Here is a 113,353-nt window from a genome sequence, read left to right on the forward strand (position 1 = left end):
CGGAACGTCCCGGCGATGTTGTACAGCCGCCGCACGTCCTCCGGCCGCCGCCCCGCCCCGGCCGCGGCCTCGTCGATGCGCCGGTTGGCCTCGGCGAGCTGGTCCGGCGCCAGGTACGGCGAGCTCGGCAGCCACCCGTCCGCGAGCCGGCCGATGAGGGAGAGCATCCGCGGCTTGTAGCCGCCGACCCAGATCCCGATGTCGTGCGCCGCACCGGGCCCGGGGTGGGCGCCCTGCAGCCGGTAGTGCTCCCCGTCCACCCGCGCCGAGCGGTCGTTTCCCCACAGCGCCCGCAGGACGGCGATCGCCTCCGCCAGGGCCCGCATCGACTCGGGCGCGGTGCGCCGCGGCCCGCCCATGCCCACGATCGCGTCCCAGAACGCGCCGGCGCCCAGCCCGAGCTCGACCCGGCCGCCGCTGAGCAGGTCCAGGCTGGCCGCCGCCCGGGCGAGCACCGCGGGCGGGCGCAGCGGCAGGTTGGCCACGTTGGGGAAGACGGAGATCCGCTCGGTGTGCGCGGCGAGCACCGACAGCAGCGTCCAGGCGTCGAGGAAGCGGGCCTGGTAGGGGTGGTCCTGCACGCTGGCCAGGTCCAGCCCGAGCTCCTCGGTGCGCACCGCCAGCCGCAGGGTCTCCGCCGCGGTGGCGGCCTCGGCCGGCAGGAAGGTCCCGAAGCGCAGATCGTGGCCATAGTCGGTCATGCAGATAATATTCCATGCAGAACGTTCACCGGCAAAGTGGCTCCTCTCACGGTACCGGCAACCGCCAGCCCCGGATGTCCCGTCTTCTCTGCCAGGGACAGGGGAGGCGCCGTTGAGGGCATTGGACGAGGCGGAGTTCCGCGACTTCGCGACCGCGCGCATGGCGGCGTGGCGGCGCACCGCCTACCTGCTGTGCCGCGACTGGGACCTGGCCGAGGACCTCGTCGCGACGGTCCTGGGCCGGCTGTACCGCCGCTGGCCGCACCGCTCGGCGATCGTGAGCCTCGACGCGTACGTCAGCACGATGCTCGTGCGCGCCCTGCTCGACGAGCGCCGGCGACCGTGGCGGCGCGAGCACCCGGCCGAGTTCGACGCCGACCGCGACCTGCCGTCGCCGGCCGCCGCCGAGGACGGCACGGTCGAGCGGATGACGCTGGACTCGTACCTCGCGTGCCTCGGCGAGCGCCGCCGCGCCGTGCTGGTGCTGCGCTTCTACTGTGACCTGTCCGTCGAGGAGACCGCCGCGGCGCTCGGCATCTCCACCGGAACCGTGAAGAGCCAGACGGCGCGCGGCCTGGAAACGCTGCGCGCCCTCGCGTCCGAGCACTACGAGACGAGGCGGGAGTCATGAGGTACCGAACGCTGTTCGAGGAGACGATCACGCACGAGCCGCCGCCGCGGCACACGGTCGACGGGCTGGTCGTGCGGTACCGCCGGCAAGCCCGGGCCCGGCGGCTGGCCGGCGCCGGCGCGGGCGCCGCGGCCAGCGCCCTGGCGCTCGCCGCCGTCGCGGCGGTGACCGTCCCCGGGCCGCGGCCGGCCCCCGCCGCCCCGACCTCCGCCGCCGCGCCCGCGAAGCCCGGGCCCACCCCGACGCGGACGTTGCTGGGCGTCGCGCCGACCGAGGACCCCGGGCACGCCCGGGAGCGGCTCGCCGGGGCGATCCGGACCGCGGTGGACAAGGCGGCGCCGGGCGTGCGCATCGACGGCGCGCTGGTGGTCGAGCGCCACGAGGTGCCCGCCGGCGAGACCGGGGACGGCGGCGTCTTCGAGCCGTCCTTCTTCTACGAGACGGCGCAGCCCGCCGTCCACGCCCCGGGCGCCGACGGCGTGCTGTCGGTCGGCCTCATGCGCCGCTTCGTCGCCACGACGTGCGAACCGAGCGGCGGGCCGCCCGCCCGCGTCTCCTGCGACACCTCGACGGGCCCGGGCGGCGAGCACGTCGTCGTCACCACCATCACCGGCGCGACGCCCGGCGGCACGAGCGTCTACGTCGCCGTCGACCGCCCGGACGGCTCCACGGTCACGGCCGGCGTCGAGTACACCGGCCCGACACCGCCGATCCGCGCCGACCAGCTGCGGGCCGTCGCCCTGGACCGCACCGTCACCCTGTATCCGTGACCCCCGCGCCGCCGCGGGCGAACGCCTCGAGCAGCCACACGGCGGCGTGCTGGAGTCCGTGCGAGTTCGCCGCGGAGGCACGGGCTGGCTGACGACGTTTGTGCAGGTCATCCGGATGGCTGAGAGGTGTCCGCCTGCTGGGTGAAATCCGCGAGGTACTCCTGGATTTCAGGAGTGTGCTGCGGATTCGATGAGTGTGTGGCGAAATCCGGCACCCGCGTGCTGTCGGCGGTTCCGGCGCTGCCGACGGCCGTCGGCAGCGCGGTGCTCGCGTCGGGGCTTGCGGATGTGCTGACGTTGGAACGCCGCCGGACGGACGGTGGCGGCGATGAGCAGGCGCTGTTCTTGGACACGCTCGCGGAGTACCAGTGGGCCAGGGATGTGGCAGGGCTGGCCCCGTCGACGCTGGAGAAACTGGTTCGGCCGGTCGTCGAGGTGTGTGAGCAGCTTGCGGTGGTGCCGTGGCGCCTGACGGCCCGGGATCTCGATCGGTACTTCACGGGCACCGGGCGGCGGTCGACGTCGACAGTGCGGCGGAAGCTCAACGCGATCGACGGGTACTTCGCGTTTCTGGAGCAGCGGTACGCGGGTGAGCTCGCGCGGCGGTTTGGAGTGGCGGTCGAGTCGCCGGTCGACCGGTTCAACCGGCCCCGACATCGCGGGGATTTCGGGTTGCGGGTGCCGCCGTCGCGGCGGGCGATGCGGGAGTTCTTCGCAGCGTGGCGGGCGTCGCTGCCGGAGGCGCGCAAGCCGTTGGTGGCGTGCCGGGATTACGTGATGGCGAAGATCGCGTACGTGTCGGGGGTGCGGGCGGCGGAGCTGTGCTCGGTGCGGCTGGCCGATGTGCATTGGGAGTCCGGGCAGTGGGGCCGGTTTCTGGTGCAGGGTAAGGCGGCCCGTGGGTCCGGCCCGCGGGAGCGGCTGGGGTACCTGTTCGCTGAGGGCCGGTCGTTGTTGTGGTGGTACGTGGAGGAGGTCCGTGGGCTGTTCCCGGACGATGTCGAGCATCCGGATGCGCCGTTGTGGCCGTCGGAGCGGCTCTCGCCGGTGGCGCTGTCGTTGGGTATCGACGCGCCGGGCCTGGCGGTGGTGCCGGGGACGTTCCGGCGGGCGTTGAAGGCGGCGGGTGAGCGGTTCCTGCCGGCGCCGGGCGGGGCGTTGTTCCCGCATCTGTTGCGGCATGCGTGCGCGACGCACAACTACGAGGCGGGGATGTCGCTGTGGGAGGTGCAGAAGTTGCTCGGCCATGAGTGGACGACCACGACGGTGCGGTACCTGGCGAAAAGCTCGGGTATTGCACCAGGTGGGCGCGAAGTCGCTGGTTGCCTGATCAAGTCGGCTGTCTGAGCAACCATAGCGGACCGGCGGAAGATACCTGTGACCTGCTGATTTGACGACCCGTTCCCTTCTGATGCAAGATTCGCGCGCTGTTTGGGTGCGTCAGGAGGCGGGGTGCGGCAGATCGATCAGGCCGGTGCGGCTCGGCTGGAGCTGGTGTCCGGCGTCGTGCAGTTGTATCCGCAGGACGCGATGGTCGAAGCGATGCTGCGCGGGTGGCGCGCGCAGCAGACGGCCCGCGGGCTGCGGGAGGACACGATCGTCAACGGTGAACGGCTGGTTCGCCGGTTCCTTGAGTTCACCAACGAGTACCCCTGGAACTGGTCGGCGACTCATGTCGATGAGTGGTCGATGTGGCTGACCAGCGAGAAGCAGCTGGCAGCGTCGACAGTGCGCGGCTATCAGGGCAGCCTGCGGTTGTTCACCGAGTTCCTCATTGACGGCCGTTACGGCTGGGCGGCCGAGTGCGAGAAGTCGTTCGGCACCCACCCGGTGCCGATCTGCCACGATTGGAACACCATCGCTCACCTCAACAGCTACGAGGGCCGTCCGGAAGCCAGGCCGTTCTCCCGCGACGAACTGCAGCGATTCTTCGACTACGCCGACGATCAGGTCGAGCGCGCGCAACGCGCCAAACGCAAAGGGGCCCTGGCTGCCTACCGCGATGCCACCCTGTTCAAGGTGATCTACGGGTGGGGACTTCGGCGCACCGAGGCAGCGAAGCTGGACCTGGTCGACTTCGGCCGCAATCCGAAGGCGCCGCAGCTCGGCCGGTTCGGCATGCTGAACGTCCGCTACGGCAAGGCGAAGAAGGGCCAGCCACCCCGGCGCCGCAACGTGTTGTCGGTGATGGATTGGGCGGTGGAGGCCGTCGCCGACTACGTCGACAACGTACGCCCGAAGTTCGGGTTCGACGATCACCCGGCGTTGTGGGTCACCGAGCGCGGCGGCCGGATCAAACCGGTGGAGATCAACGCCCGGTTCGTCGCCTACCGCGACGCGCTGAAGCTGCCGAAAGCGCTGGTCCCGCACTCGATCCGGCACAGCTATGTCACCCACCTCACCGAGGACGGGGTCGATCGCCGGTTCATCTAGTCCCAGGTCGGCCACGAGTGCGACAGTTCCACGGCGATCTATACCCACGTCAGCGACGACTACATGAACACCGCCCTGATGAAAGCGCTCGCGCCCGCGCTGACACCGCCCACGAACAGGCAGGAACCGACATGACCTCCAAGCTGGACTACCGCTGGAATCTGCGAACGGTGATGGCCCAGCGCGGCATGTTCCAGACCACCGACCTCATCGACCCGTTGGCGCGGCGCGGCATCGAACTGTCGTCCAGCCAGGTCTACCGGCTGGTCGTCGAACGACCGGAACGATTGAGCCTGAAGGTGCTCATGGCGCTGCTCGACATCCTCGACTGCACCATGGACGACCTGATCGAACCGATCGCCGCGGCCTCGGCGGCACGGCGCAAGAAGGCGGCCGGCGCCGCGGACAGCGTCGGGGACCTACGGCCGAAACGAGCACGTATCCGCGGCGTCGAATGACCACGATCGAACACGGCCGGGCGATCAGCGACCCGGTCGGCCTGATTACGGACCTCGTCGCCGCCGCGGACCCGGGCCTGGCGCCGGACCGGATCCAGTCGGACGTCGCCGCGGTCGCCGCTGGGCGGGCGAAGTCACGGCGGCTCGCCGCCGCCCTGGCCTCACGGCCCGCAGTCCTGCTCGACGGCCGGTCTCCGGCACCCCGCGTGGTCGGTGAGTTGCTGGTGGCGGTGCGCGCGGCCGGGGCGACGGCGATCTCGGCGCCGTGCTGCGCCGGATGCGGCAAACCTCTGCAGACCTTCACCCGCAAGGGCCAGGACTGGTATTGCAGCTCCTGCGAACACCGCAGAGCTTGTTGCGCGAGCTGCGGGCAGACCAAACGCGTGAAGATCATCGACCGTGATGGGCAGCCACGTTGCGCTCAATGCTGCGACGTCGACGATCGCGATCCGATGTCGGTGATCCACCGTGTTGTCGCCGACCTCGATCCCCGGGCCGAGCGGGAGACGATCGTGTCGGCAGTGAACCAGTGCTGTCGCCAGGGCGCCTATCAGCAGAAACTCGCGTGGGCCATCGAGTCCGACCCGGCCCTGCTCACCGGTGAAGGGCATCGAGCGCCGTTACGGGTGATCCCGAGGTTCGTCGAACGTCTGCACGCCGCCGGCGTCGCAGGCATCGTCCTTCCCGCGTGTCCCGGCTGCCGTCGTGTTGTCCGCATCGACAAGCCGCTGGGCGGAGTCCGGGTCTGCCGCACCTGCATCGCGCACTCCCGCATCGAGGAGTGCTCCCGCTGCAGCGCCCGCCGCGAACCTGTGACCCGCGATCAGGACGGCGGCCCGATTTGCGCCAACTGCTTCATCACCGACCCCGCGAACCTGGAGACCTGCCTCGGCTGCGGACGACGCCGCAAGGTGAACCGCCGCCTCGCCGACGGGCCGCTCTGCCCGACCTGCCACGCGCTGCCGACGCTGACCTGCTTCCTCTGTGGCGACATCACCGGATGCGGAATCTCGCGCACCACAGGCCGCCCCTGGTGTCCGACCTGCCAACGCCGAACGGCGAACTGCTCGCGCTGCACGCGCCTTGTCCCGATCGCCGCGGGAACCCTGACCCACCCGATCTGCGCCGACTGCGCGCCGCCCCCGGCCTGGCTCGCCTGCCCCGCCTGCAGCGACCCCGACCATCCGAAGCCCGGACGATGTGAACGGTGCCGGATCAACCGGCGCCTGGACGAGATCATGGGCCCGGCCGGAGCCGACCTACCCGCCGGCCTGCTGGCCCTGCGCCACGACATCGCCACCGCCGAAAACTCCATCACCGCCAAACGGTGGCTGACCAAGCAACCCGCCGCCTCGGTCCTGGCAGATCTCGCCGCCGGGCGCATGCCGCTGACGCACGAAGCATTCGACCAGCTGCCGAAACGCCCAGCGCTCGAGCATCTACGCCTCACCTTGGTCGCCGTCGGCGCCCTGCCCGAACGCGACGAGGAACTCGTCCGCCTCGAACAGACGCTCACCGACTTCCTCTGCCAGCAACAGGATCCGAACCGCCGCAGAATCCTGCACCGCTACCTGATCTGGAACCTGCTCCGCCGGCTCCGCAGCCGCAACAACGGCCGCCGCACGACCCGGCAACAAGTCCTGCGCATCCGGCTACACCGGCGCGCCGCGGAGGCCTTCCTCGACTGGCTCGACACCCACAACCTCACCCTGGACACCTTCGGGCAGCCCGACCTCGAACGCTGGCAAAACGACCCCAGCGGAAGCTACCGCTACGAGACCGCCACCTTCATCCGATGGGCCCACGCCAACAAGCTCACCAGCGCATACCTCAAAGCCCGACGCTGGCAAGGCCCGGTCAGCGCCCTCGACGGCGACCAACGATGGATGACCGCCCGGCAGCTACTGCACGACACCACCATCGACGCCGACGATCGCCTGGCCGGCCTCCTGCTGCTTCTCTACGCCCAACGCCCATCAACCATCGCTCTGCTGACCACCGACCAGATCACCGTCACCGGCGACGACGTCAGCATCCGCTTCGGCCGCACACCCATCCGCCTGCCTCACCCCGTCGACAACCTGGCCCGCGACGTCGTCGCCACCCGCAAAGGCCACGCCACCATCGGCGCGGCCGCCCCGTCACGCTGGCTGTTCCCTGGAGGACAACCCGGACGCCCCATCAGCACCGAACGACTCAAGCTGCGACTCAACCAGCTCGGTATCCGCCCCAACCAGGCCCGCAGCACCGCACTATTCCAACTCGCCACCGAAATCCCGGCCGCGATCCTCGCACGCACACTCGGGATCAGCGTCAACTCCGCCGTCCGCTGGCAACAGATCTCCGCCGGCGACTGGGCCAGCTACGCCGCCGACCTCAGCAACCGCACACGTCAACAACGAGCTGAGTGACTGGACCCGACGGGGGCAGGCGTTCGACTGTCCTTCAAGATTGCCGAGTGCAGATGTCCATCATGATCGCCCAAGTCCCCGTCACCTGGAACATCGACGCCAACCTGAGCACCGTGCGCGAGGTTCTCGGCGAGACCCACCCCGGCGACGTGGTCGTCCTTCCCGAAGGCATGCTCTCCGGCTACGGCGAGGACCTGACCCGGCTGCACAGCATGGACCCCGCCACGGTGAACCACGCCGTTACGCGAACGGCCCAACTCGCCGCGCAGAAGCAGGTACACATCTTCTGCGGATCGCTGCTCCCTCACGATGGCGGATGGTGCAACGCCGGCCTGTTCTTCCCCGCCGACGGCCGCCACCAGATCTACCGGAAAATCAACCTCGCGATGAACGAGCGTGGCCAACTGACCCCCGGCGACCTCCTCCCGACCATCGACATCCCGCATCCCGACGGGAACATCACCGCAGGCATGCAACTCTGCCGCGAGATCCGGTTCCCGGAACAATGGCAGTACCTGGCCACGGCAGGGGCTCAGCTGTTCGTCTACCTCACCAACGCCGCGAACACCAGCGAAGCCGAGGGCGTCTGGCGAAGCCACCTGATCAGCCGGGCCGCCGAGAACCAGCGCTTCCTGGCATCCGCCAACATCGCGCATCCCGATCAGCACTGCCCAAGCATGGTGGTGTCCCCCCGCGGCGAAGTACTCGGCGAACTTCCCGCCGGTCGCTCCGACCTGTTACGGCGCACCCTCGACATGAACGAGACCGGAAACTGGTACCTCGGACAACGCCGCCAGGACGTGGTGTCCCTGGAGTATCAAAAAGAAGGTCTGTCCAAACCAGGGCTCGCCTCGACGACCGACTGAGACCCGCGCCGCACCGATCAATCCGGCGACATCCCGACTTGAAGACCCGCCTATCCCGGGCATTCGGACAGTTCCAATACCCAACGTCACCATTTCCGCGCACGGCGATCCGGAGCAGGCGGCGCTCGAGGCGGCGGACCGGGCGGTGCAGCGGCTGGTGGGCAACACGGGGAGGCTGCAGTGAAGTGGAACCTGCGCTGGGCGGCGGCGCAGCGTGGCATCTGGCGGCCGAGCGATCTGCGCAAGGCGTTCCTGGAGGTCGGGTTCGACGCCTCGTTGAGCAAGGTCGCCGCGCTGTGGAGTGGCCAGCCGATCTCGGTGCGCCTCGACGACCTGGACCGCATCTGCGCGGCGTTGCAGTGCACCGTCGGCGACCTGCTGGAAGCTGAACCCCTCGCCGACGCGGCGGCGCCGCTGGGCGAGCCGGCCCGAGCCGCGGACGGGACGACGCCGGCCGGCGAACGGATGCGGCCCGTGCCGCGGCGCCGGGCCGGCCACGGCCGTCTGTTGCCGCCGAGCTGAGGGTGGCGAAGCACTGGCAGGTCGGGCGGTGCCGGCAGGCAACCGCCGGTGACCAACGCGGTTCTCTTCCTCCCGCTGCGCCGCCTCGGCGTCCACCCGACCGGCCTGCGTACCGACCGCATCCTGCACGAGGCCGCAGTCACCGCCGACCCGGTCCGGCTGATCCACCTCTTCGGCATCGAGGCCGGCACCGCGATGCGGTACCTGCGCGCCGCCCACCCGCACCGCCTCACCGGCCCCCGCTAGCGCAGCCGGCCGGTTCCGCGGCTGGTGCGCGGCGGTCAGGTCCTTCCATGTCTGGTCGGCCGCGAGGTGCCGTTGCGCCTCGTCGAGCGCGTCCCGGCGAGTGTGTACTCGCGGCGCCATCGGTGGCCGTTCGCCCCGCCCAGGCGCACCTCGACCTCGAACGAGACGCCGTCCGTGCGAACGTAGACGTCGCGGCGGTTCAGCCGTCCCCAGCTGCCATTCCACCAACGGCGGACGGTCTCGGCATACACCCTGAGCAGCATAATCGAACATAGGTGCTATTCAACGGAGACGTCGGTGCCGGACCGGCGGTGTCACTGGACGGTGGTAGCGGTCAAGTCACCTGATAAGTCCGGAACAGGTCGGCGAAGAACGCCCGCAGGAGGGGCAGGGCGCGTGCCTGGCTGTCGAGTTCAGCGGCGCCGAAGCGGAACACGTCATAGCGGGCGAACCGCAGGTCGCGGTCACCGCGCATGGTGGCCGCGTACACAGCCGGGTCAGCGCGGTCGCCGGTGGCGTAGTGGTGTTTGCCGTCGACCTCGAGCACGATCCGGTGGCCGCCGGGCAGCAGCATGAGGAAGTCCATGCGCAGGTTGCGCATGGCGTTGACCCCGCGCTCCTGCACCGTCTTCGGATCCCAGTGCAGCCACACCTCGGGCAGCAGCGCCGGCAGGTCGGCACCGCGCGCGCCGTGGATCTGCCGGTACAGCTCGAACAGCAGCCGCTGCGGCGGCGATTCGGGCAGGCTGTCCCACAGCCGTTGCCACAGGGTGTGTCTGACCTCGTCGTCGCTGGTCAGGCCTTGCCGGTCCTTCCACCAGTCCTGCAGGTCCCGCCACCGCAGGCCGTCTTGGGAGATCGGCCGGTCGTAGATCAGCACCCGGTCCGCGCCGGTGGCGATCTCGACCTCGTTGTCGAGCACGTGGAACCGCAGGTCCGGCTTGCGCGGCGTGGCGAAGATCAGCGTCTTCGGCCGGCCGGTGTGGGCCCGGGTCGAGGTCAGGTGGAACACCGGGTAGCCGTCGGCTTCCCCGGTCTCGCGCAACTCGAGCCCGACGCGGTGCAGGTGCTCGTTGCACACCGCGGCGACGCGGCGCTGCGCGTCCTCGTCCACCAGGGTCTGGCCGGACACGAGCCCTTCCAAAAAGCGCGCGAACCGCTGGTCGATGGCGTCGAACGCGCCGATCCGCTCGAACAGGTACTCGGCGGTCCAGTCCGGGTTGTTGCGTACGTGCCGGTCGATCTCAGCGCTGAGACTCCACCCGTCGCCCGGGGTGAAGAAGAAGTCGGTGTCCTCACCGAGGACCCACAGCCGGTGCAGCAGCGCCTTGAAGCGCTCATACGCGGGCAGGAATACGTCCAGATCCAGAGCGCGGGCCAGGTCGCGGCGGGTACGGGCCGGAATCTGCGGCCCTGGCTCGGCCACCCAGAGCAGGTCTTCGATCGCGTTGCGGGTATCGGCGCGGGCGACGCCAGCGGCAAGGATCTGCCGGGCGACACCGGGCAGGTCCTCGTCCGGGACCGTCTCGACGCTGCGGCGAGCTCGCTCGGTCTTGCTGCCCTCACCGGTCGGGACCGATGCCGGCACGACCGAACGCCGCCGGGATGTCCCGGTGGCCGCCGGCGCCAGCGAGGCCTACGGCGACATGATCGACAAGCTCGCGGAGACTGCGAAGATCGACGGAACTCGCCACGATGCCGATTTTGACAGACCACCCGCACGGCACTGCGTATGCCCGATCGATGTGGTCGGCGCGCGTGCGGCCGGGCACGTACCCTCCGGTGATGCCCTTGTTCGGTGCTCGCCGCCGGTTGACGCCCGACACGATCGACGGTCCGCTCGGCCCGGTCCGGGTGCACCACCGACCGCGGCGAGCTGACCGCCGGGCGGATCGTCAACGCCGCCGGCGCGTGGGCTGACGCGGTCGCGGCCCGCCTGGAGGTCCCCGGCGCAGGCCTGAGCAGCTACCGCCGCACGGTGGCGATCGCCGCCGCGGAGGGCGTCGGCCCGGCCTGGCCCCTGGTCGTGGACGTGGCGGAGCGCTACTACTTCCGCCCGGAGCGCGGCGGCCTGCTCGTCTCGGCCGCCGAGGAGACCCCGAGCCCGCCCACCGACGCGGTCGCCGCGCCCCAGGACGTCAGCGTGGCCGTGGAGCGCGTGGCCGCGGCGACGACCCTGCGCCTGGCCCGGGTGCGCACGAGCTGGGCGGGCCTGCGCACGTTCGCGCCCGACCGCAACCCGATCCTCGGCCCCGACCCGAAGCAGGAGGGGTTCTTCTGGTTCGCGGGGCTCGGCGGCACCGGCATCCAGACCGCGCCGGCGCTGGCCCGGCTGGCCGCGGCGCGGCTGCTGGGCGAGCCCTACGAGGTCCCGGGCCTGAACCCGGGCGCCCTGCTACCCCGCTGAGCGCAGCCCCTCGGTCTCGGCCTCGGGGCGCCGCGGGGCGGCCGACAGCGCGCCCGGCGTGCGCAGCAGGGCCCGGTCGGCGTCGTCCACGAAGGACAGGTCCGCCTCCACGTGGCGGGTGGCCGCGGAGAGCAGCAGCGCCACCACCGGGTTGTCCGCCTTGCGCCGTAGCCCGTCGAGGTTGCGCAGCTCGCGCATGAGGTAGGTGCGCTGCTGGCTCAGCACCGTCTTGACCGTGTCGGCGTCGCCGGAGCGGGCCGCCGCCGTGACCTTGAGGAAGAAGTCGTCGCGGAAGCCGCCGCTGCGCGGGGAGGCCTCGCCCAGCCAGCGCCGCAGCTCGCCGCGGCCGGCGTCGGTGATCTCGTAGACCACGCGGTCGGGCTTGACCGCCTGGGCGTGCCGCTGCGACACCACCAGGCCGTCGCGGGAGAGCCGGTCCAGGATCTGGTACAGGTGGCCGATGTTCAGCGGGCCCCACTGCGGGCCGACCGCGGTCTCGAAGGCGCCCTTGAGCTCGTAGCCGTAGCTCGGCCCATGCGTCAGCAGCGACAGCACCGCGTGATGGATCGGCATGACCGGAGATGCTACCCCTTGCATTGTCACAATGCATTGCGACAGAGTACGCGGGTGACCTCATTCATCTGGGCGCATCTACGGGGGCGCGCGGGACGGTCGGTGGCCCTGCTACTCGGCGTGCTGGTGGCGACCACCGGCTTCACCGTGCTGACCGGGGCCACCGACACCGCGCGGCTGGAGGTCACCGGGGAGGTGAACCGCAGCGCCGAGGCGGCCTACCAGGTGCTGGTGCGCCCCCGGGGCACCCGCACCCGGCTGGAGGACGACCGGCAGAAGGTGCGCCCGAACTCGCTCAGCGGGGTCTACGGCGGGATCACCACGGACGAGGTGGCCTGGATCGCCGCCCTCGACGGCGTGGACGTGGCCGCGCCGACCGCCATGGTCGGGTACGCCAACCAGGTCCGCTTCGGCACCGTGGACCTCACCGGCCTGGTCGACCGCTCGCTGGACCGCCAGCTGATCCGCCTCGACCGCACCTTCCTGGCCGACCACGGGCTCAGCAGCGCCCCGGGCCGGGCCGAGTTCGTGTACGTGACCAAGCACCAGCTCGCCTGGCCGAAGGTGGACGGGGCCAGCTCCTCACGCGTGGAGTACAGCGACGGCTCGGTCCGCGCCGGCTCCGACCTCTGCGCCGACTCCCTGCCCGTGCTCGAGGACGGCACGCCGGTCTGCCAGCAGATCGACACGGGCGAGATGAGCAACCTCATGAGCGACCTGCAGGGCGCCCAGGTCACCGTCTTCCGGCTGCGGCCGGACGGCCGGTTCGAGGAGGGCTCCAAGGGCGAGCACGCCGACCAGGTCGTGACCACGGACGCCGCCGTGGCCACCTTCTCCTGGCAAACGCCGATGCTGCTGGCCGCGGTCGACCCCGCCGCCGAGGCGCGGCTGGTCGGCCTGGACCGAGCGCTCACGGCCGGGCGCTACCTCGGCCCGGGCGAACCGCTCGGGCGGGCCCCCGCGCCGGTCGACAAGCCCATCCTGCCGGTGCTGTCGGTCGAGCGACCGTACCCGGACAACAGCCTCCGCGTCGGCCTGAGCCGGGTGCCGCTCAGCGGCCCGCTGCCCGGCGACACCCCCCAGCACGCCCTGGCCGTCCTCGACGCGATGACCGGCCCGCTGCTGCAGACCCGGGAGGTGCAGTCCCGACCGCAGGGCGTCGGCGACAGCGTCACCCTCAAGCCGTTCATGCGCGTCGGCGGCGTCGACTACACCGAGAACCCGGACGGCTCGCTGACCGCCGTGCCGGTCCCCAGCGACCCGGAGGCCTGGCGGGTCAAGGACATCGAGGGCGTCCACCTGCCGTGGCAGCTCTACGACACCTCGTACCGCAGCATCGCCCAGACCAGCAAGCTCGGCGGGGCCCGGGTCGTCGGCGTCTACGACCCGGCGAAGGTCCAGGCGTTCGACCCGCTGACCAAGGTGCCGATGGAGACCTACCAGGCGCCCACGGCCACCGGCGCCGACCAGCGCACCCGCGACCTGCTCGGCGGCGGCGCGCTGCTGCCCAACGGCAACCCGGCCGGCTACCTGGCCACCCCGCCGACGCTGCTGACCAGCCTGGACCTGCTCGACCAGCTCTACAGGCGGCTCGGGCTGGACACCCCGCGCAAGGCACCGGTCTCGGCCGTGCGGGTGCGCGTGGCCGGCGCGCACGGCTTCGACGCCGCCGCGCGGGAACGGGTGCGGGTCGTGGCCGAGCGCATCGCGGCCGCCACCGGGCTCGACGTCGACATCACCTACGGCTCCTCGCCCCAGCCGCAGACGGTGAACATCTCGGCGGGCCGGTTCGGCCGCCCCGAGCTGCGGCTGTCGGAGCTGTGGACCCGAAAGGGGGTGGCGGCGGCCATCGTCAGCGCGGTGGACCGCAAGAGCGTCGTGCTTTTTGGGTTGGTACTCGTGGTCTGCGCGCTGTTCCTCGCGAACGCGGTCGCCGCCGGGGTCCGCGACCGGCGCACCGAGTTGGCGACGCTCACCGCGCTCGGCTGGCCGGCCCGGCGGGTGTTCGCCGCCGTGCTCGGCGAGGTCGCCGCCATCGGGCTGGTCGCCGGGGCCGGCACGATGCTGCTGGCGGCGCCCCTGGGGCGCCTGCTGGCGGTGGGCGTGCCGTGGGGGCGGGCGCTGCTGGCAGTACCGATAGCGCTGCTTCTGGCTCTGCTGAGCGGTCTGCTCCCGGCGTTGTCCGCGGCTCGGGGCCGCCCGGCAAGGGGGCTGCGCCAGGTGGCCTCGCGGCCCCGGCGGGCGGGGCGGCCGCGCGGCCCGGCCGGGCTCGGGCTGCGCAACCTGCTGCGGGTGCCCGGGCGGACGCTGCTCGGCGCGTGCGCGCTGGCGATCGGCATCACCGCGGCCACGGTGCTCGGCGCGATCACGTTCGCGTTCCACGGCGCCATCGTCGGCACGCTGCTGGGCGACGCCGTGTCGCTGCAGGTCCGCTCGGTCGACACGGTCGCGGTGGCGGCCACGGTGCTGCTAGGCGCGTTCGCCGTCGCCGACGTGCTCTACCTCAACATCCGCGACCGCTCGGCCGAGCTCGCCACGCTGCGCGCCACCGGCTGGACGACCGGCGCCCTGGCCCGCCTGGTCGCCGCCGAGGGCCTCGGCATCGGCGTGCTCGGCGGCCTGCTCGGCGCCGGCCTCGGGCTCGGCGGCGCGGCCTGGCTGGTCGGCACCGTGACCGCCGGGCTGCTCTGGACCGCGCTGGCCGGGCTCGCGGCCGGCGCGCTGGTCGCCATCGCCGCCGCGATCGTCCCCGCGCTGCTGCTGCAGCACCTGCCCACCGCCCGCCTGCTGGCCGAGGAGTAAGCAATGTCAGGTTCCGCCGTGTCGGTCGAGGGGCTGACGAAGCGCTTCCGGGATATCGTCGCCGCCGACGAGCTGAGCCTCGACGTGGCCGCGGGCAGCTGCACCGCCGTCACCGGACCGAGCGGCTCGGGCAAGTCGACGCTGCTGCACCTCGTCGGAGCGATCGAGGCGGCCGACGCCGGCCGGATCGTGGTCGACGGGGTCGAGGTGACCGGGCTGCGGCGGCGCCGGCTCAGCGAGTACCGCCGGACGGTCGGCTTCGTGTTCCAGCGGTACCACCTGCTGCCCGCCCTCACCGCCCTGGACAACGTCGTCGCACCGGTGCTGCCGTTCAAGGTCGGGTTCGACAAGCGCGCCCGGGCCCGGGAGCTGCTCGCCGCGGTCGGCCTCGCCGGGCGGGAGCGCGCGCTGCCGGCCGAGCTCTCCGGCGGCCAGCAGCAGCGGGTCGCGATCGCCCGGGCGCTCATCGGCTCGCCCCGCCTGCTGCTGGCCGACGAGCCCACCGGCAACCTCGACTCGGCCAACGGCACCCAGATCCTCGACCTGCTGCTGGAGCTGCGCGAGGAGCACGGCATGACGGTGCTGCTGGCCACCCACGAGCAGCACATCGCGGCCCGCTGCGACCGGCTGATCCGCCTCGGCGACGGCCGGATCACCGACGACCTCGACCTCACGACGGGCGAGCCGCCGGAGTCGACCCTGGCGCGCGCCACCCAGCTGCGGCTTTAGCCGGGGTTTGCACCCTTTCGTGGTTCGATCGGGGCACGTGCCTGCGGGTTGGGGGTGGTATGCCGCAGCTGGACACCGGCGTGCTCGCGCATCCCGAGCGCCTGCGCGCCCTACGCCGGGCCCGCCTGCTCCTGAGCTCCTCGTCGGCACCGGTCTCCAGGGACGCGAACCTGGTCGTCTGGGTAGTCGCGATCAAGGCGGTGAGCAGCAGCGCGGCGCCGGTGCGCACAGCCGGTTGAACCGTGGCAGCCCGGTGCTCGGAGGCTGCGGGTTGCTGGTCCTCGGGCATGGTGCATCCCTTCACGTGGAGGCGCCGGAAGGGGGCGGCGCAGCGAACTGGGCGAAACATGGACTATTGCTGTTATCAGTGGACGAACAGGGCTGCCAGGGACCTAAAGTCGTGTGTGGCGTCGGCCGTGGCGAGCCAGCCCGGCGGCCGCCAGCACGAGGAGAACGAGGCCCGGCAGGTCGCGCTGGCTGGGCGGCCGGTGCTCGATCAACTCATACTCGACGCGTCGTCATCGACGGCCCGCCCGCGGCCTCCGCGGCCGCGCGGAACACTCCACCGCCGTAACGCGCACCGCTCACGACGCGACCGCCGGCCGCACCGCCGCGTCGGCGTCGACCGACGCGCCCGTTGGCGGCGCGCTCGCACCGGCCGGCCGCGCAGGCACGATCATCAGCCGGGGCGACGGCTCCGCCACGGGAGCCGACCGCGCCCGCTGCGCATACAGGCCGGTCGGGCGCGGCAGCCACAACGTGGCCCGCCGGGGACGCGCCGCGCTTCCACGGCCCCGCGCCACCACCGACACCTCGCGGCACTGCACCCGGCCCCGACCCCGACCCCGACCCCGACCAAGCCCCTCCCACACACCGCCTTCGGCGTGCAACGTCACATCCGCCTGCGACCAACCACCGAACGGCATCAACACCGAACCGCGCTGCCGCGCCCGGGCCGCCAACCGACCGCACAACGCAGCCGACGGCACGTCGCTCGTCGCGACCGCCACCACGTCCAGACCGTCCAGCAGCGCCACGACCGCCGATGTCCACTCCGCGCCGACATCCGGCAGCAGCGCCAAGCGGTCCAACCGGATCCCCGTCTCGTCCGCGACGAACGGGTTCAACGATGGCAGCCCAACCACGCCGCACCACGCACCCGCCCTCGACGCCGCCGCCAGCAACAACAACAGCAACGACGTACTGGCCACGCCGGACGAGGCCACCGCCACCGTGCCGCCCCGGCGCAACCCGCCCGGCAGCACAGCGCGCAACTCGTGGACAACCGGCAACGCGCCTTCCGCACCGACCTCAGCGACCAGCCGGCCACGGCGAACCAGCCCCGCCTGCTCCAGGGCCGCAAGCCGGGCATCGCCCGCCAGATTCCTCACAGCCGCGGCTGTCATTGCACCCTCATCGCCGAGCGCAGCAACAAGGCTCGAACCGGCACACGGAACGAACCGAAATCGACATCGCAGGACGAGCTCGGGACACGTGCCGCGCGGGAATCCCGGAACCCGTGCACGTCTGGTCACGGCAGTGCGATCCAGTAGCGGCGGCTGCGGCCCAGCCACGTGTCGCGGACGTCCTCCAGAACACCGCCGTGCAGCCCCGCCACCCAGGCGGCGAAGCCCTCGGGCGAGTCGACCTCGTCGCCCTCGCCCAGGCCGCTGCCATGCTGGGTCGCGCCGCGGCCCCAGTCGTCGCGGGCGGCCAGCCAGGCCGCATGCAGGCGGGTCGTGGGGGCGATCAACTCGGGCACACGGGCAACGTACCCGCTGCGGCCATGCGGCTATCGGGGTGTCCCGAAGCAGACGCGATAAATGCATTGTGCGGGCGCCGTCGAATGCGTAATCTATTCATCGGCACCGAGAAGAAGCACCAAACAGACCACCTGAGACGACAAGGAGATGGCCATGCGGCGGCACCCCGAGCTCGAACCGCGGCGGCAGATGCCGCTCGGTGCCGGGGCCATGGAAGGCTATGCCCTCCTCGTCGCCGTCCTCGACTGTCTGAACTGCGAATATGCCTCGGGTAGGTGGAGCGGCTAGCAGCCCGCTAGCGACGCCTCCGCCGCCCACCCCCACCGGGGACCGGGCGGCTTTTTCGTTCCCTGAAACACCATTCCGCGGCCGGCGGAAATGACGATACCGGCTGCCCGAAAACGCCCCGGCGATTTCGCCGGTGGAATCGACAATTGACAAGTCCACAGTGGATGGCACACGTTTTTGAGCCGAGACGATTCCAGGTCTCGGACGTGCCGCCGGCGTGACCGTGGCGGCGGCGGAGGGCTTGTGGCGCAGCGGTAGCGCATCGGTCTGGCAGACCGAGGGTCAGCGGTTCGAATCCGCTCAGGTCCACGCGGGTGCTCGTGCGGCACCCACCGACGCCCGTGAGGTTGAGGCAGGTAGACCTCCGGATTCTCACTCCGGGAGACCGGGTTCAACCCCCGGACGGGCGACGTGTTGCCTGCGGTAGTCGTCCAACGGGCAGGACACCTGTCTTCCAAACAGGCCGTGACGGGGTTCGAGTCCCCGCTGCCGCTCTGGTGCCCCTGGGGGGAGGCACCTTCCCTGCCGTCGTAGCTCAGCGGGAGAGCAAGGCCCTGTCGAGGCCGAGGTCGCCGGTTCGATTCCGGTCGGCGGTGCGCGGTACCCCACGCGGTTGTAGCTCAGTCAGGTCAGAGCGTCGCCTTGCCATGGCGAAGGTCCCGGGTTCGAATCCCGGCTGCCGCTCGCAACACCCACGCCCTCGTAGCCCAACGGCAGAGGCACGATGTTGAGGACGTCGACGGTGCGCGTTCGAATCGCGCCGGGGGCACGCACGGCAAGGTAGTCCCGGTAGCTCACTTGGTAGAGCACCGTCCCGACATGGCGGGGGCAGCCGGTTCGATTCCGGCCCGGGGCACGGCGCGGTGGACGAATGGGGAGAGTCGCCTGGTTTTCACCCAGGACATGTGCGGGTTCGAGTCCCGTCCGCGCTTCGAAAGTGCCGCTAGCTCAACTGGTGGAGCAGCCGACGCTTCGTCGGCGTGTTCGGGGTTCGAGTCCCCGGCGGCGCGCTCGCAGGGTAGAGGAGTTCGGTCGTCCTCGCCGGTCTCATAAGCCGGAGATCGCGGTGTTCAAATCCCGCCCCTGCCACCACGGAGGAGCCGGTCGGTCACGGGGCCGATCAGCTCACCACGCGGGTGCGCCGACGCTGGAGAGTCGGGGCTGGCTGTAAACCAGCTGCTTTGCTGAGGGGGTTCGAGTCCCTCCACCCGCACCAACCATCGATCGTGACCACATGCCCGAGTGGCCAGGGGACCGCCTGCAAAGCGGTTGACGCCGGTTCGAGTCCGGCTGTGGTCTCGCAACACGTGTCGCCATCCACCGTGGACGGTCCACCGCAGGCGGAGCGTCGGCTGCTCGGCCGCCCCTCATAAGGGCGGAGTGCCCGGATCGACACCGGGGCCTGCGACCACACGCCGGACGAGGTCCAGCGGCGGTGGATCCGTGGTACCCCCGAGGTGCGGCAGACGGTTCAGTATCCGACCGCGACGACCCCCGTGAGGGTACCGACGTAGCCGTGGCCGCGGGCGACGGTGGGGGAGGCGAAGTGCGGGGCGCGGCCGATGTTCAGCCGCGCGCGTTCGTGCCCGTTGGCGGGGTCGAGCAGGTGGAGCACGCCCGCGTCGACGTCGACGACCCAGAGTGAGCCGCCGGCGAGCACCGGGGAGCCGGTGGCGCCGTCTGGGCCGTGCCAGCCGACGGTGATCCGGTCCGAGGCGGTGTCGACGGTCACCGCCCGGACCCCGTCGTCGCATGGCAGGAACAGCGTGGTGCCGGAGACCGCGGCGCCGCCGAACGGGGCGCAGACCTCCCGCTTCGCCAGCTGGCCGCCGATGCCGCCGAGGTTCGCCGGGTCGAGCAGGTAGCCGACGCCGCGCTTGCCGGCGATGAAGATCCTGTCGCCGCCCGGGCCGGAGACCAGGGCCGGGGTCATCGAGCCGAGGTCGAGGTCGCCGGCGTTGTCCTCGGCCCACGTGTCCGGGGCGAAGTAGCCCGTGCGGCGCAGTGAGTGGTCCAGCGCGATGACCGTGTCGCTGCCGTCGAATCCGGTCGTCGACGAGGTCGACTCGCCGTTGCCGACCGCGTAGTACAGCTGCTGGCCGATGACGACCCCGCCGGCGGGGGACCAGATGCCGCCCTCGCGCGGCGTCGGCACGGCGTAGGTCTGCAGCTCGCCGCCGCCGGAGGTCGGCGCCGACACGACCGAGCCGACGTACTTCCCGCAGTCCCCGGCGTGCCCGCCGTAGGCGATGTAGACGCGCCCGGCGTACACGGTGAGGCCGGCCCGCTGCTGGTGCGCGAGCCGGTCGCCGTGCGGCGGCTCGACCGCACGGCGCAGCCGGACCTCGCCGCTGCCGACGTCGACGCCGATCAGGGTGTGTGCGCCGCCGGTGGTCTCCGCGACGGCGAAGGCCAGCTTCGTCTGGGCGTCGTAGGCCATGGTGCCGGTGATGCCGAGCGGGTCGATGTTGCCGCACGACAGCGCGGAGCCGGGCACCGGCGTGCCGACGTGCGCCGACCACAGCACGGCGCCGGACCGCGCGTCGAGGGCGTAGACGGTGTCGTTCTCGGTCGCCGCGAGCACCCTCGTGCCGATGACGAGCGGCTGGCCGTATACGGCGCCGTCCAGCCGCGCCTCCCACGCCTTGGCGAGCCGCGTGGCGGGCGGGGCGCTGGGGCCGATGCCGGTGCGCGCGTTGTCGCGGTGGTACGTCGGCCAGTCGTCGACCGGCACCGGCGCCGGGTCGCGGCCGCATGCCGCGAGCACCAGCGCGGCGGCGAGCACTGCTGCGGACCGGCGCACGCCGTCCAACGTACCCAGGTCATGAGGCCGCACTCACGAATCGCTGGATCCGCTCGACGACGTCCGGCGGCGGGCCTGTCCATGACGTAGTAGGAGTCCAGATCCGGGTCGAGGATCAGGTTGGAGTTGTTGCCGGCGTGGGTGATCAGCTCCGCCAGGGCATCGGCGGCGGGGCCCCCGGTGCCGGGCACCGCGCCCAGCGCCGCGTCGAGGCGAAGGTTCGGGTGGCCGCCGACCGCCGAGCGCAGCGCGGTCAGGTCGGGCGCCCGGCCGGCCGACACGTCGGTCATGGCGGCGAGCGCGGGCAGCACGACCGCGGTGCCGTCGCGCTCCGCCGCGGCGAAGTCGAGCTGGGCGCCGACGGAGTCGGTGTATGCCCAGTCGCGCCGAGCCCGGGAACCAGCGGCACGACGACCAGCACCGCCAGCCGGGTGCTGGTGCGCACCCGGTCGGACAGCCACAGGACCGGCACGAGCAACGCGGGCCGGCGGGATCCGCTCGTATCGGCGGGATCGGCCCGGGCGGGCGCAGAGCTGAGAGAAATGCCCGCCCGGGACGGCCTTCACAGGAAGCGGTACGCCGTGCCGCCGCGCACCGGTGCGACGCGCACCCCGGCGGACGGGTTGGCCGCCTCGACCATCTTGCCGTTGCCGATGTAGATGGCGACGTGCCCCGACGTGTGGATGACGTCGCCGGGCATCCATTGCCCGGAGGGCACCTGCCGGCCGCGGGCCGCGATCTGCTCGCTCTGGTGCGGCAGTTTGATGCCGACCCGGGCGTACGCGGCCATCACCAGGCCGCTGCAGTCGTAGGCGTCCGGGCCCGACCGGCCGTACACGTACGGTTTGCCGACCTGCGCGAGGGCGAAGTTCACCACGGTGCCCGCGGCCCCGGAAGGGGGAGCGACGGTGGTCGGCTGTTTGCTCGACGATCCCGACTTCGTGCTCTTGTTCGAGCTCTGGTTGGAAGTGGTCGTCTTCTTCGTGGGCGGCTTCGACGCGGTGCTCGGCTGGGCGGGAGCCGGCGGGGCCGGGGGGACCGCCGCGTCGCGCTGGGACTTCGCCATGAACGTCGTGCGCTCGCGGTACGCGCGGTCGGCGCGTTCATAGGCGGTGAGCAGGGCCTCCTGCTCGGAGATCGACGGCGCCGGCGAGCCGGAATCGGCGTTCATGACCGGTGCCGCGGGTCGCGGGCTGGCCGCGGCCGCGGAGGGGCCGAGCCAGACGGTGTACAGGGCAAGGGCTGCGGTGCCTGCTGCGATGCGATGCAGCGGCTGGCGTGCGTTCAGGTCGGCTCCATGGTCGGCCCGGTGCACTCTCGCGTGTCTCGGGTGGAGCGCCGCGGTGTTGGCCGACGCTGACCCGAAGTACCGGGCTAAACGGACATTCCTCCACTCCAGCTCCCGAGGGGGCCGTCGGCGACGCTAGGCGAGGCGCGCGGCGTCTGCGGATGCTCGTGACGTTCCTCACCGCGTATCTCACCCATGGATGGGCGGGTATCAAACCGAATGTCCGTCCCACTCGGACAACCTTTTCCGGCCGTTAGGACGTCTTGGTTGCGCCGTTTTCCGGCGCGCGATTCGAGGGCGGGCTCAGACGGCGACCCAGCCGTCGAAGCCGCTCGGGGACAGGCAGTGCACGCGGCCGTCGAGGTGCAGCGACGGGTCGCTGCGGTAGCGCTCGGTCAGGCGGCGCTCGGCCGGCGCGTCGCCCTGGTCCGCGGCGAGCAGGAGCTCGGCCAGTTCGTCGGCGGTGCGGTCGGTGATGGCGCCCCACTGGTCCCACAGCAGGACCTCGTCGCCGTTGCGGTGGGCGACCTCCAGCAGCACCGAGTCGAGCAGGAACTGGTGGCCGTGGAACGGCAGGGCCGGGTCGACGCCGTAGCGGTCGGCGTCGATCAGGCCGCGGCGGTGCGACGTCCACGCCTGGGCGGCGGTGATGAACTGCGGTATGTCGGCGGTGTCGAACGGGAAGGCGGCGGGATCGAGCTGCGCGTCGGCGAACACCCAGCGCCGGCCGTTCCAGTACTCGGCGACGACGTGGTCGTAGTTCCAGTCCTCGGCGAAGTACGGCGAGAAGCCGACCCGGGTGCGGGCCGGCACCCCGCGGCGGCGCAGTGCGGCGACGGTGAGCAGTGAGAAGTCGCGGCAGCAGCCGACGACCCGGTCGGCCTCGGGCCGGGGCCGGGCCAGCGGGGCCGGGAAGCGCCGCTGGTCGAGCTCCAGCATCCTCGACACCCAGCGCGTGTCGATCTCGGCCAGGCGGGGGCCGGTGAACGCGATGCCCGCCGCCCGGTAGTGCACGACCACGTTGCGCACCGCCGCCATCAGTGCCGGCAGGTCTTCGGGGAGGTCGTCGAGGAGCTCACCGAACCGGCCGGGGTCGCTGAAGCGGGTCTGCTCGCGGTACCGCTGCGTCATCCATCGAACCATAGCAACATTTCGGCAGTGATCTCGACGATCGGCCGGGGAGGGTGGGGCCGCGGGTGAGACACGATTTCACCCTCCCGGCGTGAATCAACATCCGCCGATTGTCACTACGGTCGGCGGCATGTTGCTCACAAGGCGTTGCGGGTGACCTGCGCATGACTCCCACCGATCCGCTGACCCCCACCGACCCGCTGACCGACGAGCCGCCGCGTCTCGTCCGCCCCTTCGTCCGTCTCACGGAACGCGACCACGCCGAGCCGCCGGCGCGGATCGCCGAGCCCGAGCCCCCCGCCGGCCGGGGCGTGGGGGTCGCCCGGGCCGAGCCGTCGCCGGCCACCGACGGACCGGCCGTCGGTTCCGGCCGAGCCGGCCGAGCCGCGCGGGCCGTCCGACCCGCCCGGCACGCCCGGAGGGGCCGCCGCCACCGGCTCGTGGTGAGCTCCGCCGTGATGGCATTCCTCGGCATCACCGCGCTGGTGCTGGGCGCCGCCGACCTGGGTGGCGCGCCCGCATCGCAGCGCGCCCAGGCCGCCGAGCCGAACCGGGGCCGCGTGGCGACGGCCACCCTGACCGCCCCGTCGGCGGCGGACCCTTCGGCGTCCGGGACGTCGCCTGCGGAACCGCCGCCGGCCGGGCCGGCGGGGACGTGGGCGGCCGACCCGGCGGGGACGCCGGCCGCGCAGCCGGCGCAGACATGGGCCGACGGACCGGCGCAGACGTCGGCCGCCGCCACGCCGGGCGGCCCGCCCGGGGCCACCGACTCGCCCGCGCCGTCGCAGTCGCTGGCGGGCGAGGCCCGCACCGGCACGATCACCAGGCCGTCCGGGCTGTGCCTCGACGGCGCCCGGCTGCGGGCGTGGACCTGCGACGGGAGCGAGGGCCAGACCTGGACGGTGCGCCCGGACGGGTCCGTCCAGACCCTCGGCAGCTGCCTCGACGCGGCGAGTTCGCCGGGGCTGCGCGACTGCGACGGCAGCCCGGCCCAGCAGTGGCGCGCGGGCACCCCGCAGACCCTGGTCAACGCGGAGTCGGGGCTGTGCCTGAGCGCCCTGGGCAACCCGGACGACGGGGACAGCCGGGCGCGGCTGCGCATGGTCACCTGCGGCTGGTCCGACGCGCAACGCTGGACCCTGCCGTAGACCGAGCGGTCAGCAACATTCGAGCATGACGCGCCCCAGCGCGGCGTGCGCGGCGACCGCGGGGTGGGTGGCGCCGTAGTCCGCGGCGGCGCCCAGCCCGTCGGCGAACAGGCTGTAGACCAGCGCCGGGGCGCCGTCGGGGGCGAACATGATCCCGGCCTCGTGCCGGGCCGCGCCGCGCTCGTCGCGGTCGGCGCCGTGCTTCGTGGCCACCCGGGCGCGCTGCGCGGAGGACATGTCCCGGCGTATCCCGTCGTGGTACCCGGCGGCGCCACGCAGCACGCGCAGCAGGAACCCGCCGGTCTCCGGGCCCAGCAGCGTGCCGGCGGCCAGCCGGGCCAGCAGGTCGTGCGTCTCGCGCGCGGTGGTGTCGCCGAGCAGGAACCGGGCGGGGTCGGTGACCGGCTCGACGCGGGTGCGGGCGAACCCCTTCGCGGCGAGGATCTCGTTGATCTCCGCGGCGGGCGCGAGCCGGCCGCACAGCCGCACCGCGGTGTTGTCCGACACGAGCAGCAGGGCGGTGACGACGCCGGCGGCGGTGAGCTCGTCGCCCCAGACCGGCTGCAGGTGGTAGATGCCGCTGCCGCCGAGCACGTCCCCGGCCTCCAGCCGCACCCGCCGGCCCAGGTCGAGCTCGCCGCGGTCGGCCTTGTCGAGCAGCGCCACCGCGACCGCGAGCTTCTGGACGCTGTACCCCTTGACCGCCCGCTCGGCGTCGTCGCACACCACGACGCCGGCCCCGGCGAGGGTGACGTACGCGTGCCAGTCGCCGCCGGCGCGCGCCTTGTGCCGCGCGTACGCCCGCCGGATCCGCGTGACCGGCGGCAGCATCGAGGTCACCAGCGCGAGTCTAGGGCGCCGGCCTGGTTAAGGTGCTGACATGGACGCCGAGGACACCGCCGGGCAGCTTGCCGCCGTCCTCGGCGCGCACCTGGGCCGCCTGGCGTTCGCCGACCGCGGCACCGACGACGTCACCGAGCTGCTCATCGCGGCGACCGTCGAGTGGGCGCGCGGGCGGGGCTGGCGGGCGTACCGGCGGGCGGCGAGCGTCGTGCCGCTGCCCCCGCCGTACGAGCGGCAGTTCTCCGTCGTCGACGTCGGCATCGCCCGGCCCGGCGCGGCCCCGGTCGTCGTCGAGGTCGACCACGCCGACCGGCGCCGCACCCTGGACAAGCTCGCCGCCGAGGCCGCCGCGGGCCGGGTGGCGCTGTGGGTCCGCTGGGGCGCCGGCCGCCTCATCCCGCCGCCGCCCCCGGTTGTGCTCGTACCGTTCCCGGTCATCTCGCGCCGCGGCCCGTCGGGCGCCCGCGTGCATTCACATACGGCGAACACGGGCCGCCCCGCGCCGGCCCACACCGAGCCGGTCGGCGCGTACACCCCGGAGCCCATGACGCTCACGCCGGACCCGGAAGGTCACTCGGCGTAGCTGACCCTGGGCTCCCAGGGCTGCAGCCACGGGGTGGCCGGCCAGCCCTCGGCGGCGGCCATGAGCGGCATCGCGGTGGCGCCGTCGACCGCCTCGCGGACGATGTCGGCGTGCCCGGCGTGCCGCGCGGTCTCCTCGATGAGGTGCAGCAGCACCCAGCGCACCGACCACGCCTCGACGTCCTGCGGGAACCACGGCACGCCCTTCGGCACGGGCACCTCCCGGCCGAGGTCGGCGATCCCGGCGACCGCGGCGGCAGTCTCCGCGGCCACCGCGGTGTAGTCGGCGAGGACCTCGTCCAGCGTCTGGTCCTCACGCAGCGTGAAGCCGTCGGCGTAGTCGACCTGCGGGTACGGGCGCCCCAGCATCATCGCGACCCAGCCGCGCTCGGTCTGGGCGACGTGCTTGACCAGGCCGCCGACGGACAGCGTCCCGGCCGTGGGGGTGGCCCGGGCCTGCTCGTCGGTCAGCCCGTACGCGGCGATGCGGACCGCCTGCCGCTGCTGGTCGAGGTAGGCGAGCAGGCCCTCGCGCTCGTCGGCGACGGGTGGGACGTTTCCCGGCATTTCGGTACCTCCGCTGATGGGTTCGTTTCCCCAGCTTCGCAGCGGATCCGGTCAGGTTTCGGCCGCTTCCGCGAACTCCCCCTGTCCGGCGCGGACGTATGGACGCGCCGGGGGTGGCGTGAGGTTGTCGCGCGACCCGGAGTGTCAATGATCAGACCTGACCGATGGCCGACAGCCAGTGTGCCCCAGAATTGCCCGGGTGAGTTCGACCCCCACCGCAGTGACCGCCACCGTTCCCCGGCAGCCGGCCGCCGGCACCACCACCAGCACCGGCCCGGCGCTGCGCACCCGCGGACGGCTCGCCACCGCGGGGCTGCTCGTGTCCGGCGCGGCCGTCCTGCTGCTGGGATACCTGCGCATGGCCCGCACCAACGGCACCAACGCCGACGGGGCCGCCAACGCGCTGCAGGCGTGGGACCTGCTGCACGGCAACCTCGGGCTGCGCGGCTGGACGCTCAGCGACGTGTCGTTCTACCCGACGGAGCTGGTCCAGTACGCGCTCATCGAGCTGGTGTACGGGCTCGACGAGAACGTCGTGCACGTCGCCGCGGCGATCACCTATGTGCTGCTCATCGTCTGCGCCGCGCTGGTGGCCCGCGGCGAGGCCACCGGTCGCGCGGCCTGGGCCCGCGTCGCGGCGGTGGTGGCGGTACTGCTGATCCCCCAGCCGCACGCCGGCTGGACGATCGTCCTCAACGTCCCCAACCACACCGGCACCGCGGTACCACTGCTGGTCACCGCCCTGCTGATCGAACGCCGGGCGGCACTGCGCCGGTGGTGGCCGGTCGCCGTCACGGCGCTGCTCACGATCGCGCAGGTCTCGGACCCGCTCGCGATGTACATCGGCGCCCTGCCGCTGGCCACAGTCAGCGCGCTGCGCCTCCTGCGGGCGCTGCGGACCCGCACCGAGCGGGGCATCGACACGCACCTGCTCGTGGCCGCGGCCGCCTCGGTTGCCCTCGCGCACGCGGCGGTGCGGCTGATCGGCCTCGCCGGCGGGTTCCGTGTGCACCAGCCGATCGCCGAGTTCACCACCTGGGACGCGGTCCCCGACCACCTGGTCAAGCTGCTGCGCACCACGACCCTGGACTACGGCGCCTACTTCCCGTACCTCGGCGCCGGCGACCCCGCGCTGACGGCCCTGAACTACGCGGCCGGCGCGGTGAACCTGGCGCTGATGCTCGCCGCGCTCGCCGCGACCCTCGTCACCGTCGCCCGGCTGCTGGGCCGGCGCGGGCACGGCGACCGGGTGGCGCAGTGGCTGGCCGTCGCGATCGCGGTGAACCTGGCCGCGTTCGTCGCCTCGACCCAGGCCGCGGACATGGCCAGCGCCCGCCAGGTGGTCGCGGTCCTGCCGTTCGGCGCCGTGCTGGCAGCGCGCGTCTTCGGCGACCGGGCCGCGGCGCTGTGGGCGGCGCCCCGCCGGGCCGGCCGGATCGCGTGGCGGGCGACCGCGCTCGCCGCGGCCGCCCTGCTCGTGACGTCGTTCGCGGTGCACGCGGCGGTGGCCCGGCCCCGCCCGCCCGAGGCCGCCGAGGCGGCGGCGTGGCTGGAACGGCACGACCTGCGCTACGGCCTCGGGGCCTACTGGGCCTCCCACACCGTCACCGTCGCGACCGACGGCCGGGTCCGGGTCGCGCCGGTGGTCGACCCGATCCCGCGCGCGTTCCCCTGGGAGTCCAAGGCGGAGTGGTACGACCCGCAGCGCCACGACGCCCGGTTCCTCATCGTGGACCGCACGCTGGAGCACTACGGCACGGTCAGCGGGGCGATCGAGCGCTTCGGCCTGCCGGTGACCCGCGTCGACCTCGAGCGCTGGACGATCCTGGTCTACGACCACAATCTCCTGCCCGACCTGCCGCGCCACCGCCGGTGAGAACTGGGCTCACGCGGCGGCTGCGTGCGGCCGCCGCACCGGAGCCGGACCTGGAGCCGGGGATCTAGCCCGCGGCGCGGGCCTCGGCGGCCTTGCGCAGGCCCTCGGCCTCGGTGCGGATGAAGCGGCGGATGAGGCCCGCGTAGAGCAGGGTCACGACCCGGGCGAGCGGGCCGGCGAACGACAGCGTCAGCTCGGCGGTGCAGGTGCCGTCGCCGTTGTCGATCGCCCAGTGGCCGGCCACGTTGCGCACGCCGGGGGAGGACGACGAGGTCCACTCGAAGCCGTGCGCGTCGACGCGGGTGACGGTCCAGGTCGACGGGCGCAGCTTCGGCTGCTTGACGGTGACCGTCTCGCCGGCGGTCAGCGGGCCGGTGGCCCGGCGGTCCACGGTGGACACCGACGCGGTCCAGGACGGCCAGTCCTGGACCGCCTTCATGATGTCGCCGGCCACGGCCGCCGGCGCGGCGATCGTGATCGAGTCACGGAAGTCGACGCTCATGGCTGGAGCGTACGTCACCCCAGTTTGAGCCAGAGCGCGCCCAGCGGCGGAATGCGCAGCTGGACGGAGGCGGGCAGGCCGTCGTGCGGCACACCGGTCGCCTCGACCGAGCCCATGTTGCCCACGCCCGAGCCGCCGTAGGCGTCGGCGTCGGTGTTGAGGATCTCCGACCAGCGGCCGGTGAAGGGCAGGCCGATGCGGTACCCCTCGTGCGGGTGCGCGGCGAAGTTGACCACGACGGCGACGACCGAGCCGTCGGCGCCCCAGCGCAGGTAGGAGAAGACGTTGCCGCCCGAGTCCTCGTTGTTGATCCAGCGGAAGCCGTCCGGGGTGGTGTCCTGGCTCCACAGCGCCGGGGTGCTCCGGTAGGTGGCGTTGAGATCGTGGACGAGCCGCTGCAGGCCGGAGCGGGACGGGTCGTGCAGCAGGTCCCAGTTGAGGCCGCGCTCCTCGCTCCACTCGTGCTCGTCGCCGAGCTCGCAGCCCATGAACAGCAGCTGCTTGCCGGGGAACGACCACATGTAGGCCAGCAGCGCCCGCGCGTTGGCGACCTTCTTCCACAGGTCGCCGGGCATCTTGCCGACGAGGGAGCCCTTGCCGTGCACGACCTCGTCGTGGCTGATCGGCAGCACGTAGTTCTCGCTCCAGGCGTACACCGTGGCGAACGTCATCTGGTTGTGGTGGTACTGCCGGTAGATGGGGTCCTTGCCCACGTAGGTGAGCGTGTCGTGCATCCACCCCATGTTCCACTTGAAGCCGAAGCCGAGGCCGCCCGCGTCGGTCGGGCGGGTCACGCCCAGCCATGCCGTCGACTCCTCGGCGATCATCATGATGCCGGGGTGGTGCTTGTAGACGGTGGCGTTGGCCTCCTGCAGGAAGGAGATCGCGTCGAGGTTCTCCCGGCCGCCGTACTGGTTGGGCGACCACTGGCCGTGCTCGCGGGAGTAGTCGAGGTAGAGCATCGAGGCGACCGCGTCGACCCGCAGCGCGTCGGCGTGGAACTCCTCGCACCAGTAGAGGGCGTTGGCGACGAGGAAGTTGCGCACCTCCTTGCGGCCGAAGTCGAAGATGAGCGTGCCCCAGTCGGGGTGCTCGCCGCGGCGCCAGTCGCCGTGCTCGTACAGGGGCGTGCCGTCGAAGCGCGCCAGGGCCCACGAGTCCTTCGGGAAGTGGGCCGGCACCCAGTCCAGGATCACGCCGATGTCGGCCTGGTGGAGGCGGTCGACGAGGTGGCGGAACTCGTCGGGGGAGCCGAACCGGGCCGTCGGGGCGTAGTAGCCGGTGACCTGGTAGCCCCACGAGCCGCCGAACGGGTGCTCCATGACCGGCAGGAACTCCACGTGGGTGAACCCGAGCTCCTTGACGTACTCGGTCAGCTGGTCGGCCAGCTCCACGTAGGACAGTCCGGGGCGCCACGAGCCGAGGTGGACCTCGTAGATGCTCACCGGATCCCCGTGCGGATGCCGCTCGGCGCGGGCCGCGATCCAGTCGGCGTCCTTCCAGTCGTAGCCGGAGCTGTAGATCACGCTCGCGGTCGCCGGGGGCCGCTCGGTGTGCTGGGCCAGCGGGTCGGCCTTCTCCACCCAGTCGTTGTCGGGCGTGAGCAGCCGGAACTTGTACCGCTGCCCGGCCTGCGCGCCCGGCACGAACAGCTCCCAGACGCCGCTGCCGCCCAGCGAGCGCATCGGCCAGCCGTCGTGCGGACCCCAGCCGGTGAAGTCGCCGATGACCCGCACACCGCGGGCGTTGGGCGCCCACACGGCGAACGCGACGCCGCCGGGGCGGACCTGCGCGCCGAGGACGGTCCACAGCCGCTCGTGCCGGCCCTCCTGGATGAGGTGCAGGTCGAGCTCGCCGAGGGTGGGCAGGTGGCGGTACGGGTCGTCGGTCAGCGTGCCGTCGGCGTCGACGCGGTAGTCGGAGACGACGCCGGGCACCTCGACCTCGAACACGCCGTCGCCGTGCACCTGGGTCATCGGGTACCGCTCGCCGCCGGCCACCACCGCCACCTCGCTCGCGCCGCGGCGCAGCGCCCGGATGACGGTCGTGTCGGCATCCACGCGCGTGCGGGGGTGGGCGCCCAGGACGCCATGCGGGTCGTGGGCACGCCCGGCGATGAGGTCGTCGAGATTCATGGGGGTGATCACCTTGTCGTCAGGTCGGAACCGTTCACGATGCGCTCGATCGACCGCAGGGGAATCCGCAGCCAGCCCGGCCGGTGCCGCGCCTCGTACGCGGTCTCGTAGACCGCCTTGTCCAGCTCGTACGCCCGCAGCAGCGCCCGGTCCTCCCGCGGGTCGTAACCGGCGGCGGCAGCATAGCCGTCGCAGAATGCGTCCCGGTTACGGTCCACCCACTGGCGGGCCCGCCGGGCGAGCTCCTCGTCGTTCTCCTCGCCCAGCAGCAGCTGGTAGGCAGCGTACTCGTAGGAGCGCAGCATGGCGGCGACGTCCCGCAGTACCGAATCCGGCCTTCTGCGCTCCTCCACCGGCATGCCGGGCTCGCCCTCGAAGTCGATGAGCAGCCAGGACTCCGGCGTGCGCAGCACCTGACCGAGGTGCAGGTCCCCGTGGATGCGCTGGGTGGTGATGGTCTCGCCGGCGATGGCGCGCAGCGTCGCGGCGATGTCGCCGGCCCGCTCGGCGAGGTCCGGCACCGTTTGGACCGCTCGGTCCAGCCGGGTGAGCATCGCCTCGGTCGGCGCCGGCCCGGACTCGGTGCCCAGCTCCGCGGCGAGGGTGCGGTGCACGTGCGCGACCGCCTCGCCCAGGCGCGCCGACTCGCTGGCGAAGTCGCCGCCGACCTCGTCGGGGCTGAGGTCGTGCTCGGCGAACAGGTCGCGGGCGCTGGTCTCCGCCATCGCCCAGCCCTCGGCCGAGTTCTGCGCGTACTCGGTCACCATCGCCAGCGCCAGGTGCTCGCCCTCGGGGGTGTCGCTCTCGATGGCGCCGAGCAGCCGGGCCACATTGGGGCAGCCGGCCCGGGCGAGGACCCGGTTGAGCTCCAGGTCGGGGTTGACCCCGGCGTTGACCCGGCGGAACACCTTGAGGATCGCCGCGCTGTCGAACACCACGCTGGTGTTGCTCTGCTCGGCCCCGCCGATGCGGGCCGGGGCGTCGACCGGCAGCGCCACCCCGGGCTCGGGCACGAACCGGACCCCGTCGACGACCGCGCCGGTGTCGATGAGCGCCAGCAGCCGCCGCGCGGAGTGCTCGTCGTAGAGCGCGTCGGAGGCGGCCCGTTCGCCGTCGGCGCCGATGAGGGCGGCCGCGGAGAGCTCGGCGGCCACGTCGAGGTTCCAGCCGACGAAGAGCTGGTAGCGCTCCGCGCCGCCGTCGGCGTAGTGCGCGTCGAGCAGGACGTGGTCGAGGCCGTCCGGCAGGTGGGTGACGAGGGCGGGCTCGACGTGGGTCAGGGTGCGGGTCCGCCCCGCGTACCACCGCTGATGCGGCAGCCAGTCGGTGTACGGCAGAGAAGTCATCGCTTGCCTCCAGCTCTCCCTCTAGCTCTGCTCTGCCGGCGCGCTCAGCTGGAACCAGTAGAAGCCGTGCCCGGGCAGGGTCAGCAGGTAGGGCAGCTGGCCGATGTTGGGGAACTGCACGTGCCCGGTCAGCTCGACGGGCGTGTACCCCGCCCACTCCTGCAGGTTGAGCTCGATCGGCTGGGGGAAGCGGGACAGGTTGTTCACGCACAGCACGACGTCGCCGCCGTGGACGCGCACGAACGCCAGGATCGACGGGTTGGAGCCGCCCAGCTCGCGGAACTCCCCGGCGGCGAACGCGCCGTGCCGCCGGCGCACCTGCAGCATCGTGCGGGTCCAGTTGAGCACCGAGGTGGAGCTCTCCCGCTGCGCCTCCACGTTGATCGACTGGTATCCGTAGATGTGGTCCTGGATCGCCGGCAGGTACAGGCGCCCGGGGTTGGCCTGGGAGAAGCCCGCGTTGCGGTCCGGCGTCCACTGCATCGGGGTGCGCACGCCGTCGCGGTCGCCGAGCCAGATGTTGTCGCCCATGCCGATCTCGTCGCCGTAGTACAGCACCGGCGAGCCCGGCAGGGACAGCAGTAACGCGGTGAACAGCTCGATCTGGTTGCGGTCGTTCTCCAGCAGCGGGGCGAGCCGCCGCCGGATGCCCACGTTGGCGCGCATCCGCGGGTCCTTGGCGTACTCCGCGTACATGTAGTCGCGCTCCTCGTCGGTGACCATCTCCAGGGTCAGCTCGTCGTGGTTGCGCAGGAAGATGCCCCACTGGCAGTTCGGCGGGATCTGCGGGGTGTGCGCCAGGATCTCCGAGATCGGGAAGCGGGACTCCCGGCGGACCGCCATGAAGATGCGCGGCATGAGCGGAAAGTGGAAGGCCATATGGCACTCGTCGCCGTCGCCGAAGTACTCCACGACGTCGGCCGGCCACTGGTTGGCCTCGGCGAGCAGGACCCGGCCCGGGAACTCGTCGTCGATCACCTTGCGGCAGCGGCGCAGGAACTCGTGCGTCTCGGGCAGGTTCTCGCAGTTGGTGCCCTCGGCCTCGAACAGGTAGGGCACCGCATCGAGCCGGAAGCCGTCGATGCCCAGGTCGAGCCAGAACCGCAGCGCGTCGATCATCTCGCGCTGGACCTCGGGGTTGGCGTAGTTGAGGTCCGGCTGGTGGGAGAAGAACCGGTGCCAGTAGAACTGCCGCCGCACCGGGTCGAAGGTCCAGTTGGACTCCTCGGTGTCGACGAAGATGACCCGGGCGTCGGCGTAGCCCTTGTCGGTGTCGGACCAGACGTAGAAGTCGCCGTACGGCCCGGTCGGGTCGCGCCGGGACTCCTGGAACCACTGGTGCGAGTCGGACGTGTGGTTCATGACCAGGTCCGTGATCACCCGGATGCCGCGCTTGTGCGCCGCGTCGAGCAGGTCGACGAAGTCCTCGACGGTGCCGAAGTCCGGCAGCACCTTGTAGAAGTCCCGGATGTCGTACCCCCCGTCGCGCAGCGGGGAGTCGTAGAACGGGGGCAGCCACAGGCAGTCGACGCCGAGCCACTGCAGATAGTCGAGCTGGCCGATGAGGCCCTTGAGGTCGCCGGAGCCGTCGGCGTTGGAGTCGGCGAAGGCGCGCACCAGCACCTCGTAGAACACGGCCCGCTGAAACCAGCCCTCTTCCGCGGGCAGCACCCGCGCCTGGCCGAAATCACTAGAGGATGGATGCTCGACGGCCGCGTGCTCGACTGCTTCGCTCATGTTCTGTTCCACCTGCCCTGCCTTGCCCTCTATCGGTGGCGATGCACCGTCAACACGTGTGCCGGCTCGTAGTAGGGGTCGAGCCGGACCGCGTTGTGCTGTCCCCAGTCGAATGTCGCGCCTGTCACCTCGTCGCGCACCGTGAACCGCTCGTGCCAGTCGAAGCCGAGCGCGGGCATGTCCAGCGTCGTGTTACCCCACTGCACATTGTGCGAATCCAGCGACACGACGACCAGCACCGTGTCGTCGGACTGCGGGTCGCGCTTGGAGAAGCACAGCATCTGCTCGTTGTCGATGCCGTGGAACACCGTGTTGCGCAGCCAGTGCAGCGCCGGGTGCTCGCGCCGCACCGTGTTGAGCCGGCGCAGGAAGGGCGCCAGCGACTCGCCGTTGTGCTCCGCCGCCGCCCAGTCGCGGGGGCGCAGCTGGTACTTCTCGTTGTCCAGGTACTCCTCGGCGCCCGGCCGGGGCAGGTGCTCGAAGAGCTCGAAGCCCGCGTACATGCCCCACGACGGGCTCAGCAGCGCGGCCAGCACCGCGCGGATCTTGAACATCGGCGGGCCGCCGTGCTGCAGGTGCTCGGGCAGGATGTCCGGCGTGTTTGGCCAGAAGTTGGGGCGCATGTAGTCGGCGGCGGCGATGAGCTCCTGCACGTATTCGCGCAGCTCCCAGCCCTGCACCCGCCAGGTGAAGTACGTGTAGGACTGGGAGAACCCGACCTTGCCCAGGCCGTGCATCATCGCGGGCCGGGTGAACGCCTCGGCCAGGAACAGCACGTCGGGATCGACCGCCTTGACCTCGCCGATCAGCCACTGCCAGAACCCGACCGGCTTGGTGTGGGGGTTGTCCACCCGGAAGATCTTGACGCCCTGCGCCACCCAGTGCAGCACGATGCGCAGCACTTCGTCGCGGATGCCCTCGGGGTCGTTGTCGAAGTTCAGCGGATAGATGTCCTGGTACTTCTTGGGCGGGTTCTCCGCGTAGGCGATGCTGCCGTCGGCGCGGGTGGTGAACCACTCGGGGTGCTCGATGACCCACGGGTGGTCCGGCGCGCACTGCAGCGCCAGGTCTATCGCGATCTCCACGCCGACCCGGCGCCCCTCGGCGATGAACGCCCGGAAGTCCTCGAGCGTGCCCAGGTCCGGGTGGACGGCGTCGTGGCCGCCCTCGGCGGCGCCGATCGCCCACGGCGAGCCGACGTCGTCGGGGCCGGCGACCAGCGTGTTGTTCGGCCCCTTGCGGTTGACCCGGCCGATCGGGTGGATCGGCGGCAGATACACCACGTCGAAGCCCATGTCGGCGACCTGGGCCAGCCGCGGCGCGGCCGAGACGAACGTGCCGTGCTCGACCGGCTTGCCGTTCTCGTCGACGACCGCGCCCTCGGAGCGCGGGAAGAACTCGTACCACGCGGAGAACAGCGCCCGCTGCCGGTCGCACCACAGCGGCAGTGCCTCGCCGCAGGTGACCTGGCGGCGCAGCGGGTGCCGCCACAGCAGGTCGGTCAGCCCCAGCGCCGGCGACACCCGGGCGAACAGCGGGATGGCGGTGTCGTCCAGGGCGCCGGCCGCGCCGAGGAGCCGGCCGCGCTCGCCGAGCGGCACCCCGAGCGCGGCCTCGCGCAGCAGCTCCGCTCCCTCGGCCAGGTCGTTGGCGAGATCCTCCAGGCCCTGCCCGGCGGCGATCTTCTTGGACACGGCGCTGTGCCAGGTGAGGTACGGGTCGCTGAACGCCTCGACCGCGAACGTCCACGCGCCGACGGCGTCCGGGCGGATCTCGCCGTACCAGGTATCGGTGCCCGGCGGGCCCGGGCGCAGCCGGTTGAACGGCGCCTCGCGCCCCTCAGGGGAGATGAGCACGACATTGCAGCCCATCATCGCGTGGCCCTCGCGGTAGGAGACCGCCGAGACCGGCACCAGCTCGCCGACGACCGCCTTGGCGGCGAGGCGGCCGCCCTCGATCTGCGGCGTGACCCGCTCGATCGGGAACCGCTGGCCGCCGCCGAAGGCCGGGCCGCCGAACGACGCGGCGGGCGACTCCGCCGTCTCCTGCGGCCGCACGGGCTCCTCGGACAGGGCGATCTCCGTCTCGGTGGGCGCCGTGGTGGCGATCTCGGTCTTCAGGGCTTCGGGCGCGTGCTGCTCCGGGGGGTTACCCATGATCCTCACCGTATCGAATCCGAGCCTTGCCTGCAGGGGAAGGGCCGCTGTGCGAGACCGCTCAGGGCTCGACGCGCTGGCCCTTGCCGATGACCACGATGCCGCCGTCGGAGACCGTGAACCGCTTGCGGTCGCGCGCCAGATCCACCCCGATCTCGGCGCCCTCCGGCACGATCACGTTCTTGTCCAGGATGGCGTTGCGCACCACGGCGTGCCGCCCGATGTCGACGCCCTCCATCAGCACCGAGCCCTCGACGTGGGCCCACGAGTGCACCCTGACGTTCGGCGACACCACCGAGTTCTCCACCAGCGAACCGGAGATGACCGCGCCGGGGGAGATCATCGAGCCGACCGCCCGGCCGACCCGCTCGCCCCAGCCGTGCACGAACTTGGCCGGCGGCCAGGGGCTGTTGCCGGTGAAGATGGGCCATTCGAAGTTGTACAGGTTGAAGATCGGCTGCACGGCGATGAGATCCATGTTGGCCTCGTAGTACGAGTCCAGCGTCCCGACGTCGCGCCAGTAGCCGCGGTCGCGTTCGGAGCTGCCCGGCACCACGTTGTTGCTGAAGTCGTACACCGCGGCTTCGTTCTTGCCCACGAAGTACGGGATGATGTTGCCGCCCATATCGTGCTTGCTGGACGCGTCCTGCGCGTCACGGGTGACCGCCTCGATGAGCGCGTCGGTGGTGAAGACGTAGTTGCCCATCGACGCGAAGATCTCGCCGGGGGAGTCCGGCAGGCCCTTGGCGTCCTTGGGCTTCTCACGGAACGCGCTGATCTGCCGGCCGCTGTCGCCGACTTCGATCACCCCGAACTGGTCGGCGGTCGACAGCGGCTGGCGGATGCCGGCGACCGTCGCGGCGGCGCCCGACTCGATGTGCTGGCGCACCATCTGCTCGGGGTCCATCCGGTAGATGTGGTCGGCGCCGAACACGATGACGTAGTCCGGCCGCTCGTCGTTGATCAGGTTGAGGCTCTGGTAGATCGCGTCCGCCGACCCGGCGAACCAGCGCGGGCCGAGGCGCTGCTGCGCCGGCACCGGCGTGACGTAGTTGCCCAGCAGCGTGGACATCCGCCAGGTCTTCGTGACGTGCCGGTCCAGCGAGTGCGACTTGTACTGGGTCAGCACGACCATCTTCAGATAGCCGCCGTTGGCCAGGTTGGACAGCACGAAGTCGATCAGCCGGTAAATGCCGCCGAACGGCACCGCCGGCTTGGCCCGGTCCGTGGTCAGGGGCATCAGCCGCTTGCCCTCGCCTCCGGCGAGGACTATCGCGAGGACCTTCTTGGCAGCCATGGCGCAGACGCTAAACGTGTCCGGCGTGTTGCGCCAGACGAAGAACAATTACTGTTTGGGGGGTGCGAGTAGACCTGCTCACTCGAGAGTACCCGCCCGACGTCTACGGCGGTGCGGGCGTACATCTGGAGTACCTGGCCCGCGAGCTTCGCAACCTGCGCTCGCCCGCCCTCGACGTGCGCGTGCACTGCTTCGGGGCGCCGCGCAGCGAGGCCGGCGTGACCGGCTATGCCGACCCGCCCGGGCTCGCCGGCGCCAACGCGGCGCTGCGCACGATGGGCGTCGACCTCGAGATGGCCGCAGGTTGTTTGGGCACGAACATCGTGCACAGCCACACCTGGTACGCCAACCTCGCCGGCCACGTGGCCAAGCTGCTCTACGGCGTGCCGCACGTGGTGACCAGCCACAGCCTCGAGCCGCTGCGGCCGTGGAAGGCCGAGCAGCTCGGCGGCGGCTATGCGCTGTCGTCCTGGTGCGAACGGACCGCGATCGAGGCCGCCGACGCGGTCGTCGCCGTCTCCGCCGGGATGAAGGCCGACGTGCTGCGCGCCTACCCGGCCGTCGACCCGGACAAGGTGCACGTGGTCTACAACGGCATCGACACCGAGCAGTATTCGCCCGACCCGGCCACCGACGTGCTCGAGCGCCTCGGCGTGGACCCCGACCGGCCCAGCGTCGTCTACGTCGGGCGGATCACCCGGCAGAAGGGCCTGCCGTACCTGCTGCGCGCCGCCCGCCGGCTGCCGCCCGGCACCCAGATCGTCCTGCTGGCCGGCGCCCCCGACACGCCGGAGATCGCCGCCGAGGTGACCGCGCTCGCCGGCGAGCTCAGGGCCACCCGCGACGGCGTCGTGTGGGTCCAGGAGATGCTGCCCAAGCGCGAGGTCATCCAGGTCCTCACCCACGCCACGCTCTTCGTGTGCCCGTCGATCTACGAGCCGATGGGGATCGTCAACCTCGAGGCGATGGCCTGCCAGACCGCGGTCGTGGCCACCGCGACCGGCGGCATCCCCGAGGTCGTCGCCGACGGCGAGACCGGCCTGCTGGTGCCGATCGAGCAGGTCAGCGACGGCTCCGGCACCCCGCTGGACGAGTCGCGGTTCGTCGCCGACCTCGCCGACGCGATGATCGCCCTGCTGGAGGACCCGGCCCGGGCGGCGGCCTTCGGGCGGGCCGGGCGGCAGCGCGCCGTGGACCATTTCTCGTGGGCGGCCATCGCCGACCGCACCCTGGCGGTCTATCAGTCCGTGACGTGATCCATGATCAGCTGGGCGATGACGTCCGGCTGCTCCACGTTGGCGAGGTGGGCCGCGTTCGGTACCACCACCAGGCGGCTGCCCCGGATGCCCTCGTGGATGCGCTCGCCGTGCTCCGGGGGCGCGCCCGGGTCGTCCGCCCCCGAGATCACCAGCGTCGGGGCGGCGATGCGGGCCAGGTCGTCGCGCTGGTCCATGTCGGCGATCGCCTCGCAGCCGGCGGCGTAGCCCTCGGCCGGGCAGGCGGCGATCATCGCCCGGTAGGGCGCCACCCGGGCCGGCAGCGCCGCCCGGAAGCGCGGGGTGAACCAGCGGCCCAGCACCGCGTCGGCGATCGGGCCCATGCCGCCCGCCCGCACCTGCTGCGCCCGGGTCAGCCAGCCCTCGGCCGGCGGCAGGTGCGCGGCGGTGCAGATCAGCACCAGCCGCTCGATGCGCTCCGGGGCGTGCGCGGCCAGCCACATGCCGACCATGCCGCCCAGCGACAGGCCGCAGTACGACGCCCGCTCGATCCCCAGGCGGTCCAGCAGCGCCAGCGTGTCGTGGCCGAGGTCCTCGATGCGGTACGGCCCGGGCGGCACCGGCGAGCCGCCGTGCCCGCGGTGGTCGAAGCGCACCACCCGCAACCGGTCACCGAAGAGCGGCAGCTGCGGCCGCCACATGTCGAGGTTGCTGCCCAGCGAGCCGCCGAGCAGCAGGAAGGGCGCGCCGAGGGGGCCCGTGGTGCGTTGGAACAGCGTCAAGCCCGGCACCGCATACTTGTACCACCTCGCCTCGCGCTTCGCTCTGAGCGCAACGGTGGCCGGCCCCCTTCACGCTATCTTTGGTCCGGGTAGCGCGCCTGCCCGAGTCACCACGGTGACCAAGAGGCCTCGACTCAGCGCATCTTCCTTCACTGCGAGGGCGGGTGCGGTTGCCGGCGCCCGCCGGAAGGCGTCGATGCCCCATGTTCGAGCGCTTCACCGACCGTGCCCGCCGGGTCGTCGTGCTGGCCCAGGAGTCCGCCCGCATCCTCAACCACAACTACCTCGGCTCCGAGCACCTGCTGCTCGGCCTGCTGCTGGAGGGCGAGGGCGTGGCCGGCTCCGCCCTGCGCGCCCTCGGCGTGACCCTGGAGGCCGCCCGCCGCGAGGTCGAGGACATCGTCGGCGTCGGCGCCAACGCCCCGGCCGGGCACATCCCGTTCACGCCGCGCGCCAAGAAGATCCTCGAGCTGGCCCTGCGGGAGTCCCTGCGCCTGGGACACAACCACGTCTGCACCGAGCACGTCCTGCTCGGGCTCGTCCGCGAGGGTGAGGGCACCGCCGCGCAGATCCTGGTCCGCCTCGGCGCCTCGCCCAACTCGCTGCGCGCCCAGATCATGGACGGCCTGACCGGCCACCCGGCCGCGTCCGTCCCCGACCACCCGGCCGCCAGCCCCACGTTGGAGCAGTTCGGCCACAACCTCACCGAGGACGCCCGCAACGGCGCCCTCGACCCGGTCATCGGCCGGGAGCGCGAGATCGAGCGGGTCGTGCAGATCCTCACCTGCCGGCGCAAGAACAACCCGATCCTGACCGGCGAGCCCGGCGTCGGCAAGACCGCCGTCGTGGAGGGCCTGGCCCAGCGCATCGTCGCCGGCGAGGTGCCCGCCGCGCTGGCCGCCCGGCAGCTGTACTCGCTCGACCTCGGCGCGCTGGTGGCCGGCTCGCGCTACCGCGGCGACTTCGAGGAGCGCCTCCGCAAGGTCATCAAGGAGATCCGCACCCGCGGCGACGTCATCGTCTTCATCGACGAGATCCACACCCTGGTCGGCGCCGGCGCCGCCGAGGGCGCCATCGACGCCGCGTCGCTGCTCAAGCCCCTGCTGGCCCGCGGTGAGCTGCAGACGATCGGCGCGACGACGACGGAGGAGTACCGCCGCTACATCTCCCGCGACGGCGCCCTGGACCGCCGCTTCCAGCAGGTCGTCGTGGACGCGCCCACGCCCGGGCAGTCGATCGCCATGCTGCGCGGCCTGCGCCCCGGCTACGAGGCCCACCACGGCGTGACGTACACCGACGAGGCCCTCACCGCCGCCGTGACCCTCGCCGACCGGTACGTCCCCGACCGCCGCCTGCCCGACAAGGCCATCGACCTGCTCGACGAGTCCGGCGCCCGCGCCCGCATCGCCGCCTCGCCCGCGGACGACGCCTCCGGTGTGCCCGCGCCGGTCGTCGTGGACAGCGCTCGGATCGCCGAGGTGCTGGCGGCCTGGACGGGCATCCCGGTCGGTGCACTGTCGCAGGGCGAGGCCACCCGCCTGCTGGGCTTGGAGGCAGCGCTGCACGGCCGGGTCGTCGGCCAGGACCACGCGGTGCGAGCGGTGTCCCAGTCGATCCGCCGCGCCCGCGCGGGCCTGTCGGACCCGAAGCGCCCAACGGCGTCGTTCATCTTCGCGGGCCCGTCGGGCGTCGGCAAGTCGTCCCTGGCCAAGGCCCTGGCCGAGCACCTGTTCGGCACGCAGGAGGCGCTGATCCAGCTCGACATGTCGGAGTACCATGATCACCACACGGTCGCCCGCCTAGTCGGCGCCCCGCCCGGCTACGTCGGCCACGACGACGGCGGCCAGCTCACGGAGCGCGTGCGCCGCCGCCCGTTCTCGGTCATCCTGTTCGACGAGGTCGAGAAGGCCCACCCGGACGTCTTCAACACCCTGCTGCAGATCCTGGAGGACGGCCACCTGACCGACGCCCAGGGCCGCCGCGCCGACTTCCGCCACACGATCCTGATCCTGACCACCAACCTGGGCACCGCCACCACGGAGGCCGGCTTCGCCCTGCCCGACCCCTTCGCCGCGCCCGGCCCCCGCCCGGCGCCCTCCACGTACGCCCGCGACCTGCGCCGCCACTTCCGCCCCGAGTTCCTCAACCGTATCGACGATGTACTGGTCTTCCACCCGCTGACCACGCACCACCTGCTGGCTATCGTCGAGTCACTACTGACCCGCGTGTCGACGGAACTGGCCGCCCGCGGCGTAGCACTGACCGTGACCCGCAGGGCCCGCCTGCACCTGGCCGAGTCCGGCGCCGACCCGGCCCTGGGCGCCCGCCCGCTGCGCCGCACGATCCAACGCGAGCTGGAGAACGAGCTGTCCACCCGCCTCCTGAACGCCACCCTGCCCGCGGGCACCACGGTGACGGTGGACGCCCACCCGGCGGCGCGCTGACCTTCACCACCACGCAGGCGCCGCCGGCCGACAGCCCCGGCACGACGGCCGCCGCCCCAACCCCGGAACCGGCGCGAGCACGGTAGCGACGACTACAGGGCGCGGCCGCGGGTGCCAGCCACCGCCGCGGCCGCCCGCCGCCCAACAACCCGCGGCTGCCAGCCCGTGCGCGGGCGCAGGCATGGGCCCGTACGGCGTCAGTTCGCCGCCGGCGCAACGCTCTTTCGGTGTCGGCGATATGTCGGGCGCTGGCCCACCCGACATATCGCATCTATACCCCGCCGGGGCACAAGGTCTGATTTAGCGCGACCGTCAGTTGGCTGGCAGCGCCAAACGCCGACACCGCTAAACGCAGCGGCGTTGAACGTGCTGCTCCTTGTACGTGTCCACTCCGCGATCATGACGAACGCGCTGCGCCGGCATGTGGAGCGGGTGTTCGGGGCGTGCGCCGGCGTGCCGATCATGGCGGCGATGATGGTCGTCGCGGCCGCGAGGCTGCGGCGGTCAAGGGCCTTGTGCCAGGTCAGGTTTCCTTCGGATGCGCGTTCCGGTTGGGTCCGAGGGCCACGAACCAGCGGTGGTCGTGGCGGTAAAGCCACAGTTGCTCGGTGAACGGCGCACCGTTCACCGTTCCGACGACGTCGACCCGTTTCGTCGCGTCCGACTCGGTGTCGCCGATCGAGGTGCTGGTGACCATCAGTTTGTTGTCGCCGAACTGCTCCAACCGGTTGGAGATCTCACCACCGGCGTCGTGGTCGGGGTCGGCAATGTTCTCGAGACGACCACGGTCATGCGCCTTGAGCGCCGCGACGTATTCGGAAACCGCTGATTCCGGGCTGGCTGCGCCGTCGGGCCCGCGTCGCACCAGGTAGACAGTCACACCAATCGCGGCGAGAACGACGATTCCCGCGACGACCAGCAAGAGTTTTCGGCTCATGCCCGGTGAGCATCGCATCGCTGCCGCAAATAGCAAGACTCCGGCCGCGTCAGCGACCGACGATCGACAATGCCTAACGGCGTGTTCGTGTCCACCGCCGCCCGCCGCCCGCCGCCCGCCGCCCGCCACCGTCGCGGCGCGGGCCGCCCCTGCGGGCGGCCCCCGCGCACCGCCCCGGATGGGCCACGCACCGCACCGCCGTGCGCGACACACCGGAACGACGAGGCGCACACCCCGGACTGCCGCATGACCCGGGCACCACACCCGGGTCATGAAACAGGCCTCAGGGCGCACTGAAGGTGACGGCGGCGTCGTCGGTCTCCTGGGCGGGTAGGACGGCGATCTCAGGTGGGAGGACCGTGCGGGTGGTGGCGTCGTCGTCGAGGGTGATGTCGTACGCGATCGGGGCGCCGGTCGAGGACCAGTGCGCGCCCAGGACCGTGCCCTCGCGGCGGAGGCCCTTGCCGGGCAGGCGGATGCGGGTGCCCGGGGCGTGGCCGTCCTCGGTGACGATCAGCAGGGCGTCGAGGGTCTGGCGCACGCCCTGCCAGGGTGCCGGGGGGACCTGGGGCTCGCCCGCCTTGTCCTCCGTCGGGGTGCACAGGCGGCGATGGGCCAGGGTCAGCAGGTCGGCCGCGTATCGGGTGGCTGGCTCGGGGTGGTGCTGGGTGGCGGCCAGGGCCGCGTCGATGCGGTCCCAGCGGGGCGCGGCGTGGTCGTCCAGCAGGGCCCGGGCGGCTCGGTCCAGGTCGGCGCACGCCGTGTCGACCGCGGTCTCCTCGCCCAGCTCGGCGGTCCAGGCCAGGTCCAGCGGGGCCGGCACCAGGCCGGGGGCCTCGTGCGCGACCACGAGATAGACCATGGCCAGGAGCTCTGGGCGCAGGTCGCCGGTGTAGAACGGCAGGCCGGCGGTCTCGCCCGGGGGGAAGCGCTCGGTCAGGTGACGGGCGCGGCCGGCCGGGAGGCGGGAGGCCGTCCGGGTGGCGGCGAGCTTGTCGGCGGCCGAGCGCTCCTCGCGGGCGATGATGCTCCAGCGGCCTCGGGACAGGGCCACCGGATACACCGTCCGGCCCGCGTTGCCCAGCGTCTCGCCCGGGGACAGGCCGGCGCTTGCGAGTTGGCGGGCGGCTACCGAGTACGCGACGCCGGCCTGCGCGGCGTGGGCCCGCACCGCGCGGCGGCGCGCGCGGTCGCGGCCGGATCGGGAGCTCGGCCGAGACCCCGGCGAAGAACGCGAAGAGGACGCCGCTCCAGGCGGAGACGAAGGCGAAGCGGGCGCCGCCCCAGGAAGGGGCGAGGAGGGCGGTGGTGGGGCAGGGGGCGGGGATGGTGGTTCGGACGGGGGAGCGAGGTCCTGCGGTTCTTCGGCCATTTCCAGAGTCCTCCGGCGTCGACCCACGCTCGCACCGATCGGACGGCGAATACCTCCGCCGGGCATGGCAGGGCACGGCCCGGATCGGCGCGCTGAGTCGAAGCCTCTTGGCCTCGGACCCGGTCGGCGTGGGCGGCCGGGTAAGGCACGGGCAGGCGCACTGCCCACGCACAGAATACCGCCCGTCCCCGCCCCGCGCCCGCCCCATCCGCCCGCGTTGACTGGGCGTTGATTGATCGCGTTCACAGCGTCACGAAGGATCGCAGCGCCAGGGCCGGGCCGATCAGGCGTCGCCGTCAGCGAACCATCCGGCCCGGGGCCCCGGCCGGATCAGCGGTTCAGCGCTTGACGCCGACTCCGCCGTAGCCGTGGGAGACCTGGTCCTCGCCGGGGTCGGGGCGCCACTCGCCGATCCACGCCAGGCCGGGGTCGAGCAGCTCGAAGCCGTCGAAGAGGCGCAGGATGTCCGCCCGGGTGCGCGGCACGATCGGTGCGCTGGCGCGGCGGTACACCTGCGTGCCCTGCCGCGCGGGCGCCGCGTCGACGCCGTCGAGGGTCAGGTGCGACACCACCAGGTGGCTGCCGGGCGCGGTCGCGTCGCGCAGCCGCCCGACGAGGCTCCACGGGTCGGCCTCGTCGGGCACGAAGTGCAGCATCGACACCAGCAGCACCGCGACCGGCTCGGCGAGGTCGAGGTGGCCGCACACGTGCGGGTCGGCCAGCAGCGCGTCCGGGTCGCGCAGGTCGGCCAGGGCGACCGACACCCGCTCGTCGCCCTCGACGAGGATGCGCGCCTGCGCGACCGCGACCGGGTCGTTGTCGACGTAGACCACCCGGCTGCTCGTGTGCTCGTGCACGTTGCCCTGGGTGGGCAGGCCGGCGCCGATGTCGAGGAACTGCCGGACGCCGGCCTCGCTGAGGTGGCGCACGGCGCGCTGCATGAACCGCCGGTTGGTCCGGGCCGCGGCCGGCGTGTCGGGGAAGATCTCGAGGATCTTCTCGGCGGCCTCACGGTCGACGGCGAAGTTGTGGAATCCGCCGAGGTAGTAGTCGTACATCCGGGCGACGTTCGGAACCGTGGCGTCGATCGTCATGCGCGCCACCCTAGCGGCCCGCCGGGTGCGAACGCGGCCCGAGACTGTTGCCGTCCGGCAAGGGGCAACCTGACCCAGACGCAGATCGCGGCCGAGCTGGGCATCTCGCAGATGCACGTGTCCCGGCAGCTCGCCAGCGCGCTGCGCGGCCTGCGCGAGCAGCTGACCCGCGAGGACTGAGACGGACTCACCCACACGGGTGGCCCCGCCCGCGCGCCCGCCGCGCGGGCCGGCGCCGGCGCCGTAGCGTGGTCCCAGGGGGTGGGCGAAATGGGTAAATCGCCGGAATTGAAGTGGGTACTGCGGCCGAGCCGCGCCGAGCTCGCCGAGCACGACGGCAAGGAGATCTACGCGTTCGGCGACACCGACGCGGTCGGGCGGGTCGAGGTGACCCTGACCGACGGCACCCGCGTGCGCGTCCGCCGCAGCGAACTCATTCGTGCTGACGCTTTAGGGTGTCGGGGTGGGGAACGACTTCGAGATCGTCTGTGAGATCGAGCCGCCGACGCGGCCCGACATCCGGCACGTGCGGCACCAGATCGGCGTGCTCGCCCCGGTGGCGCACGCGTTCCTCATCCCGGACAACCACATCGGCCGGGCGACCGTCTCCAGCATCGCCGTGGCGCACGAGGTCGCCGCGATGGGCGGGCGCAGCATCGCGTGCCTCAACTCCCGCGACCGCAACCTGCTGGGCTTCCAGCGTGACATGCTCACCGCCGCCGCGTACGGCGTGGACGAGTTCCTGTTCGTGCACGGGGACAAGCCCACCGCCGGCGAACGGGCCGGCGAACTCACCGTCCGCGCGATGATCGCCGAGGCGCGGGCGATGGGGGAGCGCCCGGGCTTCAACCGGCCGCGCATCGGCGTCGCCGCCGGCCTGCGCCGGGTGCCGGCCTGGAAGCGCGAGGCCGACTTCGTCTTCGCCCAGATGTGCTTCGACGTCGGCACGCTGCTGCGCTGGCGCGACCTGGCGGCGCTGGAGCGGCCCGTCTACGCCGGGGTGCTGGTGCTGGCCAGCGCCGGGATGGCCCGCCGGCTCTCGGCGATGATCCCCGACATCGACATCCCGGCCGCGCTCGTCGACCGGGTCGAGGCCGACCCGCGCTCGGGCGTGGCGGCGGCCTGCGAGCAGGTCGAGGCGCTGCGCGCCAGCGGCGCCTTCGACGGCGTCCACCTGGTCACCGTGTCCCGCTACCGGGAGGTGGCACTGAGTCTCGAACGCTGACTCAGCGGTGGAAGACCTGGCGGTACGTCGTCGGGGTCACGCTGGTCTGCCGGGCGAAGTGGGTGCGCAGGTTCGCCGGGGTGCCGAAGCCGGTGCGGCGCGCGATGCGCTCGATCGAGTCGTCGGTCGTCTCCAGCAGTTCCTGGGCCAGGCGTACCCGCTGTCCGACCAGCCACTGCAGCGGGCTCGTGCCCATGTGCTCGAAGAACCGCCGGGCGAACGTGCGCGGGCTCAGCCGGGCCTCGCGGGCCAGGTCGGCGACGGTCAGCGGCTGGTCGAGGCGCTGCCGGGCCCAGTCCAGCGCGCCGCCGAGCGCGTCCGGGGTGCGCGGGCGCGGCGGCGGGGTGGCGAACTGTGACTGCCCGCCGTCGCGGTGCGGCGGTACGACCATCCGGCGGGCCACCTCGTTGGCCACTGCGGCGCCGTGGTCGAGGCGGACCAGGTGCAGGCACAGGTCGATGGCCGCGCCGGTGCCGGCCGAGGTGAACACGCCGCCGTCCTGCGTGTAGAGCACGTCGGGGTCGAAGGTCACCCGGGGGTAGCGCTGGGCGAAGTCGAAGGCGTTCATCCAGTGCGTGGTGGCGCGGCGCCCGTCGAGCAGCCCGGCGGCGGCCAGCACGTACGCGCCGGTGCAGATGGCCACGATCCGCCGGCCCCGGGCGTGCGCCTCGCGGACCACGGCGACGAGCTCCGGCGGCGGGTCCACCTGCCGCGCCCGGGCGAACGCGGGCAGGAGCAGCGTGTCGGCGTCGGCCAGCGACTCCAGGGGGTGCGGCGCGTCGATGCTCAGCCCGGAGCGCGCCCGGTGCCGGCCCGGGGCCGCCGCGGCGAAGCGCAGCTCGTACCAGGGATCGGCCAGGTCGGCCCGGTCGATGCCGAACACCTCGCACGGCACGGCGAGCTCGAACACCGGCAGGTCCTCGGTGACCGCGACGCCGACCACGTGACGCTTGCCCATGGCAGGAATCTATCGCAGAACGGCATTCCTGCCACTCGTGGCCGCCACGGTACCGCATGATGATCGTTGCCGTGATGACCGTTCAACAGGGTGCGGCCCTGTCCATCGGGGCCGTGCTGGGCACCGGCGTGATCGCGCTGCCCGCGCTCGCCGCGCAGACCGCCGGCCCCGCCTCGCTGATCGCCTGGGCGGCGCTGGTCGCGCTGTCCGTCCCCCTCGCGGCCACCTTCGCGGCGCTGGGCGCCCGCTATCCGGACGCCGGCGGCGTCGCGACCTACGCGCGGAGGGCGTTCGGCCACCGGGCCGCCGCCGTCGTGGGCTGGTCGTTCTACTTCGCGGTGCCGGTCGGCGCCCCGGCCGCCGCGCTGTTCGGCGGCGCATACGTGGCCGCGGCGGTCGGCGGCGGCACCCGCACGGCGCTGCTCACCGCGGCCGCGCTGATGCTCACCGTGACCGCCGGCAACCTCGGCGGTGTGCGCGTCTCGGGCCGGCTGCAGCTCGGCCTCGCCGCGCTGCTCGTCGCGCTGCTGCTCACCGCCACCCTCACGGCGCTGCCGCACGCCTCGGCCGCCAACCTGCACCCCTTCGCCCCGCACGGCTGGTGGGCGGTCGCGCCGGCGGCGGCCGTGCTGGTCTGGGGCTTCGCCGGCTGGGAGGCGGTCACCTCGCTCGCCGCCGACTTCCGCCACCCGCGCCGCGACCTGCCCCGGGCGACGGCGATCGCGCTCGTCGTGGTCGCCGTGCTCTACCTCGGCATCGCCGCCGCCAGCATCCTCGTGCTCGGCCCGGCGGTCGCCGCGCAGGGCGCCGGGGGCGACCGCCGGGCCGAAGCGCCGCTGGCGGAGCTGCTGGCTATCGGGATCGGTGGCCAGGTCCGTAGTATCGCCGCCGGTGCCGCCGTGCTGCTCACCCTGGGCACCATGAACGCCTACTACGCCGGCGCCGCCAAGCTCGGCGCGGCGCTCGGCCGCGACGGCGCGCTGCCGGCCTGGTTCGGCCGCGGCGCCGCGCCGGGCTCGGTGCCCCGCCGCAGCCTCATCGTCGTCGCGCTGCTCGGCGCCGCGTCGCTCGCGCTCGTCGCGGCCACCGGGACGGGCACCCGGGCGCTCGTCCTGCTGACCAGCGGGTGTTTCGTCCTGGTGTACCTCGTGGGCTCCGCCGCGGCGATCCGCCTCCTGCCGCGCGGCTCCCTCGCCCGGTGGTGCGCGATCGTCGCGTTCCTCTCCGCCGTCGGGCTGCTGGTCGTCACCGGCTGGTACGTGCTCGGCACGCTCGTGATCGCGGCCGGTGCCCTGCTGTACGCCCGCCGGGGGAGTACCGCAGAAAAAACGGCGGAGATTTCCGGTCGCACTGTCGATTCGGTCGCGGCCTGATTGACGTAGGAGTGTCAGTGAGCACGCTGACACCGCTACGCAGTTGAGGAGAGCCCGAGATGGCCCAGTACCTGATTCTGATCTACGAGGACGAGGCCGGTTACGAGAACCCCGACCCCGCCGTCTGGCAGCAGGCGATGGAGGCGCACGGCCGCTTCGCCGAGCAGGTCGTGGAGCTCGGCGGCACCCTGGCCGGCGGCAACGCGCTGCAGCCGACCCCGACCGCGACGTCGATCCGCGGCGACGTCGTCACGGACGGCCCGTTCGTGGAGACCAAGGAGGTCCTCGGCGGCTACTACCTGATCGACGCGAAGGACCTCGACCACGCGCTGCAGATCGCCAAGCTGTGCCCGGCGCCGTTCGGCGGCGTCGAGGTGCGCCCGGTGATGGTCTTCGAGTAGGACGCGCCGGGATCCCGTGTCCGAGACTGACGCCGCCACCAGCGTCCGGTCGGCGATCGCCGACGCGCACCGCCGCGAGTGGGCCCGCGTGCTCGCCGCGACGGTGCGCGTCGCGCGCGACCTGGACCTGGCCGAGGAGTGCGTGCAGGACGCGTACGTCTCGGCGATGGACGCCTGGCTGCGCCAGGGCGTGCCGGCCAACCCGGGCGCGTGGCTGACCACCGCCGCCCAGCGCCGCGCGCTGAACGCGCACAAGCGCGCCGCGACGCTGCGCTCGAAGCTGCCGCTGCTCGTCATTCCCGACGAATCCGATATTTCCGAAATGTCGGATGACGATGACCCGTTCCCGGACGACCGGCTGCGGCTCGTGTTCACCTGCTGCCACCCGGCGCTGGCCCGCGAGGCCCAGCTGGCCCTGACCCTGCGCCTGGTCTGCGGCCTGACCACCGAGGAGATCGCGCGCGCGTTCCTGGTCAGCGAGCCCACCATGGCCGCCCGCGTCACGCGGGCCAAGAAGAAGATCGCCGCGGCGCGGATCCCGTACCGGGTGCCGTCGGCGGGGGAGCTGCCGGAGCGCCTCGACGCGGTGCTGACCGTCGTGCACCTCGTCTTCACCACCGGCCACGCCGCACCCACCGGCGCCGCGCTGCTGCGCCACGATCTGGTCGAGCGCGCCCTGGACCTGGCCCGCACCCTGTGCGCGCTGATGCCCGACGAGCGCGAGGCGCTGGCCCTGCTCGCCCTGATGCTGCTGCACGACGCCCGCCGCGCCACCCGCGTCGACGCCGGCGGCCGGCTGCTGCTGCTGGAGGAGCAGGACCGCACCCGCTGGGACCGCGGGCAGATCGCCGAGGGCCTGCGCCTGGTCCGCGCCGCGCTGCGCGGCGGCCGCCCGGGCCGCTTCGCCCTGCAGGCGACGATCGCGGCGCTGTACACCGAGGCCCCGACGTACGCCGACACCGACTGGAGGCAGCTGCGCGACGTGTACGACCTGCTGCTGGCCGCCTGGCCCTCCCCGGTCGTCGCCCTGAACCGCGCGGTGGTCGTGTCGATGCTGGACGGCCCGGCCGCCGGCCTGGCCCTGATGGACGTCCTGGCGCAGGACCCGCGCCTGGCGGGGTATCACTACCTGCCGGCGGCCCGCGCCGACCTGCTGCGCCGCCTCGGCCGCCGGGAGGAGGCCCGCGCGGCGTACGAGGCCGCGATCGCCCGCTGCGACAACGCCGTCGAGCGCGCCTTCCTGTGCTCGCGACGCTCCCGACTCGACACGGACGGGCCGGCACCCCACTCCCCGGGGTGATCCGGCCCGTCCGCTGCGCCGCGCCCGGCCCGTGGCTTCACCGGGCCCGCGCCTTCCCGGTCGGGCTCTACGAGGCGGCCGGCTCCGCGGCCGCGGCGGTCTCGCCGATGTGGTGCTTCGCGGGCTTGATCAGCGAGGCCAGGGCGCCGATCACCGCCATGCCGATCGCCAGCCAGAACACGATCACCAGGCCGTCGTGGAACGGGCCGGAGACCAGGTGCGGGAAGAACTCCCGGCCGGTCAGCGTGGTCGCGTTGGCCGGCGGCAGCTGGCCGAGCAGCTGCGGGCCGAGCAGCGACTGGATCGGGTTGTACCCCAGGAAGGCGGCGAACAGCGTGCCCACCGGCGGCAGGTCGGCGATCTGGCTCGCCGCCGCGGCCGGCACGCCCTGCGCGGTGAGGCCGCTGTTGAGCGAGGCCGGCAGCGAGCTGGACAGCCCGGCGATCATGAGCGAGAAGAACACGCCGATCGACAGCACCATGCCGGCGTTCTGGAACGTGGCTCGCATGCCCGACGCGGCGCCGCGCATGTGGGCCGGGACGCTCGACATGATCAGCGACGTGTTGGGCGCGGCGAACAGGCCGCCGCCGAGGCCGTTGAGGAACACCAGCACGGCGAAGACCCAGTAGCTGAAGTCGGTCGGCAGAATCAGCAGGCCGCCGAAGGACAGCGCCATGACGAGCAGGCCGACGGCGCCGAAGAGCCGGGGGCCGTACTTGTCCGACAGGTGCCCGGCGATCGGGCCGGCGGCGAGGAAGCCCACGGTCAGCGGCAGTAGGTAGATGCCCGCCCACAGGGGCGTGGACTCGTAGGAGTAGCCGTGCAGCGGCAGCCAGATGCCCTGCAGCCAGATGATGAGCATGAACTGCAGGCCGCCGCGGGCGATCGAGGCGAGCAGGCCGGCGACGTTGCCCGAGGCGAACGCGCGGATCTTGAACATCCCGAGCGGGAACATCGGCTCGGCGACGTGCCGCTCGATCCAGGTGAACAGGGCGAGGACGGCCACGCCGCCGATGAGCCCGGCCAGCACCCACGGGTTGGTCCAGCCCTGGCTGTGCCCGCCGTAGGGCTGGATGCCGTACGTGATGCCGGCCAGCAGCGCGGTGAGCCCCGCGGCGAAGGTGAGGTTGCCCCACCAGTCGATCCGTCCGGGCCGTCGCAGGCCGGTGTCGTGGAGGCTGCGGTACGCCCAGATCGTGCCGATCACGCCGATGGGCACGTTGACCCAGAAGATGGCCCGCCAGTTCCACTCGGCGAGCAGGCCGCCGAGGACGAGGCCGATGAACGAGCCGGCGATGCCGGCGACGATGTTCACGCCGAGGGCCATGCCGCGCTGGGCGGCCGGGAACGCGTCGGTGAGGATCGCGGCGGAGTTGGCCATGAGCATCGCGCCGCCGACGGCCTGCAGCACCCGCCAGCCGATCAGCCACAGCGCGCCGCCGCCGCCGTCGAACGGGTCCAGCGACAGGGCGATCGAGGTGACGGTGAACAGCGCGAAGCCGAGGTTGTAGATGCGGACCCGGCCGTACATGTCGCCCAGCCGGCCCAGTGTCACCACGAGCACCGCGCTCACCAGCATGTACCCCATCAGCATCCACAGCAGGTAGGAGACGTTGCCGGGGCTGAGCGGGTTGAGGTGGATGCCGTTGAAGATGGCCGGCAGCGAGATCAGCACGATCGAGGAGTTGATCGTGGCGATGAGCATGCCGAGGGTGGTGTTGGTCAGCGCCACCCACTTGTAGGAGGGATGGTCCTTGCCGGCCGACAGTGCGCCCCGGAAGCCTGACTTTTTGGAAACCTCGAGGGTCTCGGTCACTTGGCGAGCCTCTCCAGCGCCGGTAGCGCAGCCGCGATCAGCGCCTCGTCTTCTTCGGACAGGTCCACGAGCAGGGTGGCGAGGTGTTCGGCCCGCACGGCGCGCCGGCGCTGGAGCAGCTCGATCCCGGCCCGGGTGACCCGGACCAGCACGACCCGGCCGTCGGCGGGGTCGGCGGCCCGGTCGGCCAGGCCCTCCCGCTCGAGGCGCTGGACGAGCTGGGTCATCGCGGGCTGGGTGACGCCCTCCGCGCTGGCGAGCTCGGTGAGCCGCCGTGGTCCTTCGCGCTCAAGTCGCCGCAGCGTCGAGGCGGCCGTGAGGCTGATGTCGTTCGGTGGGTTGCCCTGCCGCAGCAGGCTGAACAGCCGCTCGACGGCGACCGTCAGGCGCGCAGGATCCAGAGCGGTACGGGCAGCGGGCATACCTTCATTCGTATCACGCCCTTATAGAAGCGGCTTATACAGTGCGACCAAGTTCACCCGCGGTTGACGGCGCTTCCAGCGCGCGTCGTCGGACGAGTTGGCGTAGGCGAACGCCGAGCCAGCCGGCCGGGCGGTGGCCGGGGCGCGTGGCTACGGGGTGGCTACGGGGTGGCCTGCCGTGGCCGCCACCGTGTGAACAGCCGCGCCACCGGCTCGGCCGCTCGGGCCGCGAGCGGCCCGAGCACGGCCAGGATCAGCACGTACGCCGCGGCGAGCGGCCCGAGCCTCTCGTTGGTGCCGGCGGCGACCGCGAGCCCGGCGATGACGACGTTGAACTCGCCGCGGGGCAGCAGCGCCGCACCGGCGCGGATCCGGCCGGGCACGGCTACCCCGGCCCGCCACGCGGCGATCCAGCCGGTCGCCAGCTTCGAGACGATCCCGCACAGCGCCAGCAGGGCCGCCGCCGCGAGCACCGGCGGCAGCGCGCGCGGGTCCGTCTGCAGGCCGAAGAAGACGAAGAACACCGCGGCGAACAGGTCCCGCAGCGGGGTCAGCAGCTGCCGGGCGGTGTGCGCCAGCGGGCCGGACAGCGCGATGCCGACCAGGAACGCCCCGACCGCCGCCGAGACCTGCAGCACCTCCGCCACGCCCGCCACCAGCACGGTCAGGCCGAGGACCTTGAGCAGCAGCACCTCGTCGCTCTCGCTGGCCACGAACCGCTCCACCACCCGGCCGAAGCGCAACGCCACGAGCAGCACGAAGCTGATCGTCGCCGCCGCGATGGCCAGGGTCACGCTGCCGCCGAGCCAGCCGACGCCGGCCAGCAGCGCGGTGAGGATCGGCAGGTACAGCGCCATCATCAGGTCCTCGAAGACCAGCAGCGACAGCACCACCGGCGTCTCGCGGTTGCCCAGCCAGCCCAGGTCGCCCAGCACCTTCGCGGTGATGCCGGACGAGGTCACGTAGGTGACGCCGCCGAGCGCGACCGCCGCGACGACGCCCCAGTCCAGGATCAGCCCCGCGGCGAACCCGGGGCCCGCGTTGAGCACCAGGTCGAGCAGGCCGGCCGGGGCCGAGGAGCGCAGCGTGCCGACGAGCTCCGGCGCGGTGTACTCCAGCCCCAGCGTGAACAGCAGCAGGATCACGCCGATCTTCGCGCCCGCGGAGATGAACTCCGAGCTGGTCGTCAGCGGCAGCACCCCGCCCACGCCGAACGCGAGCCCGGCGATGAGGTACAGCGGGATCGGCGAGATCGAGAAGCGCAGCGACAGCGCGCCGAGCAGGCCGAGGGCGAGGATGATGGCGCCGAGCTCGACGAGGATGGTGTCGGGGTGCACGGCCGGCCTATCCGTCGGTGAGCAGCGTCGCGACGCCCTCGGCCCCGGCCGCCGTGCCCACCACCACGATGAGGTCCCCCGCCCGCAGCCCGAAGTCCGGCCGGGGGCTGGCGATCACCTCGCTACCCCGCACCAGCGCCACGATCGAGGCGCCGGTGCGCGTGCGCGCCCGGGTGTCGCCCAGCGTGCGGCCGTCGTAGGGCGAGCCGGGCGCGATCACCAGCTGCTCGGTGACGAGGCCGGCGACCTGGCGCTGCATCTGCGCGAGGTGCTCGACGATGCGCGCGGTGCCGAGGTACTCGGCGATCGTGTTGGCCTCGTCGGCGGACAGGGCCACCGACGCCACGCTGGTGTCGGGGTCGTCCCTGTCGTAGACGACGAGGTCCCGGCGCCCGCTGCGGTGCGAGACGATGCCGATGCGCCGGCCGCGGGCCGTGGTGACCACATGGCTCGTGCCGATACCGGGCAGGTCGATGCGCTCGACGTCCATGACCCATGGTACCGAGGAAGTGATCTACAACCCTCGCCAGTCATGTGCAAGCCGGTCGTGTGCAACGCGCGCGGTTCAGCCGGCCAGGGCGTCCGCGAGCTCACGCGTCGCGCGCAGCACGTACTCGGCCACGTCCTCGGCGTGGTCGTGGGTGAGCCGCGGCAGCGGCATGCCGCAGCTGATCGCGTCGGTCACCGGCCCGTCCGCGCCCGGCACGGCCGCGGCCACGCAGCCGACCCCGGGCACCAGCTCGCCCCGCTCGTACGCCCAGCCGCGGGCCCGGCAGTCGGCCAGCGCCGCGTGGATCTCGGCCCGGTCGATCGCGGAGTCGATGGTGTGCGCCTCGACGCCCTCGTCGAGCATCGCGTCGACCTGGGCGCGCGGCCTCCCGGCCAGGATGGCCCGGCCGCTGGCCGCCGACAGCGCGGGAAAGCGCCGCCCGATCATCGGGCCGCCGTGCTCGCGCGACGACTCCCGGCTGGCGAGGCAGACGATGGAGCTGCCGTCGAGGCGCACCAGGCGCACCGACTCGTCGAGCTGGTCGCGCAGCCGGGACAGGATCGGGCCGGCCAGCCGCGCGGCCCGGTCGCCGCACAGATAAGCGCTGCCGGGGCGCAGCGCGCCGACCCCGATGGCGAACGACATGCCGTCGGCGTCCGCCTCCACCCAGCCGCGGGCGATGAGACGCTCGAGCCGGCCGCGCAGCACCCCCGCCGGCAGCCCGACCTGCCGGAGCAGGGCGTCGAACGTCATCCGGTCGGGTGCGGCGGCGAGCCGCTCGAGGAGGTCCAGGGTGGGGCTTTCATCGGCCATCGGCGGAACGTTTTCCATCGGCCGCGAATGCAAACATATGGCGGGCCTTTTCGTTATCTTGGATTGATTCCACTCTCGCCGTCCGATGCTACGCCGCACCCACCACCGTCACCTACCGGCCGTCCTTCCGCCGGCCCGGCTTTACCAGCGGGAACGCCAGCGTCTCGCGGATCGACCGGCCGGTCAGCAGCATGACGAGCCGGTCCACGCCCAGCCCCAGCCCGCCGCTGGGCGGCATCGCGAACTCGAACGCGTCGAGGAAGTCCTCGTCGAGCTCCATCGCCTCCGGGTCGCCGGCCGCGGCCCGCAGCGATTGCGCGGTCAGCCGGGCCCTCAGCTCGACCGGGTCGACCAACTCCGTGTACGCCGTGCCGAGCTCCATGCCGAATGCGACGAGGTCCCAGCGCTCCGCCAGCCGCGGGTCGTCGCGGTGCTGGCGGGTCAGCGGCGAAACGTCGACCGGGAAGTCGGTGTAGAACGTCGGGCGCACCGTGGCCGCCTCGACCAGGTGCTCGTACAGCTCCAGCACCAGCTGGCCGTGCGTCCACACGTCCTGCCAGGCGACGTGCAGCTTGTCGGCGAGTTCGCGCAGCTCCTGCACCGTCGAGCCCGGCGACACCTCGGTGCCCGCCGCGCCGGAGACGGCCGCGTAGACCGGCACTACCGGCCACTCCTCGCGCAGGTCGACCACGACGTCGCCGCGGCGCAGGACCGGCTCGTCGCCCGCGGCGGCCAGGACCAGGTTCCGCGCCAGCGCGCGCATGGTGGTGTAGTCGCCGTACGCCTCGTAGGCCTCCAGCATCGTGAACTCGGGGTTGTGGGTGGCGTCCACGCCCTCGTTGCGGAAGTTGCGCCCGATCTCGAAGACCCGCTCGACCCCGCCGACGGCGAGGCGCTTGAGGTACAGCTCGGGCGCGATGCGCAGGTAGAGGCGCATGTCGTAGGCGTTGCTGTGGGTCATGAAGGGCCGGGCGTTGGCGCCGCCGTGCACCGGCTGCAGCACCGGCGTCTCCGCCTCGACGAAGCCGCGCGAGTGCAGCGCGTGGCGCAGCGCGAACGTGATCGCCGAGCGGGTGCGGATCATGTCACGGGCCGGCTGGTTGACGATGAGGTCGACGTGGCGCTGCCGCACGAGCGACTCGGGGTCGTGGATCCCGCGGTGCTTGTCGGGCAGCGGGCGCAGGCACTTCGCGGTCAGCTCCCAGCGCTCGGCGAACACCGACAGCTCGCCGCGCTTGGACGTGCCGACCTCGCCGGTGACCCCGACGTGGTCGCCGAGGTCGACGGTGGCGGCGAACTCCGGCCGGTCCACCAGCAGCACCTGCAGGTCGCCGCTCCAGTCCCGCAGCGTCGCGAAGCACAGCGACCCGTGGTCGCGCAGGCGGATCACCCGGCCGGCCACCGCCACCCGCTCGCCGGTGCGGCGGTCCGGGGCCAGGCCGGCGTGCGCCGCGCGGACCTCCGCCAGGCTGTGCGTGCGGCCGAAGCCGGGCGGGTAGGGCTCCACGCCGGCGGCGCGCAGCGCGTCGAGCTTCGCCATCCGGATGCGGACCTGCTCGGGCCGCCCGGCGGTCACGGCGGCGGGCGCGGGCGCCTCCTCGCCGGTGATGATCAGCTCGCGGCGGTCCGCGGTGAACGGCGCCGTCGAGCCCCGCCGCAGCAGGGTGCGCAGCCGCGGTACGACCACGAAACCCTCGGCGAGGCCGGAGGCGAGCCCGACCTTGGGCAGGTCCCGGACGTCCTCGAAGCACAGGAAGCGGGGCAGCCACTGCGGGTTGTACTTCACGTTCGACCGGTACAGCGACTCCAGCTGGAACCAGCGCGAGGCGAGCAGCAGCAGCGCCCGCCACAGCCGCAGCACCGGGCCGGCCCCGATCCGGGCGCCCTCCTCGAACACGGCCCGGAACACGGCGAAGTTCAGCGACACCCGGTGCACGCCGATGCGCGACGCCTGGAGCATCAGCGTCGCCACCATGAACTCGATCAGCCCGTTGTCCGACTGCCGGTCGCGGCGCATCAGGTCCAGCGACAGCCCGCCGGTGCCCCACGGGGTGAACGACAGCAGCGCCACCGCCCGCCCGTCGGGGTCGTGCGCCTCCACCAGCACGCAGCGGCCGTCGTTGGGGTCGCCGAGGCGGCCAAGGGCCATCGAGAAGCCGCGCTCGGTCTCGGTGTCCCGCCAGCGCGCCGCGAGCTCGATGATCCTCCCCATCTCGTCCGGGCTGATCTCGGAGTGCCGCCGGATGCGCACCGTGTACCCGGCCCGCTCGACCCGGTGCACCGCCTGGCGCACCTGCCGCAGCCGGGGCGACTCGAGGTCGAAGTCCCGCACGTACAGGATCGCCTCGTCGCCGAGCTCGATGACCCGCAGGCCGGCCCGCGCGTAGGCGGTGGCGCCCTCCTCGCCGGCGCCCATCACGGCCGGCGTCCAGGCGTACTCCCGCGCCTCCCGCAGCCACGCCTCGATCGCCGGCGGCCAGGCGTCGGGGTCGCCGAGCGGGTCGCCGCTGGCCAGGGACACCCCGAAGACCACGCGGTAGGTCACCGCCGCCCGGCCCGACGGCGACAGGATGACCTCCTTGTCGCGGCGGGTGGCGAAGTAGCCGAGGGAGTCGCGCTCGCCGTGCGCGGCCAACAGCCGGCGCACCGCGCGCTCCTCGTCGGTGTCCAGCGAGGCGATCATCCGCTGCGAGCGCAGCAGCGCGAAGAGAGCCGAGAACAGCGCGATCGCGCCGAACGTGCCGAGCACGAGGTTGACCCAGCCAGGGGCCCGCCCGTGCCGGCCCACGTCGAAGCCGAACGCCCCGCCGAGCACGATCCGGCCGCTGTACCCTAGCCGCGCGATCCCCGGCCCGAGCGAGCCCGGGAACAGCTCGAGCAGCCCCCACCCGACGAGGGTGAACGCGACCAGCAGCACGCCCAGGGTGATCAGCGCCTTGGGCAGGCTGGCCCGCTGGACCCGGGCCCGGAACTCGCCCCGGGCCAGCCACAGCAGGCCCACCAGCGCCGCCGTCACGACCAGGTTGGTCGAGGCCGCGGCCACCCCATGCCACGGCAGGCGTATCTCGTGCGCCTCCTCGCCGCGCTCGCCGACGTCGGAGAGCACGAACACGTCGTACAGGCCCTGCATCGTGAGGATGACCGCGAGCAGCCAGAAGGTGATCCGCTTGCGGTTGCGCACGCCGGCCGCGAGCGTGATGAGAAACGCGGCGTAGCCCACGTTCGGTGGTGCCGGAACCAGCAGCGCGTCGATGCTCGCCCGCACGGGGTGAACCCTCGAGCCGAGCGCCGCACTCACCGCGGCGACGGCGCACAGGGCCGCCACCACCGTCAGGCCGACGGCGAACCAGTCCGGGATCCGCTCTCGCTTCACCGGGACATCATGCCCTGGACACTCAACTGTTCTCTTGGATGTAGTCAACTGTTCTCTTGGATGTACCGTTTCAGGTCCTTGTCACCGAAGCGGGCGAAGCCGCGCCGGAAGGCGGCGTGGTCGTCGGGGATGAGCGCGGTGATGTCGTCCATGTCCGCATCTTCACCCGTTTCGGGGGTTCCCAAACCGTCAGCCGTGCAGGCCGAGCGCCCGTTCGACCTCGTGGCAGACCGTCTCGACGACGCCGACGCGCGCGGTCGGCTTGTCATCGGCGGCGATCACATGCCACGGCGCGGCCGGGTGGTCGGTGCGCCGCAGCATGTCCTCGACCGCCGCCTTGTACTCCGGCCGCTTCTTGCGGTTGCGCCAGTCCTCGGCGGTGAGCTTCCACGCGCGCAGCGGGTCGTTGGCACGGCTGTTGAACCGGCGCAGCTGCTCCTTCGAGGAGATGTGCAGCCAGAACTTGACCAGGATCATGCCCTCGGCGGTGAGCGTGCGCTCGAACTCGACGATCTCGTCGTACGCCCGGGTCCACTGCGCTTCGGTGGCGAAGCCCTCGACCCGCTCGACCAGGACCCGGCCGTACCACGACCGGTCCAGCACCGTCATCCCGCCCCAGCCGGGCAGGACCGGCCAGAACCGCCAGAGGAAGTGGTGCCGCTTCTCGTCGAAGGTCGGCGCCGCGAACTGCGCCACCCGCACGTGTCGCGGGTCGAGGTGGTCGACCAGGCGCTTGATCGAGCCGCCCTTGCCCGACGCGTCCCACCCCTCGAACACCACGCACAACGGCGGGCCGATCGTGTGGTCGCCGATCTGGCCGCCCAGGGTCAGCCGCAGCCGCAGCAGCCGCTCCTGCGCCGCCGTGAGCCTGGCCAGCGCCACATCCGGGGGCAACGTCGCGCTGAGATCAACCTTCGACAGCCGCTTCATGCCGTTCAGCCTGCCATGCCCCGCGGGTGACGAGCGCAACTGAGAACGTCCTGAGGAAGGGGCCGATTCGCGACCGGCGGATGGGAACCTGATCTCGTGACCACGCGACGGAGGACGGTGCTGCGGGTCGCCGGGCTGCTCGTGGTGCTCACCGTCGCCGCGGTCACGCTCCGGGACAACCTGCCCGACCTCGGCCAGACGTTCGCCACGCTGGCGTCCGCCCACCCGTGGTGGATCGTGCTCGCCGCCGCGGCGGAGATGACCTCCCTGCGGCATTTCGCCCTGCAGCAGCGGCGCCTGCTGGCCGGCTTCGGGGTGCGCATGTCGGTGCCGCGCGCCGTCGCCGTCACGTTCACGCGCTCGGCCATCTCGTTCAGCCTGCCGGCCGGCTCCGCGGTGTCGGCCGGCTTCGCGTTCCGGCAGTTCCGCACCGCGGGCGCCAGCCGCCGCACCGCCGGCGCGGTCGCCGTGCTCTCCGGCGTGCTGTCCGGGGTGGCGCTCGTGCTGATGTACGGCGCGGTGGTGCTCATCCCGCGCGGCGGGGTGACCGGCCAGACCGACACCTTCGTGCTGGTCGTCGCGCTGCTGGTGACCGGCGCCGTGGTCTTCGCCCTCGACTACCTCCTGACCCGCCGGGGCGGCCCGGCGGGGCCCGATGCCGACGGCGAGGAGCCGGAGCCGGCGGCCGGGGGCTGGTACGCCCGCTCGGTGGCGGCGCTGCGGCGTACCCTGTTCGACCTGCGCCGGCTGCCGCGCCGCTCGTGGGTGCTCTCGCTCGTGCACGCCACCGTGAACTGGGGCCTCGACCTCGCGTGCCTCGCCGCGACCGCCGCGGCGTTCGACATCGACGTGAGCCTGGTGCGCCTGGCCACGGTGTACCTCACGGTGCAGCTCGTCCGGCAGGTGCCGCTCAGCCCCGGCGGCATCGGCGTCGTCGAGGTCGCGCTGCTGGCCGGCCTCGTCTCCGCCGGCGCCGGGCACGGCGCGGCGGCGGCCGCGATGCTGGTGTACCGGCTGCTGTCCTGCTGGATGATCATCCCGCTCGGGCTGCTCGCCTACGCCGTCCTGCGCCGCGGCGGACACGAGCCGCCCACGCCGGTCAAGCCGCCCGCGCTCGCCGGCCGGGGCTGACATGGCACACGAATCGTTCACCACCACCACCACCGTCGCGGCGACCCCCGCCGACCTGGCGGCGGTCCGGCGGCTGGTCGCGGAGGCCTACACGGTCTACGTCCCGCGCATCGGCCGCGAACCTGCCCCGATGACCGCCGACTACGCCGCGCTGATCGACCGGGGCCGGGTGTGGGTGACCCGCACGGCCGATCGGGAGGGGCTGCTGGGCGTGCTGGTGCTGATCCCGTTCGCCGACCATCTGCTGCTCGACACCGTGGCCGTCGCCCCGCTCGCGCAGGGCCGGGGCATCGGCGCGGCCCTGCTGGCCTTCGCCGAGGCCCACGCCCGCTCGCTCGGGCTGCCGGAGATCCGGCTGTACACCAACGCGGCGATGCACGAGAACCTGGCGTACTACCCGCGCCGCGGCTACACGCAGACCCACCGCGGCACCGTCGACGGCTTCCACCGCGTGTACTTCGCCAAACGCCTGCCCTGACACGAAACCGCCCCGCGGCCGGTGACCCGGCGGCGGGGCGGCGTCCGCGACGGCCCGTCAGTGGATGACGACCGGCGCCGGGGCTCCGGCGGCCTCGTCGTCCTTGAGGTGCGAGACCGCCTTCTTGCGCGGCAGGAAGGCGATCGGGATGAACGTCGCCAGCACCAGGATGAAGCCGACCCAGTACGTCGCGGCGAACGAGTCCGCGACGAAGCTCAACCCGCGCCGGATGAGCTCCTCGGCTCCCGGCATCTGGAGGATCTGCGCCCTTGCCTGCGGGTCGTGCGAGGCGATCGCGAGGCCCGCCTCGGTGATCGGCGCGTGGGTCTTCGGGTCGAACATGCCGGGGATCTTCGCCGAGTCGTTGAGGTGGCTGGTCAGGATGACCGACATGACCGCGCCGCCGATGGAGCCGCCGATCTGCTGGAGGATGTTCACCAGCGTCGAGCCCCGGGCCACGTCGTGGTTGCTCAGCGTCCGCAGCGCCGAGGTCATGATCGGCATCATGGTGCCGCCCATGCCCAGGCCCATCACGAACAGCGAGCCGCACAGCACCAGGTAGGACGTGTCCGCGCCGACCTGTGTGAACGTGAAGAAGCCGGCCGCGATGAGCGCCATCGCGAACGGCACCGTGCGGCCCACCGGGATCTTGTCCGCCAGCATGCCGGCGATCGGCATGGTGAGCATCGCGCCGATGCCCTGCGGGGCCATCAGCAGGCCGGCGTGGAGCGTCGACTCGCCCCGCACCTGCAGGAAGTAGCTCGGGAAGAGCAGGCCGGCGCCCATGAACGCGATCACGAACACGAACAGCGAGATCGTCGCGACCGTCAGCCGGCGGTTGCGGAACAGCCGCAGGTCCAGCAGCGGGTGCTTCGGCTTGAACGAGTAGAAGACGAACCCGATCAGCAGCAGCGCGCCGATCAGCATCGGCACCCATACCTTGGTCTTCGCGATCGTGCCCGCCTCGGGCAGCGAGGACACGCCGTACAGGAACGACGCTAGACCCGGCGAGAGCATCAGCATGCCGAGGAAGTCGAACGACTCCGACGGCTCGGTGTGGTCCTTGGGCAGCGCGAACGCGGCGTAGACCAGCGCGATCGCGCCGATCGGCAGGTTGATCAGGAAGATCCAGTGCCAGTTGGCCACGTCGATGAGCCAGCCGCCGAGGATCGGGCCGCCGATCGGGCCGAGCAGCATCGGGATGCCCAGCACGGCCATGAGCCGGCCGATGCGCTCCGGGCCGGCCGCGCGGGTCATGATCGTCATGCCCAGCGGCATCAGCATGCCGCCGCCGAGGCCCTGCAGCACGCGGTAGCCGATCAGCTCGCTGATCGAGCCGGCGGTGGCGCACAGCCCGGAGCCGGCGGTGAAGAGGAACAGCGCCAGCATGTACAGGCGCTTGGTGCCGAACCGGTCCGCGGCCCAGCCGGACAGCGGGATCACCGTCGCCAGGGCGAGCGTGTAGCCGGTCATCGTCCACGCCACCCGGGCGTACGACGCGTCGAACTCCCGCATGAACGTTGGCAGCGCGACGCTGACGACGGTAACGTCGAGGATCGACATGATCGCGCCGAGGACGATCACCCCCGCGATCTTGAGTACCTGGGCGTCGAGCTTCGCCGGCGCCGCGCCTCCGCCTCCCGGGGCGGCAGCTTGCTGTTGGGCCACGTGTTCCCCCCAAAACGTGAACTTTCACGTACAGGTGATCGGTTTCGGCCCCACAGCCTACGCGGCGCGTGTTGCCAGCTGCGAACGAGATAGCACCCCTTACCTGCGCAAGGTCGTCGTGCCGGGCGCAGGAGTGAAGGGGTGCAACGACTAAGGTTACGCTAAGCTTTTTGGGTGAACGAGCCGGCCCACGAACTCGACGCGCACCCGGTGCGCCGCAACACGCGGCAGCGCGACGCCGTCATGACGCTGCTCGGCGACGTCGACGGCTTCTACAGCGCACAGGAGCTGCACGTCATGCTCCGCGAGCGCGGCGCCAACGTGGGCCTGACGACCGTGTACCGCACCCTGCAGCTGCTCGCCGAGACCAACGAGATCGACGTGATGCAGGTCCCGGGCAGCGACACCCGCTACCGCCGCTGCAGCGACCGCCACCATCACCACCTCGTCTGCCGCGGCTGCGGCCGCACCGTGGAGGTGCTCGGCCCAGCGGTGGAGCGCTGGGCCGACCGCATCGGCGAGGAGCACGGCTTCCGTGACGTCAGCCACACTCTGGAGATCTTCGGCACGTGCTCCAACTGCGCGTGACCCGGGCGATCAGAGCAGCTCGCGCAGGGACTCGACCAGCAGCCACACGCCGAAGACGGCGAACAGCGCGGCGGCGCCGTACTTGATGGCGCGCTCCGGCAGGTGCCGGCCTAGCTGGCGGCCCACGACGATGGCCAGGGCGTCCGCGGCGACCATGCCCACCGTCGAGCCGATCCACGTGCCCAGCCAGCCGTGCTGCGTGGCCAGCGTGATCGTGGCCAGCATGGTCTTGTCGCCGAGCTCGGCCAGGAAGAACGAGACGCCCACGGCGACGATCGCGGAGCGGGTGGTGCGCTCGGCCTTGCTGCGCTCGTCGTCGGTCAGGGTGTCGCCGCGCAGGGTCCAGGCGCCGAAGCCGAAGAACGCCAGCGCCGCGACCAGGGAGATCCAGGCGGTCGGCAGGGTGGCGCCCAGGCCGTAGCCGACGGCGACGGAGACCAGGTGCACGACGGCGGTGGCGATCGTGATGCCGACGAGCACCGGGACGGTGCGGAAGCGGGTGGCGAACGTGAGCGCCATCAGCTGGGACTTGTCGCCGAGCTCGGCCACGAAGATGACGCCGAAGCTGATGGCCAGCGCGGCGAGGAACTCGCTCAAGAGGAACCTTTCCCGGGACGACCGGGAGGCGGGGGCATACGACCTCGACCCGGCCGTCCAGCTTGTGAAAACGCCGGACAACTGAGCCGAAGGTCTCGTCCGCCGCTGCGCGAACGCAGCGGCCGCGCGGCCGGGCGCCGAGGTGCGGCGCCAGTATGTCGACCGGGCAGTTGAGGACTACTCCCCTTCGTTCGCGTACACCATAGCCGACCTCGGTCGCGGCTTCGACGTGAGGCGCAGCACCGGCCCGGATGCCGCACCCGTCGGGGCGGCATCCGGGCCGTGCGTGCCGGCGGTGTTACGGCTTGCGCTTGGCGGGCTTGGTGATGCGATCGGTGCCGACCTTCTCGCGGAGCACCTCCGGGACCAGCACCGAGCCGTCGGGCTGCTGGAACTGCTCGAGGATCGCGGGGAAGATGCGGCTGGTCGCCAGGGCCGAGCCGTTGAGCGTGTGCACGAACCGGTTGTTCTTCGAGCCGGGCACGCGGTAGCGGATGCCGGCCCGGCGGGCCTGGTAGTCCCCGGCCCAGGAGACCGAGGAGACCTCCTTGTACTTGCCGGTGCTGGGCATCCACACCTCGATGTCGATGGTCTTGCGCATCGAGGCGCTGGCGTCGCCGGCGGCCAGCAGCGAGCGGCGGAAGTGCAGGCCGAGCGCGTCGACGAGGCCCTCGGCGTAGTCGACCATCTCCTCGAGGGTCTTCTCGCCGTCCTCCTGGGTGGTGAACTGGAAGATCTCCACCTTGTTGAACTGGTGGCCGCGCACGGTGCCGCGCTCGTCGGAGTGCGAGCCGGCCTTCTCGCTGCGGTAGCACGGGGTGTACGCGTACGCCTTGTGCGGCAGGTCGGCCGGGTCGAAGATCTCGTTCTGGTAGGCCCCGAGGATCGCCGTCTCGGAGGTGGGCAGCAGGAACCGGCCCCGCTCGTCCTCGTCGGTGGCGATGTGGAACACGTCGTCGTAGAACTTCGGGAACTGCCCGGCCGCGTAGCCGGCCGAGTCGAGCAGCAGGTGCGGCGGGAGCATGAACTGGTAGCCGGCCGCGAAGTGCCGGTCGATGAACCAGTTGACCAGCGCCCACTCCAGCCGCGCGCCCCAGCCGGTGTAGATCCAGAAGCCGGAGCCGCCGAGCTTCACGCCGCGGTCGAAGTCGACCAGGCCGAGCTCGTTGGCGAGCTGGACGTGGTCGCGCACGTTATCGATCTTCGGGGCCTCGCCGAAGACCTTGACGACCTGGTTGGCCTCCTTGCCGCCGGCCACGACGTCGTCGCTGGGCAGGTTGGGCAGCTCGCTCATGGCGTCGTTGAGCCGCTGCTGCACCTCGCCCAGCCGGTCCTCCAGCTCCTGCAGGGCGGCCTTGGCGTCCCGGGCGCCGGGCTCCACGGCCTGGCCGGCCGCCTTCGCGGCGGCGAACGCGCGGGCCTCCTCCTTGCGCCGGGCCCGCTCCGCGTCGATCTCGCCGATCAGCTCGCGCCGCTGCCGGTCGAGGTCGGCGATCGCACTCAGCGCGCGGGACACCTCGGCCGGGTCGAGCCTCTTGGACAGGGCGGCCTCCACCGAGGCCCGGTCCTTGCGAATCAACTCGATGTCGAGCATGCTGCCGCGCACCTTCGTCTTGAGATGGGGAAAACCCGGACGCTCAGGATGCTACCGGGCCGGCCTGAGGCGTTTTCAGTACGGCCATTCTCTCCACGGCGCCCATGACGAGGTCGATGCCGAAGTCGAAGTACCGGTCCAGGTCGGGGTGGGTCAGGTAGCTCTCGGCGAGGCGCACCATGTGCGGGTACCGCTCCGCGGGCAGGCTCTGCAGGTGGATGCGGTGCTGGCGCAGCCACTCGTCGGCGTGCTCCCGCGGCATCGCGGTGGGGCACCCCGGCTGCGCCGAGACCAGCCCGATCGCCGCGTGCAGCAGGTAGGAGGCGACCCAGTAGCCCTCCTCCAGGTTGAACCCCGCCCGCTCGAGCAGCCCGAGCGCGTCGTCGGTGGCGCGGGTGAAGCTCTCCACGCCCTTCTTGTCCACGGCGTGCAGCAGGTCGGGCAGGCAGGGGTGCGCCCGCATCGCCCGCACGAGGGCCGCGATCATCGCGCGCAGCTGGACCGGCCACGGGTCGGCGGCGCTGCGGTCGGCGCGCACCTCCGCCATGACGTGGTCGGTGAGGCCGAGCAGCAGTTCGTCCTTGTTCTTGAAGTGCCAGTACAGCGCCATCGGTGTGACGCCGAGCTCCTGCGCGAGGCGGCGGATGGTGATCGCGTCCAGCCCCTCCTCGTCGCCGATGCGCAGGGCGCGCTCGGCCACGGCGGTCCGGGTGAGGCGATCGGATGAGGTCTTCGGCGGCACTTGACAACTGTACATCGTATGGGTTCTCCTCTACAACGTACATGTACGACGTACAGGTACACCGTACAGGAGGACTTCCGATGAGCAATCGCTGGCTGGCCCTGGTCGCCGTGGCCCTGGGCACCTTCATGACCTATCTGGACAACAACGTCGTCAACGTGGCGCTGCCGTCCATCCAGCGCGACCTGCAGCTGAGCATCTCCGGCCTGGAATGGATCGCGAGCGCGTACATCCTGGTCTTCGCCGGCCTGCTGCTGGCCGGCGGCCGCTTCGCGGACGTGTTCGGCATGCGCGGCACGTTCTTCACCGGCCTCGGCATCTTCACCGCCGCCTCCGTCGCCGCCGGCCTGGCCGGCAGCCAGGAGGTGCTCATCGGGGCGCGGGCGCTGCAGGGCGTCGGCGCCGCACTGCTCACCCCGACGGCCCTGGCGCTGCTCACCGAGCTGTTCCCCGACCCGAAGGAGCGCGGCGCCGCGGTCGGCATCTGGGGCGGCGTCGGCGCGCTCGCGCTGGCCATCGGGCCGCTCACCGGCGGATACCTCAGCCAGCACGTCTCCTGGGGCTGGATCTTCCTGATCAACGCCCCGATCGGCCTCGCGACGGCGGTGCTCGGCGCGATCACGCTGCCCGCCGGGCGGCGCAGCGGCAACCGCAGCCTCGACCTGCCCGGCCTGCTGACCAGCTCCCTGGCGCTGTTCGCGCTGACCTACGCGCTGATCGAGGGCGAGTCGCGCGGCTGGACCTCGGGCATCATCCTCGGCGCATTCGCCCTCGCGGCCGCTGCCGCGATCGTGTTCGTGCTCATCGAGACCCGCACCGCCAACCCGATGGTCGACCTGGCGTTCTTCCGGACGCGGGTGTTCACCGGCGGCCTGGCCACGATGGGCCTGTGGGCGTTCGGCGTCTTCGGCATCTACTTCTTCACCGCGATCTTCCTGCAGAACGTGCTCGGCTTCTCCCCGACCGAGGCCGGTTCCGCGTTCGTGCCGATGGCGCTCGTCATGGCGGTCATGGCCACGCTCGCGCCCCGGCTGGAGTCGCGCTTCGGCGCCGGGCGCACGGTCGCGGCGGGCATGGCCCTGATGGCCGCCGCCGTCGGCATGCTCGCCACGGTCGGCGAGGGCTCCGGGTACACCGACCTGCTGCCCTGGTTCCTGCTGTTCGGCCTCGGCGGCGGCCTGCTCGTACCGCTGAACAACGTGGTCCTGGGCGCCCTGCCGGTGGCCCGCGCCGGCATCGCCGCCGGCATGCTCAACGTCTCCCGCGAGGTGTTCGGCCTGCTCGGCATCACGATCCTCGGCGCGATCCTGTCCAACCGGCAGAACGCGGCGAGCGGCCCGGTGCTGCACCGCTTCCTCGCCGGCTACCAGTTCTCGCTCGTGGTGGCGGCCGCGCTGGTCGCGGCCGGCGTCCCGATCGCCCTGGTGGCGCTGCGCCGGATCAGGACCCCGGAGCAGCCGGCGGTCGCGCGGCCGGAGCCGCAACTGCAGCCGGCGTAGCCGGGGGAGCGTCCACCGCACAGTGCAGCCAGGGCTTCTCCTCCAGCACCTCGCCGCCGGCGCCCCGCGCCGGCGGCAGGGCCGTGGCGCCTCTGACGCCTCTGACGCCTCTGATGCCGCCGAGGTTGCGGACGGTGGCCGCGGCGAGCAGCCCGGCCAGCACGCACAGCGCGGCGCAGATGAGCACGGCGCGGTGGAAGCCGGCGGACAGCAGCCCCGGCGAGTCGTAGGCGGCGCTGGTGATGCCCGCGGCGGCCGGCAGCACGGCGACGGCGATGAGGCCCGCGGCCCGGGCCACGTCGTTGTTCACCGCGGAGGCCATCCCGGCGTGGGTGGCCGGCGCCGAGGACAGCGCCGTCGCGGTGAGCGGCGCGACCGTGATCGCCAGGCCCAGACCCAGCACGAGCACGGCGGGCAGCACCTCGGTGAGGTAGCTCCCGCCCGCGGTGATCCGGGCGAACAGCGCCATCCCGCAGCCGGCGACGACGGGCCCGGCGCTCATCTGCAGCCGGGGACCGATCCGGGCGGCGAGGGCCCCGGAGCGCGACGACAGCAGCAGCATGACGATCGTGACCGGCAGCAGCGACACGCCGGCCTGCAGCGGGGAGTACCCGGCGACCTGCTGCAGCTGGATCGGCAGCAGGAACAGGGCGCCGCCGAGCGCGCCGTAGACGATGAACGTGACCACGTTGGTCGCGCTGAACTGGGCCGAGGCGAACAGCCCCAGCGGCAGCATCGGGTGGCGCAGCCGGGCCTGGCGCCACAGGAACCCGGCGATGAGCGCCGCGCCGCCGGCGAGGGCGCCGGCCACCGCGGGGCTGCCCCAGCCGAGCGCCTGGCCCTCGATGAGGCCGTACGTCACGCCGATCAGGCCGGCGGTGACCAGCGCGCCCGAGATCATGTCGACGTGCCCGCTCGCCTCCTCGTCTCGGGACTCGGGGACGTGGCGCCAGGTGAGGTACACCACCAGCACCGCGATCGGCACGTTGATCGCGAAGATCAGCCGCCACGACGACGCGCCGATCCCGACGAGCCAGCCCCCGACGAACGGCCCGATCGCGGTCGCCACGCCGCCGAGGCCGGACCAGGCGCCGATCGCCTTGCTCCGGTCGTCCGGGAGGAACGAGGCCTGCAGGATCGCGAGGCTGCCGGGGGCGAGCAGCGCGGCGCCGACGCCCTGCAGGGCCCGGGCCGCGACGAGCACGACGGCGTTCGGCGCGATGCCGCACAGCACCGAGGCGACCGCGAACCAGATCACGCCGACGGCGAAGACCCGCCGCCGGCCGTACCGGTCGCCGAGCGCGCCGGCGAGCAGCAGCAGCCCGGCCAGGGTCAGCGTGTACGCCGTCACGACCCACTGCAGCACCTGCAGCCCCGTGTCGAAGGAGCGGCCGATCGCGGGCAGCGCGATGCCGACGACGGTGGCGTCGATCGAGGCGATGCCCGACCCGAGGATCGTGGCGGTGAGCACCCACCGCCCGGCCGCGCTGGCGTAGGCGAGCCGTGCTGGCGCGTCCGCGGTCGTCATGGCAAACAACCTAGTGGCCCGTCGGCGTGCCGGCCACGATCGCCCTCTAGTTGCGGTAGCCCTTCACGCGGACCTTGAACGACGTCGCCGGGCCCGGGGTGGGTGCGGTCCTGGTCCGCAGCGTGTAGTCCGGCGATTCGAGCTCCAGGTCGAGCCGGTGGAACAGGCGGGCCATCGACAGCGCCATCTGCGCGTCGGCGAAGCTCTTGCCCAGGCAGGTGTGCGGGCCGCGGCCGTACGGCGAATACGCCCCCGGCCGCAGGTGCTCCGCGCGCGGCTTTTCGTAACGCCCGATGTCGAACTGCTGCGGCTGCGGGAAGTACTCCTCCATGAAGTGCGGGACGCTCGTGCCGACGTACACCATCTCGCCCTCCCGGATGGTGTGCCCGGCGAACTCGAAGTCCCTGGCCGCGGTGCGCACGAGCGTGACGGCCACCGGGTAGAGCCGCATGGTCTCCATCAGCGCGTAGCGCACGGTCGGCAGCCGCCGCACGTCGTCGTCGCCGACCGGTCCTGCCGAGAACAGCTCGTCGGCCTCGGCCTGGATCCTCGCGAGCACCTCGGGGTGCTTGAGCACGGCGTAGACGAACGACGCCGTGGTGTTGGCGACGGTGTCGAGGCCGGCCACGTACGGCCCGGTGAGCGTCATCGTCAGGTCCTCGGCCGGGACGAGGCCGGGCCGCTCCAGGTGGGCGGCCATGATGTCCTCGACGAGGATCCGGTCCTCCTCGGGCGTCAGGCCGGCACGGGCCCTGAGGTCGGCGGCCATCCTCTCGCCGAGCTCGAAGACGCGGGCCTTCGCCTTCTTGTACCGCGGGTCCTTCAGCAGGATCCTGGGCCGCTGCCGGGTGACGAGCACGTTGAGCACGTAGAGCGTGAGCAGGCGGATGTCGGGCACGTACTCGCGCGGCGCGTTGCCGGTGAGGATCTCGCCGAGCTGCTCGGTGACGAGATACTGCATGCCCCGCACGACGGGCACGGTGGCGCCGGCCTTCCAGTCGCGCTCCAGCACCCGGTCGGTGATCTCGATGAGCTCGGGCACCCGGCCCTTGATGGCGTCGCGGGAGTAGCCGCGCCGCATGAGCTCGCGCAGCTCCTTGTGGCTCTCGCCGTCCTCGCCGGTCAGCGTGCGCGTGCCGCCGTACTCGTCGACCATGCCCTGCCAGAACTCCTTGGAGCGCAGGCAGTCGCGGCCCTCGCCGGAGCCCATGAAGTTGGCCGCGTCGGGGCCGGCGATGACCGTGTACGTCTTGTTGAGCAGCCTCATCCGGAAGACCGGGCCGTGCTCGCGGTAGGCGCGCACCAGGAAGGCCGCGGGGTCCTTGCCCATCTCCAGGGCGCTGCCGAACACCGGAATGCCGCGCACGACGGGAATCTCCCGGGCCGGCGCCTCCTGCGTGACCGTCATCGAGCGTCCCCCTCCACGCGTGACCATCGATGTGCCCCGGGGATCGTATCGAACGGGATCGGTCTTTGGTGTCCCGTGGGTTGCCGGTCGATGACGATCCGCTACGGGGCCCGGTGGCGAGGCCGCCATCGGCGCTTGTTACGGTGCGCAACGCGGGCCGAGAGGCGCTGCGACGGATCTTCATCCGCCACGCTCGGGCCGCCCACGGGAAGAAGGGCGCCTCCGACGACGCGGAGGGCGAACCGATGCGCACCGACACCAGCGATCTCACCGACTTCGTGGCCGGCCTGCCGAAGGTCGAGCTGCACGTGCACCACGTGGGCTCGGCCACGCCGCAGACCGTGGCCCGCCTCGCCGAACGGCACGCCGGCGCGACGCCGGTCCCGGCCGACCCGCAGCTGCTGGCCGAGTACTTCACGTTCACCGACTTCGCGCACTTCATCGAGGTGTACCTGTCGGTCGTCGACCTGATCCGCGACGCCGAGGACGTGGCGACGCTGACGTACGACATCGGCGCCGGCCTCGCCGCCCAGTCGGTCCGCTACGCCGAGCTGACCCTCACCCCGTACTCGTCGATCGCCCGCGGCATCCCCGCCGAGGCGTACTGCGAGGCGGTCGAGGACGCCCGCGCCCGCGTCGCCCGCGACCACGGCACCGAGCTGCGCTGGTGCTTCGACATCCCGGGCGAGGCCGGCGTGGCGTCCGCGGACGTGACCCTGGAGACGGCGCTGAAGCACCGCCCCGACGGCCTGGTCAGCTTCGGCCTCGGCGGCCCGGAGGCGGGCGTGCCGCGGGAGTGGTTCGCGCCGCACTTCGCCGCGGCGCGCGCCGCCGGGCTGCGCAGCGCCCCGCACGCGGGCGAGTCGACCGGTCCGGAGACGATCTGGGACGCGCTGCGCCACCTCGGCGCGGAGCGCATCGGCCACGGCATCGCCGCGGCGCGCGACCCGGAGCTGATGGCGCACCTGCGTGAGCACGACATCGCGCTCGAGGTGTGCCCGACCTCCAACGTGTGCACCCGCTCCGTGCCGTCGCTCACCGAGCACCCGCTGCCCGCGCTGGTCGCCGCCGGCGTGCCGGTGACGATCAACTCCGACGACCCGCCGATGTTCTCGACCACGCTGAACGAGGAGTACGTCGTGGCGGCGCGGCTGCTGGGCCTGGACCGCGCCGGGGTCGCGGAGATGGCCCGCCAGGGGGTGCGCTACGCGTTCCTCGACGACGCCCGCAAGGCGGCGATCCTGGCCGAGATCGACGCCTACCTCGCCGCCGCCGTCAGGTAGGCCCGCCCGCCCGGGTCAGCACCACGGCAATGTCTGTCTCCTCCTCGCGGGTCAGCCTCACCCATCGGTCGTAGCGGCGCGGCGCGTCTCGACATGCGTAACGCGCCGCGCTCGTTCATGCGTTTTTGACAATGATTGTCATCACCGGGGAGACTTGCGGCCGTGCGTGGGAGAGTGGCGGTCCTGCTGGCGGCCGGGGTGCTGGCCGTGGCCGGGTGCGCCGGGCCCGTGCAGCCCGCCGACGGGCGGGTCCGGGTCGTCGCCGCGTTCTATCCGCTGCAGTTCATCAGCGAGCAGGTCGGCGGGGACCGCGTCGCCGTCGAGAACCTCACCCGGGCCGGGGCCGAGCCGCACGACCTCGAGCTGCGGCCCAGCCAGCTCGCCGGGCTCGAGGACGCCGACCTGGTGGTGTACCTGCGCGGGTTCCAGCCGGCCGTGGACGAGGCGGTCGACCTGCAGTCGCACGACAAGACGTTCGACGTGGCGGGGGTGGATGCGCTGCGCGGCGCCGATCCGCATGTGTGGCTCGACCCGGTGCGCCTCGCGGCGATCGCGGACCGGCTCGCCGGGCGGCTCGCGGCGGCCGACCCCGCCGACGCGGACGCGATCCGGGCGCGGGCCGCAGCGCTGGGCGGGCGGCTGCGGGAGCTCGACGCCGAGTACTCGCAGGGCCTCGCCCACTGCGCGCGGCGCGACGTCGTCACGAGCCACGCCGCGTTCGGCTACCTGACCGCGCGGTACGACCTGGTCCAGGTGCCGGTGACCGGCCTCAACCCGGACGAGGAGCCGGGGCCGCAGCGCGTGCGCGACGTGGCGCGGCTGGCCCGCGAGCGCGGCGTCACCACGATCTTCTTCGAGTCGCTGGTCAGCCCCAAGCTGTCGGAGACGGTCGCGAAGGAGATCGGGGCGAAGGCCGCGGTGCTCGACCCGCTGGAGGGCGTGGAGGACGGGGAGACGTATTTCACGGTGATGCGCGCCAACCTCGAGGCGCTCCGGGATGCCCTCGGCTGCGGCTAGCCTTGGGCCGGTGCGCCGGGCCCTTGCGACAGCAGCCGCGACCGTCGTGCTGCTCGCCGGGTGCTCGGGGCCGGTCGACGGCCGGCGGTTGCCGGCGCCGGGCGTCTCCATGCAGTACCAGGGCAACCGCGACGGCAGCTCCGCGCCGGTCGCCGACCCCGTCTACCCCACCTACGGCAACCCCGCCCTCGACGTGCTGCACTACGGCCTCGTGCTCGCCTGGGCGCCGCAGCCCAGGACGCTGACCGGCACCGCGACGATCCGGTTACGCGTGGTGACCGCCGTGCCGTCGGTACGGCTGGACTTCTCCCCGGCGTACACCATCAGGAGCGTGACGGTCGACGGCACCGCGGCCACCGGCCGGATCGTCGACGGCGACCTCGTCGTCGACCGGGCGCTGCCGACCGGGGCCGTGGCCACGCTGGTCGTCGGCTACGAGGGCACGCCCGCCACCGTGCCGATGCCCTCGCACCGCGGCGACATCGAGCCGCTCGGCCTGACCGTCACCGCCGGCGGCGAACTCTGGACGATGCAGGAGCCCTACGGTGCCTCCACCTGGTACCCGGCCAACGACCAGCCGTCGGACAAGGCGCTGTACGACATCTCGGTGACCGTGCCGGACGGCTGGTCGGCGATCGCGAGCGGCACGCCGCAGGCCGGCTCGCGTTCGGCGATCGGGGCCTACACGTTCCGCTACACCTCCACCGTGCCGGTGGCGAGCTACCTGACGACGCTGGCCGTCGGGCATTACACGAAGACGGAGCTCACCGGCCCGAACGGGCTGCCGATCACGCTGTGGACCCGCACCGGCACCGACGACACCCGGCTCGACACGCTGCGCAGCTCGCCCGACTACCTGCGGTGGCTGGAGGAGCGCTTCGGCCCGTACCCGTTCCCGAGCACCGGGGTCGTGGTCGTGCCGTCACAGTCGGCGATGGAGACGCAGCAGATGATCACCGTCGGCGGCGACGTGCTGCAGGACGCCGGCTCGGCGTCGAGCGTGCTGCTGCACGAGTACGCCCACCAGTGGTTCGGCGACGCGGTCGGGCCGTCGACCTGGCAGGACGTGTGGCTCAACGAGGGCTGGGCCAGCTACGTCGAGGAGCTGTACCGCCAGCAGGGCGTCACCGGCGGCATGGACCGCTGGGAGCGCGCCGCCCGGGCCGCCGACGCCGACCTGCGCGGCCGGCTCGGCCCGCCCGGGCACCCGCGGGCGGACAGCTTCGCGGAGAACAACGTGTACCTCTGCCCGGCGCTGATGCTGCACCAGTTGCACAAGGCGCTCGGCGACGCGCGGTTCTTCGCGCTGGGCCGGGCCTGGGCGAGCGCGAACGCCGGCACGGCCCGCGACCGGGCGGCGTTCATCGCGTTCGTCAACCGCCAGACCGGCCACGACTTCACCGCCCTGATCAACGCCTGGCTGGACTCCCCGACCACGCCGGCGTAGGCGCCCCGGTCACGACCCGCCTATTCGTGCAGGCCGCCGGCGACCACGTGGATGAACGCGGCCTGCACGTCGTCGGCGCTGACGGCGTTCTCGACGTACGCGACCATCGACTGCTGCAGCGCGGCCTTGAGCCTGCCCGCGGCGTCTCTCTTGCCCAGCACCATGACGCTGAGCGTGACCGGCCGTCGCGGGTCCTTGAGCGCGGAGAGCTTCCGCACCATGTCGTCGACGGCCTGGGCGTCGGCGCTGTCCTTGTTCGCGTCGTCGGTGAGGACGAAGACCTGGTTGAACATGTCGTCGTGCCAGTCGTCGCGGACCGACTGGTAGCCGGCGACGATCGTGTCGAGCAGGCCCGGTCCGGCCTTGTGCACGTTGAGCGCGTTGACCGAGCGGGTGAAGGCGGCGCGGGAGGTGTCGTCGAGTCGGTCGGTCGGCAGCAGCATGCGATAGCCGGACCGGCCGGGGTTGATCTCCCACAGGCCCAGCCGGGAGCCGACCGGCATCAGGTCGCCCACCACCCGGCAGCCGGCCTTGAGCACGTCGATCGGCTGCTGCCGCGCCCCGGCCGACGGGCCCGCGCCGTCGCCGTTGCCGGAGCCGCCCGGCGTGCCGGCGATGTCGACGATGATGAGCAGGTTGCTGCGCCGTTCCTCGGGGTCCCAGGTGGTGAAGACGTGCTGCACGTGGTGGGGTGCGAGCACGCCGAACGGCTCGGCGGTGGGCTCGGGCAGCGCGGCGGCGCCGTCGAACGGGGGCCGGACCTGGCCCGGGCCGCGCAGGCCGGCCGCGGTGACGGCCTGGCGGACCTCCGTGGTGGAGAACGCGGCGAGGAGCCGCTTCAGGGCCGCGGCACGCTTCGGGTCGCGGGCCGCCGCGGCGGAGGGCAGCCAGGTGTACCGCATGATCGCGGTGTGGTCCGCGCCGGTCAGGTAGCTGCGGCCGGGGGTGGCCAGATCCATGGTCGGCAGCAGCGCGTACTCGGGCACCAGGCCGACCTCGCCGGCCTCGTTCGGGGTGGCGGCCAGTTCGTGGTTGACGGTGCGGGTCATCGCCAGGGTGGTGTTGAGCGCCAGCGAGGAGGCAGCCATGCCCTTGTCGAGCCAGACCGCCTCGCCGACGGCGCCGGCGGCGACCAGGCCGTCGCCGGACAGCGTCGGGTCGCGCACCACCAGGCGTACGCCCGAAGTCTTGGTGTCGAGCAGGTTGGCCAGCGCGAGCCAGCCGTTGCCGGCCGTCTTGATCTTCTCGGCGGTGGCCGGGTCGGTGACCATGATGATCGGGCTGGTCGCGAGGGTCTGCCCGGCGGAGGTCTCGCGCCGCTCGGCGGTGTCCTTGTCGGTCGGCACGAGGAACCCGGGCGGGGCCAGCGCGGTCCAGGCCGCGTCGTCGGGGATCCACACGTCGGCGGTCACCTGGCTGAGCTGCCCGGCGGCGGGCCGGCCGTCGGCGCTGGTGGTGTCGATCAGGACGCAGTCCTCGCCGGCCCGCAGCGTGCGGCCGGCGGCGGAGACGACGTTGGTGAACGACGACGCGGTGATGACGTGCAGGGTGGTCGGGCAGTCCGCGCCGTCCTCGACGCTGCTGTCGCGGTCGTGCAGCACGTACCAGCCGGCGCCGGCCACGAGACCGACGGCGAGGAGGAGCACCAGCCCGCGCAGCAGCGCGCCGAGCGTGCGTGTGCCCGCCTGATGCTTGCCCATGGCTGCAACCGTCCGCGGTCCGAGGGGGGAGGGGCCTGACCGCGGGCAAGTATGACATCGAGCGGCACGGATTCTGGGCGTCGTCCACCGGTCGGCGGGGACGATCGGCCGATCAGATGGCCCATTCTGGGCGGATCCGGCACATCGGTACACCGAAGGTGACGCCGCCGACACGGACGCGTCGGTGGCGTCGGAAATCCGGCGGTCGCCGGCCGCGGGCAGACCACCTGTCCGGCACGACCGCGGCGCCGGGTCGGCGTGATCGTCCATTGTGGACGCAGTGAACGGCGGGTGAACTGGGCATTGACGGCCGGGAGTTGCGCGGATGGCGCAGAATCGGGGCGTGAAACGGACCGGTCCACTGCTCGTCCTGGTGCTCGTCCTGGTCGTCGCCGGCGCGGTCGTCGGCCATCTGCTGGGCCGCTCCGCGGGCTCCGGTGCGAGCGGCGTCCGGCAGGTCAGCGCGATCATCGGCTCCGAGAAGGCGCGGTTCTTCGCCGACCCCGAGGTGCGCCAGGTCCTCGCCCGGCACGGCTGGTCGGTGCGCGCCGACACGGCCGGCTCCCGGCAGATGCCGACCCGGACAGCCGGTTACGACTTCGCGTTCCCCAGCAGCCGGGCCGCCGCGGACGAGGTCCGCCAGCACAGCAGGCCGGCCGGCGACGACGTCGTGGTCTTCTCCTCGCCGCTGGCGGTCGCCACCTTCGTGCCGATCGTCGACCTGCTGCAGAACGCGCACCTGGCCGCCCGCGACGCCGGCGGCGTGTGGCGGCTGGACCTCAAGGCCCTCGCCGAGGCCAACCGGCGCAACCTCAAGTGGACCGACGTCCAGGGCAACACCGCCCACCGCGTCGCACAGAACGTGCTCGTCGCCACCACCAGGCCCCAGGACTCCAACTCCGCGGCGATGTACGCGGTGCTGCTCAACCGGGCCACCGGGGGCGACCTCGCCGCCGTGGCCAAGCTCTTCACCGACCAGGGCGCGGTCGACACCACCAGCGAGGAGCCGTTCGAGAGCTACCTGCGCAGCGGCCGCGACTACGCGCCGATGGTGCTCGTCTACGAGGCCCAGTTCGTCGACCACGCCGTCAACGACGGGCTCGCCGGCGGGCAGACGCTGGTGTACCCCACGCCGACCCTCATGTGCGAGCACACGATCGTGCCGCTGACCCAGGCCGGCGTCGAGCTCGCGAAGCTGCTGGCCACCGACCACGACCTGCAGCGCCTCGCCGCCAAGCACGGCTTCCGCACCGCGGACGCCACCCTCACCGCGCCGGTCTTCGGCAAGGTCCGCCCCGGCGACGCGCCGCTGCCGGACTCGATCGACGGCGCCGTGCCCGACCCCGACTACCAGACCCAGCACACCCTGCTGACGAAGCTCGAGGAGAAAATGTCATGAGGAGGTCCGGCCTCCTGGTCGTCGTCGCGGCGGCGCTCCTGCTCGGCGCGTGCACCGACCATGGGTCCAGCGGCACCGCGAAGCCGGACGAGAGCGAGGGGCCGTTCCTGAAGGGCTCCGGCACGCTGCGCGTGCTCGCCTCCAGCGAACTGGCCGACCTGCAGCCCATCCTCGCCGACGCGAGGCAGGCGACCGGCGTCGACGTGCAGCTGCAGGCCACCGGCACCCTCGACGGCGTGGAGAACGTCGTGTCCGGCAACGCGGCCAAGCAGTACGACGCCATCTGGTTCGCCAGCAACCGATACCTGCAGCTACACCCCGCCGCCGGCGACAAGATCGGCACCGCGACCAAGGTCGCCACCTCCCCGGTCGTGCTCGGCCTGCGCCAGTCGGTCGCGGCGAAGCTCGGCTGGACCGACCACCGCCCCACCTGGAGCGAGATCGCGGTCGCAGCCGGCGAGCACAAGTTCAGCTACGGCATGACCAACCCGGCCAGCTCCAACTCCGGCTTCTCCGCGCTCGTCGGCGTCGCCGCGGCGATGGCCGGCACCGGCGCCGCCCTCACCGCCGAGCAGATCGCGCCGCTCACGCCGCGGCTGCGGGCCTTCTTCGCCGGGCAGGACCTCACCGCCGGCTCGTCCGGCTGGCTCGCCGACGCGTTCGTCAAGAACGCCGCGGCGCAGGACCGCACCGTCGACGGGCTGGTCAACTACGAGTCGGTGATCCTGTCGCTCAACACCTCGGGCAAGCTGCCCGAGCCGATGACCGTCGTGTACCCCGCCGACGGCGTCGTCACCGCCGACTACCCGCTGACCCTGCTGGCCGGGGTGTCCGAGCAGACGAGGACCAACTACGCCGCGGTCGCCGACTACCTGCGCCGGCCGAGCGTGCAGCGGCAGATCATGGCGAAGACGTGGCGGCGGCCGGCGGTACCGAACCTGACCCTCGCCACCGAGTTCGGGCCGAAGGGCGGCGCGCTGCCGGAGCTGCCGTTCCCGGGCCGGCTCGAGGCGGCCAACGCCCTCATCGGCGCGTTCGGCGACGACCTGCGCAAGCCCGCGCGCACCATCTACGTGCTCGACCTGTCCGGCTCGATGAAGGGCGAGCGGATCCAGGGCCTCAAGAACGCGCTCACCGGCCTCACCGGCGCGGACACCAGCCTGTCCGGGCAGTTCAGCCGGTTCAACGGCCGCGAGCAGGTGCTCATGGTGCCCTTCAGTACCAAGCCCGGGCAGGTCCGCCGCTTCGACGTGCCCGAGAGCGACTTCCAGCCGACGCTCGAGCAGATCCGCTCGTACGCCGGCGGCCTGGCCGCGAACGGCGACACCGCGATCTACGACGCGCTGTTCGTCGCCTACGACCAGGCGGCGGCCCTGGCGAAGGAGGACCCCGACCGGTTCACCTCGATCGTGCTGCTCACCGACGGCGAGCTGACCGCCGGGGCGAACCTCGAGGCCTTCCAGGCGCGGCTGCCGCAGCTGCCGAAGGTGCCGGTGTTCACGATCCTGTTCGGCGAGGGCAACGTCGCGGAGATGCAGCAGGTGGCCGAGCTGACCGGCGGCAAGTCGTTCGACGCGCGCACCGGCTCCCTGCCGGCGGCGTTCAAGGAGATCCGCGGATACCAGTAGCGAGCGGTACAGCAGTGTTCAAGCCCCGGCGGTGGTGATTCGCCGGGGCTTGGGGTACCACAACAACCATGACCGAACTCTCGCTCGACGACTACCTGGTCGAGGACGACGATGACGACGACCCGGTGCTGCTGCGCAAGGACGGGCGGCCGGTCGACACGTGGCGGGAGGACTATCCCTACGACGAGCGGATGACGCGCGCCGAGTACGACCGCACCAAGCGCCTGCTGCAGATCGAGCTGCTCAAGCTGCAGAACACGATCAAGGCGCGCGGCGAGCGGCTCGTGGTGCTGTTCGAGGGGCGCGACGCGGCCGGCAAGGGCGGCACGATCAAGCGGTTCATGGAGCACCTCAACCCGCGCGGCGCCCGGGTCGTCGCGCTGGAGAAGCCCAGCGAGCGCGAGCTGACGCAGTGGTACTTCCAGCGCTACGTCCAGCACCTGCCGGCGGCCGGCGAGATCGTCCTGTTCGACCGGTCCTGGTACAACCGGGCCGGCGTGGAGCGGGTGATGGGCTTCTGCAGCCGCTCCGAGTACCTCGAGTTCATGCGCGAGGCCCCCGAGCTGGAGCGGATGCTGGTCCGCTCCGGCATCCGGCTGGTCAAGTTCTGGTTCTCGGTGTCGCGCAACGAGCAGCACACCCGGTTCCTCATCCGGCAGGTCGACCCGGTCCGGCAGTGGAAGCTCTCCCCGATGGACCTCGCCTCGCTGGACAAGTGGGACGAGTACACCGAGGCCAAGGAGGCGATGTTCTTCTACACCGACACGGCCGACGCGCCGTGGACCGTGGTCAAGAGCAACGACAAGAAGCGCGGCCGGCTCGAGGCGATGCGCCACGTGCTGAGCCGCTTCGACTACGACAACAAGGACTTCGGTCTCGTCGGCACCCCGGACCCGCTCATCGTCGGACCGGCGGGCCTGGTCGACGAAGCGGCCGACGAATCCGACGACGCGCCGAGGCTGTAGCCGCAGGCGACGGGGTCCGCGCTTAGGTAGTGACACGCCGGGCGGTTGAGTAGCGCCGGGCCGCATCCGAGACGTGAGTCGCTCGTTCTCCCGTCGTAGGGTGATGGGGTGCCGCAGGCGGGAACGGGGCGTGAGCTGGGGACGGAGTGCTTCGGCCGGCATGTCACCCTCGCGTACTGCCCGCGGGGCGTGCGCCAGGCCCTGCAGCTCATCGGCGCGGAGGCGGTGCCGAGCCTCGTGCTTCGCGACCGCGTCGGCGGGGTATGAGCGCCACGTGTCGCCAGCTGACCCCGTACTGACCGAAGAGGCCGCCGCGCGCGGCGTGGCCACCTGGTACGAAACCGCCGGCCACCGGCGCGTGGACATCGACCCGGACGTCGTGCGGGCCGTGGTCGCCCTGCTCGAGCCCCGTGTTGTCGAAACCCCGGCCCCCGAGCCGCCGGTCCCGCTGCCGGAGGTGCCGCGGACCTGGGGGTGGATGATCCAGCTGTACGGCGTGCGCTCCGCCGGCTCCTGGGGCGTCGGCGACTTCGCCGACCTGGCCGGGTTCGCCCGCTGGGCCGCGTCCACCGGCGCCGGGGCGGTGCTGGTCAACCCGCTGCACGCGGTGGCGCCCGTCGACCCGATGCCGGCCTCGCCCTACTCGCCGTCTTCGCGCCGGTTCGTCAACCCGCTCTACCTGCGCGTCGAGGACCTGCCGGAATATCGGTCGGCGGACCCGGCGCTGCGGGAGCGGGTGGACAAGCTGCGCCCGCCCACCGGGGACCTCGTCGACTACGACGGGGCGTGGCGGGCCAAGCGGGCCGCGCTGGAGCTGCTCTACGCCGACGGTCCGGAACCGGCCGGCGCCGAGCCCGCGCTGCGGGACTTCGCCACCTACACCGCGCTCGCCGAGGTGCACGGCGTCGACTGGCGGCAGTGGCCGCAGGAGCTGCGCCGGCCGGGGCCCGCCGCCTACGGCGCGGCGGACCCGGCGCGGGTCGCGTTCCACGTGTGGCTGCAGCGGCGCTGCGCCGAGCAGCTCGAGGCGGCCAACGCCGCGGCGGCCGGGATGGCGGTCGGGATCATGCACGACCTCGCCGTCGGGATCGATCCCGGCGGCGCCGACGCGTGGACGCTGCAGGACGTCATCGCGCAGGGCGCCCGGGTCGGCGCGCCGCCGGACGCGTTCAACCAGCAGGGCCAGGACTGGGGGCTGGCGACCTGGCGGCCCGACCGGCTCGCCGCCACCGGGTACGCCGCCTACCGCGACCTGCTGCGCGGCGTCCTCGCCCACGCGGGCGGGCTGCGCGTCGACCACGTGGCCGGGCTGTGGCGGCTGTGGTGGATCCCGCCCGGCCGCGGCGCCGCCGAGGGCGCCTACGTGCACTACGACAGCGCCGCCATGCTCGGCGTGCTGGTCGAGGAGGCGGCCCGGGCCGGCGCCGTCGTCGTCGGCGAGGACCTCGGCACCGTCGAGCCGGTCGTGACCCGGACCCTGCAGGAGCGCAACATCCTCGGCTCCGCGGTGCTGTGGTTCACCCGCGACGACGACGGCGCGTTCCTGGCGCCCGAGCGGTGGCCGGAGCACGCGATGGCGAGCATCTCCACCCACGACCTGCCGACCGCGACCGGCTTCCTCACCGGCGAGCACGTGCTGGCCCGCGCGGAGGCCGGGGTGCTCGGCCGCGACCCGCGCGACGAGTGGGTGGCGGCCGGCCGGGAACGCGCCGCCCTGCTCGATCTCCTCGACGCCGAGGGGCTCACCGGCCCGGACAGCACCGACGAGGACATCGTGCTCGCCATGCACCGGCTGCTGGCCCGCACCCCGTGCCGGGTCCTGCTCGCCTCCCCGTACGACGTGCTCGGCGAGACCCGCCAGCCGAACCTGCCCGGCACCACCGGGCAGTACCCGAACTGGCGGATCCCGCTCCCGATCCCGCTCGAGGAGCTCGTCGAGGACCCGCGCATGCGCGAGATCGCCGACCTGTTCAGCTCGGCAGGTTGACGTCCCCGCACAGGTGGACCCGCACCCCGACCGACGCGAACAGCGCCGCCTTCACCAGCAGCGCCTTGTCCGCGGTCGCGGCGTCCGGGGCGTAGGCGACGTTGAGGTGGTTGGCCTTGTGCCGGGCCATGAACTGGTCGCGGGACACGCCGTGCAGGACCGCGTGCATGATCGGCCACGCCGGGGTGGTCGCCTTCGAACGGCGATCCGACTCCTCCTCGGGCAGCGACACCGCGGTGGCCCGGCCCAGGTCGGCGTGCAGCTCCCCGCCCTGCACGAACACCCGGCTCCACACCACCTCGCCCGGCTTGCAGATGCCCTTGATCGTCGAGCCGCCGAGCGGGAAGTACACCGGGTCCTGCCGCCAGCCGACCGCCTCGGCGTAGCCGGTGGCGAAGTGCGACGGCGGCACCGAGCCGGAGATCTCCCAGACCCAGACGAACTCGCCGTCGAACTCCTCGCCCCAGCGCACGTCGTGCAGGGTGGTGGCCGGGTCGAGGCCCATCGCGGTCCAGATCCGGTTGGTCACCAGCGCGTCGACGGCCACGCCCTCGTCGGCCTCGTTGAAGTGCGGCAGCGGCCGGCCCTCCCACAGCACCCGGGACCCGTCGCGGGACGTGACCGGCGGGCGGTCGGCGTTGTTGAGCAGGCCCTCGGCCAGATCGGAGGCCGGGCAGATGTCCTTGAGCCCCTGCTGGTACTGGATGCCGGCGGCGTCGAGGCCGAAGTCGTCGCTGATGCGCAGCGCGGCGATGTACATCTTGTACTGCCAGCGCAGCTGCGCCTCGGTGAGCTCGGTCGCCTCGTCGGTGCCCAGGCGGAACGTCATGCCCTTCGCCGCCAGCCACGCGCCGACGGCGTCGGCCTCCGCGTCCGGGACGCGCTGCATCTCGGCCCACAGCGCGCTCTGCGACAGCCGCTCCTTGTAGATGCCGATCGGGTTGAGCAGCTCGTCGTCGATGACGGCGTTGTACATCCCCATGCACCCCTCGTCGAACACGCCGATGATCGCCTTGTCGGCGAGCAGCTGCGCGGCGAGGGCCCGGCCGAGCGCGGTCTCGGCGTTGTCCGGCAGGTCCCCGGGAAACACCGCAGCCAGGTCGCGCACGTGGGACGCGTCGTGGGCGATCGTGCCGGTCTCCACCCAGCCGCGGATGCCGGCCTTGAACCACTCGTCGGTGAAGTCGACGGACCAGATCGTGGAGTACGCCACCCCCATCTTCGCCATACCGGCGTTCACGCCGAGCAGGCCGACCAGGCCCGGCCAGTCGCCGGCGAAGTTGGCGACCGTGAGGATCGGCCCGCGGTGGGTGCGCAGCCCGGCGAGCACGTGATGGCTGTACTGCCACACCGCCTCGGCGACGATCAGCGGCGCGTCCGGCGGGATCGACTTGAACACCTCCAGCCCCATCCGCTGGCTGGAGATGAACCCGTGCCCGGCCTCGGGGTCGAACGGGTGCGCCCGGCGCACCGCCCAGCCCAGCTCGGCGAACGCGGCGGCGACGGCGGCCTCCATCCGCTCCTGGGTGGGCCACCCGGCCCGGTTCGCGGCGGGGCGCAGGTCTCCGCTGGCGACGAGGTACGCGGTGCGCGGCTCCGCGGCCGGGCGGGACGGGGCGGCGGGGAGGGTGTAGGTGCTCAATGGGGTCCTCCGGGAGACGTCACGCGAGCAGCCGCTGGCGGGCCGCGAGCGTGTGGGCGATGGTGCGGGTGGCCGGGTAGAGGCCGCGGTAGAGCGCGTAGAGCTCGTCGTAGCCGGCGCGGGTCGCCGGGTTGGGCGCGACGGTCTCGGCGGGCGGGTTCCAGGCGGCGATCGGCACCGGCTCGGCCCCGTCCGTGCCGGCCGCGCGGGCGGCGAGGTAGGCGGCGCCGTAGGCCGCGCCGATCGTCACCGCCGGCACGACCTGGGCCAGGCCGGTCACGTCGCTGACGATGCGGGTCCACAGCCCGCCCTGGGTGCCGCCGCCGACCGCGACGACCCGCCGGATCGGGGCGCCGGCCTCGCGCAGCGCCTCGACGTTGTGCCGCACGCCCAGCGCGGTGGCCTCCAGCGCCGCCCGGTAGAGGTCGCCGCGGGTGTGCCCGAGCGTCAGGCCGGCGAGCACGCCGCGGGCGTCGGGGTCCATCAGCGGGGTGCGCTCCCCGGCGAGGTACGGCAGCATCAGCAGCCCGCGTGCCCCCGCACCCGAAGCCTCCGCCTCCGCCAGCAGCGTGGGGTAGTCCGCGCCGGTGAGCTCGCGCAGCCACGCCGTCACCGCGCCGGACGTGGCCATGCCGCCGGCCAGGTTGCGGGTGCCCGGGTAGGCCCCGACCGTGCCCCACATCGCCGGGCTGGTGACGACGTCGTCGAACGGCCGGTCGACGGTGGCGATGAGGAACATCGTCGTGCCGTACATCAGCATGAGGTCGCCGGGGTTCTGCGCGTCGACGCTGACGGCCTCGGTCCAGGCGTCGATCGTGCCGGTGATCACCGGGGTGCCGGCCGGGATGCCCGCGATGCGCCGGTGGGTCACGCCGGCCGGGTCGGCGGGCCAGGCCAGCGGCGGCAGCTCGAGGGCGGGCGCGATCAGGTCCGCCCACTCGCCGTACCACCGCAGGGCGTGCGTGTCGAACAGCGGCGTGCACTGGCTCGCCGAGTGGAAGTCCAGGGTGTAGGCGCCGGTGAGCCGGTACGCCAGCCACGACGCGGGCATGAACAGCCGGCGTGCGGCCGCGAACACGTCCGGTTCGTGCTCGGCGAGCCAGGCCAGCTTCGGCCCGACCGCCTGCGAGGACAGCACCGACCCGCAGCGCTCGAGGATCGCCGCGGCGCCGCCGAGCCGCTCGGTCAGCGCCTCGATCTGGGCGGTGGCGCGGGTGTCGACGCCGTAGAGGACCGCGGGGCGCAGCGGGGTGCCCCCGGCGTCGGTGAGCAGCACGCACGGGCCCATGCCGCTGACCCCGACGGCGGCGACCTCGACGCCCTCGGTGAGCTCGCCGGCCAGGGACACGAACTCGTCCCACCACACCTCGCCGTCCATCTCGACGTGGCCGGGGTGCGGGCGGGACACGGCGTGCTCGCGGGTCGCCGAGCGCAGCACCCGGCCGTCCGCGTCCACGAGGACGGCCTTGGTGCTGGAGGTGCCGACGTCGACGCCGAAGAAGAGGGTCATCGCTGCTCCCGGGTGCTGTGGTCGCGGGTGCGGAGCACGACCGTGCGGGCCGGCCCGTCGTCGCCGCCGATGCGCTCCAGCAGCAGCGCGGCCGCGGCCTCGCCGAGCTCGCGGGCGGGCAGGTCGACGACGCGGATGCCGCGCCGGCCGAACGAGGCGAACGGCAGGTCGCCGAAGACGGCCAGGCCGAAGCCCGGCGGGGCGAGCCCGGCGTCGTGCAGGGCGTCGAGGGCGCCGGCGGCCATGAGGTTGTTGGCCACGACGGCGGCGTCCGGCGGCCGCGGCAGGGCCAGCAGGTCGGCCATCGCCGCCCGGCCGCCGTCGACCCGGTAGTCGGCGTAGCGCAGCAGCTCGTCGAGGTCGCCGTCGGAGCCCTTGGCGCCGCTCGTGCCCTTCGCGCTCTTCGTGCCGGCCGCGTCCGCCCGGCCGGTGGCGTGGCGGCTCGCCGCCTGCCGCCAGCCGGCCATGCGCAGCTGGGCGGTCTCCACCGAGCTGGGGCCGGTGATGCAGGCGACCCGGGTGAACCCGGCGGCGAACAGCGATTCCGCGGCGGAGCGGCCGCCGGCCCGGTTGTCGACGGTCACCGCGTCCACGTCGGCGCGGGCGAGGCTGCGGTCGACGGCGACGACCGGCCGGCGGTGCGCGACCAGCCGGCTCACGTCGCTGGCGTCGTCGGCGGGGGCCAGGATGACGCCGGCCATGTGCTCGGCCAGGGCGATGTCGATGTACGTCGCCTCCCGGGCCGGGTCCTCGTCGGTGTTGCACAGCACGACCGAGTAGCCGGCGGCCCGGGCCCGGTTCTCCACGCCGCGGGCCAGTGCCGTGAAGAACGGGTTCTCGATGTCCGGGATGATCAGCCCGATGACCGCCGAGCGCTGGCCGCGCAGCCGGCGGGCGGTGCGGTTCGGGGTGAACGCGAGCTCCGCGGCGGCCGCCCGCACGAGCCGTTCCGACTCCGCCGACACCTTCGCGCCGTTCATGACCCGGCTGACGGTGGCGGGGGAGACGCCCGCCCGGGCGGCCACCTCGTAGATCGTCACCACGTGCGGAAGTCCTCGCGTAGCGAGCGCCGCAACGCGTCGATCCGCCGGGCGCGGGTGGTGCGGCTGATCGCGGCGTCCGGGGCGATCGCCTCGAACGCGTGGACCGCCCCCGGCACCAGCTCGAAGTACGTCGGCACGCCGGCCGCCGCGAGCCGCCGCGCGTAGTCGGCGTCCTCGTCGCGGAACATGTCGGACTCGCCGGTGTCGACGTACGTGGGCGGCAGCCCGCGCAGGTCCGTGGCCCGGGCCGGGGCGGCGAGCCCGTCGGCGGGCCGGCCGCCGAGGTACGCCGCCCAGCCAACGTCGGCCAGGCGCCGGTTCCACACGGGCGCGTCGGCCAGCTCGCGGGAGCTCGGCGTCTCGTGGCGGTCGTCGAGCATCGGGTAGTACAGGTGCGCGGCGGCGATCGCGGGGCCGCCCGCGTCGTGGGGAAGGTCGCGGGTGAGCAGGCACAGGGCCGCGGCGAGGCCGCCGCCCGCGCTGGCGCCGGCGACGACGACCCGCTCGTAGCGGGCGGCGCACCAGGCCAGCGCGGAGCGGCAGTCGTGCAGTGGGGCCGGGTGCGGGTGCTCGGGTGCCAGCCGGTAGTCCACCGCGACGACGGCCGCGCCGAGCTCGGCCGCGAGGTCGCAGCAGAAGGCGTCCTCGCGGCGGGCGTTGCCGAGGTACATGCCGCCGCCGTGGATCCACAGCACGCACGCGCCGCCGGTGCCGTGCACCCGCAGCTCGATGCCGTCGTCGGTGCGCAGCACCTCGGGCGGGGACGCGGGCGGCGGGGGCGGGGCCTCCTCGTGCCGCCGCTCGTCGACGGCGCGGACCGTGGCGACGTCGAGCGGGCCGTCGGGCAGGTGCGGGGTGAGCGTGCCCGCGATGCCGTCGAGCAGTTCCGGATCGATGTTCATCTAGTGCTCTGGATGGTGTCGATCTCGGACAGCAGCGCCGCGGTCTGCCGGGCCGCGATGGTGAGCAGCAGCGGCGCGACCGCGACGGCGAGGACGCCGGCGGAGGCGGCCACCGCGAAGCCGCCGAGCACGGCGAGGGCGGCGAGGGTGAGCGTCCAGGCGGGACGGTACGCGGCGAGGATGGCCCCGCCGCGTACCGCCGCCAGGCCGCGCCGCCCGCGCACCGCACCGTAGGCCAGCGCGTACGGCCCGACGAGCAGGACCGCCGCGGCCGGCACTGCGCCCCAGGGGGCGACGAGGGCCAGTCCGGCGGTGGACAGCGCCAGCGCGAGCACCGGGTCGGCGCGCAGCAGCAGCGCCAGGCGCGCGGGCTCGCCGCGGGCGGCCGCGGCGGCGAGCGGGGCCAGCCCGGTCAGGGCCAGCGCCGCCGGCAGGGCCGCCGCGGCGGCGATCCACCCGGGCGCGCCGGTGAGCAGGGCGGCGGCCATGGGCGCCGCCGCCGCGGCGGCGACGGCGCCCGCGACGAGGACGCGGGGCAGCTCGTGCCAGGCGGCGGAGGCGCCGGACCAGGCCAGCCAGGGCAGTGTGGTGTTCTGCATTTACAGCTTCAATCCGCTCGATGCGATGGACTGCACGATGTAGCGCTGGGCGACGACGAACACGACGAGGACCGGGACGATCGCCATCGCGATGCCGGCCGCGATGGTGCCCAGCGAGCCGGTGGAGAACCGCCCGGCCAGCAGCACCAGGCCCACCGGCAGCGTCTGCCGCTCGGTGTCGCTGATCATGACCAGCGGCAGCAGCAGGTCGTTCCACCAGTACGTGAAGCACAGGATGCCCAGCGTCGCGATCGACGGGCCGGACAGCGGCAGGATCACGCGGGCGAACGTGCGGAAGTGACCGGCGCCGTCCAGCCGCGCCGCCTCCTCCAGCTCCAGCGGCAGCGCCAGGAAGTGCTGGCGCAGCAGGAAGATCCCGAACGCGCTGAAGATGCCCGGCAGGATCAGCGCCCACAGCGTGTTGGTCAGGTTCAGCTTCGACATGACCAGGAACAGCGGGACGATCGTCACCTGGATCGGGATCATCAGCGAGCCGATGACGACGGCGAAGAGCACGCCCTTGCCGCGGAAGCGCAACCGGGCGAACGCGTAGCCGGCGGTCGAGCAGGTGATGAGCTGCGCGACCGTGATCGTCGTCGACACGATGATCGAGTTGAGGAAGAAGCGGAAGTACGGCACCTGGTCGGTGACCTTGCCGAAGTTCCCGGCCGTCAGGTTGTCCGGGTCGAACGTCGGCGGGAGCCGGTACAGCTCGGCGTCGGAGGCGGAGAACGCGCCGCGGAAGATCCACAGGAACGGCGCGGTGATGGCGAACGCGGCGACGGCGAGGATCGCGAAGGTGGCGATGCGGGCGATGAGGCGGCTCGTTCTTGGCTCGTGTCGGTTCGTTCTTGGCTCGTGTCGGCTCATTCGTAGAAGGTCCATCTGCGCGAGAGCCGGAACTGGATCGCGGTGAGCACGATGAGCACCAGCGTGAACGTGATGCCGATGGCGGAGGCGTAGCCGAGGTCGAAGTCGCCGAACGCCCGGTCGTAGAGGTACTCCACGATCGTGCGGCTGGCGTCGCCCGGCCCGCCCTGGGTGAGCACCCGCGGCTCGGCGAAGATCTGGAACGAGTTGATCGTGTTGATCACGACGAGGAAGAAGATCGTCGGCGAGAGCATCGGGAACGTGATGCGCCAGAACCGGGTCCAGGCGTTGGCGCCGTCGACGATCGCGGCCTCCTTGAGCTGGTCCGGGATCGCCTGCAGGCCGGCGATGTACACCAGGATCGAGAACCCGATCGTCTTCCACGAGTTCACGACGATCACCGACACCGGCGCGAACGCCGACGAGCCGAGCCAGTCGATGCGCCCGACCCCGACCAGCCCGACCAGGTAGTTGACCAGGCCGAGGTCCTTGTTGAGCAGGAACCGCCAGATCAGCGCCACCGCGGAGGCGGACACCACGAACGGGAACAGGAACGACAGCCGGAAGAACCCGCGCAGCCAGCGCGGCATGCGCGTCTCGAGCAGCACGGCGAGCAGCAGCCCGACGACCACGTTCACCGCGAGGATGACCAGCGCCATGTAGGTCGTGGAGCCGTACACCCCGAGCAGCCGGTGGTCGTGGACGAGTCGGTCGAAGTTGTCGAACCCGACGAACTCGCCGTCGGAGAGCAGGTCCAGTCGTAGAAGCTCAGGTACAGCACGCCCGCCGTGGGGGCGAGGACGAACACGAGGAAGGTGACGATCGACGGGGACAGGAAGGCCAGCGCGGCAAAGCCCTCTCTGCCGTCCCTGCCTTCTCTGCGTCTGCGGGGGGCCCTCCGGCCGGGCTCGCCGAGGTCGGCGACCGCGGCCGGAGGGATGGTGCTCGAAGTCATACTGAGGTCCCTTGTGGGTCAGCCTGTTTTCAGCAGGTGACGATGCTGCTCAGTTCACTCTGCATGTTCTTGAGGCCGTCCTGGACGGACGACTCGCCCGCAAAGATCAGCTGAAGGTGGCGCAGGACGGTCGACTCGAAGGTGCTGTACTTCGCCGGCGCGGGGTAGGGCACCAGGGTCGGGTACTTGTCGATGCTGTCGTAGAACAGGTCGGAGTTGGCGGGCGGCACGCCGACCTTGGAGATCGTCTGGGCGAGCGAGCGGCGCGACGGGATCGAGTCGCCCGGCTTCTCGGGGGTGCCGACGTACTGCTTCTCGATGTCGGTGCTCACCGTGAACTTCTGGTATTCCCAGGCGAGGTCCGGGTTCTTCGACGACTTGAGGATCGGGTAGCCGGCGCCGCCGAAGACGGTCTTGTAGGTGTCGCCCTTGGGGTACAGCTGGATGTCGAAGGCCTTGAACCCGGCCGGCAGGAACGTCGCGATCGGCCAGCGGCCCGCGCCGAACATGGCGACCTGGCCGTTCTGGAAGCGGGTGAACACGTCGCTCATCGGCATCGGGGCGGGGGCGATGTTCTCGGTGATGAGGTCGCGCAGGAACTGCACGGCCTTGGCCACCTGGGGCGTGTCGGCGGTGGCCTTGCAGACGTCGTCGCTGGTCAGGTTGCCGCCGGCGTTGGCGACCCAGGGCATGATGCCGGGGAAGATCTCGTTGCTGGCCCAGGTGAAGCCGTACTGGTCGGGCTTGCCGTCGCCGTTGGTGTCGGCGGTGAGCTTCTTCGCCGTCGCCTTGAAGTCCTCCCAGGTCCAGTCGGGCTTGGGCGGCTCGACGCCGGCCTTCTTGAACACGTCGGTGTTGTAGTAGACGACCATGTCGTTCCAGCCGTACGTCAGGGTGACGATGTCGCCCTTGACCGTGAAGCCGTCGATGAGGCCCTTGGCGATGTCACCGGTGAGCGTCTTCGCGTCGGCGTCCTTGTCGAGGTACTTGTTGATCGGCAGCACCAGGTTGTTGGCGTGCACGAACTGGGCGCCCTCGCCGGAGATGACCATGAGGTCGGGGTGTTTGCCGGAGGCGATGAGCGTCGCGACGTTCGCGTAGTACGTGCCCCAGTTCTCGCCGCTGACGGGGGTGAGCGTCACCTTGACGCCGTCGTGCGCGGCCATGAAGGCGTCGGCCGTGGCCTTGTTGCCGCTCTCGGCGGCCGGGCCGTAGTTCCAGTACGCGATCTCGAGCGTCTTGTCGCCGGAGGCGCCGCCGCCGGAGTCGCTGGAGCAGCCCGCGAGTCCGGAGGCCGCCAGCGCGGCGGTGGCGCACCACAGCGCGATCTTTCGTAACGGGGTGTTCATATGCCTGCGTCCCTCTCGGTTTGGGAGGCGGTTGGGAGGCGGTGCGGTGTGGGGCACAGTGAAGACCAAGAAATCGATTTCGTCAAGAACCTCACCCCAGGGCTGATGCATCGCACCTGATCAGGCAACTTATGGTCTGGTATCGATTACAGCGAGGGGGCCAGGTCGGCGCGCAGCACGACCGTCCGGGGCGGCTGGGCGTCGCCGGCGATGCGCTCGAGCAGCATCGTGGCCGCGGTCGTGCCCAGGTGGCGGGCGGGCAGGCGCACCTGCACCACGGCGGGCGGCGTCAGGAACATGAACGGCAGCTCGCCGACCACCGCCAGGCCGTAGCGGGCCGGGTCGACGTCCGCCTCGACGATCGCCTGCAGCGCCCCGACGCCCATGAGGTTGTTCGTGGTCAGCACGGCGTCGGGCGGCTCGGGCAGGGCGAGCAGCGCCCGCATGGCCGCGTGCCCGCCGTCGGTGCGGAAGTTCGCGTGCTGCAGGTACTCCTCGGGCCAGGCGGCCCGGCGCGCGGTCATGACCTGCCGCCAGCCGAGGAACCGGTCCTCGGTCGCCTCGATGCCGACCGGCCCGGCGATGCAGGCGATGCGCTTATACCCGGCGTCGAACAGCGCCGTCGTGGCCGCGATGCCGGCGGCCCGGTTGTCCACCTTGACCGCGTCGACCGGGTAGGGCGTGGTGCGGTCCACGGCCACCACCGGCCGCCCGAGCGAGGCGATCGCGCCGAGGTCGGCCTCGTCGGAGGCGGGCGCGAGGATCACGCCGGCCATCTGCTCGGACGCGGCGATCTGCAGGTAGCGCAGCTCCTTGCCCGGGTCGTCGTCGGTGTTGCACAGCACCACCGAGAAGCCCGAGGCTTGCGCGCGGTCCTCCACACCGCGCGCGAGGGCGGTGAAGAACGGGTTCTCGATGTCGGGGATGAGCAGGGCGACGACCTCGGAGCTCTGCTTGCGCAGCCGGCGGGCGGTCTTGTTGGGCGTGAAGGCCAGCTTGGTGGCGGCGTCGCGCACGGCCCGCTGCTTCTCCGGCGAGACGGTGAGCCCGTTGAAGACGCGCGAGACCGTCGCAGGCGAAACCCCGGCGAGCGCCGCTACCTCGTAGATCGTGGCCATGAGGAACTGTAACCAGGCGCATTGCGGTTTCTTGTGGGCGCCTTCGGCGCAGCCGGCGGCGTTGTCGTGGGGGTGGGGTGGTGGCTTGACAGTTGTGGAGGGGTGATCTAGCTTGCGTGAAATCGATTTCATGGGCTCGTTGGAGGTTGGCGTGGGGGTGTACACCGGGGGTGCTCGGCGTGCCGTGGCGTTTCCGCTCGGCGGGCTCGGGGCCGGGCACGTCGCGCTCTGCGGGGACGGGGCGTTGCGGCAGTGGCAGCTTTCCGGGGTACCGAACCATCGAGGGCTGCTGCCGGACAGCTTCTTCGCGCTGCGGGTCTCGTCGCTCGAGCCTCCCGCCGACGTTGTGCGGCTGCTGCGGGCCGCGCCCATCGTGCCGCACCCGCGGCCCGCCGCCAACGTCTCCGACGGCGAAGTTCCCGACGCGCCGCCGGTGGACGACTTCGGGGCGCCGCTCTGGCCGTTCGTGGCGGAGACCGCCTTCGAGGCCGGCTATCCGTTCGCGCGGGTCTCCTATCTCGATCCGGAGTTGCCCGTCGCGGTGTCACTGGAGGCGCACACGCCGTTCGTGCCGCTAGACGCTGACGCCAGTTCGCTGCCGCTGGTGCGGTACCGGTTCACGATCACCAACTCCAGCGCCGAGTTCCGGCACGGGTTCCTGCTCGGCACGCTGCAGAACGCGGCCGGCTGGGACGGGGTCACGCCGATCCGCGGCACCCGCGGGGCCGGCTACGGGGGCAACGTCAACCGGCTGCTGCGCCGGCCGGGGCAGAGCGGCGTGCTCATGGACCACCCCGGGCTGGCCGAGGACGACCCGGCCGCCGGCGAGCTGCTGCTGTGGACCGACGCGCCGGCCGCGGTGCTGCCCCGGGCCCTGGACGCGGCCGCGCTGCTGCGGTTCGTGGAGACCGCGCGGCTGGTCGCGCCGACACAGCTCGGCGACTACTCCGACGCCGCGCTGCGGGCCGCCCTCGCCTCCGGGGCCTCGCCGATGCGCGCCCCGACCGGGCCGAGCCCGGCCGGGCACACCTGGGACGCCGGGGTCGCCGCCGCGTTCGCCCTCGAGCCGGGGCAGAGCACGACGATCGACATCGTGCACGCCTGGTGGTTCCCCAACCGGTACGCCGACTTCGACCGCTTCGGCCCGCAGCACACGTACGGTCCGACCCGGTTCTGGGTCGGCAACCACTACGCGACCCGGTTCGGCGGGGCGCTCGACGTGCTCGACGCGTACCTGGCCGACCGGGAGCGGCTCGACGCGCAGTCGCGCGCGTGGGCCGACGCGGTCGCGGACAGCGACCTGCCGGAGCCGCTGCGCGAGGTGATCGCCGCGCAGGGGACGCTCGTGCGATCGCCGAGCGTGTTCCGTACCGCGGACGGGCGCACCTACGCCTTCGAGGGCGCGCTCGGCGAGTCGACGCGCAACTGGAACGGCGACGCGGGCGGCTCCTGCCCGCTCAACTGCAACCACGTCCTCAACTACGAGCAGGCCCTCGCCCGGCTGTTCCCGGCGGTGGGCCGGGACATGCGCGAGACCGAGTTCGCGGTGCAGGCCGCCGACGGGTCGATCCCGCACCGGGTGGTGCTGCCGCTCTACCTGCCGCAGCTGCACGGCGAGATGATCGGCGGGCCGGTGCGCCCGGCGCTGGACGGCATGCTCGGGGCGGTGCTCAAGACGTACCGCAGCGTCCTCGACGGCGCGGGGGAGCCCTGGCTCCGCGCGCACTGGCCCGCCCTGCAGCGGCTCATGTCGCATATTTCCGATACGTGGGACAAGTCCGGGGACGGTGTGCTGCGCGGCGACCAGCCCGTCACCTACGACATCTCCCTGCACGGCCCGAACATGTTCGTCGGCGCGCTGTGGCTGGCCGCCCTGCGCGCCATGCACGAAATGTCGGGAATCATGGGCCTCGAATCGATATTCCAGGACACGTTCGTGCGAGCCTCCGCGGCCTACGACGAACTGCTGTGGAACGGCGAGTTCTACGCCCAGCCGCCCACCGGCGAGGCGTACGACTTCGGCGCCGGCTGCCTGTCCGACCAGCTGCTCGGCCAATGGTGGGCGCACCAGCTCGGGCTGGGCCACCTCCTGCCGGCCGAGCGCGTGCGCGCCGCCCTGCGCTCGATCGTGCGGTACAACCTGCGGCGTTCCTTCGAACCCCACGGCTACCGCGAGTTCGCCGACGGCGACGAGACCGGCCTGGTGGTGTGCAGCTGGCCGCACGGCGGGCGCCCGGCGGTCCCGCTGCGCTACTGCGACGAGGTGTGGACCGGGGTGGAGTACCAGGTCGCCGCGCACTGCATCTACGAGGACCTGGTGGACGAGGGCCTGGCGATCGTGAACGGGGTGCGGGCGCGCTACGACGGCACGCGCCGCAACCCGTTCAACGAGATCGAATGCGGGGACCACTACGTGCGCGCGATGGCCGGCTGGTCGCTGCTGGGCGCCTGGACCGACGGCGGCAAGCGCCCGGGCCGGTACCCCTACGTCGCCGGCACCTCGTGGGGCGTGCTCACGGTGGCCGAGGACGGCACGGTCACGAGGCGACCCCGATGACGTGCCCGATCGTCTCGGGCCGCTCGAGGAGGGCGAGCATGTGGTGCGCCACGTCGGCCCGCGGGATCGAGAAGCCGCCGCGGATGTTGCGGTCGAACTCCTCGCGGTAGCTCCCGGTCAGCGGCTTGCCGGTGAACATCGGCGGCCGGGAGATCGTCCAGTCCAGGTCGCTGGCGCGCACCACGTCCTCCATGCGGGCCAGGTCGGCGTAGTGCTCGCGGAACTTCGTGCGGGCGAAGGGCGCGCCGAGGTGGCGCATGAAGAACCCGTCGCCGGGGTCGTGCCGTGGCGGGTTCGGCCGCTGCGGCGACGGCACGGTGCCGATCGGCGCCGCGCTGAGCACCACGAGGCGGCGCGCCCCGGTGTTGGCCATCGCCGCGACGATCGCGCGGGTGCCGCGCTCGGCGACGCCCGCGTCGGTCGCGCTGGTCGCGCCGAGCGCCGACAGGACCGCGTCGGCGCCGGCGACCGCCTCGCGCAGCGCCCCCGCGTCGGGGCGGGCCAGGTCGACGGCGACGACCCGCACGGGCGCCCCGCCGAGCTTGCGCGGGCTGCGCACGACCGCGGTGACGTCGTGGCCGGCCGCGACGGCCTGGTCCAGGATGTGGCGACCGGTACCCCCGGTGGCGGCGACGACGGTGAGCTTCACGACAACTCCTCTGTGTTCGATAACTTCTCCATCTCCGATAATACGAGTTTCATAAGATATCGCCACTGTGATCCGGCATGCAGAAGCGGCGCCACCCCCGGCCGGGGATGGCGCCGCTTCGGAGTCGGTCGGGGTCAGGCCGCCGTGTACTGGAACGCGCGGAGCAGGTTGTCCGCGCCCTCCTTGTCCAGCGCCGGGTAGGACAGGCGCAGCCCGTGCCCCTCGCCGCCGATGGCCAGGGTCACGGTCGCCGTGATGCCGCGCTTGACCTCGGCGATCGACAGCGCGTGCCGCGGCATCTCGCCGACGATCTTCGCCGTCGGACGGCCGGTCAGCCAGTGCGCCTCGAGCAGCAGCAGCCGCTGGTTGGTCAGCAGGACGTAGAACGCCTTCTTCTGCTGGTACACCCCGACGGTGCCGCCCGAGAGCAGCAGCGACGCGGCGGCGAGGGCCGCGTTGCGGGCGACCGAGACCTTGCCGACCCGCGCGCGGCCGGTGGCCTCGGCCCGCTCGCCCGGGCCGAAGAGCGGCGTGGCGACGGTGGCCGTCATGTCGTGGAGCTTCTGCCTCACGTGTTCTCCCCGTGGCAGCTGTGCCCGCGTGGGGCGGGCGGTGAATGTCAGCACGCGCACGGTACGGCCGCCGACGTCCGTCAGCCAGTGACCGTTCGGTCGATGCCGTCGTCGGCCGGGCGGCCGGATCCGAGCGGGATCTCCTGCAGCAGCCAGGTGTTGCCGTCCGGGTCGGCGAAGGGCACGTACAGGATGCCGCCGAGGTCCTGCACCTCGCCGGCGTCCACGCCGCGTGCCAGCAGCGCCGCTCGGGCCCGCCGCACGTCGTCGACGACCAGGTGCAGGCCGCGCAGCGTGCCCGGCGGCAGGTCCAGCCCGGGCAGGTCCTTGTAGAGCACGATCGAGCACGCCGAGCCGGGCGGGGTCAGCTGCGTGACCCGGGCGCCGTCGCCGGGCTGCACGTCGTGGTCAAGGTGGAAGCCGAGCCGGCCGGCGTAGAACGCCAGGGCCGCGTCGACGTCCTTGACCGGCACCGGCACGAGCTCCAGCCGCATCGTGAACGCCCCGCCGGCCTGCTCGGCGAGGTAGGCGTCCAGGCCCGCGTAGCCGGCGTCCATGCCCTCGCGCATCCCGCTGTGCACGGCGGCGTCGCGGGCGGCGGGGGAGGCGTACCGGATCCGGGTGGTGATCCTGGTGCGGCCGCCGAGGTCGGTGAACGTGACCGTGTTGTGGGTCGCCGGCCAGTCGCCGCTCCACGCCTCGGTGCTCACGAGCCGGCCGGGTGGCTCGACCTCCTGGAACGTGCCGGCGATCGTCATCTCGGCGCCGTCGGCGGCCCGCCACACGTAGCGGTACGCGCCGCCGGGGCGCAGGTCGATCTCGCAGACCGGCATCGTCCAGCCGGGCGGGCCGACCATCCAGTTCGGCAGGTGCCGCGGGCTCGTGTGCACGTCGAACACCAGGTCCCGCGGGGCGGCCACGACCCGGGTGATGCGCACCCCGGCCTCGCCGTCCAGCTCGAACCCGGTCACGCCCAGCTCATCGCTCATCTCGTGCCTCCGTCCCCTCGTGGTGTAAACCGTCCTGAACGAACTGCAGATACGCGTCCAGGCGCGCATAACTGGAGTCCCAGAAGCGCTGGTACTCCGCGGCGAACGCGGCGACCTCGCGCAGGGGCGCAGCCTCCAGCCGGCACGGCCGCCACTGCGCGTCCCGGCCCCGGGAGATGAGCCCGGCCTGCTCCAGCACCCGCAGGTGCTTGGAGATCGCCGGCCCGCTCATCGCGAACGGCGCGGACAGCTCCTTCACCGTCGCCTCGCCCTCGGCCAGCCGGGCCAGGATGGCGCGCCGGGTGGGGTCCGCGAGCGCCGCGAACGTCACGCTCAGTCGATCATCACTCATGGCTACCTAACCAGGTGGTTATCTAACCTCTTGGTTAGCTAAGCAGCTCACGGGGCTCACAGTCAAGCGAGCCGGGTCGTCACAGGATCGCGGCCGACTCCCCGGGCAGCGTGAGCAGGCCCGACTGCAGCAGCGCCGACTCGTCCGTGGCGAACAGCAGGCGCTCGGCCCGCAGCGGCACGGTGCGCGGGTCGGGGGTCAGGTTGGCCACCACGGTCCGCTCGCCGCGGCGGATGAGCAGCACCCCGTCGTCGTGGGCGACGTGCACCCGGTCCAGCCGCGGGTCGGACAGGCCCGGCAGCCGCTTGCGCAGCGCGATGAGCCGCCGGTAGAGCGCCAGCATGTCGGTGTCCATCGCCGCCCAGTCCAGGTGCGAGCGGGCGTACGTCTCCGGGTCCTGCGGGTCGGGCACGTCCCCCGGCGGCCAGCCGTGCGCGGCGAACTCCTCCCGCCGGCCCTCGCCGACCGCCGCCGCGAGCGCCGGCTCCGGGTGGCTGGTGAAGAACTGCCACGGGGTGCGGGCGCCGAACTCCTCGCCCATGAACAGCATCGGCGTGAACGGCGAGGTCAGCAGCAGCGTCGCGCCGACGCGCAGCAGGCCCGGCGACAGCGTCGCGGTGAGCCGGTCCCCCCTCGCCCGGTTGCCGACCTGGTCGTGGTTCTGCAGGCACACCACGAACCGGTGGCCGGGGATGCGCTCCCGGTCGACCGGGCGGCCGTGCACCCGGCGGCGGAACGACGACCAGGTGCCGGCGTGGAAGAACGCCGACTCCCACACGGTCTTGAAGCACTCCGGGGACCCGAAGTCGCCGTAGTACCCCTGCCGCTCGCCGGTCAGCATCGCGTGCAGCGCGTGGTGGACGTCGTCGTCCCACTGGGCGTCCAGCCCGTAGCCGCCGCCCTCCCGCGCGGTGATCAGCCGGGCGTCGTTGAGGTCGGACTCGGCGATCAGCGACAGCGGCCGGCCCACCGCGCATGCCAGCGCGCCGACCTCGACCGCGAGCTCCTCCAGCAGGTGCGTCGCGCCCCGGTCGACGAGCGCGTGCACGGCGTCGAGGCGCAGCCCGTCGGCGTGGTAGTCGCGCAGCCACTGCAGCGCGCTGTCGATGATGAACCGGCGCACCTCGCCCGAGTCGGCCTCGTCGAGGTTGAGCGAGCGGCCCCACGTGTTCGCGCCCGCCGACAGGTACGGGCCGAAGCGCGGCGCGTATGCCCCGGACGGGCCGAAGTGGTTGTAGACGGCGTCGATGATCACCCCGAGGCCGGCCCGGTGCGCGGCGTCCACGAAGCGCTTCAGGCCGTCGGGGCCGCCGTAGCTCTCCTGCACCGCGTGCCAGCCCACGCCGTCGTAGCCCCAGTTGTACTCGCCGTTGAAGGCGTTCACCGGCAGCAGCTCGACCAGGTCGACGCCGAGATCCTTCAGGTACGGCAGCCGCTCGATCGCCCCGTCGAACGTCCCGGCCGGGGTGAACGTGCCGACGTGCAGCTCGTAGATCACGCTGCCGGACAGCTGCCGGCCGGTCCAGCCGGCGTCGCCCCACGCGTAGCGGTCGTGCTCGTAGACGCGGCTGCGCCCGTGTACCCCGTCCGGCTGCCGGCGCGAGCGCGGGTCGGGCAGCACCTGCTCGTCATCGTCGAGGGAGAAGCCGTAATCGGTGCCGTGGCCCGCGGCGGCGTGCTCGGCCACCCACCACTGGCCCTCGGCCGTCATGGGGATGGCCTCGGTACCGCTGTGCAGCACGACCCGGCGCGCGGACGGCGCCCAGACGCGAAACTCCATCTCAGCCCCTCACCAGCAGCGCGACCGGATAGGTGGCGAGCACGTCGCCGAGCGCCGGGGACGCCACCGCGCGCCCGGTCAGCGCGTCGGTCCAGGTGTCGGCCCAGGCGTCGGTCCACCCGCCGCCGGGCAGTTTCAGCTCGGTGTCGCCCCAGCCGCCACCGGCCGCCAGCCCGACCGGCAGCCGGGTGACGACGGTCAGCGCCCCGCCCCGGTCGAACGCCACCGCGTGCCGCTCGGCCGAGCCGACCGCGGCCACCGGCCGGTAGCCGCCGAACAGCTCCGGCCGGTCCCGGCGCAGCCGCAACGCGCGGCTGACGACGAGCAGCTTCGCCGCGCCGGAGACGTCCACCGGCGGCAGCGCCGACCCGGCCCCACCGGCCGGCGGCACCGCCGCGTCGAGCGCGGCGAGCAGGTCGCGGCGCTCGGCGAAGTCGACGGGGCGGCGGTTGTCCGGGTCGACCAGGGAGTTCTCCCACAGCTCGGTGCCCTGGTACACGTCGGGGACGCCGGGCATGGTCAGCTGCACCAGCTTCTGGCCCAGCGAGTTGCTCCAGCCGAACGGCGTGATCCGGGCCGCGAACGCCGCCACCTCCTCGCGCAGCTCCTCGTCGGCGAAGACCCGCGCCAGGGTCGCCTCCACGGCGTCCTCGAACGCCGCGTCCGGCGCGTCCCACGACGTGGAGCGGTTCGCCTCGCGGGCGGCCTTGGTGAAGTACCGCCGCAGCCGCTCCTGCTCGACGGGCCAGGCGCCCACGAGGGTCTGCCAGAACAGCTCCTCGAACGACGAGTCGCTCAGCGGGGCGACCGCGCGCCAGCCCTGCTGGACCGCGGCCCACTCGGCGGTGATCTCGCTGAGCACCGCCAGGCGGGCCCGCACGTCCTCGCCGCGCTTCGTGTCGTGCGTGGACAGGGTGGTCATGCCGGCCGGCCACTCCCGGTGGCGGCGCGCGGCGGCCTCGTGGAACTCATCCGGCTCGACGCCGAAGCGCGACGGGTCGCCGCCGACCTCGTTCAGGGCGATGAACCGGTTCCAGCGGTACATCGCGGTGTCCTCCACGCCCTTGGCCATGACGGCGCCGGTGAGCTGCTGGAAGCGCAGGCACAGCTCGTCGTCTTGGTCCGTGAGCCGCGGGGCGAGCGCTTCGATCGCGCCGGCCAGGTCGGGACGCTGCTCCCGGGCCCGGCGCGCGGCCTCGTCGAAGACCTCGCGGCCGTAGGGCAGATATGTTCGATATATATCGAAATTCGCCGCCAGCTGGGACAGCGCGTCCTCGACGTCGTCCTCGCCGGCCGAGCCCGCCGGGCCGATCAGGCGGGCCAGGCGGTGCAGCTCCGCCGGGAACAGGCGGCCCATCACGTCCAGCTTCCGCTCGTGGGCCTCGTCGTCCCACGGCGTCTCGGGCGCCGGCGGCGACGCCGGGTCGATGAACAGGCCGCACACCTCGGCCAGAGCGTCGTAGCCGGTGGTGCCGTCGACCGGCCACTGCGGCGGCAGCGGCTCGCCGCGCTCCAGGATCTTCTCCACCACCAGCCACGTGTCCGGCGCGGCCGCGCGCAGCCGCGCGAGGTAGCCGCCGGGGTCGCGCAGCCCGTCGGGGTGGTCGACCCGGATGCCGTCGACCAGGCCCTCGCGCACCCAGCGCAGGATCTCCGCGTGCGTGGCCGCGAAGACCGCCGGGTCCTCGACGCGCACGCCCGCGAGCTCGGTGACGGCGAAGAACCGCCGGTAGTTGAGCCGCTCGTTGCCCTCGCGCCAGTGGACCAGGCGGTAGTGCTGCCGCCCGTGGACCTGCTGGGGCGTGCCCTCGCCGGTACCCTCCGCGATCGGGAAGCGGTGCTCGAAGTACCGCAGCTCGTCCCCGTCGACGCGTAGGTCGTCCAGCGACGGCGAGCCGAGCACGGGCACGACGAGCGGGCCCGTCTCCCAGTCGATGTCGAACCAGCCGGCATACCGGCTGCCGCGGCCGTGCTTGAGCACGTCCCACCACATCGGGTTGGCGGCCGGCTGGAACAGCCCCATGTGGTTGGGCACGATGTCGGCGACGAGGCCGAGGCCCTGCGCGCGCAGCGCCGCCACGAGCCGGTCGAGGGCCGCCGCGCCGCCCAGCTGCGGGCTGACCACCCGCGGGTCGACGACGTCGTAGCCGTGCGGCGAGCCGGGCGTCGCGGCCAGCAGCGGCGCCGAGTACAGGTGGCTCGCGCCGAGGTCGCGCAGGTACTGCGCCAGCCCGGCGGTCGTGTCCAGGTCGAAGTCCGGGCGGACCTGCACCCGGTAGGTGCTCGAGGGGCTCGTCATACCGTGCGGTCCAGCACGACGAGGGAGCGGTCCGGCACCGTGATCGTCCCGCCGGCGGTGTAGGAGACGCCGTCGCGGGCCGGGCCGGTGGAGGTCGCGATCACCAGCTCCCATTCCTTGCCGTACTCCTGCTGCGGGATCACGAAGTCCAGCGGCTCGGAGTGGGCGTTGAAGCACAGCAGGAACGAGTCGTCGACGTGCCGCTCGCCGTGCGAGCCGCGCTCGGTGATGGACTCGCCGTTGACGAACAGCATCAGCGCCTTGCCGAAGTGGTTGTCCCAGTCCTCCTCGGTCATCTGCCGCCCGTCGGTGGCGAACCAGGCCACGTCCGGGATCGGCGTGCCCTCGGCGCGGGCGACCGGCCGGCCGGTGAAGAACCGGCGCCGGCGGAACACCCGGTGCCGCTCCCGGAACAGCGCCAGCCCCCGCGCGAACGCGAGCAGCTGCTCGTCGACGGTCTGCCAGTCGACCCAGCTGATCTCGTTGTCCTGGCAGTAGGCGTTGTTGTTGCCGCCCTGGGTGCGCCCCAGCTCGTCGCCGGCGCAGATCATCGGCACGCCCTGCGAGAGCATCAGCGTGGTGATGAAGTTGCGCCGCTGCTTGGCCCGCAGCGAGTTGATCGCCCGATCGTCGGTCGGGCCCTCGACCCCGCAGTTCCAGGAGCGGTTGTAGCTCTCCCCGTCGCGGTTCTGCTCGGTGTTGGCCTCGTTGTGCTTGTCGTTGTAGGACACGAGGTCGTTGAGCGTGAAGCCGTCGTGACAGGTGACGAAGTTGATGCTGGCGAACGGGCGGCGGCCGTCGTCCTGGTAGAGGTCGGCGGAGCCGCAGATGCGCGAGGCGAACTCGCCCAGTGTCGCCGGCTCGCCGCGCCAGAAGTCGCGCACGGTGTCGCGGAAGCGGCCGTTCCACTCCGTCCACAGCGGCGGGAAGTTGCCGACCTGGTAGCCGCCGGGGCCGACGTCCCAGGGCTCGGCGATCAGCTTCACCTGGTTGACGACCGGATCCTGCTGTACCACCTCGAAGAAGGTGGACAGGCGGTCCACCTCGTAGAACTCCCGCGCGAGAGTGGAGGCGAGGTCGAAGCGGAACCCGTCGACGCGCATCTCCGTGACCCAGTAGCGCAGCGAGTCCATCACCAGCTGCAGCGAGTGCGGGTTGCGCACGTTGAGGCTGTTGCCGGTGCCCGTATAGTCGGTGTAGTACCGGTTGTCCTCGTCGTCGAGCTTGTAGTAGTGGCCGTTGTCCAGGCCGCGGAAGCTCAGCGTCGGTCCGAGATGGTTGCCTTCGGCCGTGTGGTTGTAGACCACGTCGAGGATGACCTCGATGCCAGCCGCGTGCAGCGCCTTGACCATGCCGCGGAACTCCTGCACCTGCTGGCCGCGGTGCCGGCGGGCGTAGCCGTGGTACGGGGCGAAGAAGCCGATCGTGTTGTAGCCCCAGTAGTTCGACAGCCCGAGCTCGACGAGGCGCTGGTCGTGCACGAAGTGGTGCACCGGCAGCAACTCCAGGGCCGTGATGCCCAGGCGCTTGAGGTGCTCGACGATCGCCGGGTGGCCGATGCCGGCGTACGTGCCGCGCAGCTCATCGGGCACGTCCGGGTGGCGCATGGTCAGGCCCTTCACGTGCGCCTCGTAGACCACGGTGTGGTGGTACGGCACGCGCGGGGCGGCGTCGTTGGCCCAGTCGAAGTACGGGTTCACGACGACCGCCTTCGGCATGAACGGCGCCGAGTCGGCCGTCGACATCTGCTCGGGGTCGTTGAAGTCGTACCCGTAGACCGCGGGATCCCAGTTGATGTCGCCGTCGATCGCCTTGGCGTACGGGTCCAGCAGCAGCTTGTGCGGGTTGCACCGCAGCCCCCGGGCGGGGTCGTACGGCCCGTCGACGCGGAAGCCGTAGCGCTGCCCCGGCTCGACACCCGGCAGGTACGCGTGCCACACGAACGCGTCGACCTCGACCAGCCGGATACGCTCCTCGTTCTCCCGGTCGTCGAAGAGGCACAGCTCCACCGATTCGGCCACCTCGCTGAAGATGGCGAAGTTGGTCCCCTGCCCGTCGTAGGTCGCCCCCAGCGGGTACCGGTTGCCCGGCCAGACCTGCATGCTCGCTCCTGCTCTGTCGCTCGGCACCGCGGCTTCACTGCAGTCCCCGTCGCCACAGTGTTACGTGCGTCGAAAGTTCACGCACGGGTACGCGTGAAGCTGGCTGGCATATGCCCAGCGCGCTCAATAATGAATCGTGCCCGGCCTGCGGTCGGATTACCGACAGAGTTTCAGGATGAACCTCAGGCGAATTCAGCCGTGGCGCGCGTTTCGAGCGAGGGGGAACGGATCATAGTTGGGCACATGCCCCCGGGATCGGTGATGACCTTCGGCCCGCATGCCTGTGGCACGCCGGCAGGGTTCGAGTCCGAATGGCTGGTGACCGACGGCCTCGGGGGATACGCGACCGGCACGATCGCGGGCCTGCGCACCCGCCGCTACCACGCGCTGCTCGTCACGCCGCAGCGCCGCGTCGCGCTCGCCGCCCTCGACCCGGTGCTGAGCATCCCCGGCCGCCCCGACGCCCGCCTCGCCGTGCACGAGTGGGTTTCCGGCGCACTGGACCCGGCCGGACACCATCTCCTGGAATCGTTCGACGTCACCGAATCGGTGCCGCGCTGGCGCTGGCGGATCGGCGAGTACGTCCTGGAGCGCGAGATCGCGATGCCCTTCGGTCGCAACGCGGTGGCGGTCGTGCACCGGCTCGTCGCCGCGCCGCCCGGTGCCTCGGTCCGCCTCGCGCTGACGGCGCTGTGCACCTGGCGGGACGCGGATTCGGAGCGTTCCCACGACGGTCCCGGCCTCGCCATGGACGGCACCGTCCTGGAAGGCGGGGCCTACCGACTCGACGGGCCCGGCTGGAAGCCGATCGGGCAGTGGTACCACGGCGCCTACCACCGCGAGGAGGCCGCCCGCGGGCTCAACCCCGTCGAGGACCTCTGGGCCGCCGGCACGTTCGAGGGCATCCTGCGCCCCGGCGATACGCTCACCGTCACCGCGACCTCCAGCGATTTCGATCTGCCGCTGCCGCCCGGCCCCGCGATCGTCGACGCGGCCCGCCGCCGCGCCTGCAGGCTGGTGCGCCAGGCCGGCGCCCGCAGCACCGCCGAACGGCTGCTCGCCCTGGCCGCCGACCAGTTCATCGTCTCGGATGAGGGGACGCCCGCGGTCATCGCCGGGTATCCGTGGTTCGGTAGCTACCTGCGCGACACGATGACCGCCTACGAGGGCCTGTTCCTGCACACCGGCCGCCACGCCGAGGGTCGCCGGCTGCTGCAGGCGCACGCCGGGCTGGGCGTGCGGATGCGGGAGGAGACGCTCAACGACGCCGACGGGCCGCTGTGGTACGTCCACGCCGTCGAGCGGCACGTCGTGCGTACCGGCGACGACCAGCTGGCCCGGGACCTGCTGCCCGCCGTCGAGGGGGTCGTCGCGGCGTACACCAAGGGCACCCGCGACGGCGTGACCGTGGACCCCCTCGACGGCCTGCTCGCGCTCGACGCCGACCACGCCGGCGTCACGTGGATGAACGCGCGGCTGCCCCAGGGCCCCCTGACTCCGCGCGACGGGAAGCCGGTGGAGCTCAACGCCCTGTGGGCCAACGCGCTCGGCGCCCTCGCCGCGCTGCGGGAGCGGTGCGGCCGGGACGCCTCCGTCGTCCACGCGCGCCGCGACGCGGTCCGGGCCCAGTTCGTCAAGCGCTTCCGGGCCCCCGACGGCTGGCTGTTCGACGTCGTCGACGCCGGCCCCGCGCCCTACCCGAAGGGCGGCAGCGGGGTGCACGACGACTCGGTGCTGCGCCCCAACCAGCTGCTGGCGTTCAGCCTGCCGTACGCCCCCGCCGCCGACGAGGCGCAGCTGCGCGACAACGTGCTGCGGGCCGTCGGCGCCGAGCTGCTCACGCCGTTCGGGCTGCGGACGCTTCCGACCGACGAGTACGGGTACTGCGGCGCCCACCGCGGCGGCGTGTCCGCCCGGGACACCGCGTACCACCAGGGGACGGCGTGGCCGTGGTGGTTCGGGCCGTACGCCGACACGCTGCGCGCCGCCGACCGTCCGGTTGACGCGCTGCTGAGCGCCGTTGAGGCACATTTGAGCGAGTGCGGTCTCGGGTCGGTGAGCGAGATCGCGGAGGGTGACGCACCACACCGCCCGACCGGGGCGCCGTTCTCGGCCCGCTCGGTCGCCGCGGTACTGCACGCACACGCGGTGATCAGGCAAAACTGCAACTTGCAGGGAACGGAAAAAAAGAAATTGGCCCGCGAAGCCCGTCCGCGAACGGGTCGGAACGCGCTACGGTGACAGTCGGCGACGAGAGGTATCCGCTATGCGCGTATTGATGATCGCCTGGGATTTTCCGTCGAGTGAAGCATTAGCCGCCCGCCCGGGCCGGATCGCCGCATTGTCGGCGGCCCTCGTCGCGGGTGGCCACGACGTCACGGTCGTCAGCCGGCACCACCCCGGCGCGCCCGCGATCGAGACGTTCGGCGGCGTCCGGGTGGTCCGGGCCTGCGCGCTGCCGCCGTTCGACGACACCGACCTCGGCCACACCATGGCCGTCAACCACCTGCTGGCCGAGGCCGCCGTCCGCTCCGCCCCCGCCCCGGGCTACGAGGTGATCCACGCCCACGACTGGCTGGTCACGCACGCCGCCGTCACGCTCAAGGAGCACTTCGGCATCCCCATCGTCGCCACCCTGCAGGCCACGGAGGCGGGCCGGCACCAGGGCTACCTGCCGGGCGAGACGAGCCGCTCCGTGCACTCGGTGGAGTGGTGGCTGGGCTCGGAAGCGTGCCGCGTCATCGTGCCGACCGAGTACCTGCGCTGGGAGGTCCAGCACCTCTTCGACGTCCCCGCCGAGCGCGTCGACGTCGTGCCCAACGGCATCGACCCGGACGTCTGGACCGCCGAACCCCGCGCCGTGCTCTCCGCGCGCCTGCGCTTCGCCGGCGAGGGCCCGCTGCTCGTCTACGCCGGCCGCCTGATCGCCGAGAAGGGCGTGCAGGACCTCCTCGCCGCCATGCCCGCGATCCGCGAGCGCCACCCCGGCACCCGGGCCGTCGTCGTCGGCGACGGCGACTACCGCGGCACCCTCATCGAGGAGGCCCGCCGCCTCAAACTGCACCGCGCGGTCTCCTTCCCCGGCACCCTCGACCAGCGCACCCTCGCCGCCGTCCTGGCCGCCGCGGACGCCTTCGTCATGCCGAGCCGCTACGAGCCGACCGGCACCGTCGCCCTGGAGGCCGCCGCCTCGGGCGCCGCCCTCGTGGTCGCCTCCACCGGCGGCCTGGCCTCGATCGTCGAGCACGGCGTCACCGGCATCCGCTTCCCCGCCGGCGACCCCGACGGCCTGGCCGACGCCGTCGGCGCCCTCCTGCAGGACCCGATGTTCGCCCAGACCCTCGCCTCCCGCGCCCGCCTGATGGTCCGCGAACGCCACTCCTGGCACGCTATCGCCGCCCGCACCGCCGCCGTCTACGGCGCCGCCGTGGACGAGTCCCCGGCCTTCGAGGCCCGCCGCGAGGCCGCCGTGCTGGGCAGCGGCCTGCCGGTCGTCCTCGTCCCGCCGGGCAACCTGCTCGCCGACCCCCCGCGCGTCCCGGTCGGCGCACGCCCGTCGAGCCTGGTCCGCGCCGCCGCGGAGGAGGCGGCCTGGCAGGCCGGCGCCGACGCGGCGAGGGCCGCGATGGCCGCCGAGGGCACCCTGTGGACGGACCCCGCCGCCCGCGAGGCCGCGGACCGCGACGCCGCCGCAAGAGCCGCCGCGGCCCCGTTCGACGTGGTGATGGCCGCGGTGGAGCGCCGCTGACCGCTCGGTGCCGGTCGATGCATCGCCGCCGGTGCCGTGTCAACGGGATCGGCGCGTGGTGGCCTGGACATCAGAACGCAGACTCTGGACCGGCCGGGTTCGCCGGCCGTTGTGCGGGCATTCTCGGGCAAGGCCGCAATACGCCACACGGCGCCGACTGGTGCCGGCGCCCCCGGCAAGCCGGCTTCAGCCGCGCCGTCGAGGGGCCCGGGTGTACGCCCCGGCTGGAAGACTGGGGGCGCCAGCGTCGCCGCCGGCCCGCCAGCCGGGCGTCATGGATCACGTGATCTCAGGGAGCGAGTGCACCCGTCGTTCGGCCAGGTCCGGTAGGTGTCGGGCAGCCGCCACGAAGTCGTTGTCGTCGTGCAGGACCACGAGTCCGCGGATGGCCGCACAAGCGCAGAGCAGCAGATCTACGCGGGACAGCGCTCGATGCGCCCCGGCTCGCAGCAGGCGGTACTGCGCCGACTCGACCCACTGCCACGCCGTCTTCGGTACCGGAACGTCCGGGTAGAGATCAACGAACATCGAGGTCATTTGCTCGTACTCGTCGAGGTTGCGGGCGCAGCGGCGAAACTCGGTGCGTTGGGGGGCTGGCACGATCCAATCGCGTGATCAGAGATCACGTCAGTCCAGCCGGCCCGCACGTCCGGGTCGCGCAGCAGTCGCCACAGGGCCGACGAGTCGGCCAGGTAGCGCATCACGCAGCGGGCGCCTTGCCGGCCGAGCGCATCTCCTGCCACGCCTCGTAGTCCCAGGCTTGAGCTGCGGCGGCGTAGTGATCGAGCGCGGCCATGCGGCGATGCCGAGCTGCATACTCCCGCAACGCAAGGTTTACCGTCTCCTTCTTGCTCCGCGCGCCAGACAGTCGCATCGCCTCGGCCAGCGCGTCATCGTCAAGATCAATTTGAGTAACCGTCATCGTGACTCCTGTGGGCGATGTGCATCAGGCCGATACGTTTCCACCATGGCAGGCGCTGCGGCACTCGTTGCCGGCCCGAGCGAACCCACCGCCGCTGATCATGGACCTACGCCGGCCCTGACCCCCCGCCGTCCGCTTGTTCATCGGCACCACCCCCGTTCCTGCCCCACACGTTAGAACGGGGGTACGACAAAAAATCGCGCTACGGCTGGGCGGCGTGCGTGGCCAGCCAGTCCTGCAGCGGGCGGCAGCCGCGGAGGAACTCCTCCACGTGGGTGCGGGCCTTCGCCGTGCCCAGCCAGGGCTTCAGCGGGAACTGGTGCCACGCGATCAGGCCCTTGTGCCGCAGCAGTCCGGCCCGCGGGTGCTCCTTGTCGAAGCCGCGCGGTACCGACTTGAGCTGCTCGTGCGACGTGACCGACCAGCCGCGCGCCTCCAGGTCGGCGACGATGACGGCCAGCCGCTCGCCGGTGAGGTCGTCGGCGACGGACTGGCGGTAGCGGGCGAGGCGGGCCGAGTCCATCATGTACGCGCCGGCGCCCGCGGCCAGGCCCTGCGCGGTCAGCTGGATGTACCCGCCGCGCTCGAACGACGCCGCGCACGACGTCTTGTAGGGGGACTTGTCGGCGCTGAAGCGCACGTCACGATACGGACGGAAGATCTTCGCCGGCCCGAACTCGGCCTCGAGCTCGGCGAGTAGCTCCGCCATCGGGCCGCGCACCTGGTCCTCGTAGATCGCCTTGTGCGCGGTCCAGTACGTCTTCGAATTGTCCGCCTCGAGCCCGTCGTAGAACTCGAGCGCCTCGACCGGCCAGCCGTGGAACGTCACGAACAGGAGCTTACGACGACACCACGAGGTGGCGGTTGGCGCGCACGAAGCCGACCACCTCGGCCGGGGCCGTCGCTGGGGAGCCGGACGCGAACGGCGGCCGCGGGTTGTACTCGATCGCCAGCTGGATCACCTGCGCGACCTCAGACCCGGCGATCAGCCCCGCGAGCGTGAGCGCCAGGTCGATGCCGGCCGACACGCCGGCCGCGGTCGCGTATCGGCCGTCGACGACCACCCGCTCGGGCGATGGCACCGCCCCGAACTCGCGCAGCCGCTCGGCGACCAGCCAGTGCGAGGTCGCCGGGCGCCCGCGCAGCAGCCCGGCGGCCGCGAGGATCAGCGAGCCGGTGCACACCGACGTCATCCACGTCGCGCCGGCATCGACGGAGCGTAGCCACTCGTGCAGCGCAGCGTCGGCGATCTGGGCGGCGACGTCGGGTCCGCCGGGAACGACGACGACGTCGGGTGCGGAAACGCTGGAGAAATCGGATGTCGCGCCGAGCGTGAGGGTGCCCGTGTCCGTCGTTACCGGGCCCGGCGTCGAGGCGACGAAGACGATCGATGCGCCTGGCAGTCGGGACAGTACCTCGTACGGCCCTACGATGTCGAGGGCGGTCATTCCGCGGTACAGCACCATGGCAATTTGCACTTTAGAATCGCTCCCGATAGTCGGCCGGGCCGACGCCCAGCTCCCGAACGAACGCGCGGCGCATCGCCTCCGGCGTTCCGTATCCGCACGCGCGGGCGATCTCCTCCACGCCCGAGCGCCTCTCCTCCAGCAGCCGGCGCGCGGCCTCGAGGCGCACCCGGTCGACGTAGCGCCCGGGCGGCGTGCCCACCTCGGCCGCGAACGCCCGGCTGAACTGCCGCGGCGACAGGTTGGCCCGCTTCGCCAGGGCGGGCACGGACAGGTCGGCGGCGGGGTGCTCGGCGGCGTACCGCTGGACCTCCCGCAGCGGATCCCGCGCGGCGACCTGCGCCGCCAGTTGCACGCTGAACTGCAGCTGCCCGCCCGGCCGGCGCAGGAACATCACCAGCTGCCGGGCGATGGCGAGCGCGACGTCGCGCCCGAGGTCGTCCTCAACCAGGGCGAGCGCCAGGTCGATGCCCGCGGTGACGCCCGCCGACGTCGACAGGTGGCCGTCGCGGACGAAGATCGGCTCCGGGTCGACGGCCACGTCCGGGAACCGCCGCGCCAGCGACGAGCAGTGGTCCCAGTGCGTGGTCGCGCGCCGCCCATCGAGCAGTCCGGCCTCGGCCAGGAGGAACGCCCCGGTGCACACCGACATCAGCCGCTTGGCGCCCGGCGCGCGCTCGCGCAGCCACGCGACCAGGCGCGGGTCGCCGATCTTCGTTCCCGCGCCGCCCGGCACGATGATCAGATCCACCGCCCCGGCCGCCGCGAGGTCGACGTCGGGGAGCATCCGCAGGCCGCTCGAGCTGCGCACCGGGGCGCCCCCGATGCTTGCGATCCCGATGTCGTACCGCACCGGGCCCTCGGCGAGGTTGGCCGCCGCGAAGACCTCGAGCGGCCCCGTGACATCGAGGCTCTGCACTCCCTCGAAGATCACGATCAACACCCGCTGAGCTGCCATGCCTTCGATCCTGGCCGCCGCCCGGCGCGTCAGCAACGCCGCGCACCCCACCTTTCGTGCCACGGCGGCGGCGATTCTTGTCGTACCCCTGTTCTAGTGTGTCCGGCAGAACCGAGGAGGTGATCCAGTGATCTGCAGGATGCTCGGCGTCGTGCTGGCGCCGCTGCTGACCGCGCTCTCGCCACGCGGCCGCGGGTCACGGGTCGCGTCGTGCCTCGCCGACGTCGGTGTCGTCCGGCTCGTGGCTCCTGCCCCGCACTGGACGGCCGTCACGCTCGTCGGTGGGGCCGGGCCGCCGGTCCGGGCGTCACGATGGAGCCGGGCGCGCACGGGTCAGCTCGCGCCGGCCGCGCCCTCCGTGCCCGACGTTGGGGTTCGGGTTCGGGTCGCGTCAGCCGGCTCGGCGGCGGGCCCGGCGCATGGCGAGCTCGTCGCCGGCGGCGAAGGCCTCGTCGGTGCTGGTGCCGGTGGCCGGGGGCGCGGGGAGTTCCTCGCCCGTGGTGGCGGCCTCGGCGGGCAGGTGCGACAGGGTGCCCTCGATCTCCTTGAACGCGCCGGAGATCGCGATGCCGAAGACGCCCTGGCCGCCCTGGAGGAGGTCGACGACCTCTTCGGGGGAGCGGCACTCGTAGACGGTGGTCCCGTCGGAGATGAGCGTGATCCCGGCGAGGTCACCGACGCCGCGGGAGCGCAGGGTGTCGATCGCCTTGCGGATGTTCTGGAGGGAGACACCGGCGTCGAGGAGGCGCTTGACGACCTTGAGCACGACGATGTCGCGGAACGAGTACAGGCGCTGGCTGCCGGAGCCGGTGGCGTCGCGCACGGAGGGGACGACGAGACCGGTGCGGGCCCAGTAGTCGAGCTGGCGGTAGCTGATGCCGGCGGCGTGGCAGGCGGTCGGGCCGCGGTAGCCGACGTCCTCGGCCTCGGCGATGCTCGTCCCCGCGGCGGACCCTGGCGCGCCGGTGCCGGCCGGGGCGCCCGCGCTGTGGGCCACCGCGCGGTTGCCCGCACCGATGCCCGCGTGGCCGGCGCTCGTGCCCGTGTTGCCCGCGCCGGGCATGCCGGCGGCGGTCATCGGCTTGTCGGAGGCCATGCGTGAACCCGTGTTCGAGGGCGTCACCTGGCCGTGCTCAGGGGCATGACCGGGTATCCCGGGATCGGGCGGCTGTTGCATTGCGACCCACCTCCAGCGTCAACACCCGCAACCCTATAGCGCACCTTGAGGGTCTGCGGGGAGGTAACGCCGCGACACGCCGCCGTGTCGGTGCACGAATCTTGCGCGCGTCAGCGGGCGGCGGGATTTCACCGCCGGCGGCGGGCCCCGACGGTGCGGTTGACCACGCTCGACGCTACCCGGCGATCCGCCTCGCGGCGCACGCGTTCCCGGAACTGACCCAGGTGAACCACGAGCCCGGAAGGGCGAGCCGCCTACCGACCCGCGAATCACACCAATGATCCCCCAGACGCCCGGCGCCACACGGCCACGGCCGCACAGCGCGTCCGGGTGCATGGTCGCACCGGTTTGGCCGCGGCCGCGCAGCTTGTCCAGGCGGCATGGCCGCACCGGCACGGCCACGGCCGCACCGAGGACGACAACGTTTGCGTCCGGGCGCCCGGCGGCACCGGCGCGGCCACGGCCGTGCCGAAGACGATGTTCGCGTCCGGGTGCCCGGCATCGGTGACCGACTGCGCCGCCTCGTTGATCTCGAACAGGCCTACGCTGCAGCGCCGCACTGCGCCCGCGGGCCGGGCCAGATCGCTTCACTGCGCCCGCGGGGCGGACCAGGTGGCGTCGCTGTGCCGGCGGGGCGGCGGGCGGGGCTGGGTCGCGTCACTGCGCTCCGCGTGGCGGGTCGAGTGCCGTCGCTGTGCCGGCGGGGCGGCGGGCGAGGCTGGGTCGCGTCACTGCGCTCCGCGTGGCGGGTCGAGTGGCGTCGCTGTGCCAGCGGGCAGGCGGACCGGGTGTGTCCGCTGAGCGGACGTGACCAAGGGCGGGTGCTGCGGTTGCGCGCGTGGAGGCGAGCCCTAGCTTAGGTCCGGCTGTCCCGAAACCCCTGCCACAACGGGCCAGCGCAAAGTTTCCGCGATCATGCAGCAGCCGCCGGGCGGACACCCAGTTCACCATGATCCACCGTTGCCGTGCCGACTATCCAGGATGGCCGAAAATGCCCTCCCCGTCCGACTTTCACCCCGCGGCCCTGGACTCGATCGCGGTCTTCTCCCGGACGGCGATCAAGCGCCGCGCCGCCCTGATCTACGACTGCACCCTGTCCGGCGAGACGTTCCGCCTGGCCGAGTTCCTGACGGTGAACGAGTCCGGCCTGATCACCGAGATCCGCCGGATGTACGACCTCGACGCCGCGGAGCGCCTGATGCCCGACCTGCTACTGGGGACTGTGTAAAAAATGGCTGCGATAGCAGCCATCTTTTACACGTGATCTTGCGCCAACCCGGACGGCCGGCACGGCAACGACGACTGCCCTCTCCCGTCCGCTTCGACCCCACCCCGCGGCCTATTTTCGACTCATCACGGCGTCCAAGGAGCAGCACCTTCACTCCGTCACTCCGCGATCATGGAAGCGCCGCACGTCTGGGTGAGGCGCGTGCCTCGGAGTGAGACGGGTGCTCGTTCGCTTGGGTGCAAGCCCACTGTCGGTGAGTGTCGCTCACTCTGAGTCGGCACTGCTGGCGACATAAAAGCCGCAAATCCGGCTTAATCGAACAATTGGACTCGGAATGGGAGGCCTCCGGGGGGCGGGATTGTCGGCCGGGCCGAGGGGTGGGGCGCTGGGCGCGCCGTACTGAGGACTGGGCTCCTGCGCGACCGTGCCTACCCCTGGCTCGCCAGAACCGCGAAACCCGGACCACGAACGCAACCGAACCGGTGAATGCCCTGCGCTGCTGAGGTGCGGATTGGCCGGAGCTGCCCGCCCGGGGTGGGTGTCGGGTGCCGGTCCTCCCTTGGTGGGAGGGCGGTCAGCCGGCGAAGTCCTCCGGGCGGACCTGCTCCAGGA

The 113,353-nt window shown here is 72.5% G+C and carries 97 protein-coding genes, 11 tRNA genes and 2 pseudogenes (2 of these 110 only partly in view); 51 read left to right on the plus strand and 59 right to left on the minus strand.

All coding sequences use genetic code 11. From position 1 onward, the window contains the following. Positions 1–701 carry the 5' portion of an LLM class flavin-dependent oxidoreductase gene (locus ACGFI8_RS28230; RefSeq protein WP_392809419.1) on the minus strand. It extends 877 nt beyond the left edge of the window, so only the first 701 of its 1,578 coding nucleotides appear in the window; its start codon is at positions 699–701; its stop codon lies off the left edge, out of view. 112 nt (positions 702–813) lie between these two features. On the opposite strand from ACGFI8_RS28230, the gene ACGFI8_RS28235 reads away from it, so the two are divergent. The 9 genes from ACGFI8_RS28235 (at position 814) to ACGFI8_RS28275 (ending at position 9,038) form a co-directional block, all read left to right on the plus strand. After that, a complete protein-coding gene (locus ACGFI8_RS28235) occupies positions 814–1,332 on the plus strand; it encodes a sigma-70 family RNA polymerase sigma factor (protein ID WP_392809421.1) in 519 nt (172 codons plus the stop codon). After that, positions 1,329–2,102 (plus strand): hypothetical protein, encoded by a 774-nt coding sequence (locus tag ACGFI8_RS28240; RefSeq protein ID WP_392809423.1) that lies wholly within the window; start codon positions 1,329–1,331, stop codon positions 2,100–2,102. The genes ACGFI8_RS28235 and ACGFI8_RS28240 overlap by 4 nt, the downstream gene beginning before the upstream one ends. A 198-nt stretch (positions 2,103–2,300) precedes the next feature. After that, a complete protein-coding gene (locus ACGFI8_RS28245; protein WP_392809424.1) occupies positions 2,301–3,449 on the plus strand; it encodes a tyrosine-type recombinase/integrase in 1,149 nt (382 codons plus the stop codon). A gap of 147 nt (positions 3,450–3,596) precedes the next feature. Next, entirely contained in the window at positions 3,597–4,535 is a 939-nt protein-coding gene (locus ACGFI8_RS28250) for a tyrosine-type recombinase/integrase (protein WP_392809425.1), read from the plus strand. 131 nt (positions 4,536–4,666) lie between these two features. Then, positions 4,667–4,993 carry a helix-turn-helix domain-containing protein gene (locus ACGFI8_RS28255; protein WP_392809427.1) on the plus strand — a complete coding sequence of 109 codons (327 nt, stop codon included), beginning with the start codon at positions 4,667–4,669 and terminating at the stop codon, positions 4,991–4,993. A 218-nt stretch (positions 4,994–5,211) separates the two neighbouring features. After that, positions 5,212–7,404 (plus strand): hypothetical protein, encoded by a 2,193-nt coding sequence (locus ACGFI8_RS28260; RefSeq protein WP_392809428.1) that lies wholly within the window; start codon positions 5,212–5,214, stop codon positions 7,402–7,404. A 53-nt stretch (positions 7,405–7,457) separates the two neighbouring features. Continuing rightward, positions 7,458–8,270 carry a carbon-nitrogen hydrolase family protein gene (locus ACGFI8_RS28265; protein WP_392809429.1) on the plus strand — a complete coding sequence of 271 codons (813 nt, stop codon included), beginning with the start codon at positions 7,458–7,460 and terminating at the stop codon, positions 8,268–8,270. Between the two features lie 180 nt (positions 8,271–8,450). Then, entirely contained in the window at positions 8,451–8,792 is a 342-nt protein-coding gene (locus ACGFI8_RS28270; RefSeq protein WP_392809431.1) for a helix-turn-helix domain-containing protein, read from the plus strand. 48 nt (positions 8,793–8,840) lie between these two features. After that, the gene (locus ACGFI8_RS28275; protein WP_392809433.1) at positions 8,841–9,038 is read left to right on the plus strand and encodes a hypothetical protein; all 198 of its coding nucleotides are present in this window, start codon (positions 8,841–8,843) and stop codon (positions 9,036–9,038) included. A gap of 35 nt (positions 9,039–9,073) precedes the next feature. Here the strand turns inward: ACGFI8_RS28275 and ACGFI8_RS28280 are convergent, their stop codons facing one another. Both ACGFI8_RS28280 and ACGFI8_RS28285 read right to left on the minus strand, forming a co-directional pair. Next, positions 9,074–9,289, minus strand: coding sequence for a hypothetical protein (locus ACGFI8_RS28280; RefSeq protein ID WP_392809435.1), 216 nt, complete (start codon positions 9,287–9,289; stop codon positions 9,074–9,076). Between the two features lie 83 nt (positions 9,290–9,372). Then, positions 9,373–10,626, minus strand: coding sequence for a hypothetical protein (locus tag ACGFI8_RS28285; protein ID WP_392809436.1), 1,254 nt, complete (start codon positions 10,624–10,626; stop codon positions 9,373–9,375). A 258-nt stretch (positions 10,627–10,884) separates the two neighbouring features. On the opposite strand from ACGFI8_RS28285, the pseudogene ACGFI8_RS28290 reads away from it, so the two are divergent. Further along, a pseudogene (locus tag ACGFI8_RS28290) lies at positions 10,885–11,445 on the plus strand (NAD(P)/FAD-dependent oxidoreductase); the annotation flags it as partial. On the opposite strand, the gene ACGFI8_RS28295 reads toward ACGFI8_RS28290, so the two are convergent. After that, on the minus strand, positions 11,434–12,018 hold the full coding sequence (locus ACGFI8_RS28295; protein WP_392809438.1) for a PadR family transcriptional regulator: 585 nt from the start codon (positions 12,016–12,018) through the stop codon (positions 11,434–11,436). The pseudogene ACGFI8_RS28290 and the gene ACGFI8_RS28295 overlap by 12 nt on opposite strands. A gap of 54 nt (positions 12,019–12,072) precedes the next feature. Here ACGFI8_RS28295 and ACGFI8_RS28300 point away from each other — a divergent pair, with 54 nt between their 5' ends. From ACGFI8_RS28300 to ACGFI8_RS28310, 3 genes are read left to right on the plus strand one after another with little or no spacing between them, the layout of a single operon-like run. After that, entirely contained in the window at positions 12,073–14,820 is a 2,748-nt protein-coding gene (locus ACGFI8_RS28300; RefSeq protein ID WP_392809440.1) for an FtsX-like permease family protein, read from the plus strand. Positions 14,821–14,823: 3 nt separating this feature from the next. Then, complete coding sequence (locus tag ACGFI8_RS28305) at positions 14,824–15,549, plus strand: ABC transporter ATP-binding protein (RefSeq protein WP_392809441.1); 726 nt, start codon at positions 14,824–14,826, stop codon at positions 15,547–15,549. Positions 15,550–15,608: 59 nt separating this feature from the next. Then, positions 15,609–15,788: a hypothetical protein gene (locus ACGFI8_RS28310; protein WP_392809442.1), complete on the plus strand. Its 180-nt coding sequence runs from the start codon at positions 15,609–15,611 to the stop codon at positions 15,786–15,788. A gap of 345 nt (positions 15,789–16,133) precedes the next feature. On the opposite strand, the gene ACGFI8_RS28315 is transcribed toward ACGFI8_RS28310, so the two are convergent. Beyond that, the gene (locus ACGFI8_RS28315; RefSeq protein WP_392809444.1) at positions 16,134–16,940 is read right to left on the minus strand and encodes a hypothetical protein; all 807 of its coding nucleotides are present in this window, start codon (positions 16,938–16,940) and stop codon (positions 16,134–16,136) included. 140 nt (positions 16,941–17,080) lie between these two features. Then, positions 17,081–17,311: a hypothetical protein gene (locus ACGFI8_RS28320; RefSeq protein ID WP_392809446.1), complete on the minus strand. Its 231-nt coding sequence runs from the start codon at positions 17,309–17,311 to the stop codon at positions 17,081–17,083. Positions 17,312–17,837: 526 nt separating this feature from the next. Here ACGFI8_RS28320 and ACGFI8_RS28325 point away from each other — a divergent pair. The 11 genes from ACGFI8_RS28325 (at position 17,838) to ACGFI8_RS28375 (ending at position 18,899) form a co-directional block, all read left to right on the plus strand. Next, positions 17,838–17,909 (plus strand) — tRNA-Ala (locus ACGFI8_RS28325). A gap of 27 nt (positions 17,910–17,936) precedes the next feature. After that, a tRNA-Glu gene (locus ACGFI8_RS28330) sits at positions 17,937–18,010 on the plus strand. 10 nt (positions 18,011–18,020) lie between these two features. Continuing rightward, positions 18,021–18,094: transfer RNA gene (locus tag ACGFI8_RS28335), tRNA-Gly, on the plus strand. A gap of 30 nt (positions 18,095–18,124) precedes the next feature. Next, positions 18,125–18,196, plus strand: a tRNA-Asp gene (locus ACGFI8_RS28340). Positions 18,197–18,209: 13 nt separating this feature from the next. Next, positions 18,210–18,284: transfer RNA gene (locus ACGFI8_RS28345), tRNA-Gly, on the plus strand. Between the two features lie 12 nt (positions 18,285–18,296). Beyond that, positions 18,297–18,369: transfer RNA gene (locus ACGFI8_RS28350), tRNA-Leu, on the plus strand. Positions 18,370–18,383: 14 nt separating this feature from the next. Then, positions 18,384–18,456: transfer RNA gene (locus ACGFI8_RS28355), tRNA-Val, on the plus strand. A 1-nt stretch (position 18,457) separates the two neighbouring features. Next, positions 18,458–18,532 (plus strand) — tRNA-Glu (locus ACGFI8_RS28360). 80 nt (positions 18,533–18,612) lie between these two features. Continuing rightward, positions 18,613–18,692, plus strand: a tRNA-Met gene (locus ACGFI8_RS28365). 40 nt (positions 18,693–18,732) lie between these two features. Further along, a tRNA-Tyr gene (locus tag ACGFI8_RS28370) sits at positions 18,733–18,816 on the plus strand. 12 nt (positions 18,817–18,828) lie between these two features. Then, positions 18,829–18,899 (plus strand) — tRNA-Cys (locus tag ACGFI8_RS28375). Positions 18,900–19,071: 172 nt separating this feature from the next. On the opposite strand, the gene ACGFI8_RS28380 is transcribed toward ACGFI8_RS28375, so the two are convergent. From ACGFI8_RS28380 to ACGFI8_RS28390, 3 genes are all read right to left on the minus strand, one after another. Then, positions 19,072–20,403, minus strand: coding sequence for a PQQ-binding-like beta-propeller repeat protein (locus ACGFI8_RS28380; RefSeq protein WP_392809448.1), 1,332 nt, complete (start codon positions 20,401–20,403; stop codon positions 19,072–19,074). A 562-nt stretch (positions 20,404–20,965) separates the two neighbouring features. Further along, a complete protein-coding gene (locus ACGFI8_RS28385; protein ID WP_392809449.1) occupies positions 20,966–21,574 on the minus strand; it encodes a C40 family peptidase in 609 nt (202 codons plus the stop codon). A 420-nt stretch (positions 21,575–21,994) separates the two neighbouring features. Next, positions 21,995–22,822 (minus strand): transglutaminase domain-containing protein, encoded by an 828-nt coding sequence (locus ACGFI8_RS28390; protein ID WP_392809450.1) that lies wholly within the window; start codon positions 22,820–22,822, stop codon positions 21,995–21,997. Between the two features lie 164 nt (positions 22,823–22,986). On the opposite strand from ACGFI8_RS28390, the gene ACGFI8_RS28395 reads away from it, so the two are divergent. Next, positions 22,987–23,970, plus strand: a complete 984-nt coding sequence (locus tag ACGFI8_RS28395; protein WP_392809451.1) for a ricin-type beta-trefoil lectin domain protein — start codon at positions 22,987–22,989, stop codon at positions 23,968–23,970. A gap of 9 nt (positions 23,971–23,979) precedes the next feature. Here the strand turns inward: ACGFI8_RS28395 and ACGFI8_RS28400 are convergent, their stop codons facing one another. After that, positions 23,980–24,801, minus strand: coding sequence for a serine hydrolase (locus ACGFI8_RS28400; RefSeq protein ID WP_392809636.1), 822 nt, complete (start codon positions 24,799–24,801; stop codon positions 23,980–23,982). 49 nt (positions 24,802–24,850) lie between these two features. On the opposite strand from ACGFI8_RS28400, the gene ACGFI8_RS28405 reads away from it, so the two are divergent. Beyond that, complete coding sequence (locus tag ACGFI8_RS28405) at positions 24,851–25,396, plus strand: hypothetical protein (protein WP_392809452.1); 546 nt, start codon at positions 24,851–24,853, stop codon at positions 25,394–25,396. Here the strand turns inward: ACGFI8_RS28405 and ACGFI8_RS28410 are convergent. Then, on the minus strand, positions 25,384–25,962 hold the full coding sequence (locus tag ACGFI8_RS28410) for a DinB family protein (protein WP_392809454.1): 579 nt from the start codon (positions 25,960–25,962) through the stop codon (positions 25,384–25,386). The genes ACGFI8_RS28405 and ACGFI8_RS28410 overlap by 13 nt on opposite strands. Positions 25,963–26,161: 199 nt before the next feature. Here ACGFI8_RS28410 and ACGFI8_RS28415 point away from each other — a divergent pair, with 199 nt between their 5' ends. Next, positions 26,162–27,838, plus strand: coding sequence for a hypothetical protein (locus tag ACGFI8_RS28415; RefSeq protein ID WP_392809456.1), 1,677 nt, complete (start codon positions 26,162–26,164; stop codon positions 27,836–27,838). Between the two features lie 64 nt (positions 27,839–27,902). On the opposite strand, the gene ACGFI8_RS28420 is transcribed toward ACGFI8_RS28415, so the two are convergent. The 6 genes from ACGFI8_RS28420 to glgC all read right to left on the minus strand — a co-directional run bounded on the left by ACGFI8_RS28420 (position 27,903) and on the right by glgC (position 37,011). Next, on the minus strand, positions 27,903–28,340 hold the full coding sequence (locus tag ACGFI8_RS28420; protein ID WP_392809458.1) for an SRPBCC family protein: 438 nt from the start codon (positions 28,338–28,340) through the stop codon (positions 27,903–27,905). Between the two features lie 14 nt (positions 28,341–28,354). Next, positions 28,355–30,475, minus strand: coding sequence for a 1,4-alpha-glucan branching protein GlgB (gene glgB, locus ACGFI8_RS28425; RefSeq protein WP_392809459.1), 2,121 nt, complete (start codon positions 30,473–30,475; stop codon positions 28,355–28,357). 8 nt (positions 30,476–30,483) lie between these two features. Next, entirely contained in the window at positions 30,484–31,821 is a 1,338-nt protein-coding gene (locus ACGFI8_RS28430; RefSeq protein ID WP_392809460.1) for a maltokinase, read from the minus strand. Positions 31,822–31,842: 21 nt separating this feature from the next. Further along, entirely contained in the window at positions 31,843–33,558 is a 1,716-nt protein-coding gene (gene treS / locus ACGFI8_RS28435; RefSeq protein WP_392809462.1) for a maltose alpha-D-glucosyltransferase, read from the minus strand. Between the two features lie 29 nt (positions 33,559–33,587). After that, a complete protein-coding gene (locus ACGFI8_RS28440; RefSeq protein ID WP_392809464.1) occupies positions 33,588–35,714 on the minus strand; it encodes a maltotransferase domain-containing protein in 2,127 nt (708 codons plus the stop codon). A gap of 61 nt (positions 35,715–35,775) precedes the next feature. Beyond that, positions 35,776–37,011, minus strand: coding sequence for a glucose-1-phosphate adenylyltransferase (gene glgC / locus ACGFI8_RS28445; RefSeq protein WP_392809465.1), 1,236 nt, complete (start codon positions 37,009–37,011; stop codon positions 35,776–35,778). A 62-nt stretch (positions 37,012–37,073) separates the two neighbouring features. Here glgC and glgA point away from each other — a divergent pair, with 62 nt between their 5' ends. After that, entirely contained in the window at positions 37,074–38,267 is a 1,194-nt protein-coding gene (glgA, locus tag ACGFI8_RS28450) for a glycogen synthase (protein ID WP_392809467.1), read from the plus strand. On the opposite strand, the gene pcaD is transcribed toward glgA, so the two are convergent. Further along, complete coding sequence (gene pcaD, locus ACGFI8_RS28455; protein ID WP_392809469.1) at positions 38,252–39,010, minus strand: 3-oxoadipate enol-lactonase; 759 nt, start codon at positions 39,008–39,010, stop codon at positions 38,252–38,254. The genes glgA and pcaD overlap by 16 nt on opposite strands. Positions 39,011–39,213: 203 nt before the next feature. On the opposite strand from pcaD, the gene ACGFI8_RS28460 reads away from it, so the two are divergent. Further along, positions 39,214–41,454: an ATP-dependent Clp protease ATP-binding subunit gene (locus ACGFI8_RS28460; protein WP_392809471.1), complete on the plus strand. Its 2,241-nt coding sequence runs from the start codon at positions 39,214–39,216 to the stop codon at positions 41,452–41,454. A 523-nt stretch (positions 41,455–41,977) separates the two neighbouring features. Here ACGFI8_RS28460 and ACGFI8_RS28465 read toward each other — a convergent pair. The 3 genes from ACGFI8_RS28465 to ACGFI8_RS28475 all read right to left on the minus strand — a co-directional run bounded on the left by ACGFI8_RS28465 (position 41,978) and on the right by ACGFI8_RS28475 (position 44,857). Continuing rightward, positions 41,978–42,391 carry a hypothetical protein gene (locus ACGFI8_RS28465; RefSeq protein ID WP_392809472.1) on the minus strand — a complete coding sequence of 138 codons (414 nt, stop codon included), beginning with the start codon at positions 42,389–42,391 and terminating at the stop codon, positions 41,978–41,980. Positions 42,392–42,674: 283 nt separating this feature from the next. Further along, complete coding sequence (locus tag ACGFI8_RS28470) at positions 42,675–43,562, minus strand: hypothetical protein (RefSeq protein ID WP_392809473.1); 888 nt, start codon at positions 43,560–43,562, stop codon at positions 42,675–42,677. A 539-nt stretch (positions 43,563–44,101) separates the two neighbouring features. Further along, positions 44,102–44,857 carry an SAM-dependent methyltransferase gene (locus ACGFI8_RS28475; protein ID WP_392809475.1) on the minus strand — a complete coding sequence of 252 codons (756 nt, stop codon included), beginning with the start codon at positions 44,855–44,857 and terminating at the stop codon, positions 44,102–44,104. Between the two features lie 63 nt (positions 44,858–44,920). Here ACGFI8_RS28475 and ACGFI8_RS28480 point away from each other — a divergent pair. The 3 genes and pseudogenes from ACGFI8_RS28480 to ACGFI8_RS28490 all read left to right on the plus strand — a co-directional run. Then, positions 44,921–45,037, plus strand: a pseudogene (locus ACGFI8_RS28480) (sigma factor-like helix-turn-helix DNA-binding protein); the annotation flags it as partial. Positions 45,038–45,127: 90 nt separating this feature from the next. Further along, positions 45,128–45,349, plus strand: coding sequence for a hypothetical protein (locus tag ACGFI8_RS28485; protein WP_392809477.1), 222 nt, complete (start codon positions 45,128–45,130; stop codon positions 45,347–45,349). Next, positions 45,321–46,082, plus strand: a complete 762-nt coding sequence (locus ACGFI8_RS28490; protein WP_392809479.1) for a methylenetetrahydrofolate reductase — start codon at positions 45,321–45,323, stop codon at positions 46,080–46,082. The genes ACGFI8_RS28485 and ACGFI8_RS28490 overlap by 29 nt, the downstream gene beginning before the upstream one ends. A gap of 1 nt (position 46,083) precedes the next feature. Here ACGFI8_RS28490 and ACGFI8_RS28495 read toward each other — a convergent pair whose 3' ends face one another. Continuing rightward, complete coding sequence (locus ACGFI8_RS28495) at positions 46,084–47,040, minus strand: GlxA family transcriptional regulator (RefSeq protein ID WP_392809481.1); 957 nt, start codon at positions 47,038–47,040, stop codon at positions 46,084–46,086. 74 nt (positions 47,041–47,114) lie between these two features. On the opposite strand from ACGFI8_RS28495, the gene ACGFI8_RS28500 reads away from it, so the two are divergent. The 3 genes from ACGFI8_RS28500 (at position 47,115) to ACGFI8_RS28510 (ending at position 50,114) form a co-directional block, all read left to right on the plus strand. Beyond that, positions 47,115–48,413: an APC family permease gene (locus tag ACGFI8_RS28500; protein WP_392809483.1), complete on the plus strand. Its 1,299-nt coding sequence runs from the start codon at positions 47,115–47,117 to the stop codon at positions 48,411–48,413. A gap of 59 nt (positions 48,414–48,472) precedes the next feature. Continuing rightward, positions 48,473–48,814 (plus strand): YciI family protein, encoded by a 342-nt coding sequence (locus ACGFI8_RS28505; RefSeq protein WP_392809484.1) that lies wholly within the window; start codon positions 48,473–48,475, stop codon positions 48,812–48,814. Positions 48,815–48,902: 88 nt separating this feature from the next. Continuing rightward, entirely contained in the window at positions 48,903–50,114 is a 1,212-nt protein-coding gene (locus ACGFI8_RS28510) for an RNA polymerase sigma factor (RefSeq protein WP_392809638.1), read from the plus strand. Positions 50,115–50,181: 67 nt separating this feature from the next. Here ACGFI8_RS28510 and ACGFI8_RS28515 read toward each other — a convergent pair whose 3' ends face one another. The 7 genes from ACGFI8_RS28515 to ACGFI8_RS28545 all read right to left on the minus strand — a co-directional run bounded on the left by ACGFI8_RS28515 (position 50,182) and on the right by ACGFI8_RS28545 (position 59,295). Next, positions 50,182–51,930, minus strand: a complete 1,749-nt coding sequence (locus ACGFI8_RS28515) for an MFS transporter (RefSeq protein WP_392809486.1) — start codon at positions 51,928–51,930, stop codon at positions 50,182–50,184. Continuing rightward, complete coding sequence (locus ACGFI8_RS28520) at positions 51,927–52,352, minus strand: MarR family winged helix-turn-helix transcriptional regulator (protein ID WP_392809487.1); 426 nt, start codon at positions 52,350–52,352, stop codon at positions 51,927–51,929. The genes ACGFI8_RS28515 and ACGFI8_RS28520 overlap by 4 nt, the downstream gene beginning before the upstream one ends. Before the next feature lie 161 nt (positions 52,353–52,513). Then, a complete protein-coding gene (locus ACGFI8_RS28525; protein WP_392809489.1) occupies positions 52,514–53,689 on the minus strand; it encodes a cation:proton antiporter in 1,176 nt (391 codons plus the stop codon). Positions 53,690–53,696: 7 nt separating this feature from the next. Next, entirely contained in the window at positions 53,697–54,179 is a 483-nt protein-coding gene (locus ACGFI8_RS28530) for a cation:proton antiporter regulatory subunit (protein ID WP_392809491.1), read from the minus strand. Between the two features lie 75 nt (positions 54,180–54,254). Then, positions 54,255–54,992: an IclR family transcriptional regulator gene (locus tag ACGFI8_RS28535; protein WP_392809493.1), complete on the minus strand. Its 738-nt coding sequence runs from the start codon at positions 54,990–54,992 to the stop codon at positions 54,255–54,257. 112 nt (positions 54,993–55,104) lie between these two features. Next, on the minus strand, positions 55,105–58,365 hold the full coding sequence (gene lysX / locus ACGFI8_RS28540; RefSeq protein WP_392809495.1) for a bifunctional lysylphosphatidylglycerol synthetase/lysine--tRNA ligase LysX: 3,261 nt from the start codon (positions 58,363–58,365) through the stop codon (positions 55,105–55,107). 189 nt (positions 58,366–58,554) lie between these two features. After that, positions 58,555–59,295 carry a polyphosphate kinase 2 family protein gene (locus tag ACGFI8_RS28545; protein WP_392809496.1) on the minus strand — a complete coding sequence of 247 codons (741 nt, stop codon included), beginning with the start codon at positions 59,293–59,295 and terminating at the stop codon, positions 58,555–58,557. A 96-nt stretch (positions 59,296–59,391) separates the two neighbouring features. Here ACGFI8_RS28545 and ACGFI8_RS28550 point away from each other — a divergent pair, with 96 nt between their 5' ends. Both ACGFI8_RS28550 and ACGFI8_RS28555 read left to right on the plus strand, forming a co-directional pair. Continuing rightward, positions 59,392–60,426, plus strand: coding sequence for a YbhN family protein (locus ACGFI8_RS28550; RefSeq protein ID WP_392809497.1), 1,035 nt, complete (start codon positions 59,392–59,394; stop codon positions 60,424–60,426). A gap of 1 nt (position 60,427) precedes the next feature. Beyond that, positions 60,428–60,904 (plus strand): GNAT family N-acetyltransferase, encoded by a 477-nt coding sequence (locus ACGFI8_RS28555; RefSeq protein WP_392809498.1) that lies wholly within the window; start codon positions 60,428–60,430, stop codon positions 60,902–60,904. Between the two features lie 57 nt (positions 60,905–60,961). Here ACGFI8_RS28555 and ACGFI8_RS28560 read toward each other — a convergent pair whose 3' ends face one another. After that, positions 60,962–62,572, minus strand: a complete 1,611-nt coding sequence (locus ACGFI8_RS28560; RefSeq protein WP_392809499.1) for a DHA2 family efflux MFS transporter permease subunit — start codon at positions 62,570–62,572, stop codon at positions 60,962–60,964. Positions 62,573–62,746: 174 nt separating this feature from the next. Between ACGFI8_RS28560 and ACGFI8_RS28565 the strand changes: the two genes are divergently transcribed. Continuing rightward, the gene (locus ACGFI8_RS28565) at positions 62,747–63,160 is read left to right on the plus strand and encodes a Fur family transcriptional regulator (protein WP_392809501.1); all 414 of its coding nucleotides are present in this window, start codon (positions 62,747–62,749) and stop codon (positions 63,158–63,160) included. Between the two features lie 9 nt (positions 63,161–63,169). Here ACGFI8_RS28565 and ACGFI8_RS28570 read toward each other — a convergent pair whose 3' ends face one another. The 3 genes from ACGFI8_RS28570 to ACGFI8_RS28580 form a co-directional block, all read right to left on the minus strand. Further along, positions 63,170–63,757, minus strand: a complete 588-nt coding sequence (locus ACGFI8_RS28570) for a TMEM165/GDT1 family protein (protein ID WP_392809504.1) — start codon at positions 63,755–63,757, stop codon at positions 63,170–63,172. A 298-nt stretch (positions 63,758–64,055) separates the two neighbouring features. After that, positions 64,056–65,351, minus strand: a complete 1,296-nt coding sequence (gene serS, locus ACGFI8_RS28575; RefSeq protein WP_392809506.1) for a serine--tRNA ligase — start codon at positions 65,349–65,351, stop codon at positions 64,056–64,058. 43 nt (positions 65,352–65,394) lie between these two features. Next, the gene (locus tag ACGFI8_RS28580) at positions 65,395–66,093 is read right to left on the minus strand and encodes a TetR/AcrR family transcriptional regulator (RefSeq protein ID WP_392809507.1); all 699 of its coding nucleotides are present in this window, start codon (positions 66,091–66,093) and stop codon (positions 65,395–65,397) included. Positions 66,094–66,173: 80 nt separating this feature from the next. On the opposite strand from ACGFI8_RS28580, the gene ACGFI8_RS28585 reads away from it, so the two are divergent. Next, positions 66,174–67,592, plus strand: a complete 1,419-nt coding sequence (locus ACGFI8_RS28585; RefSeq protein WP_392809509.1) for a DHA2 family efflux MFS transporter permease subunit — start codon at positions 66,174–66,176, stop codon at positions 67,590–67,592. Here ACGFI8_RS28585 and ACGFI8_RS28590 read toward each other — a convergent pair. Both ACGFI8_RS28590 and ACGFI8_RS28595 read right to left on the minus strand, forming a co-directional pair. Then, positions 67,534–69,120: a DHA2 family efflux MFS transporter permease subunit gene (locus tag ACGFI8_RS28590; protein WP_392809511.1), complete on the minus strand. Its 1,587-nt coding sequence runs from the start codon at positions 69,118–69,120 to the stop codon at positions 67,534–67,536. The two genes, ACGFI8_RS28585 and ACGFI8_RS28590, sit on opposite strands and share 59 nt — an antisense overlap. Positions 69,121–69,166: 46 nt before the next feature. After that, on the minus strand, positions 69,167–70,528 hold the full coding sequence (locus ACGFI8_RS28595) for a cytochrome P450 (protein WP_392809514.1): 1,362 nt from the start codon (positions 70,526–70,528) through the stop codon (positions 69,167–69,169). Positions 70,529–70,773: 245 nt separating this feature from the next. Between ACGFI8_RS28595 and ACGFI8_RS28600 the strand changes: the two genes are divergently transcribed. From ACGFI8_RS28600 to ACGFI8_RS28610, 3 genes are all read left to right on the plus strand, one after another. Continuing rightward, positions 70,774–71,811, plus strand: a complete 1,038-nt coding sequence (locus ACGFI8_RS28600) for an adenosine deaminase (protein ID WP_392809640.1) — start codon at positions 70,774–70,776, stop codon at positions 71,809–71,811. A 162-nt stretch (positions 71,812–71,973) separates the two neighbouring features. Continuing rightward, a complete protein-coding gene (locus tag ACGFI8_RS28605; protein ID WP_392809516.1) occupies positions 71,974–72,828 on the plus strand; it encodes a metal ABC transporter substrate-binding protein in 855 nt (284 codons plus the stop codon). Between the two features lie 10 nt (positions 72,829–72,838). Next, entirely contained in the window at positions 72,839–74,275 is a 1,437-nt protein-coding gene (locus tag ACGFI8_RS28610) for a M1 family metallopeptidase (RefSeq protein ID WP_392809519.1), read from the plus strand. Between the two features lie 20 nt (positions 74,276–74,295). Here ACGFI8_RS28610 and ACGFI8_RS28615 read toward each other — a convergent pair whose 3' ends face one another. Next, entirely contained in the window at positions 74,296–75,975 is a 1,680-nt protein-coding gene (locus ACGFI8_RS28615) for a substrate-binding domain-containing protein (RefSeq protein WP_392809521.1), read from the minus strand. A gap of 343 nt (positions 75,976–76,318) precedes the next feature. On the opposite strand from ACGFI8_RS28615, the gene ACGFI8_RS28620 reads away from it, so the two are divergent. The 5 genes from ACGFI8_RS28620 to malQ all read left to right on the plus strand — a co-directional run bounded on the left by ACGFI8_RS28620 (position 76,319) and on the right by malQ (position 81,954). Next, positions 76,319–77,374, plus strand: a complete 1,056-nt coding sequence (locus tag ACGFI8_RS28620) for a hypothetical protein (RefSeq protein WP_392809523.1) — start codon at positions 76,319–76,321, stop codon at positions 77,372–77,374. Continuing rightward, on the plus strand, positions 77,371–79,002 hold the full coding sequence (locus tag ACGFI8_RS28625; protein WP_392809525.1) for a VWA domain-containing protein: 1,632 nt from the start codon (positions 77,371–77,373) through the stop codon (positions 79,000–79,002). Before ACGFI8_RS28620 ends, ACGFI8_RS28625 begins: the two co-directional genes overlap by 4 nt. Positions 79,003–79,070: 68 nt before the next feature. Beyond that, entirely contained in the window at positions 79,071–79,967 is an 897-nt protein-coding gene (gene ppk2 / locus ACGFI8_RS28630) for a polyphosphate kinase 2 (protein ID WP_392809528.1), read from the plus strand. Between the two features lie 108 nt (positions 79,968–80,075). Beyond that, the gene (locus ACGFI8_RS28635) at positions 80,076–80,234 is read left to right on the plus strand and encodes a hypothetical protein (RefSeq protein WP_392809529.1); all 159 of its coding nucleotides are present in this window, start codon (positions 80,076–80,078) and stop codon (positions 80,232–80,234) included. 7 nt (positions 80,235–80,241) lie between these two features. Next, positions 80,242–81,954, plus strand: a complete 1,713-nt coding sequence (gene malQ / locus ACGFI8_RS28640) for a 4-alpha-glucanotransferase (protein ID WP_392809530.1) — start codon at positions 80,242–80,244, stop codon at positions 81,952–81,954. On the opposite strand, the gene ACGFI8_RS28645 is transcribed toward malQ, so the two are convergent. The 9 genes from ACGFI8_RS28645 to ACGFI8_RS28685 all read right to left on the minus strand — a co-directional run bounded on the left by ACGFI8_RS28645 (position 81,938) and on the right by ACGFI8_RS28685 (position 91,942). Beyond that, positions 81,938–83,596: a fucose isomerase gene (locus tag ACGFI8_RS28645; protein ID WP_392809531.1), complete on the minus strand. Its 1,659-nt coding sequence runs from the start codon at positions 83,594–83,596 to the stop codon at positions 81,938–81,940. The two genes, malQ and ACGFI8_RS28645, sit on opposite strands and share 17 nt — an antisense overlap. Before the next feature lie 19 nt (positions 83,597–83,615). Beyond that, positions 83,616–85,106 (minus strand): FGGY-family carbohydrate kinase, encoded by a 1,491-nt coding sequence (locus ACGFI8_RS28650; RefSeq protein ID WP_392809533.1) that lies wholly within the window; start codon positions 85,104–85,106, stop codon positions 83,616–83,618. After that, on the minus strand, positions 85,103–86,149 hold the full coding sequence (locus ACGFI8_RS28655; RefSeq protein WP_392809534.1) for a LacI family DNA-binding transcriptional regulator: 1,047 nt from the start codon (positions 86,147–86,149) through the stop codon (positions 85,103–85,105). The genes ACGFI8_RS28650 and ACGFI8_RS28655 overlap by 4 nt, the downstream gene beginning before the upstream one ends. After that, entirely contained in the window at positions 86,143–87,051 is a 909-nt protein-coding gene (locus tag ACGFI8_RS28660) for an alpha/beta hydrolase (RefSeq protein WP_392809536.1), read from the minus strand. Before ACGFI8_RS28660 ends, ACGFI8_RS28655 begins: the two co-directional genes overlap by 7 nt. Next, positions 87,048–87,650: a hypothetical protein gene (locus ACGFI8_RS28665; protein WP_392809538.1), complete on the minus strand. Its 603-nt coding sequence runs from the start codon at positions 87,648–87,650 to the stop codon at positions 87,048–87,050. Before ACGFI8_RS28665 ends, ACGFI8_RS28660 begins: the two co-directional genes overlap by 4 nt. Then, complete coding sequence (locus ACGFI8_RS28670) at positions 87,651–88,520, minus strand: carbohydrate ABC transporter permease (protein ID WP_392809540.1); 870 nt, start codon at positions 88,518–88,520, stop codon at positions 87,651–87,653. Next, positions 88,517–89,200, minus strand: a complete 684-nt coding sequence (locus ACGFI8_RS28675) for a carbohydrate ABC transporter permease (RefSeq protein WP_392809542.1) — start codon at positions 89,198–89,200, stop codon at positions 88,517–88,519. The genes ACGFI8_RS28670 and ACGFI8_RS28675 overlap by 4 nt, the downstream gene beginning before the upstream one ends. Before the next feature lie 304 nt (positions 89,201–89,504). Further along, positions 89,505–90,824, minus strand: a complete 1,320-nt coding sequence (locus tag ACGFI8_RS28680; RefSeq protein ID WP_392809544.1) for an ABC transporter substrate-binding protein — start codon at positions 90,822–90,824, stop codon at positions 89,505–89,507. A gap of 146 nt (positions 90,825–90,970) precedes the next feature. Further along, a complete protein-coding gene (locus ACGFI8_RS28685; RefSeq protein WP_392809546.1) occupies positions 90,971–91,942 on the minus strand; it encodes a LacI family DNA-binding transcriptional regulator in 972 nt (323 codons plus the stop codon). 112 nt (positions 91,943–92,054) lie between these two features. Between ACGFI8_RS28685 and ACGFI8_RS28690 the strand changes: the two genes are divergently transcribed. Beyond that, positions 92,055–94,499, plus strand: coding sequence for a GH116 family glycosyl hydrolase (locus ACGFI8_RS28690; protein ID WP_392809547.1), 2,445 nt, complete (start codon positions 92,055–92,057; stop codon positions 94,497–94,499). On the opposite strand, the gene ACGFI8_RS28695 is transcribed toward ACGFI8_RS28690, so the two are convergent. From ACGFI8_RS28695 to glgX, 7 genes are all read right to left on the minus strand, one after another. Then, positions 94,480–95,148 (minus strand): NAD(P)-dependent oxidoreductase, encoded by a 669-nt coding sequence (locus ACGFI8_RS28695; RefSeq protein ID WP_392809549.1) that lies wholly within the window; start codon positions 95,146–95,148, stop codon positions 94,480–94,482. The two genes, ACGFI8_RS28690 and ACGFI8_RS28695, sit on opposite strands and share 20 nt — an antisense overlap. A gap of 134 nt (positions 95,149–95,282) precedes the next feature. Then, positions 95,283–95,720, minus strand: coding sequence for a hypothetical protein (locus ACGFI8_RS28700; RefSeq protein ID WP_392809551.1), 438 nt, complete (start codon positions 95,718–95,720; stop codon positions 95,283–95,285). A gap of 80 nt (positions 95,721–95,800) precedes the next feature. After that, on the minus strand, positions 95,801–96,709 hold the full coding sequence (locus ACGFI8_RS28705; RefSeq protein WP_392809553.1) for an SRPBCC domain-containing protein: 909 nt from the start codon (positions 96,707–96,709) through the stop codon (positions 95,801–95,803). Next, a complete protein-coding gene (locus ACGFI8_RS28710; RefSeq protein ID WP_392809555.1) occupies positions 96,699–97,061 on the minus strand; it encodes an ArsR/SmtB family transcription factor in 363 nt (120 codons plus the stop codon). Before ACGFI8_RS28710 ends, ACGFI8_RS28705 begins: the two co-directional genes overlap by 11 nt. A 79-nt stretch (positions 97,062–97,140) precedes the next feature. Next, complete coding sequence (gene treZ / locus ACGFI8_RS28715) at positions 97,141–98,841, minus strand: malto-oligosyltrehalose trehalohydrolase (protein ID WP_392809557.1); 1,701 nt, start codon at positions 98,839–98,841, stop codon at positions 97,141–97,143. 1 nt (position 98,842) lies between these two features. Continuing rightward, positions 98,843–101,140, minus strand: coding sequence for a malto-oligosyltrehalose synthase (treY, locus tag ACGFI8_RS28720; RefSeq protein ID WP_392809558.1), 2,298 nt, complete (start codon positions 101,138–101,140; stop codon positions 98,843–98,845). Further along, positions 101,137–103,242, minus strand: a complete 2,106-nt coding sequence (gene glgX, locus ACGFI8_RS28725) for a glycogen debranching protein GlgX (RefSeq protein ID WP_392809560.1) — start codon at positions 103,240–103,242, stop codon at positions 101,137–101,139. Before glgX ends, treY begins: the two co-directional genes overlap by 4 nt. Positions 103,243–103,485: 243 nt before the next feature. On the opposite strand from glgX, the gene ACGFI8_RS28730 reads away from it, so the two are divergent. Beyond that, a complete protein-coding gene (locus tag ACGFI8_RS28730) occupies positions 103,486–105,483 on the plus strand; it encodes an amylo-alpha-1,6-glucosidase (protein ID WP_392809562.1) in 1,998 nt (665 codons plus the stop codon). A gap of 25 nt (positions 105,484–105,508) precedes the next feature. After that, positions 105,509–106,990: a glycosyltransferase family 4 protein gene (locus tag ACGFI8_RS28735; RefSeq protein ID WP_392809564.1), complete on the plus strand. Its 1,482-nt coding sequence runs from the start codon at positions 105,509–105,511 to the stop codon at positions 106,988–106,990. 279 nt (positions 106,991–107,269) lie between these two features. Here ACGFI8_RS28735 and ACGFI8_RS28740 read toward each other — a convergent pair whose 3' ends face one another. From ACGFI8_RS28740 to ACGFI8_RS28765, 6 genes are all read right to left on the minus strand, one after another. Beyond that, positions 107,270–107,590, minus strand: a complete 321-nt coding sequence (locus ACGFI8_RS28740; RefSeq protein ID WP_392809566.1) for a hypothetical protein — start codon at positions 107,588–107,590, stop codon at positions 107,270–107,272. A gap of 100 nt (positions 107,591–107,690) precedes the next feature. Then, positions 107,691–107,912, minus strand: a complete 222-nt coding sequence (locus ACGFI8_RS28745; protein WP_392809567.1) for a type II toxin-antitoxin system VapB family antitoxin — start codon at positions 107,910–107,912, stop codon at positions 107,691–107,693. A 202-nt stretch (positions 107,913–108,114) separates the two neighbouring features. Further along, on the minus strand, positions 108,115–108,741 hold the full coding sequence (locus tag ACGFI8_RS28750) for a DUF2461 domain-containing protein (RefSeq protein ID WP_392809569.1): 627 nt from the start codon (positions 108,739–108,741) through the stop codon (positions 108,115–108,117). Positions 108,742–108,751: 10 nt separating this feature from the next. Further along, entirely contained in the window at positions 108,752–109,378 is a 627-nt protein-coding gene (locus ACGFI8_RS28755; protein ID WP_392809572.1) for a DJ-1/PfpI family protein, read from the minus strand. Positions 109,379–109,391: 13 nt separating this feature from the next. Then, the gene (locus tag ACGFI8_RS28760; protein ID WP_392809573.1) at positions 109,392–110,336 is read right to left on the minus strand and encodes a GlxA family transcriptional regulator; all 945 of its coding nucleotides are present in this window, start codon (positions 110,334–110,336) and stop codon (positions 109,392–109,394) included. A gap of 391 nt (positions 110,337–110,727) precedes the next feature. Then, on the minus strand, positions 110,728–111,432 hold the full coding sequence (locus ACGFI8_RS28765; protein WP_392809574.1) for a MerR family transcriptional regulator: 705 nt from the start codon (positions 111,430–111,432) through the stop codon (positions 110,728–110,730). A gap of 1,072 nt (positions 111,433–112,504) precedes the next feature. Between ACGFI8_RS28765 and ACGFI8_RS28770 the strand changes: the two genes are divergently transcribed. Next, positions 112,505–112,741, plus strand: coding sequence for a hypothetical protein (locus ACGFI8_RS28770; RefSeq protein ID WP_392809575.1), 237 nt, complete (start codon positions 112,505–112,507; stop codon positions 112,739–112,741). Between the two features lie 574 nt (positions 112,742–113,315). On the opposite strand, the gene ACGFI8_RS28775 is transcribed toward ACGFI8_RS28770, so the two are convergent. Beyond that, positions 113,316–113,353, minus strand: the 3' portion of a protein-coding gene (locus ACGFI8_RS28775; protein ID WP_350557117.1) for a bifunctional nuclease family protein. 427 nt of this gene lie beyond the right edge of the window; the window shows 38 of its 465 coding nt (coding positions 428–465); the start codon falls outside the window, past its right edge; it ends in the stop codon at positions 113,316–113,318.

The organism is Dactylosporangium sp. NPDC048998 (genome assembly GCF_043197855.1).
Taxonomy (GTDB): domain Bacteria; phylum Actinomycetota; class Actinomycetes; order Mycobacteriales; family Micromonosporaceae; genus Dactylosporangium.

What these genes read in the sequence shown, in the direction of transcription:
- treZ (WP_392809557.1), bottom strand. Translation starts at nt 98,841, where the DNA reads ATGGAGTTTCGCGTCTGGGCGCCGTCCGCGCGCCGGGTCGTGCTGCAC.
- ACGFI8_RS28760 (WP_392809573.1), bottom strand. Translation starts at nt 110,336, where the DNA reads ATGGCAGCTCAGCGGGTGTTGATCGTGATCTTCGAGGGAGTGCAGAGC.
- ACGFI8_RS28520 (WP_392809487.1), bottom strand. Translation starts at nt 52,352, where the DNA reads ATGCCCGCTGCCCGTACCGCTCTGGATCCTGCGCGCCTGACGGTCGCC.
- ACGFI8_RS28460 (WP_392809471.1), top strand. Translation starts at nt 39,214, where the DNA reads ATGTTCGAGCGCTTCACCGACCGTGCCCGCCGGGTCGTCGTGCTGGCC.
- ACGFI8_RS28730 (WP_392809562.1), top strand. Translation starts at nt 103,486, where the DNA reads ATGCCCCCGGGATCGGTGATGACCTTCGGCCCGCATGCCTGTGGCACG.
- ACGFI8_RS28600 (WP_392809640.1), top strand. Translation starts at nt 70,774, where the DNA reads ATGCGCACCGACACCAGCGATCTCACCGACTTCGTGGCCGGCCTGCCG.
- ACGFI8_RS28680 (WP_392809544.1), bottom strand. Translation starts at nt 90,824, where the DNA reads ATGAACACCCCGTTACGAAAGATCGCGCTGTGGTGCGCCACCGCCGCG.
- treS (WP_392809462.1), bottom strand. Translation starts at nt 33,558, where the DNA reads ATGAGCGAAGCAGTCGAGCACGCGGCCGTCGAGCATCCATCCTCTAGT.
- ACGFI8_RS28410 (WP_392809454.1), bottom strand. Translation starts at nt 25,962, where the DNA reads ATGCCGGGAAACGTCCCACCCGTCGCCGACGAGCGCGAGGGCCTGCTC.
- ACGFI8_RS28440 (WP_392809464.1), bottom strand. Translation starts at nt 35,714, where the DNA reads ATGGGTAACCCCCCGGAGCAGCACGCGCCCGAAGCCCTGAAGACCGAG.
- ACGFI8_RS28255 (WP_392809427.1), top strand. Translation starts at nt 4,667, where the DNA reads ATGACCTCCAAGCTGGACTACCGCTGGAATCTGCGAACGGTGATGGCC.
- ACGFI8_RS28430 (WP_392809460.1), bottom strand. Translation starts at nt 31,821, where the DNA reads ATGACTTCTCTGCCGTACACCGACTGGCTGCCGCATCAGCGGTGGTAC.
- ACGFI8_RS28615 (WP_392809521.1), bottom strand. Translation starts at nt 75,975, where the DNA reads ATGGGCAAGCATCAGGCGGGCACACGCACGCTCGGCGCGCTGCTGCGC.
- ACGFI8_RS28500 (WP_392809483.1), top strand. Translation starts at nt 47,115, where the DNA reads ATGACCGTTCAACAGGGTGCGGCCCTGTCCATCGGGGCCGTGCTGGGC.
- ACGFI8_RS28650 (WP_392809533.1), bottom strand. Translation starts at nt 85,106, where the DNA reads ATGACCCTCTTCTTCGGCGTCGACGTCGGCACCTCCAGCACCAAGGCC.
- ACGFI8_RS28295 (WP_392809438.1), bottom strand. Translation starts at nt 12,018, where the DNA reads ATGCCGATCCATCACGCGGTGCTGTCGCTGCTGACGCATGGGCCGAGC.
- ACGFI8_RS28705 (WP_392809553.1), bottom strand. Translation starts at nt 96,709, where the DNA reads ATGAGCGATGAGCTGGGCGTGACCGGGTTCGAGCTGGACGGCGAGGCC.
- ACGFI8_RS28385 (WP_392809449.1), bottom strand. Translation starts at nt 21,574, where the DNA reads ATGAACGCCGATTCCGGCTCGCCGGCGCCGTCGATCTCCGAGCAGGAG.
- ACGFI8_RS28545 (WP_392809496.1), bottom strand. Translation starts at nt 59,295, where the DNA reads ATGAAGCGGCTGTCGAAGGTTGATCTCAGCGCGACGTTGCCCCCGGAT.
- ACGFI8_RS28485 (WP_392809477.1), top strand. Translation starts at nt 45,128, where the DNA reads ATGGGTAAATCGCCGGAATTGAAGTGGGTACTGCGGCCGAGCCGCGCC.
- ACGFI8_RS28665 (WP_392809538.1), bottom strand. Translation starts at nt 87,650, where the DNA reads ATGCAGAACACCACACTGCCCTGGCTGGCCTGGTCCGGCGCCTCCGCC.
- ACGFI8_RS28660 (WP_392809536.1), bottom strand. Translation starts at nt 87,051, where the DNA reads ATGAACATCGATCCGGAACTGCTCGACGGCATCGCGGGCACGCTCACC.
- treY (WP_392809558.1), bottom strand. Translation starts at nt 101,140, where the DNA reads ATGACGAGCCCCTCGAGCACCTACCGGGTGCAGGTCCGCCCGGACTTC.
- ACGFI8_RS28590 (WP_392809511.1), bottom strand. Translation starts at nt 69,120, where the DNA reads ATGACGACCGCGGACGCGCCAGCACGGCTCGCCTACGCCAGCGCGGCC.
- ACGFI8_RS28670 (WP_392809540.1), bottom strand. Translation starts at nt 88,520, where the DNA reads ATGAGCCGACACGAGCCAAGAACGAACCGACACGAGCCAAGAACGAGC.
- ACGFI8_RS28390 (WP_392809450.1), bottom strand. Translation starts at nt 22,822, where the DNA reads ATGACGCAGCGGTACCGCGAGCAGACCCGCTTCAGCGACCCCGGCCGG.
- ACGFI8_RS28475 (WP_392809475.1), bottom strand. Translation starts at nt 44,857, where the DNA reads ATGACGATCGACGCCACGGTTCCGAACGTCGCCCGGATGTACGACTAC.
- ACGFI8_RS28305 (WP_392809441.1), top strand. Translation starts at nt 14,824, where the DNA reads ATGTCAGGTTCCGCCGTGTCGGTCGAGGGGCTGACGAAGCGCTTCCGG.
- ACGFI8_RS28405 (WP_392809452.1), top strand. Translation starts at nt 24,851, where the DNA reads ATGGACGCCGAGGACACCGCCGGGCAGCTTGCCGCCGTCCTCGGCGCG.
- ACGFI8_RS28400 (WP_392809636.1), bottom strand. Translation starts at nt 24,801, where the DNA reads ATGCTGCCGCCGGTCACGCGGATCCGGCGGGCGTACGCGCGGCACAAG.
- ACGFI8_RS28625 (WP_392809525.1), top strand. Translation starts at nt 77,371, where the DNA reads ATGAGGAGGTCCGGCCTCCTGGTCGTCGTCGCGGCGGCGCTCCTGCTC.
- ACGFI8_RS28495 (WP_392809481.1), bottom strand. Translation starts at nt 47,040, where the DNA reads ATGGGCAAGCGTCACGTGGTCGGCGTCGCGGTCACCGAGGACCTGCCG.
- ACGFI8_RS28420 (WP_392809458.1), bottom strand. Translation starts at nt 28,340, where the DNA reads ATGAGCGTCGACTTCCGTGACTCGATCACGATCGCCGCGCCGGCGGCC.
- ACGFI8_RS28505 (WP_392809484.1), top strand. Translation starts at nt 48,473, where the DNA reads ATGGCCCAGTACCTGATTCTGATCTACGAGGACGAGGCCGGTTACGAG.
- ACGFI8_RS28535 (WP_392809493.1), bottom strand. Translation starts at nt 54,992, where the DNA reads ATGGCCGATGAAAGCCCCACCCTGGACCTCCTCGAGCGGCTCGCCGCC.
- ACGFI8_RS28555 (WP_392809498.1), top strand. Translation starts at nt 60,428, where the DNA reads ATGGCACACGAATCGTTCACCACCACCACCACCGTCGCGGCGACCCCC.
- serS (WP_392809506.1), bottom strand. Translation starts at nt 65,351, where the DNA reads ATGCTCGACATCGAGTTGATTCGCAAGGACCGGGCCTCGGTGGAGGCC.
- ACGFI8_RS28530 (WP_392809491.1), bottom strand. Translation starts at nt 54,179, where the DNA reads ATGGACGTCGAGCGCATCGACCTGCCCGGTATCGGCACGAGCCATGTG.
- glgX (WP_392809560.1), bottom strand. Translation starts at nt 103,242, where the DNA reads ATGCAGGTCTGGCCGGGCAACCGGTACCCGCTGGGGGCGACCTACGAC.
- ACGFI8_RS28745 (WP_392809567.1), bottom strand. Translation starts at nt 107,912, where the DNA reads ATGACGGTTACTCAAATTGATCTTGACGATGACGCGCTGGCCGAGGCG.
- ACGFI8_RS28585 (WP_392809509.1), top strand. Translation starts at nt 66,174, where the DNA reads ATGAGCAATCGCTGGCTGGCCCTGGTCGCCGTGGCCCTGGGCACCTTC.
- ACGFI8_RS28755 (WP_392809572.1), bottom strand. Translation starts at nt 109,378, where the DNA reads ATGGTGCTGTACCGCGGAATGACCGCCCTCGACATCGTAGGGCCGTAC.
- ACGFI8_RS28465 (WP_392809472.1), bottom strand. Translation starts at nt 42,391, where the DNA reads ATGAGCCGAAAACTCTTGCTGGTCGTCGCGGGAATCGTCGTTCTCGCC.
- ACGFI8_RS28770 (WP_392809575.1), top strand. Translation starts at nt 112,505, where the DNA reads ATGCCCTCCCCGTCCGACTTTCACCCCGCGGCCCTGGACTCGATCGCG.
- ACGFI8_RS28685 (WP_392809546.1), bottom strand. Translation starts at nt 91,942, where the DNA reads ATGGCCACGATCTACGAGGTAGCGGCGCTCGCCGGGGTTTCGCCTGCG.
- ACGFI8_RS28735 (WP_392809564.1), top strand. Translation starts at nt 105,509, where the DNA reads ATGCGCGTATTGATGATCGCCTGGGATTTTCCGTCGAGTGAAGCATTA.
- ACGFI8_RS28265 (WP_392809429.1), top strand. Translation starts at nt 7,458, where the DNA reads ATGTCCATCATGATCGCCCAAGTCCCCGTCACCTGGAACATCGACGCC.
- glgB (WP_392809459.1), bottom strand. Translation starts at nt 30,475, where the DNA reads ATGAATCTCGACGACCTCATCGCCGGGCGTGCCCACGACCCGCATGGC.
- ACGFI8_RS28240 (WP_392809423.1), top strand. Translation starts at nt 1,329, where the DNA reads ATGAGGTACCGAACGCTGTTCGAGGAGACGATCACGCACGAGCCGCCG.
- ACGFI8_RS28310 (WP_392809442.1), top strand. Translation starts at nt 15,609, where the DNA reads ATGCCGCAGCTGGACACCGGCGTGCTCGCGCATCCCGAGCGCCTGCGC.
- ACGFI8_RS28395 (WP_392809451.1), top strand. Translation starts at nt 22,987, where the DNA reads ATGACTCCCACCGATCCGCTGACCCCCACCGACCCGCTGACCGACGAG.
- ACGFI8_RS28765 (WP_392809574.1), bottom strand. Translation starts at nt 111,432, where the DNA reads ATGGCCTCCGACAAGCCGATGACCGCCGCCGGCATGCCCGGCGCGGGC.
- ACGFI8_RS28710 (WP_392809555.1), bottom strand. Translation starts at nt 97,061, where the DNA reads ATGAGTGATGATCGACTGAGCGTGACGTTCGCGGCGCTCGCGGACCCC.
- glgC (WP_392809465.1), bottom strand. Translation starts at nt 37,011, where the DNA reads ATGGCTGCCAAGAAGGTCCTCGCGATAGTCCTCGCCGGAGGCGAGGGC.
- ppk2 (WP_392809528.1), top strand. Translation starts at nt 79,071, where the DNA reads ATGACCGAACTCTCGCTCGACGACTACCTGGTCGAGGACGACGATGAC.
- ACGFI8_RS28595 (WP_392809514.1), bottom strand. Translation starts at nt 70,528, where the DNA reads ATGACGGTCACGCAGGAGGCGCCGGCCCGGGAGATTCCCGTCGTGCGC.